Here is a 112,656-nt window from a genome sequence, read left to right as displayed (position 1 = left end):
TGTGCGGTCAGGGTGCCGATGACGTCGTCGGCCTCGTAGCCGTCCGCTCCGATACGGGCGATGCCCAGCGCGTCCAGGACCTCCTCGATGACCGGGACCTGCGGCGACAGGGTGTCGGGGATCTCCTCCTCGTCGGGCTCGGCGGAGCCGGCCGGGGCTTCCTCGGCGACCCGGTGCGCCTTGTAGGAGGGGATCAGGTCGACCCGCCACTGGGGGCGCCAGTCGAAGTCCATGCAGGCGACCAGGTCATCGGGGTGGTGGTCCTGGACGAGCCGGGCGATGAAGTCCAGCAGGCCGCGCACCGCGTTCACCGGGGTGCCGTCCGGGGCCTTGACTGATTCCGGTACCCCGAAATAGGCGCGGAAGTAGAGCGAGGCGGTGTCGAGGAGCATCAGGCGTCGATTCACCCCCCGCATCTTGCCGTATGCCCCTTACGTCACACCGGTGTGAGCCGGATCACCGTCGTGTTTGAGCCAGATAAAGAGGGGCAGGCGCGCAGCCGGGAGTGGACCCGGTCGAGATTCAACTATTCGACCGGTAAAAGGCGGGCCGAACCCGCGCCGCTCCACGACCTGGCTACGGGGGTGGCAGGTCGTTCCCCGCACAACAAGAGAGGCATATGTGTCCAGGCTTCAAGCCGAGCACCTGTACAAGGTGTTCGGCAGACGACCCGAGGACGCGGTCCGCGCACTCGAAGCCGGCGCGAGCCGGGACGAGTTGCGGGCCGAAGGCACCACCGCCGCGGTGATCGACGCGTCGATCGAGGTGGACGAGGGCCAGATCTTCGTCGTCATGGGTCTGTCCGGGTCCGGCAAGTCCACCCTGCTGCGGATGCTCAACGGGCTGCTGGAGCCGACCGCCGGAACCGTCCGGATCGACGGCCAGGACCTCACCTCGCTCAGCGACAAGGAACTGCGCAAGGTCCGCTCCGAGAAGATCTCCATGGTCTTCCAGCACTTCGCGCTCTTCCCGCACCGCAGTGTGCTGGAGAACGCCGCCTACGGGCTGGAGGTGCAGGGCGTCCCGCGCGCCGAGCGCACCAGGCGCGCCACCGAGGCACTGGAACTCACCGGACTCAAGGGCTGGGAGAAGTCCTGGCCCGACGAGCTGTCCGGCGGGATGCAGCAGCGGGTGGGCCTGGCCAGGGCACTGGCCACCGATGCCGACCTGCTGCTGATGGACGAGTCCTTCAGCGCGCTCGACCCGCTGATCCGCCGCGACATGCAGGACCAGCTGCTGGAACTCCAGAAGACCCTGAAGAAGACCATCGTCTTCATCACCCACGACCTCAACGAGGCGATGCGCCTCGGCGACCGGATCGCGGTGATGCGGGACGGGCGGATCGTGCAGACCGGCAGCGCCGAGGACATCCTCGTCACGCCGGCCAACGACTACGTCGCCTCCTTCACCCAGGACGTGGACCGGGCGCGGGTGCTGACCGCGGGCGCGGTCATGGCCGAGGTCGGGACCGTGCTCGGGGCGACCACCCCGGAGGGCGGCAAGCTCGGCACCGCGGCGGAGTTCCGGGCCGCGGCGCCCGCCACCGTCGGCGTGGACACCCCGCTGGCCGAGCTGTTCACACCCTGCTCGACCAGCGGTGTTCCGGTCGCGGTGACCGATGAGCACGGAGAGCTGGTCGGTGCGGTGACGGCCGAACGGCTGCTCGCCGTGCTCGGCGAGGCGGACCGGCAGGACCCGGCCGGCGGGGTTCCCGCCCCGGCCGCCGGCGGCACGGCGGTGACGCTCGGCAAGACCCCCGCGGCGGACGCGCCGGCCGGAAACGAGCCCGAGGACAAGGTGAACGCCGGTGCCTAGGATTCAGATGGGCAGCTGGGCGGAGACCGCCGTCAACTGGCTGCGTGACAACCTCGACTGGCTCTTCACCCTCATCACGAAGGTGCTGAACGGTCTCTACGACGGGATTCACACCGTCCTCGCCGGCCCCGAGCCGCTGCTGCTGGCCGGCATCTTCGCGGTGCTCGCCTGGTGGCTGCGCGGGCTGCCGGCCGCCGCCCTCGCCTTCCTCGGCTTCGCCCTGATCGACTCGGTCGAACAGTGGGGCCCGACCATCGAGTCGCTCTCGCTGGTGCTGGTGGCCTGCCTGATCACCGTCGTGGTCGCGGTGCCGCTCGGTATCTGGGCGGCCCGCAGCCGGGTCGTCGGCGGGGTGCTGCGCCCGGTCCTCGACCTGATGCAGACGATGCCGGCGATGGTCTACCTCATCCCCGGCATCCTCTTCTTCGGCCTCGGTGTCGTCCCCGGCATCGTCGCCACCATCGTCTTCGCCATGCCGCCCGCGGTCCGGATGACCGAACTCGGCATCCGGCAGGTCGACGGGGAACTGGTCGAGGCGGCCGAGGCGTTCGGCACCCACCCGCGGCGCACGCTCTTCCGCGTCCAGCTGCCGCTGGCGCTGCCCACGATCATGGCCGGTATCAACCAGGTCATCATGCTGGCGCTGTCCATGGTCGTCATCGCCGGCATGGTCGGCGGCGGCGGTCTCGGTGCGTCCGTCTACAACGCGATCAGCTCGGTCGACGTGGCGCTGGGCGCCGAGTCCGGCATCGCGGTCGTCATCCTCGCCATGTACCTGGACCGGATGACCGGCGCGCTCAACCAGCGGGTCTCCCCGCTCGGCCGGCGGGCGCTGGCCAAGGCGCAGGCCACGCTCGGCGGACTGAAGTTCCTCCACTGGCGGCCCGCCACCTCCGTGGCCATGGTCGGCATCGTCGTGCTGGCGCTGCTCGCCGGCGGGATGGGCTACCTCGGCAAGGGCGACGGCCGGTCCGGCGGCGGCAACGGCCGTCCGGTCAGCCTCGGCTACGTCAACTGGGACGAGGGCAAGGCCACCACGTACCTCTGGAAGGAGATCCTGGAGCAGCGCGGCTACAAGCCCAGGGTCCAGGCCCTGGAGGCCGGCCCGCTGTTCGCCGGGCAGGCCCGGGGTGACATCGACGTCCAGACCAACGCCTGGCTGCCGACCACCCACGCCTCCTACTGGAAGAAGTACCAGGACAAGCTGGAGGACCTCGGCACCTGGTACGACAAGACCTCCCTGGAGATCGCGGTCCCGTCCTACATGAAGGGCGTCAAGACCCTCGACGACCTCAAGGGCCGGGGCGGCGAGTTCGACGGCAAGATCACCGGCATCGAGCCGGGCGCCGGCGAGATGAAGATCCTCAAGGACAAGGTCCTCAAGGACTACGGCCTGGGCGGCGAGTACCAGGTCCAGGAGTCCAGCACCTCGTCCATGCTCACCGAGCTGGACCGCTCGCTGCACGCGAAGAAGCCGATCGCGGTCACCCTGTGGTCGCCGCACTGGGCGTACGACAAGTACAAGCTCACCAAGCTCAAGGACCCCAAGGGCTCCTTCGGCTCCGGTGACGGCCTGCACCTGCTGGGCCGCAAGGGCTTCGCCAAGGACGAGCCCGAGGTCGCCAGGTGGATGAAGAAGTTCCACCTGGACGAGAAGCAGCTCACCAGCCTTGAGAACGACATCAAGGACGCCGGTCAGGGCCATGAGCAGGAGGGCGTGCGCACCTGGCTGAAGAAGCATCCCGGCCTGGTCGACAAGGTCGCGCCGTCCGCCGACGCCGCCTACGCGAAGGGCAAGGACGCCGGGAAGGCACCGAACATCGGCTACCCCGCGTGGGACGAGGGCATCGCCACCACGTACCTGTGGAAGAACGTCCTGGAGAAGCGCGGCTACAAGCCGAACATCCGCAACCTCGACGTCGGGCCGATGTGGACCGGACTGTCCACGGGCCAGATCGATGTGGAGACGGACGGCTGGCTGCCGGTCGCGCAGAAGCAGTACTGGGACAAGTACAAGAAGGACCTGGTCGACGTCGGCCCCTGGTACGACAAGACCTCGCTGGAGATCGCGGTGCCGTCCTACGTCAAGGGCGTCAAGACCATGGACGATCTGCGGGAGCACAAGGACGAGTTCCAGGGCAAGATCATCGGAATCGAGCCGGGCACCGGCGAGATGAAGCGCCTCAAGGACACCGTCGCCCCGGCCTACGGGCTCCAGGACTTCGAGGTCACCTCGGCCGGCACCAGCGCCATGCTGACGGAGCTGGACCGGGCGTACCGCAAGAAGGAGCCCGTCGCGGTGGTGCTGTGGTCGCCGCACTGGGCGTACAGCAAGTACAAGCTCACCAAGCTCGCCGACCCCAAGGGCACCTGGGGCGCCAACAACCAGATCAAGACGCTCGGCCACAAGAGCTTCCCCAAGAAGTTCCCGGAGTTCCACGGCTGGCTGAAGAACTGGAAGATGACCCCCGAGCAGCTCGGCAGCCTGGAGCAGGACATCCAGGACGCCGGCAAGGGCAACGAGAACAAGGGCGTCGAGAAGTGGATCGGTGACCACCCGGGCATCGTCGACAAGATGGCGCCGGTGAAGTAGCCGCGTACGGCACGCGGTTCGCGTCCGCGCGGGCCGCGCCGCCGTGCGGCCCACCCGTGTGAGGAGGCGGGCCCCGCCCCCGGCAGTCGCCGGGCGGCGGGGCCCGTCGCTGTGTGTGCCGGCGGCGGATCACCCGACCGGCGGCGTGTGCGGCGCGGCGGGGTGGGTCAGGTGATTCGCTCAGCAGTGTCCCCGCTTTTTCCTGAGGGGCCGCCGTGCGCGCGGCCGGCGAAGGAGATGACCGTGAAGCCCGCACACCCCGTCGCCGTCACCCTGCTCTGCGCCGCAGCCCTGGGGCTCGCCGCGCCGTCCGCCGAGGCCCGGGTCGACCCGGACCCGGTGGTGGCCGGGCAGCGGGTGCGCATCAGCGACGGCAGCCGGTGCGACCCGGCGCGCGGGGTGCGGGCCTCGTCGCGCCTGTTCGGCACCGTGGCGCTGCGGGCGGGGGAGCGCGGGATGGCCGCCCGGACCCGGGTCGCCGAGGGGACCGCGCCGGGCCGCTACCCCGTCACCATCCACTGCGCGGCGGGCGGGGCGAGCTTCACCGAGACCGTCACCGTGCGCGACGGCCGGGTCGAGGGGGTGAACGCCACCCAGGCGGCCGGCGGGCTGGCGCTGCTCGCGCTCGCCACCGGGGCGGCGTTCTGGCTGCGGCGCACGGTCGGCGGGCGCTCCTGAGCCGGGCCGCGGGCTGACGCCGGTGTGCTGACGGCGCGGGGGCGGGCGCGTACGGTGAGCGGATGACCGGTCACCGTTCCCCGCGGCGCGTGGTGTCCCTGGTGCCGTCGCTCACCGAGGCGGTGGCGGAGTGTGCGCCGGACCTGCTGGTCGGGGTCACCGACTGGTGCAGCCATCCCGCCGGGCTCGGCGCCGCCCGGATCGGCGGCACGAAGAACCCCGACGTCGCCGGGATCGTGGCGCTGGCGCCCGACCTGGTGATCGCCAACGAGGAGGAGAACCGTCCGCAGGACCTGGCCACGCTCCGGGCCGCCGGGCCGGACGTCCTGGTCACCGAGGTGCGGACGCTGGACCAGGCCTGGCGCGAACTGGAGCGGGTCCTGGTGGCGGGCTGCGGACTGCCCCGGCCCGGCTGGCTGGAGGACGCCGAGGCCGCCTGGCGGGCGTTGCCGCCCCCGGCGGTGGAGCGGACGGCGGTGGTCCCGGTCTGGCGCCGGCCGTGGATGGTGCTGGGGCGGGACACCTTCGCCGGTGATCTGCTGGCCCGGCTGGGCGTCCGGAACCACTACGCGGACCACGCCGACCGCTACCCCCGTATCCCGCTCGACGAACTGAACGCCGCCCCCGCCGATCTCGTGGTGCTGCCCGACGAGCCCTACCGCTTCAGCGCCGAGGACGGCCCCGAGGCCTTTCCCGGGCTGCCCGCCGCGCTGGTCAGCGGCCGCTTTCTGACCTGGTACGGGCCGTCGCTGGTGCGGGCCCCGGCCGTACTGGCGCGGGCGCTGGCCGGGGCCCGGTGAGGGAGCGGGGGACGGCTACGGCGTGACCGGCCGGGGCGGGCTCAGCAGCTGTCCGCGGGCCAGGCCGCCGGCGGTGCGGGCACCGGCCACCGCCACCGCCGCCACCAGGGCCGCGAACAGCGCCGCGGCCAGCCAGTCCCAGGCGCCGACACCGGTGTGCCGGGCCAGGCCGGCCGCGCCGGTGACGCAGGTCCCGAGGGGGAAGGTGAAGCCCCACCAGGTCATCGAGAAGCCCATACCGCGGCGGAACGCGCGGACCACCAGTGCGCCGGTCAGCGTCAGCCAGAGCAGCGCGAAGCCCATCACCGGGACGCCGTAGAGCACCGCGAAGGCGCCCATGGCGTGGGCGGTGGTGGCGTCCACGACGCCCGGTGCGGCATCGGCGAGGTGGTTCACGGCGGTGGTGGACTGGCCCAGCGGGCCGAGCACGAGGAACAGCGTGGGGGTGAGCGCCAGGGGGAGCGGACCGTGGTGGAGCAGCCGGGACACGACGAGCGGCAGCACCAGCAGCGTGGCCAGCAGCGACATCCCGAACAGGGCGTAGCAGACGAACAGCAGGGTCCGCTGCGCCTGCCCGGCCGGCAGATGCGGTACCAGGGCCGGGCCGAGCGCCGCCGAGACCATGGGCGCGACCAGCGGCAGCAGCCAGACGGGGGAGGCGCTGCCGGGCTCGATCCGGTGCCGGGTCACCATCAGGTACGGGATCACCGCGGCGGTCGCCAGCCCGGTCAGGGTGCCCGCGGTCCACAGCACGGCGTCGGCGGCCACCGCGGCCGGTGTGCCGATGACGTCCCGGCCCACCGCGAGGGTGCCGCCGCCGACCGCCAGCAGCGCCATGGCCAGGCAGCCGTAGAACGGGGCGACGGCCGGGTCGAGCAGATGGCGGCGTGCCTGGTCGCGGTGGCGGGCCCAGTGCACGGCTCTGGCGGCCAGCAGCACCGGGAGTATCAGCGCGGACAGCGCCCAGAACGCCTGGTACACGAGGCGCGGGCCGGGCGCGGTGAGCGGCAGGGCGGCGCCGGCGCTCGCGACGATCGCGGTGCCCATGACGGTGGCGTACCAGTTCGGTCTGAGCTGGCGGACCGAGGCCCGGCCCGGGGCCGGCGGGGTGCCGGGCGCGGTGGTGCCGGTACGGGAAGGTGCTTGCGCGAGGGTTGCCATGAGACCAGCGTCGTCGTCCCTCGCACCCGCCACCAGGGACCTTGTGTCTATGAGGGCATAACCTGGGGTTATGTGCAGGGGGATTGATGGGTGACGGGGACGAGCCCGCCGTGTCGCTGGCGCACCGGGTCCCGGATCTGGGCGCGTTGGAGCTGCTGCTCGCCGTGGCCCGGCTCGGGAGTCTGGGGCGGGCGGCCCGTGCGCGGGGCATCACCCAGCCCGCCGCCAGCAGCCGTATCCGGTCCATGGAGCGGCAGTTGGGGGTGGCGCTGGTGGAGCGCTCGCCGCGCGGCTCCCGGCTGACGGACGCCGGTGTGCTGGTGACGGACTGGGCGCGGCGGGTGGTGGAGGCGGCCGAGGCGTTCGACGCGGGGGCGCAGGCGCTGCGCGGGCGGCGCGATTCCCGGCTGCGGGTCGCGGCCAGCATGACGATCGCCGAGTATCTGCTGCCGGGCTGGCTGATCGCGCTGCGCGCGCGGCGGCCGGACACCGCCGTGTCGCTGCTGGCGGGCAACTCCAGCGTGGTCGCCGAGCGGTTGCTGGCGGGCGCGGCGGATCTCGGTTTCGTGGAGGGGCTGGAGGTGCCGTCGGGGCTGGACGGGGCGGTCATCGGTCAGGACCGGCTGATCGTGGTCGCCGCCCCGTCCCACCCCTGGACCAGGCGCCGTACGGAGCTGACCGCCGCCGAACTCGCCGCCACCCCGCTGATCCTGCGCGAGCGCGGTTCCGGGACCCGCCAGGTGCTGGACGCGGCGCTCGCCCGGCACGGCGGCCTGGCCGATCCGCTCCTGGAACTCGCCTCGACCACCGCCGTGAAGGCGGCGGTGGTGAGCGAGGCGGCGCCGTCCGTCCTCAGCGAACTCGCCGTCGGTGAGGAGCTGACCGCGCGCCGGCTGGTGGAGATCCCGGTACGCGGGCTGCGGCTGGGCCGTGCGCTGCGCGCCGTGTGGCCCACGGGGCAGCGGCCCGCGGGCCCGGCCCGCGAACTGCTCGGGCTGACCCGCGGCGCGTCCTGAACGCCGGTGCTCCTGGCGGCCGGGGAGAGGGGCCGCCAAGCCGTGAACCACGGCTGCGCCGGGCGCTCACTCCGCCGGGGACGTCCCGCGTGCCGCGGCGACCAGCGCCTCCATCACCCGGGTGTCCTCCCCGGCCTCCGGGTGCCACTGCACCGCCAGCGCGAAGCCGTAGGCGCCCGGGAGTTCCAGCGCCTCGATGGTGCCGTCCTCCGCGTGCGCCGAGACCAGCAGCCCGCGGCCGATCCGGTCCACGGCCTGGTGGTGGTAGGTCGGCACGGCGACCGGCTCGGGCAGCGTACGGCCCAGCAGGGTGCCGGGGACCGGCTTGATCTCGTGCTCCGCGAAGACCCCGGGGGGCCCGGAGTGTCCGTCGAGGTGCTGGATGAGGGTGCCGCCCAGCGCCACGTTGAGCAGCTGGAGCCCCCGGCAGATGCCCAGCAGCGGGACGCCGCCCGCCAGCGCGGCCTCGATCAGGGCCAGTTCCCAGGCGTCCCGGTCGAGGGCGGGCGGGCCGGTGCGGGGGTGTGGCTCCGCGCCGTAGCGGGCCGGCTGGACGTCCGCGCCGCCGGCGACCACCAGACCGTCCAGGCGGGCGACGGTCGCTGCGGCGGTGGCCGGATCGCCCGGCGGCAGCAGCGCGGGCAGCCCGCCCGAGCGCTGCACCATCGCGGGGTACCCGGCGGGCACCAGCGCGGCGGGCAGCGTCCACACCCCCCACCGGGCCTCCTCCTGGTAGGTGCTGATGCCGATGAGGGGCTGGGACATGCGGTGTGGTCCTCCGTGGGTGGGGGTGGGTGCGGGGACGGGACGGGCCGGCCGGGAGGTCCCGGCCGGCCGTGGTGTCCCGGGGGTGCCGGTCAGTCGCGTGCGAGTTCGGCCTCCGCCGCCGCCAGCGCCGCGAACTCCTCCTCGGGCGCGGTGGCCACCAGCCGGTGCCGGGAGTAGAAGGCGAAGTAGGCGAGCGCCACGACGTAGACGCCGAGGGCGATGAAGGCGGCTTCCTTGTCGACCAGGAACGTCGCCACCAGCGCCGAGCAGGCCAGGACGAAGGCGACGGTCGAGGTCACCATGCCGCCGGGGGTGCGGTAGGGCCGGGCGAGGCCGGGTTCGCGGCGGCGCAGCACGATGTGCGAGAGCGCCATCAGCGCGTAGGAGATGGTGGCGCCGAAGACCGCGACATTGAGCATCCGGGCCCCGTCGCCGGTGGCCGCGGCCAGCGCGAAGCCCAGTGCGCCGGGCACCAGCAGGCCCAGGTAGGGGGCCTTGCGGCGGCTGGTCAGGGAGAGGAAGCGGGGCAGGTAGCCGGCCCGGGAGAGCGCGAACAGCTGGCGCGAACCGGCGAAGATGAGGGAGAAGAAGGAGGCCACCAGGCCCGCGAGACCGGCGTAGTTGACGACCCGGCTGACGGTGGTCGGCTTGCCGTCCGGCTGCAGTGCCTGGACCAGCGGATCGCCCACCGACTGGATCGCCGCCGAGCCGCGTGCGCCGGTCGCGGCGACAAAGGTGATCAGCGCGAGCAGCAGCAGGATGCCCATCGCGGCGGCCATCGCCTTGGGCAGCGAACGGGCCGGGTCCTTGGTCTCCTCGGCCGCCAGCGGCACGCCCTCGACACCCAGGAAGAACCACATGCCGAACGGGAAGGCCGCCCAGATCCCCAGCAGGCCGAACGGCAGCCAGGAGCTGGCCCCGAAGGCGCCCTCCTTGACGGGGATGTCGTTGAGCGCGTCGACATGGAACTCGGTCAGCGCGGCCAGTGCGAAGACGACCAGCGCGGCGACCGCGACGGCCGTGACGATCAGGCTGAAGCGCAGGGCCTCGCCCACGCCCCACAGATGGATGCCGATGAAGATCACGAAGCAGGCGAGATAGACCGGCCAGCTGGAGTGCAGCCCGAAGAGGCCGAGCGATTCGACGTAGTCACCGATGAAAATGGAGATCGCGGCGGGTGCCAGCACATACTCGATGAGGATGGCGGTGCCGGTCAGAAAGCCGCCCCAGGTACCCAGGGCGCGCCGGGCGAAGCCGTAGCCGCCGCCCGCGGTCGGCAGGATGGAGGCCAGCTCCGCCAGCGCGAAGACCAGACAGGTGTACATCAGGCCCATCAGGACGGCGGCGATCGCCAGGCCGCCGAAGCCGCCCTGGGCCAGACCGTTGTTCCAGCCCGAGAAGTCGCCGGAGACGACATAGGCGACGCCCAGGCCGGTCAGCAGCAGGGGGCCCGCGCTGCCGCGGCGGAGGGTCCGGCGCTCCAGATAGGTCTCGTCGGGCGATGTGCTGCCGGTGGCCCCGAGGGGCGGTGCGGTCTGCGATTCCGTGTTGTCGGCCATGAGCCGCTCCTGCCTCGCCGAGGGGGGAAATCGAGCAAAGGTTCAGCGGCATACCTTTGCTCTGGGGAGCGGTCCAGCGCAAGACCCGTGCGTAAAAGAATGGTTAACCCGGGCCCACGGACCGGCCGCCGCCCGGTGTCTCACGGCGGCGGCGCGGTCAGGAAGCCCCGCAGCAGCGCCGCGGTCCCGCAGCAGTGCTCCCGCATCACCTCGCGTGCCCCGTCCGCATCGCCCTCCAGCACCGCCTCGACCAGTGCGGTGTGCTGGGTCTGTGAATGCTCCAGGTTCCTGACCAGCAGCGGAATGCAGTCCAGAAGATCATTCACCCGCGCCCGCACCGCCGCGTACTGCGCCGCCAGCGACGGCGAGCCGGACAGCTCGGCGAGCGTCAGGTGCAGCAGGGTGTCGCGCCTGCGGTAGTCGGCGAGCGGGGCGTCCTGGGTCGCCGCGAGCGCCGCCCGCAGCCGGCCGCTCTGCTCGCCGGACAGCCCGTGGGCCGCGCACAGCCCCGCCGCGCCCACCTCCAGCACCTCCCGGAAGTGCAGGGTGTCCTCGACGTCGACCTTCTCGGTCCGGCGCCGCAGCTCGGCCTCGCCCGGGTTCTCCGTGCGCACCCGGACGAACGTGCCGCCGTAGCGCCCGCGCCGGCTCTCCACCAGGCCCTCGTCCTGCAGGACCTTCAGCACCTCGCGCAGGGTGACCCGGCTGATCTGCAGCCGCTCCGCCAACTCCCGCTCGGCGGGCAGCCGTTCGCCCTGGGGCACCAGGCCGAGCCGGACGATCTGGAGTATCTGTTCCAGGGCTTCCTCGAATCCGTTGCCCGCCCGCACCGGTCGCAGCACCGGTGCCAGCCGATCAGCCGCACTCTCCATCGACACCCCTTCCCAATCAATGGTTCGTGTGCCTACCTTATGACCTCCGGATGCAGTGACAGGAGGCAACACCGTGGCAGACCGCACGCCCCCACTCTCCGTCGAGGAGCTCAGGGTCCTCGTCGACGCCGGGGAGATCGACACTGTCGTCCTCGCCTTCACCGACATGCAAGGCAGGCTCCAGGGCAAGCGGTTCGCGGCCCGATACTTCCTCGACACCGTCCTCGAACACGGTACGGAGGGCTGCAACTACCTCCTCGCCGTCGACGTCGACCTCAACACCGTCGAGGGCTACCAGATGTCCTCCTGGGAGCGCGGCTACGGCGACTTCGCCATGCACGGCGACCCCGCCACCCTGCGCATCACCCCGTGGAACGCCGGCACCGCCCTGATCACCGCCGACCTCGCCTGGCATGACGGCTCCCCGGTCGTCGCCTCGCCCCGGCAGATCCTGCGCCGCCAGCTCGACCGGCTCGCCGAGCGCGGCTGGAGCGCCTTCGCCGGCACCGAGCTGGAGTTCATGCTCTTCAAGGACACCTACGAGGACGCCTGGTCGCGCGGCTACCGCGGGATGAACCCCGCCAACCAGCACAACAGCGACTACTCCGTCCTCGGCACCGGCCGCGTCGAGCCCGTGCTGCGCCGCATCCGCAACGAGATGGGCGCGGCCGGGATGACCGTCGAGTCCGCCAAGGGCGAGTGCAACCTCGGCCAGCACGAGATCGTGTTCGTCTACGACGAGGCGCTCACCACCTGCGACCAGCACAGCATCTACAAGACCGGCGCCAAGGAGATCGCCTCGCAGGAGGGCATGTCGCTCACCTTCATGGCGAAGTACGACGAGCGCGAGGGCAACTCCTGTCATATCCACCTCTCGCTCCAGGACGCGGAGGGGCGGCCGGTACTGGCCGACGACAACGGCCCGTACGGCATGTCGAAGACCATGCAGCACTTCCTGGCCGGCCAGGTCGCCGCGATGCGGGACTTCACCCTCCTCTACGCGCCCAACATCAACTCCTACAAGCGCTTCCGCCCCGGCTCCTTCGCGCCCACCGCCGTCGCCTGGGGCCCCGACAACCGCACCTGCGCCCTGCGGGTGGTCGGCCACGGCCGCGGCCACCGCCTGGAGAACCGCCTGCCCGGCGGCGACGTGAACCCCTACCTCGCGGTCGCCGGCATGGTCGCGGCCGGCCTGTACGGCATAGAGCACGAGCTGGAGCTCCCCGAGGCGACCACCGGCAACGCCTACACCGGCGACGCGGCCCATGTCCCCACCACCCTGCGCGACGCCGCGGAGCTGTGGGAGAACAGCGCCATCGCCCGGGAGGCCTTCGGCGACGAGGTCGTCGACCACTACCGCCACATGGCCCGCGTCGAGCAGAACGCCTACGACGCCGCCGTCACGGACTGGGAGCGCTTCCGCTCCTTCGAGCGCATGTAAGGAACCACCACCCGTGTTGCACGAGCTGAAGATCCTCAATCCGGCCACCGAGGAAGTGGTGGCCACCGTTCCCACCACCTCCCCCGAGGACGTCGATGCCGCGGTCCGCCGGGCGGCCGGAGCCCAGGCGGCCTGGGCCGCCGTGGCACCCGGCGACCGGGCCCGCATCCTGCGCCGGTTCGCCGAGGTCGTCGACGCCCACATCGACCCGCTCGCCGAGCTCGAACTGCGGGAGGCCGGCCACCCCCTGGGCAACGCCCGCTGGGAAGCCGGCAACGTCCGCGACCTGCTGCACTACGCCGCCGGGGGAGTGGAGCGCCTCACCGGCACCCAGATCCCGGTGGCGGGCGGACTGAACCTCACCATCCAGGAGCCGCTCGGCGTCGTCGCCGTCATCGCCCCCTGGAACTTCCCGATGCCGATCGCCGCCTGGGGCACCGCGCCCGCGCTCGCGGCCGGCAACGCGGTGCTGCTCAAGCCCGCCGAGACCACCCCGCTCACCGCGCTCCGGCTCGCCGAACTCGCCCTGGAGGCCGGGCTCCCCGAGGGCCTCTTCCAGGTCCTGCCCGGCGAGGGGGCGGTCACCGGCACCGCACTGGTCGACCACCCCGGCGTCGCCAAGGTCGTCTTCACCGGCTCGACCACCACCGGCCGGCAGATCGCCGCCCGCTGCGCCACCCAGACCAAGCGGCTCACCCTCGAACTCGGCGGCAAGAGCCCCAACATCGTCTTCGCCGACGCCGATGTCGAGGCCGCCGCGGCCGCCGCCCCCGGCTCCTTCCTCGACAACACCGGCCAGGACTGCTGCGCCCGCAGCCGCATCCTGGTCCAGCGCTCCGTCTACGACCGCTTCATGGAGCTGCTGGAGCCCGCCGTCAAGGCGTTCAGGGTCGGCGACCCGGCCGATCCCGCGACGCAGATGGGCCCGCTGATCTCCGCCGCCCAGCGCGAGCGGGTGCGGTCCTTCGTCCCCGAGGACGCACCGGCCGCCATCCGCGGCGAGGCGCCCGCCGGCAAGGGCTTCTGGTACCCCGCCACCGTCCTGGAGGGCCGCCCCGGCGACCGTACCGCCGTCGAGGAGATCTTCGGCCCGGTCGCGGTCGTCCTCCCCTTCGAGGACGAGGCCGACGCGGTCCGGATCGCCAACGACACCGACTACGGGCTGGCCGGGTCGCTGTGGACCCGGGACGTCGGCCGGGCGCTGCGGGTCTCGCGCGCCGTCGCGGCCGGCAATCTCTCGGTCAACTCCCACAGCGCCGTGCGCTACTGGACCCCCTTCGGCGGGTTCAAGCAGTCCGGTCTCGGCCGCGAGCTGGGCCCCGACGCACTGACCCCCTTCACCGAGACCAAGAACATCTTCATCAGCACCGAGGAGAGCAAGTGACCGACCAGACCGCAGTGTGCCGCCGCCTCGTCGGCCGTACCGCCGTGATCACCGGAGCCGGCAGCGGCATCGGCCTGGCCACCGCCCGCCGACTGTCCTCCGAAGGCGCCAACGTCGTCTGTGCCGACATCGACGAGGTGGCGGGCAAGGCCGCCGCCGAAGAGGTCGGCGGCACCTACGTCCAGGTCGATGTGACCGACTCCGACCAGGTCGAGGCGCTCTACAAGACCGCCTTCGACACCTACGGCTCGGTCGACATCGCCTTCAACAACGCCGGTATCTCGCCGCCCGACGACGACTCGATCCTCACCACCGGCCTGGACGCCTGGAAGCGCGTCCAGGAGGTCAACCTGACCTCGGTCTACCTCTGCTGCAAGCACGCGCTGCCCTACATGCAGCGCCAGGGCCGGGGCTCCATCATCAACACCGCGTCCTTCGTGGCCGTGATGGGCGCCGCCACCTCCCAGATCAGCTACACCGCCTCCAAGGGCGGCGTGCTGTCCATGTCCCGCGAACTGGGCGTGCAGTTCGCCCGCGAGGGCATCCGGGTCAACGCCCTGTGCCCGGGGCCGGTCAACACCCCGCTGCTGAAGGAGCTGTTCGCCAAGGACCCCGAGCGGGCCGCGCGCCGCCTGGTGCACGTCCCCGTCGGCCGGTTCGCCGAGCCCGAGGAGATCGCCTCCGCGGTCGCCTTCCTCGCCAGCGACGACTCCTCGTTCGTCAACGCCGCCGAGTTCCTGGTGGACGGCGGTATCGCGGGCGCCTACGTCACCCCGCTGTAACCGCCCGCAGGTCCCTTCCGTATAACTGCCATGACGGCCGGGTGTCGCTCGACGCCCGGCCGTTGTGCGTACCGTCCGCCTCGGTTCTTCGTACGACAGGAGTGTGATCCATGCTCAGCAAGCGTCGCTGGCTGGCGGCGGGTGCCGCCCTCGCGGTCGCGGGAGGAGGCCTGGTGGCCGCCCAGACGGCCACCGCGGACCAGAACCCGCGCACCTGCCCCACCCTCAAGGTCTCCAAGGGCTGGTACGGCAAGAACCGCGCGGCACTCCAGAAGATGATCGACGAGCGCGGCAGCTGCGCCGGCCCCGGCGGCGCCCGCCCGGTCGCCACCTTCGACTGGGACAACACCGTCGTCAAGAACGACGTCTCCGACGCCACGCTCGCCTGGGCCCTGCGCCACGACAAGCTGCTGCAGCCCAAGAGCTGGCAGGCCACCAACAAGTGGCTTACCGCGGACGCGCACCGCGCGCTCACCAAGGCCTGCGGCACCACCGTGCCGGCCGGCCGTCCGCTGCCCACCTCGAAGGACACCGCCTGCACCGACGAGATCCTCGACGTCTACCAGGACGCCGAGACCTCCACCGGCAAGAAGGCCTTCACCGGCGAGTGGAACCACCGCCGCACGGTCCCCGAGTACGTCTGGATCACCCAGCTGTTCGCCGGGCACAGCCCCGCCACCCTCACCTCGTACGCCCGGCAGGCGCGCGCGGAGAACCTCAAGGCGCCCATCGGCACCGAACAGACCGTGGGCACCCACAAGATGGCGGGCTACATCCGCTACTACGACCAGCAGAAGGACCTGATCCGCACGCTCAGGGCCGCCGGCTTCGACGTGTACATCGTCTCCGCGTCCGCCGAGCCGATCGTCCGGGCCTGGGCGCCCGGCGTGGGCCTGGACCGCGACCACGTCATCGGCATCCGCAACCTCGTCGACCACGGCCGGCTCACCACCGGCGTCCAGGGCTGCGGCGACGTCACGGACACCCACGGCGAGGTCCTGACGTACATGGACGGCAAGCGCTGCTGGATCAACCAGGAGATCTACGGCGTCAAGGGCGCCAAGGCCTGGCAGCAGCAGGACCGGGCACACCGCCCCGCCCTCGCGGCCGGTGACGCCGAGACCGACGTCACCTTCGTCGGCGACGCCACCGGGGCCCACCTGGTGCTCAACCGCAACAAGACCGAGTTCATGTGCCGGGCGTACGACAACAGCGACCGACGCTGGCTGGTCAACCCGATGTTCATCGAGCCGAACGAGCGCCAGGCCGACCCGTACCCCTGCGCGACCACCGGCTACACCCGGCCGGACGGCACCCTCGGCCCGGTCCGCCGCGCCGACGGCAGCATCGTGCCCGACCAGCAGGACCGCATCCACGGCTGATGCGGGACGGCTGAGCCAAGGAGGGGCGCGCCTTCACAGGAAGGTGTGCCCCTCCCCGCGGTACGTCGGCACGGTGTCCACCACCCGGTCCCCGTCGATCAGCCGCAGCTCGCCGAACCGCTCGCACAGCTCACCGGCCTTCGCGTGCCGGAACCACACCTTGTCGCCGATCCGCAGCCCGTCGGCGGCCGGCCCCAGCAGCGGCGTCTGCACCTCGCCGGGGCCCTCCTGCGGGTCGTAGCGCAGCCCGGCCGGCAGATACGGCACCGGCAGCCGGTCCGGCCCCGCCACGCCCGACGCCGGATAGCCGCCGCCCAGCACCGTCACCACCCCCGGGCCCGGCCGGCGCACCACCGGCTGGGCGAACAGCGCCGCCGGACGCCCGCTGAACGAACGGAAGTTGTCGAACAGCCGCGGTACATACAGCCCCGACCCGGCCGCGATCTCGGTGACCGCCGCCTCCGCCGCGGTGTGCTGCACACTGCCGGTCCCGCCGCCGTTGACGAACTCCAGCCGCGGCGCCACCTCCCGCACCGCGCGGACCGCCGCCCAGCGCCGCTGCGCCAGCTCCCGGCGCGCCGCCGCCTGCATCACCCGGATCGCCCGCGAGAACACCGGCTTGCCCGCGACCTCGTCACCGACACCCGCCACATGCCCCTCGTACGCCATCAGCCCCACCAGCCGGAACCCCGGGCGGCGCACCACCGACCGGGCCAGCGCCGCCAGCTGGCCGGGGGAGCGCAGCGGGGAACGGCGGGCACCGACCCGCACTCTCCCGGCCAACGGACGGTAGGACGTGTCGAGTTCCAGGCACACCCGGATCTCCTCGCCCGCCCCGCCGGCCGGCCGGGCCTCGTCGATCAGATCCAGCTGCGCCGGGTCGTCGATCATCACCGTCACCGCCGCCGCGAGTTCCGGAGCCGCGGTCAGTTCGGCGAAGCCCGCCCGGTCCGCCGACGGATACGCCAGCAGCACGTCCGGGAAGCCCGAGCGCGCCAGCCACAGCGACTCGGCGAGCGTGAAGCTCATGATCCCGGCGAAGCCGTCCATGGCCAGTACCCGCTCCAGCAGCGCCCGGCAGCGCACCGACTTGCTCGCCACCCGGATCGGCTTGCCCCTGGAACGGCGCACCAGATCGGCCGCGTTGGCGTCGAAGGCCCGCAGGTCCACGACGGCCAGCGGCGCATCGAGGGAGGCGGTGGCCCGGTCGTAGAGCGCTTTGTCGGCATCCGCGTCGGATGTGTACGGGGACATGGGCGCAGCCTGCCAGACCCCACTACCACTGGGTAGGGGAGAGATTGCGACAGAGCGGACAGGGGTTGGAGCACCGGCTGCGCCAGCCCTTAGAGTGGCCCGACACCGCAACCAGCAGGTCAGCGGCGTGTTGTCCGGATACGAACCACCGTGCCCCGATTGCGGATCGGGCCGGGGGCAAGCGGTGCAAGGGGGAGCACGGGTGAGCACCGACGCCGAATTCGCCGATGCCCGGCACATTCCACCGATACCCCCGCAGCCGCCCCGGCGGCCCGTTCCGGCCGGCACGCCGGCGCCGGAGGGGGACCCGCAGACCGCCGTGCTGCGCCGGGTGCCGGCCGATCCCTCGGTACCGGCCCCCGGGACGCCCACCGCAGCGCGCCGCGTCCCGCCGCGCCCCACGGCACCGCCGCCCGCCGCGGCCCCCACGCCCCCGCCCGCCGCGCCCCGCGTACCCCCGCCCGCCGGTGCGCAGCCGCCCCGCCCGGACCGGGTGCCCGGACCCCCGGCCCCCGCCGGAGCGGCCGCCCCTGCCCCGCCGCCGCCCGCCGGCCGCCCCGTCACCTTCCGCGACACCGCCGCCTTCCACCTCGCCAACAGCCAGAACCTGTGGAGCGACGACCGCGCCACCGGCGCCGCGCCGGGCGCCCCCGCGGCGCCCGGAAGCCCCGCGCCCCGGCCCGCAACCACCGCTCCGCACCGCGGAGTTGCACCGGGCGCGCCGACGGGTCCCCGGCCCCCGTCCGCCCGCCGCCCCGGCCCCCGGCTGCTCGGCGCCGCGGCCTGCCTCGTCCTCGGCATCGGCCTGGTCGGCGGCGCCGCGGCCGGGAGCTGGCTCACCGACGAGGCCGACGCCGCCCCGCCCACCGCGGCGGCCACCTTCGCCAAGGGCCGCGACGTCTGGCACAACACCCCCGTCGACCGGCTCTTCCCGCGCACCGTCAACGGCCTGGGCGCCGGCCCCGGCGGCGCCGACCGGACCTGGACCCGGATCGCCGTCGCCCCGGACAGCGGCTGCCGTGCCGCCTACGACCCGAAGCTCGCCGCGGCGCTGCTCCGGGCCGGCTGCGAACGGCTGCTGCGCGCCACCTACGCCGATGCCACCCGCAGCAGCGTCATCACGGTCGGAGCACAGACCACCCGGACCGACCAGCCGGGAATGATGGCCCTCAACACCCGCTTCAGCACCGGGAGTCTGGGCACCCGCACCGACCTGCTGCCGCTGTCGTACGCCGCCAAGGGCACCGCCGCCGAGGACTTCGGCCGCGCCCAGCGCGCCAGTTGGACCGTACGCATCCTCACCGACATCCCGGTCGTGGTCTTCGCGGTCTCCGGCTTTGCCGACGGCCGCGCCGTCACCGACCCGCAGCCCGCCGAGGACGCGGTCCGGCCCGGCGCCACCACCGCCCCCGCCGAATCCGGCCTGGGACACGACGCCAAGGGCCTGGCGGACCGCATCGGGACGGACTTCCGCAAGGCGGCCGGCGGCACCACGCAGACCACGGAGGCACCGTCATGACGTACCCCGTGCTGCGCGCCGCCGCGCTCGCCCTGGCCTCCGCTGCGCTCGCCGTCCTGCCCGCCGTCCCGGCACGGGCCGACGCCCTCCGCGACCAGCAGTGGGCCCTCGACGCCGTGCACGCCGAGCGGGCCTGGAACACCACCAAGGGCGAGGGCGTCACCGTCGCGGTCCTGGACACCGGGGTGGACTCCAACCACCCCGACCTGGAAGGACAGGTGGAACCGGAGCGGGACCTGGTGGGCTTCGGGGCCGGCCCCGGCGACGGCGCCTGGGCCCGGCACGGCACCGGAATGGCCAGCATCATCGCGGGTCACGGCCACGGCAGGGGCCGGGGGGACGGGGTGCTCGGACTCGCCCCGGAGGCGAAGATCCTGCCGGTCCGGGTGATCCTGGAGGACGACGACCCGCAGCGCGGCCGGGCCCGTACGGAGAAGGCCGGCGCACTCGCCGACGGCATCCGCTGGGCCGCTGACCACGGCGCCGACGTGATCAACATGTCGCTGGGCGACGACAGCGAGTCCGCCCACCCCGAACCCCGCGAGGACGCCGCCATCCAGTACGCCCTCGGCAAGGGCATCCCCGTCGTCGCCTCCGCGGGCAACGGCGGCGAGAAGGGCAACCACGTCTCCTACCCCGCCGCCTACCCGGGCGTCATCACCGCCACCGCCGTCACCCACCTGGGCGGCCGCGCCCGGTTCTCCACCCGCCACTGGTACGCCACGGTCAGCGCGCCCGGCTTCGACATCGTCATGGCCGCCCCCGAGGACGACTACCTCTCCGGCTGGGGCACCAGTCCCGCCGCCGCCTTCGTCTCCGGCGCCGTCGCCCTGCTCCGCTCCGCGCACCCCGACCTGAGCCCGGCCCAGATCCGCCGGGTGCTCACCTCCACCGCGCAGGACAGCCCCGAGGGCGGCCGGGACGACGACTACGGCGCGGGCCTGATCGACCCCGCCGCCGCGCTCGACGCGGCAGCCGACCTCCGGCCCACGCCCCAGAAGCCGTCCCCCGCCGCCTACACCGACCGCTACTTCGGCCCCGGCCCCACCGCGGACGACACCGAGGACACCGCCACCCCCTGGCTCCCCTGGACCGCCGGCGCCGCGGGCCTGGTCCTCCTCGCGGCCGCCGCCGTCCTCTGGCGCAACCGCTCCTTCGGCCACTGACCCGCCCCCGGGGCCCCTGGAAGGCCACCCGATACGCTCGGGCGGTGCAGAAGAACATTCCCGACCCCGGTTTCGCCGACGACGACGGCTCCGCCGACCCGGCACTGGCCGCGGCCCTGGCGGCGTACGACCGGGACCGGAGCGACGAGCCCGAGCTGCTGACGGCGCTGGCCGGCGCCCGCGTCCTGGTGCCCGTGGTGGCCGTCCTCGGCGAGGTCGAGACCGGACCCGACGGCCTGCGCCGGGAGAAGACCAGCGACATGGCCGTCCCCACCCTCCAGGCCCCGGACGGCCGCCGCGCCCTCCCCGCCTTCACCTCCACGGAGACCCTCCAGCGCTGGCGCGCCGACGCCCGCCCGGTCGCGGTCCCGCTGCCGCAGGCCCTGCTCGCCGCCTCCCACGAGCAGGCCGACACCGTGGTCGTCGACCTGGCGGGCCCGGTGACCTACCAGCTCACCGGCCCCGCGCTGCGCGCGCTCGCCGAGGGCCGCACCACCGCCGACCCGCTCGCGGACCCGGCCGTCACCGACGCCCTGCGCGCCCTGCTCGACGCCGAGCCCGCGGTGCTCCTCGCCCGCCTCACACCCTCCGCCGAGACCGACGGCACGCTCGCCCTCGGCCTCGCCCCCGGCGCCCCCGCCACCGAGGTGGCCCAGCGGCTGGCCCGCGCCCTGGCCGCCGACGAGGCGCTGCGCGCCCGGCTGGTCCGCGGCCTGGACCTGGCCCTGCTGCCGCCCGGCGGCGCCACGGCCGGGGAACCGCTCTACCGGCGCTGACACTCCACGCCGGGGGCCCGGAGCCCCCGGCCGGGCCCCCGGCCGTCAACGGGCGGGTTCGTCTCCAGGGCCGCACAATGCGAGGAGAGCTCAAGATCCACGCGAGAAGAGCGGAGCCCCCATGGAGAAGACGGAGATCTCGACGGTACTGACCCGCACGGTCGTATCCGAGTTCCTCGGCACCCTGCTCCTGGTGTTCTTCGCCGTCGGCTCGGCAGTGCTGGCGGGCGAGTACATCGGGACCTTCGGCATCGCCCTGGCCTTCGGCTTCACCATGGTGGCGCTGGCCTACGCCCTCGGCCCGGTCTCGGGCTGCCACTTCAACCCCGCGGTGACCCTGGGCATGCTGCTGTCCCGCCGCATCACCCTGCGGACGGCCACCGAGTACTGGATCGCCCAGGTGGTCGGCGCCATCGCCGGCGCCGCGCTGCTCTTCCTGGTCGCCAAGCAGATCCCCGGCCTGCAGACCCACGCCTCCTTCGGCACGAACGGCTGGGGCGACCGCTCGGCGGTCCACCTCAACCTCGGCGGCGCCTTCGTCGCGGAGATACTGATGACCTTCCTGCTCGTCTACGTGTGGCTGGCGGTCACCCACAAGGTGGCCGTGATCGGCTTCAACGGCATGGCGATCGGACTGGCCCTGGCCACCGTCCACCTCATCGGCGTCCCGCTGGACGGCACCTCGGTGAACCCGGCGCGCTCCATCGGCCCGGCGCTGTTCGCCGGCGGCGCGGCCATCACCCAGCTGTGGCTGTTCATCGTCGCGCCCCTGATCGGCGCCGCCATCGCGTCGGTGGTGCACCAGCTCACCCACCCGCCGCACGAGCCGGTCCTCGTCGCCGACGAGGCGATGCCCCAGCAGCCCACGGCCGCGCCCGAAGACCTGCCCTGAGCGCGGCGCCCGCACCCGCACGGCGACGGGCCCCGGCCGTATCCCCGGCCGGGGCCCGTCGTCGTGTTGTGGGCGCGGCGTCCGCCGCCCGGCTCAGCCGTGGACCGGGCCGGTGTACTTCTCCCCGGGGCCCTGGCCCGGCTCGTCCGGCACGACCGAGGCCTCGCGGAACGCCAGCTGCAGCGACTTCAGCCCGTCCCGCAGCGGCGCCGCGTGGTACGAGCCGATCTCGGTGGCGCTGGCGGTGACCAGCCCGGCCAGCGCCTGGATGAGCTTGCGCGCCTCGTCGAGGTCCTTGTGGGCCTCGCCCTCCTCGGCGAGCCCGAGGTTGACCGCCGCCGAACTCATCAGATGCACCGCGACCGTGGTGATCACCTCGACCGCCGGCACCTCCGCGATGTCACGGGTCATGGCGTCGAAGTCGGTAGGTGCTGCGCCGGGCTGCTGCGGGGTCTGGTCACTCATGTCTTCGGGCTTCTTCCTGCTGAGGGGTCGGGTCCAGCCTATGGGCAGCGCCTCCGGACCCCGCGTCCGGGAGTGTCATCCTGGTCACGGCGTGGGCCGGTGGCCGCACAGAAGTGGGTGCCACCCCTTGACTCGTGTATTCTGGTGTTCCGACCGGCCGGACACGCATGTGACCGGCCCACAAGTGGAGGCTCCGATCTCCCACCCGACCGACCTCACGGTTGGCGGGTCAATGGTCCGGCTGCGCCCCGCGGAGACTTCGCGGCGGTGCTCCAGATCCACGTGGAGCCCCGCCTGTGTCCCGTCCGGGGCGTTTTGCATGTACCGGCGCGGTTGGTCACACCGAAAAGACGTTACGCGGCAGTCCGCCAGGCCGTCGCGTGGTGCTACCGAGGAGGATCCATCAGCGCCGAGCCCCGCATCAACGACCGGATTCGCGTTCCCGAAGTGCGACTTGTCGGTCCCAGCGGCGAGCAGGTCGGGATTGTTCCGCTTGCCAAGGCCCTTGAGCTTGCTCAGGAGTACGACCTCGACCTGGTCGAGGTGGCGGCGAACGCTCGCCCGCCCGTCTGCAAGCTCATGGACTACGGCAAGTTCAAGTACGAGTCGGCCATGAAGGCCCGTGAGGCGCGCAAGAACCAGGCGCACACGGTCATCAAGGAGATGAAGCTCCGGCCGAAGATCGACCCGCACGACTACGACACCAAAAAGGGTCACGTCGTCCGGTTCCTCAAGCAGGGTGACAAGGTCAAGATCACGATCATGTTCCGTGGTCGCGAGCAGTCCCGCCCCGAGCTGGGCTTCCGGCTGCTGCAGCGGCTCGCGTCCGACGTGGAGGACCTCGGCTTCATCGAGTCGAATCCGAAGCAGGACGGCCGAAACATGATCATGGTCCTCGGTCCGCACAAGAAGAAGACCGAGGCGATGGCCGAGGCCCGCGAGGCGCAGGCCGCCCGCAAGGCGGAGCGCCATGGTGGAGCTCCCGCGGAGGAGCCCGCCGAGGAGCCCGCCGAGGCGTGATCCCCGAGGCGTGAGCCCCGGTTCACGCCGGGGTCCCCCGTCCCGGACAGCAATCGATATACATGACGCTCCCGCTCGCCGGATTCGTGCCTGCGGGAGCGCCCCTGACGAGGAGAGAACGGCGCATGCCGAAGAACAAGACGCACAGCGGTGCCAGCAAGCGCTTCAAGATCACCGGCTCCGGCAAGGTGCTCCGCGAGCGCGCCGGCAAGCGCCACCTGCTCGAGCACAAGTCGTCCCGCGTGACGCGTCGCCTCACCGGCAACGCCGAGATGGCCCCGGGCGACGCCGCGAAGATCAAGAAGCTTCTCGGCAAGTGAGCCGACGCGCCCCACACACTGGAGGGGGCGCGCGACTCGGACCGGGACCCAATCGATTCGGGCCGTGTGACGACAACCACGGCCCCGCTACAAGGAGTTAACAAGTGGCACGCGTCAAGCGGGCAGTCAACGCCCACAAGAAGCGCCGGGCGATCCTCGAGCAGGCCAGCGGCTACCGTGGCCAGCGCTCCCGCCTGTACCGCAAGGCGAAGGAGCAGGTCACCCACTCCCTCGTCTACAACTACAACGACCGCAAGAAGCGCAAGGGCGACTTCCGTCAGCTGTGGATTCAGCGGATCAACGCTGCTGCCCGCGCCAACGGCATGACCTACAACCGCTTCATCCAGGGTCTGAAGGCCGCCAACATCGAGGTGGACCGCAAGATCCTGGCCGACCTCGCGGTCAACGACGCCAACGCGTTCGCCGCGCTCGTCGAGGCCTCGCAGAAGGCGCTTCCGAGCGACGTCAACGCCCCGAAGGCTGCCTGAACTTCAGCCTGACGACGTAGTGACGGACCCGCAGGCCCCGGCCTGCGGGTCCGCCGCTTTTCCGGACCCGGCCCCGCCCGCGCGGCCGGACCGGAACCCCCACGCACCGCCGAACAACAGAAGCGAGCCGCCGCCCATGGGCACCCCCGAGCTGATCTCCCCGCGTTCCCCGCGCGTCACCGCCGCCCGGCGGCTGGCCCGCCGTGCCTTCCGCGGCAAGGAGCGCCGGTTCATCGCCGAGGGCCCGCAGGCCGTACGGGAGGCCATCGCGCACCGCACGGGCGGTACGCCCACGCTCACCGAGCTGTTCGCCACCGTCGAGGCCGCCGAGCGGCACGCCGACATCGTCGAGGCGGCCCGCGCGGCCGGGGTGCGGGTGCACCACGCCGACGACCGGACCGTCGCCGACATCTCCCAGACGGTCACCCCGCAGGGCCTGCTCGGCGTCTGTGACTTCCTCGACTCGCCGTTCGAGGAAATCCTGGCCGCCCGCCCGCAGTTGGTCGCGGTGCTCGCCAACGTCCGGGACCCCGGCAACGCCGGTACGGTGCTGCGCTGCGCGGACGCCGCGGGCGCCGACGCGGTCGTGCTGACCGACGCCTCCGTGGACCTCTACAACCCCAAGTCCGTACGGGCCTCGGTCGGTTCGCTCTTCCACCTTCCGGTCGCGGTGGGCGTCCCGGTCGAGCGGGTGGTGAGCGGACTGCGGTCCGCCGGTGTGCGCATCCTCGCCGCCGACGGCGCGGGCGACCGTGACCTGGACGCCGAGCTGGACAGCGGCTCCATGGGCGGGCCCAGCGCCTGGGTCTTCGGCAACGAGGCCTGGGGCCTTCCCGAGGAGACCCGGGCGCTGGCGGACGCCGTGGTGCGGGTGCCGATCCACGGCAGGGCCGAGAGCCTCAACCTCGCGACGGCCGCCGCGGTCTGCCTCTACGCGTCCGCCCGCGCCCAGCGCGGTCCCGGCGGCTGCCGCGCGGTGTCACCCGCCTGAGGGGTGTCCCCCGATCTTCGGGGCACTTCCGGTGCGAGCTAGTAGGCTTGCGTGCTCGGGGGCCCGGAAGGGGGTTACGGGGATGAGTGCGCGGACTTCCGGAACCGCAGTCACCGCTGACGGCCGTCGGCCCGACGGGACGGTGCGCGTGCCGTCGCCCGCTCCGGCCGGGGGACCGGACGCCCTAGGTGCCGGTTTCGGGCTGGAGCCCGACGATCTGCCCGACGGCCTGGTCGTCGCCGATGAGACCGGCCGGGTGATCTGCTTCAACGCCGCCGCGGCCAGGATCACCGACATCGCCCCCGAGGACGCCGTCGGCCGCCCCCTCGAACACGCCCTGCCGCTCCAGGACATCGAGGGCCGCCGCTGGTGGCGGCTCACCGACCCCTATGGCGGCCTCGCCATCCGCCGCGGCCAGCCCGAGCGCAATCTGCTGCTCGGCGGCCGCGAGGTGCTGGTCTCCGCCCGCTATGTCCGCAGCCGCCCGACCGGGCCCGTCCAGCGGCTGGTGATCGCGCTGCGCGGCACCGAGGCCCGGCGCCGTACGGAGCTCAGCCACGCCGAGCTGATCGCCACCGTCGCCCATGAACTGCGCTCGCCGCTGACCTCCGTCAAGGGCTTCACCGCCACCCTCCTCCAGAAGTGGGAGCGCTTCACCGACGACCAGAAGCGGCTGATGCTGGAGACGGTGGACGCCGACGCCAACCGCGTCACCCGGCTGATCGCCGAGCTGCTGGACATCTCCCGGATCGATTCGGGGCGGCTGGAGGTGCGCCGGCAGCGGGTCGACATGAGCGCCGCGGTCCGCCGGCACGTCCAGGCGCAGACCACCGCAGGCCAGCGCCCCGACCGTTTCCTGATCCGGATGCTGGAACCGCTGCCCGATCTGTGGGCGGACCCGGACAAGGTGGACCAGGTCCTGGGCAACCTGCTGGAAAATGCGGTGCGCCACGGCGAGGGAACCGTCACCATCGAGGTCGGACCGGTAACGGACGCGACCAGCACAGAGGGGACGAGCGTCACCGTGAGCGACGAGGGCCCCGGCATCCCGGAGGAATCGATGAGCCGCGTGTTCACCCGCTTCTGGCGGGGCAGCAAGCGCGGCGGCACCGGCCTGGGCCTCTACATCGTCAAGGGCATCGTCGAGGCCCACGGCGGGACGATCACGGTCGGCCGCGCCCCGGCCGGCGGCGCGCAGTTCCGATTTAGCCTGCCCGTCGCGACGCCGGCCTTTATGGCCTGAAGCGGAAGCGGCGGGCGCCCCGCGGGGGCGCGGACCGGCCGCGCGGCCCGTCCCCCTTAGACTTGACCTTTGGCACCTTTGGCGCACAGGCATCGCGGGCACACGCGGGCTCGGCATCCCACGTTCGTGATCGACGTTCGTCATCGACGTTTGTGATCGAACAGCCGAGGCGACGCGAGCCAAGCCAAGCCAGTCCACCGGAAGCACGGGAAGAGATGTCCGCACCCAATAAGTCGTACGACCCTGTCGAGGTCGAAGCCCTGAAACCGGAAGAGATCGCCGCACGGCTGGACGAGGCGCTGGCCGCCATCGCCGCCGCGGGTGACCTCGACGCGCTCGCCCAGGCGAAGATCGCGCACACCGGTGGCACCTCGCCGCTCGCGCTCGCCAACCGCGAGATCGGCGCCCTGCCCCCGCAGGCCAAGGCGGAGGCCGGCAAGCGCGTCGGCCAGGCCCGTGGCCGGGTGAACCAGGCGCTCAAGGTCCGCCAGGAGGAGCTGGAGGCGGAGCGCGACGCCCGCGTGCTGGTCGAGGAGGCGGTGGATGTCACGCTGCCCTACGACCGCATCCCGGCCGGCGCCCGGCACCCGCTGACCACCTTCATGGAGCGGGTCGCGGACGTCTTCGTGGCCATGGGCTACGAGGTCGCCGAGGGCCCCGAGGTCGAGGCGGAGTGGTTCAACTTCGACGCCCTGAACTTCGTGCCCGACCACCCGGCGCGCCAGATGCAGGACACCTTCTTCGTCCAGGGCGCGGGCACCGAGGGCGACGAGTCCGGCGTCGTGCTGCGCACCCACACCTCGCCGGTGCAGGCCCGTACGCTCGTCGACCGCGAGCCGCCGGTCTATGTCGTCTGCCCGGGGCGGGTCTACCGCACCGACGAGCTGGACGCCACGCACTCGCCGGTCTTCCACCAGATCGAGCTGCTCGCCGTCGACGAGGGCCTGACCATGGCCGACCTCAAGGGCACCCTCGACCACATGGTCCGGGCGCTGTTCGGCCCCGACATGAAGACCCGGCTGCGGCCGAACTACTTCCCGTTCACCGAGCCGTCCGCCGAGATGGACATGGTCTGCTACGTCTGCCGTGGCGCGTCCGTGGGCAACCCCGACCGTCCCTGCCGCACCTGCTCCAGCGAGGGCTGGATCGAGCTGGGCGGCTGCGGAATGGTCAACCCCAAGGTGCTCATCGCCTGCGGCGTCGACCCGGAGAAGTACAGCGGCTTCGCCTTCGGGTTCGGCATCGACCGGATGCTGATGTTCCGGCACAACGTGGAAGACATGCGTGACATGTTCGAAGGCGACGTCCGGTTCACCCGGCCGTTCGGGATGGAGATCTGATGCGGGTCCCGCTTTCTTGGCTGCGGGAGTACGTCGACCTGCCGGCGACGGAGACCGGCCGTGACGTACAGGCCAAGCTCATCGCCGTCGGCCTGGAGGTCGAGACCGTCGAGCGCCTCGGCGAGGGCCTCAAGGGTCCGCTCGTCGTCGGCCAGGTGCTGACCATCGAGGAGCTGGAGGGCTTCAAGAAGCCGATCCGCTTCTGCACGGTGGATGTCGGCCAGGCCAATGGCACCGGCGAGCCCCAGGAAATCGTCTGCGGCGCGCGGAACTTCGCCGTCGGCGACAAGGTCGTGGTGGTCCTCCCCGGCGCCGTGCTGCCCGGCGACTTCAAGATCGCCGCGCGGAAGACGTACGGCAAGAAGTCGCACGGCATGATCTGCTCGGGCGACGAGCTGGGCATGGGCGACGACGGTACGCACGGCATCATCGTGCTGCCGCCGGAGTACGAGGTCGGCACCGACGCGATCGAGCTGCTGGAGCTCGTCGACGAAGTGCTGGACATCGCCGTCACCCCGGACCGCGGCTACTGCCTGTCGATGCGCGGGGTGGCCCGCGAGGCCGCCACCGCGTACGGCCTGCCGCTGCGCGACCCGGCGCTGCTGGACGTGCCGCCGCCGAACTCCTCCGGCTACCCCGTCCAGGTCGCCGACCCGCTGGGCTGCGACCGCTTCACCGCCCGTACGGTCACCGGCCTGGAGCCCGGCGCGCGCACCCCGCTGTGGATGCAGCGCCGCCTCCAGAAGGCCGGGATGCGCCCGGTCTCGCTGGCCGTCGACATCACCAACTACGTGATGCTGGAGCTCGGCCAGCCGCTGCACGCCTACGACCGCACCAGCGTCGACGGCCCGATCGGCGTCCGCCGGGCGACTGCGGGCGAGCAGCTGACCACGCTGGATGGCACCAAGCGGGTGCTGGACGCCGCCGACCTGGTCATCACCGACAACCGCGGGCCCATCGGCCTCGCGGGTGTCATGGGCGGCGCCAACACCGAGATCGCGGGCGGGGTCACCGACCCGGAGACCGGCGAGCAGCGCGGCACCACCGATGTCGTGATCGAGGCCGCGCACTTCGACGCGCTCTCCATCGCCCGTACGGCCCGCCGCCACAAGCTGTCCTCGGAGGCCGCCAAGCGCTTCGAGCGCGGGGTGGACCCGGAGGCCGCGTCCGCCGCCGCGCAGCGCACCGTCGACCTGCTGGTGCTGCTCGCGGGCGGCACCGCAGGGGACGGCGTCACCGAGGTCGTCACGCCCCGCGGGCCGCGCACGATCACCCTCTCCGCCGACCACCCGGACAAGGTCGCCGGTGTCGCCTACGGCCGGGAGACCGTCGTCCGCCGCCTCCAGCAGGTCGGCTGCGACGCCTACGGCCAGGACGAGCTGGTCGTGACCGTGCCGTCGTGGCGGCCGGACCTCAGCGAGCCCAACGACCTGGCCGAAGAGGTCATCCGGCTGGAGGGCTACGAGAACCTGCCCTCCACCCTCCCGAAGCCGCCGGCCGGCCGCGGGCTGACCGAGCGTCAGCGGCTGCACCGCCGGGTCGGCCGGGCGCTGGCCGGGGCAGGCTACGTCGAGGCCCTGAACTACCCGTTCACCGGCTCGCACGTGCTCGACCAGCTCGGCATCGAGCCGGACGACCCGCGCCGCACGGCCGTCACCCTCGTCAACCCGCTCTCCGACGAGGAGCCCGACCTCCGGACGACGCTGATCCCGGGTCTGCTGAACGCGCTGCGCCGCAACTACGGCCGGGGCACCCACGACCTGGCGCTCTTCGAGACCGGTCCGGTCTTCCGGGCGACCGGGGACGAGCAGCCGGCCAGCCGGCTGGTCGTCGACCGCCGGCCGACCGACGACGAGATCGCCTCGCTGGACGCCTCGCTGCCGCAGCAGCCGCGGCGCGCCGCCGTGGTGCTCGCCGGCGGCCGTGAGCAGGCCGGCTGGTGGGGCGGCGCCCGCCCCGGGACCTGGGCGGACGCCATCGAGGCGGGCCGTACGGTCGCACGGGAGGCGGGTGTGGAGCTGATCGTCCGCCAGGACCAGCACGCGCCGTTCCACCCGGGCCGCTGTGCGGCGCTGCTCGCCCTCGTCGACGGCGAGGAGATCCTCGTCGGCAACGCCGGTGAGCTGCACCCCCGCGTCATCAAGACGCTGGCCCTGCCGGAGCGCACCTGCGCGATGGAGATCGACCTGGACCGGCTGGAGCAGGCCGGCACCGGACCGCTCCGCGCCCCGAAGATCTCGGCCTTCCCGGTCGCGACCCAGGACGTGGCGCTCGTGGTCGACGCCGGTGTCCCGGCGGCGGACGTCGAGGGCGCGCTGCGCGACGGCGCGGGTGAACTGCTGGAGTCGCTGCGGCTGTTCGACATCTTCACCGGTGAGCAGATCGGTGCGGGCAAGAAGTCGCTGGCGTACGCGCTGCGCTTCCGCGCCGCCGACCGGACGCTGACCGCCGAGGAGGCCTCGGCGGCCCGTGACGCGGCGGTCGAGGCGGCCGTGGCGCGGACCGGAGCGGTGCTGCGCGGCTGAGTGTGGGAACGGCCCGCGACCGCCGTGACGGCGGGTGTGCGGGGTGAGGGCGCGGACGGTGCACACCGTCCGCGCCCTCACCGTTTTCGGTGTGCGGCGGGCGGGTTCCGTGGGGGAGAGGGGGCGGCCGGGGGCCCCCGGGGAGACGGTCAGATCCGTACGCCATCACTCCATCGGGTGATGGTGTACGGATCGTCGTCGTATGGACACGGAACGTCGCGATAATCGGCCGGGTCGTCGGGCCCCTGTGTGACCGCGGCAGCGGCCCGGACCGACCCGCTCGTGACCTGGGTGGGGGCCACCGGCCTGGTTCTGCCGTCCGGAGCGCACCGGACCGTCGAGCGGAGCCCCGGCGGCCAGGCCGCGGGGCGCGGTCAGGGGGCGGGCGGGCCCGGCACGATCCGAACGAGAGGCCCTGGGGGGACCATCGGCATGATCCGACACCGGGCGAGGGGCGGAGCACCCGCCGGGGCGGCACGTGCCCGGCGCGCTGTCGTCTTCGTCCTGCCCGGCCTCTGGGTGCTCGGCGTGGTGGCCTGGGAGCTGGGCCACCCGACCAGCGGCCGGCTGCTGCCACTCCTGGCCGCCGCACCGGCCATCGCCTGCGCGGGCACCGGCCGCCGGCAGTGCGTGCTGCTCGGCGGGCTGTGCGCGCTGCTCGCCCTGGTGCCGATCGGCGGGGTGGACGGCGGGGCGGGGCCGGGCACCCGCCTGGTGACCTGCGGGGCGATCCTCGCGGTGATCGGTGCCAGCTATCTGACGGCCGGGCGGCGGCTGCGGCTGCTGCGGGAGCTGGAGCGGACCCGGGAGGTCGCCGCCGCCGCTCAACGGGTCCTGCTGCGGCCGTTACCGCGCCGGATCGACGGGGTGCTGCTGGCCGCCGACCACCTCTCCGCGAGCGAGGGGGCCGTCGTCGGCGGGGATCTGTACGAGGTCGTGGGGACCCGGTACGGGGTCCGGGCGGTGATCGGGGATGTGCGCGGGCACGGGCTGGACGCCATGGGCACGGTCGCGGCGATGCTCGGCAGCTTTCGCGAGGTGGCGCACGACGAACCCGGACTGGGCGAGGTGCTGCGCCGGATGGAGCGCTCGCACGCGCGGCATCTGCGGGAGCGGGCACACGCCGAGCGGCCGGCGTCCGGCGACGGGGCGGGGAGCCCGCTCGCGGAGGAGTTCGTGACGCTGCTGCTGGTGGAGGTGGCCCGGGACGGGTCCGTCACGGCGCTCAACTGCGGGCATCCGTGGCCCTATCGGATCGGCTGCCGGGCGGTCGCGCCGGTCGCTCAGGCCGATCCGCTGCCGCCGCTGGGGCTCTTCCCGCTGCCGGAGGAGCTGTCCGCGGTGCGCTGCGGGCGGCTGCGGCCCGGTGAGGGCCTGTTCCTGCACACCGACGGGGCGGCCGACGCGCGGGACGCGGCCGGGGAGTTCTTTCCGCTGACCCAGGAGCTGCGCAGCAGTGTCGAGGCGGCCGCGGCGCCGTGCGGGCCCTCGCCGGCGGGGGTGGTCGGGAGGGTGCGGACGGCGCTGCTCCGGCACGCGGGTGGCCGGCTGACGGACGATGTGGCGCTGCTGATGCTGAGCAACGACCGGGTGCGGGTGCCGGCCCAGGCGACCGGGCCGGGGCCGGGTGGGGCGGTGGCGGGACGGGCCGAATAGCCGGGCCCGGCGCCCGTACACCCGGGCGGGAAGCCGGCCGGTCAGCGTCGTGGCGGCCGCACGCCCCTTCACACCCCGTGTGAGGGGGCGTTCACTACGCTCAACTGACGGAGTGGTCACTGACGGAGTGGTCCTGTCGACGAGGCCGTGAGCGGGCGGCCGGTGGACCGGTCCGGCTCACCGGGAGGCCGGTATGGAGCCCAACACCCTGCTGGACGCGATGCTCGACGAGTCCGGCATCTCGCACGCCGGACTCGCCGCGCGGATCAACCGGCTCGGCCGGAGTCGCGGTCTGGCGCTGCGGTACGAACACACCGCGGTGGCCCGGTGGTTGAAGGGGCAGCGGCCGCGGGGGCAGGTGCCCGACCTGATCTGCGAGATCCTGGGCGAACGGCTGCACCGGCCGGTCGGGCTCGCCGACATCGGCTTCAGCGGTCCGGGGGCGCGGCGGGCCGACGACACCCCGCTCTCCGGCTTCGTCGAGCGGGCCACCGCGTTGTGGCGGTCCGACGAGCAGCAGCGGCCGCACATCCTCGACGCACCGGCGCTCACCGGCACCTCGGCGGTCATCCCCGTATGGGAGTGGGAGAACCCGCCGGAGGACTCCGATGTCTCGCGCGACGGGCTGACCCGGGTCGGCCGGGCCGACATCGAGATGCTGCGCACCGCGCGGACGCACTACGAGGCGATGTACCGGAAGGCGGGTGGTATCGCTACCAGAGCACGCATCGTGGGATTCCTCAACGCCGAGGCGGCGCCGCTGCTGCGGGGCAGCTACAGCGATGCGACGGGGCGTCAGCTCCACCGGGCGACCGGCGGGCTGGTCGCGGTCGCCGGCATCTGCGCGTACGACTCGGACGCTCTCGGGCTGGCCCAGCGCTACTTCCATCAGGCGCTGCGGCTGGCCAAGGCCAGCGGGGACCGCGGCCTCGGCGCGTATGTCATCGCGCTGCTGGTCAACCAGTCCCTCTTCGTACGGGAACACCGTCAGGCGGTCGCCTTCGCGGAGGCGGCGCTGCGGGCCGCGGGTCCGCAGATCACCGCGGCGCTCTCCGCGGACCTCCACGCGATGCAGGCCAAGGCCTACGCCCGGCTCGGCGACGGCGCCGGCGCGCTGTCGTGCATCCGGCGCGCCGAGGCGGCCGCTGAGCGCATCCGGCCCGGTCTCGAACCGGCGGAGACGGGCTACGTCCAGCCCGGCCTGGTGAACGTACAGGTGGCGGAGGCGCTGCTCAGCCTGGGGGACTTACGGGCCGCCCGGGAACAGGCGGACGCCGCCGTGGACACCCCCGCACACGACCGCGGCCGGGTCCACCGGCTGGCCATGCTCACCCATATCGAGCTGCGTCAAGGCGATGCGGACCGGGCCGTGGCCAATGCCGCGCAGATGACCGAGCAGGCTCGCGGCATGGAGTCGCATCGGCTGCGGGACCGGCTGCGGGCGGTGCGCGAACATCTGGCGGAGACCGGGAGCTCCGCGACGGACGAGGCTGCCGATCTCATCGACGAGGTGCTGCGCGTGCCGCTGTAGGGCGTCGGACACGCCCCTGTCCGGGCTCGTGTCACCTTGCCGGCCCTACAGCGGAAGGTGGCAGTTACGTGCGTTGGAACAATCTCAGCGAGAAGCCCGTCTATGCGAATCCCTGGTTCCGGGTCAACCTGGCCGATGTGGAACTGCCGGACGGCAGGCACCTGGACCACTATCTGATCCGGATGCGGCCCGTCGCCGTGGCCACCGTGGTCAACGAGGCCCACGAGGTGCTGCTGTTGTGGCGGCACCGCTTCATCACCGACACCTGGGGCTGGGAGCTGGCCGCCGGCGTCGTCGAGGACGGTGAGGACCCCGCGGCGGCGGCCGCGCGCGAGATGGAGGAGGAGACCGGGTGGCGCCCCGGGCCCCTCCACCACCTCCTCACGGTGGAGCCGTCCAACGGTCTCACCGACGCGCGGCATCACATCTACTGGTCCGAGGAGGGCACGTACACCGGCCCGCCCCAGGACGGTTTCGAGTCCGAGCGGCGGGAGTGGGTGCCGCTGAAGCTGGTGCCCGACATGGTGGCGCGGGGGGAGGTGCCGGCCGCCAACATGGCCGCCGCGCTGCTGATGCTGTATCACCTCCGGCTGGGCTGACCGGAACCGGCCGGTGACCGTGCCTTGCGGTCACCGGCCCAGGGCCTGCCACAGCGCCACCCCCAGCGCCGCGAGCCCCGTGAGCGCGGCGAGGGACGGCAGCGGCCAGCGGGTGCTCTCCAGCCGCGTGACGCGGGCGTGTACCTCGTCCGCGTCACGCTCGTACTGCTCGGAGCGCTGGGCGAGCAGCGCGAGGTGGCCGTCGACCCGGGCGCTGCGGACGTCGAGCAGACGTCTCAGCTCGGCTAAGTCGGCGGCTACCAGGTCGGGTTCGGGGTGGGCGGTCACGGTCCGCTCCTCATTTCCTCGGTCGGTGGCTCCGGTGTGCGTACGGCCCTCAGTCAACTGCGCTGCGGCGACGGGCGGGAGCGTGTGCGGCGGGGCGATCCGGGTCTGCGGTTCACACCCCGTGCGAAGTGACACGGGGTGACGGCCCGGCTGGCCGTTCGCACGGGGTGTGAACCGCGCACTCCGACCCACGCGCTTCACACGCTCCCGTACGCGCCCGCGCGGGGGTTGACTCGGAGGTGCCACGGGGGCCGACGCCGGCGGACGGGCGCCCGCCGGCCCGGGGTCCGCCCGCCGGTTTCTCCCCCGAGCGGCGGGCGGACGGCCCCGGGCTCAGTACGCGCACCCCGCCCCCCTCGGTCTTGCCGACCGGTGCACCGGGCTCGACGGCGTCCGTTGTGACATGGCGATGGTGAGGACAGCATCGCCCGCATGCGCCCTCCCAGCGCCCAACTCCTTGACGGCCGGTATGTCCTGATGCGTCAAAATGCTTTATGGGGACAAGCTTTGGTCCGCCATGAGGCGGTTCCCTGGTGCATTCACTAACGTTCGGTACGCGGGGTATTCGCCCGCTCCACACGCTTGTTAGCGTCCGACCGTGAATGGGCTATACGCACTCAAGCCGTGGTTCGCCCGCCGATTGACTGTGTTGCAGCGACAGTTGATTCGGGTTGGCGTTTCTCCCGATGTCGTCACCTTCGCTGGAATACTGTGTGCAGGGGCCGCCGCAATATCCCTTGCCATGTTGCCAATACCGTGGGCCGTGCTTCCCGTTGCGGGGTTCCTGACGGCGCGGTTGGCCTGCGCAAATCTTGACGGCTCCATTGCCAGGGAAACAGAAACGCAGACCCGTCTGGGTTCGGTCCTGAATGAAGTCGGTGATCGAGCGGCCGACCTCGTGATGATGCTCGGCCTGGTGCCGCATACCTCGCTTCCGCTCGTTCTCGGTGCCCTGCTGGCCGGTTCCGCTCCGTCGTGGATCTCCCTCGCCGGGGCGGCAGCCGGGGTGCAGAGAATCAACGGCGGCCCGGTGGGCAAGACCGAACGCTGCCTCGTCATCGCGATCGCCGCGGCAACCGGTTGGTTCACGCTCGCCGCTGTGGTGCTGATTGTCGGTTCTCTGCTGACGGCCGGGCTGCGACTGTTGAAGGTGAAGGCCCTGTGCAACGGCCGTTTCGGTGAGGATCGCGCTCCCATGGGCGGCAGGTTGTGATTCTCTCGGCGGTATCGCTTTCGCCGACGATGACGCGAGTTGCACCCCTCCTCGTCGGCACACTCACGGTGAGCGGCTTCGCGCTTCTCTTCGTCCACAATGCCGAACTGCGCCGCCGCTGGCGGACCTGGTGTGTCATTTCCGTAATCCTCTACGGGACACTGGCTTTCGGCCCGCCCGGAGCCGTCCTGCTCGCGGCCGGGCTCGGCGTGGTGGGAGCCGTCGAGTACGCGCGCATGGTGGACCAGCGTCCTGCCGACGGCGCCGTGCTCCTCTGCGCCGCGGTCCTCATGCCGCTCGTGGCCTGGCTGCGCCCCGGACTGCTCACCCTGCCCATGGCCGGTGTGCTGTTCTGTGTGGCCGTACTGCCGCCTCTGCTGGGCCAGGACATCACCCATGGCGCCGGCCGTGCAGCCAGGACCACCTTCGGACTTCTCTGGCTGCCCGTCGCTCTCTCCGGACTGGTGTCCCTGGGAGACGCCGCCATCGTGATCTGCGTCAGCGTGGCTTTCGCGGACGTGGGCGGCTGGTGCGGTGGGCGGATACTGGGGCGCTCCGGCCCCCTGAGTATGCCCCTGTCCGCCCTCTCGCCCGCCAAGTCGTGGGGCGGAGTTGTGGGCTCAGGCGCCCTGTCCGCTGTGGCGCTGGGGGTTATGGACGCGTGGACCCCGTTGAGGTGGCTTGCCGTGCTCGGCGGCTGCGCACTGGGCGACCTGCTCGAATCCATGATCAAGCGAGGTGCCGGTGTGAAGGATGCGGGCCGCTGGCTGCCCGGGTTCGGTGGGCTTCTGGACCGCATCGACTCTCTTCTTGTCACCCTTCTCCTGTTGGGAGCTGTGCAATGACGAAGAATGCGGCAACCGGGCCGCTGACCACGAGGCGTTCGGAGGTCGCCGGGCGGAGCGCACGGCCCGCTGTCCGGCTGCTGCTCGCTGCGTGGCTGCGCCGGCGGTTCTGGCGGACCTTCCTCTTCTTCACGGGCGGCATCTCGGTGCACGGGAAGCTGCCGCGAGGTGGTTGTGTGGTGGTGGCGAACCACTCCTCGCACGCGGACACCGCAGCGCTCCTGGCCGCACTTCACGCGGCTCACGCCCCCCAGGTGGCGGCCGCCGCAGACTATTGGTACCGGAGCAGACTGCGCCGCCTGGTGAGTTCGGTCCTGGCCGCCGCCTTTCCCGTACGCCGCCACGGCAGCGGCTATACCGACCTCCAGGACATCGCTGGTCCCCTGCTGCGCGCCGGACACGTGGTGGTCGTGTTTCCCGAAGGCACCCGAAGCGACGGCGGGGTCCGCAGATTCCACCGGGGTGCCGTCGAACTGGCTGCCTCCAACGGTGTGCCGGTGGTCCCCGTCGCCCTGTCCGGCACCTCCGAACTGCTGCCCAAGGGAGGACGACTGCGTCCGCAGGCCGTCCAGGTGCGCGTCGGGCGACCACTCGCGGTTGCCGATGCCGACACCGCCCGCAAGGAGGTCATCGCACTTCTCGCCGAGTGTCAGCCCCGCGACAGCCGGGTCCGGCGCCGGGCCGCCGCGCTGGCGGTCTCCGGTTGGGGCCTGGGCCTGGTCGCCGCCTGGTCCTTCACCGAGGCACTGAGCTGGCCGTTGCTGCCGGAGATCGTGCTCGCCGTCCTGTGCGTTGCCGCCCCCAGGGTAGGAGTGCGGCTCACCGCGGGTGCTGCGGTGGCCAGCGTCGCCGGCGGTCTGGTCGCGCTCGTCCTGTACTCCGGAACCCACATCCGCCTGCCACAACCGCTGACCACCCCACGCATGCACACGGTGGCGCGGCACGAAATCCGGCAGGAGGGCGCCGCCGCGGTACGACACCAGCCCGCCAGCGGCATCCCCTACAAGGTGTACGCGGCCGAGGCGGGGCGAGCCGGAGTTCCCGCGGGCGACTGGGTGCTGCGCTCCGCTGTCGCCCGCGGCCAGCGCATCGTCACCCTCGGTCTGGGACTCACGCTGGTGGGCGTGCTCACCCAGCGCTGGCGGCGCTTCTTCCCGCAGTACCTGATCCTCTTGGTTGCGGCCTTCACTGCACTGTTCGCCCTGGTCATCCATATGTGGAGCTGACACGACCCCCGTGGGTCGGTCGCGCCCGTGTCGTAGGCCCTGCCGACGGGACGCCCCCAGCTCGCCGAAATCCGACAGCCGCGTGAGGAGTTGTCCGCCGATGTCCACTCAGCCTGTCCCGGAAGCGACGGCGCCGGTCGACTGCACGATATCCGTCTCACCAGGGGAGGGCCGCCGCATCCTGGCCCTGACCAGCCTCGGCGTGTTCATCGTCTTCCTCGACACCACGATCGTGAACGTAGCCTTCGACACGATCGGTCACAGCTTCGATGCCGGCATCACGCGCCTCGTGTGGGTCCTCAACGGCTACACCCTCGTCTTCGCGGCGTTCCTGATCCCGGCCGGGCAGATGGCCGACACCTACGGTCGCAAGCGCCTCTTTCAGATCGGTCTCGTCGGCTTCGCGCTCAGCAGCGCCCTGTGCGGTCTCGCTCCCGGCCTCGGCATCCTCATCGCAGCGCGGGCTGCCCAAGGCGTCTTCGGCGCTGTCATCGTCCCGACATCGATGGCGCTCCTCCTGCACACCTTCCCTCGGGAGCGCCGGGCCACGGCGATCAGCACCTGGGGCGCCATGGCGGCCGTGGCCACCGCGATCGGCCCGACCTTGGGAGCGCTCCTGACCGAATACCTCACCTGGCGCTGGGTCTTCCTGCTCAATCTCCCTATTTGTCTCCTCGCTGCGGCCTGGGGCGCGCGCCTGCTCACCGAGACCCTCAACGCCCGGAGCGGAGGTTTCCCCGACCCCCTTGGCATCGCCATGAGCGCCGCCGCGCCCGCCTCGCTCAGCTTCGCCGTCATCTACGGTCCGCGCCTGGGGTGGGGCGATCCGCGCGTCCTGACCGCCGCTGTGGCCAGTGTTGCCCTCGTCCCCGCGCTGATCCGCCGGATACGGCACGCCTCGCGGCCGGCCCTCGATCTGAGCCTGTTCCGGATTCGCAACTTCCAGGCATCCAACGTCGCGACACTGCTCTTCTCGGTGGCCTTCTTCGCCGTCCTGCTCTCCAGCCTGCAGTTCCTGCAGAACGTCTGGCACTACTCCGTGTTGAAGTCCGCGCTGGCCGTCAGCCCCAGTGCGTTCGTCACCGCGCTCGTGGCGCCGTTGGCCGGCCGGCTGGCCGAACGGTTCGGCTACCGCGTGGTCTTCACCGCCGGAGCCCTCTTCTACGCCACCGGCGCCGCTGCCCTCGCCCTGCGCACCGGCACCTCGCCGCACTGGGCCGCACACTGGCTGCCCACCCTCATACTCAACGGTATCGGGGTCGGCCTGGCCCTCTCCACGCTCAACAGTGCTGCCGCGAAGGCGCTGCCACCCGAGCGCTTCGGTGTCGGCACAGCCATCAACAACAGCTTCCGGCAGCTCGGAGCGCTGCTCGGGGTCAGCGCATTCGTGGCCGTCCTCGGGACTCCCACAGGCAGAACGATCCTGGGGGACTACCACCGAGTCTGGTGGTTTCTGGCTGCCGTCGTCCTGATCAGCGCAGTGACGTACCTCGCCCTGCACCGCGAATCGGCTGCCACTGTCCGACGCCGGACGTGACGTCCAGGTGCCAGGCCCGGCTGAGGACCTGGCGGCGTCGCGGAAGTTCACCTGCCGGCAATTCCGCTGCTGGCGCTGTTCCGGGGGAACTCGCCCTGGAACAGCGCCATTCGGCGGCCCTGGTAGAGGCTCTGGTACGCGCTCCAGGGCACTACCTCTAGTACGCGTAGAACCCCGACCCCGACTTCCGCCCCAGCCGCCCCGCATCCACCATCCGCGCGAGCAGCGGGGGAGCGGCGTACAGGGGCTCCTTGTACTCCTCGTACATGGAGGCGGCGACCGAGGCGACGGTGTCCAGGCCGATCAGGTCGCTCAGCTTGAGCGGGCCCATGGGGTGGGCGCAGCCCAGTTCCATGCCGTTGTCGATGTCCTCGCGGCTGGCGATGCCCGACTCGAACATCCGGATCGCGGAGAGCAGGTACGGGATGAGCAGCGCGTTCACGACGAAGCCCGAGCGGTCCTGGGCGCGGATCGCGTGCTTGCCCAGCACGTCCTGCACCAGCGCCTCGGAGCGCTTGATGGTCTCCTCGGCGGTGGTCAGCGCCGGGATCAGCTCGACGAGCTTCTGCACCGGCGCCGGGTTGAAGAAGTGGATTCCGATGACCTGGTCGGGGCGGGAGGTGGCGACGGCCAGCTTCACCAGCGGGATCGACGAGGTGTTGGAGGCCAGGATGGCGTCCGGGCGGGTGATCACCTGGTCGAGGACCTGAAAGATCTCCGTCTTGACCTGCTCGTTCTCCACCACGGCCTCGATGACGAGATCGCGGTCGGCGAACTCCCCGAGGTCGGTGGTGAAGCTGAGGCGGCCGAGCGTCGCGTCGCGCTCCGCGATGGTCATCTTGCCGCGCTCGGCGGCCTTGCCGAGGGAGTTGGTCAAACGGGTGCGACCCAGTTCCAGAGCCTCGCCGGTGGTCTCGGCGGCCATCACGTCCAGTCCGGCGCGGGCGCACACCTCGGCGATGCCTGCGCCCATCTGGCCGCAGCCGACCACTCCGACGCGTTGGATGTCGGTCACATCGTGCCTTTCGCTGATCTTCAGGACCGGCGGTACGCCGTAAGGGTCCGGCACCCGCCTCGACCCCGACGTTACTCCGCGCGGTGCTGGGCCAGCGCTGCCGGGGCGGGCATTCTGAGCCCTCAGGAGGGACGAACCGGACAACCTGGGGACTTTTGATGAGACGGATCACTCGCAGGACCTTCGCCGCGGCCGCGCTGGGCGCGGCCTCCTCACTGCTGGCCACGGGGGCGGCGGCCGCGCGCGGGGCGCCGCGGCGCGAGCTGCGCGGGATGTGGCTGGCGACCGTCGCCAACCTCGACTGGCCCTCCAGCGCGAAGCTCGGGCCCGCCGAGCAACAGCGGGAACTGCGCGCCCACTTCGACACGGCCGTCGCCCGCCGGCTCAACACGGTGTTCTTCCAGGTGCGGCCCACCGCGGACGCCCTGTGGCCGTCGTCGTTCGAGCCCTGGGCGCAGTACCTGACCGGGCAGCAGGGCCGGGACCCCGGCTGGGACCCGCTGGACTTCGCGGTGCGCGAGGCGCACCGGCGCGATCTCGAACTGCACGCCTGGTTCAACCCGTACCGGGTCGCCAACCACACCGACCCGGGCCGGCTCGTCCCGGACCACCCCGCCCGCCGTCACCCGGGATGGGTCCTGCCGTACGGCGGCAAGCTCTACTACAACCCCGGGCTGCCGGAGGTCCGCGCGTTCGTCCAGGACGCGATGCTCGACGCGGTGCGGCGCTACTCCGTCGACGGGGTGCACTTCGACGACTACTTCTATCCGTATCCGGTCGCCGGGCAGCGCTTCGACGACGATGCGGCGTTCGAGGAGTACGGCGGGGGCTTCGCGAACCGGGCCGCCTGGCGGCGGGACAACATCGACCGGCTGGTGAGCGAGATGGCCGGGAAGCTCCGGGACGGGAACGAGCAGTCCGGGCGCACGGTGCGGTTCGGGGTCAGCCCGTTCGCGGTCTGGCGCAACCAGAGCACCGACCCGCAGGGCTCCCGCACCAAGGCCGGCGTGCAGACCTACGACGACCTGTACGCCGACACCCGCCGCTGGGTGCGCGAGGGCTGGCTCGACTACATCGTGCCGCAGGTCTACTGGCCGATCGGCTCCACGCCTGCCGACTACGCGGAACTCGTGCCCTGGTGGGCGCGGACCGTCGACGGCACCGATGTGGACCTCTACATCGGCGAGGCCCTCTACAAGGCGGGTGACACCCAGCCCGCCGCCTGGAAGGACCCGGCCGAACTCTCCCGCCACCTCACCTTCGCCCGCCGCTATCCGCAGGTGGGCGGCCATGTCTACTTCTCGGCCAAGGAGGTGGCCACGGACCGGGCCGGCGCGATGGCGCGGGTCGTACGCGATCACTACACGGCCGCGGCGCGTCCCTAGGGCCTGTCGTCAAACTCCCGTCGTTCGCCCGAAGGGCGGCCCCGCGGCGTCTGGTGCGTGCGATCGCAAGGCGGAGGGTCGCCCCGATACTGGGTGTATCGGGGTGAACCCGACAACGCAGCATGGGGGTCCCCCCGCGCCCTTCAGGCGTGGGGGAGTGCGTGCCAGGCGTCGCGGGGCAGGCGGGAGTTTGACGACAGGCCCTAGGAGCGGGCCGCGCGGGCGAGGGGGCGTCCGCGCGGCTGTGGTGGCGCTCCGCGTACGGGGTCCGGTTACCGGCGGGAGTCCACGTCGGTGGTCTTGCCGTGCCGGACGACGGAGTCGGGGCCGGGCGACATGATCGCCTCGTGCCCGTCCTCGGAACGGACACGGTAGGGCGGGTCGCCGTTCGTGCCCAGTACCTCGATGATCTCGACAACCCGGTCGTGATGCCCGACGGTCCTGCCGTGCACCACCAGCCGGTCGCCCCTGCTTGCGTGCATGAGGGTCCTCCCCGCTTCGGGGCGGCCGTGCGCCCGGTTCGGCCGACAGCGTGGACGGCCAACGGTTGAACGGCCAACGGTTTCAACGGTTCACGGGCCTGGAGCAGCCCGGGACGGCGGTAACTGCCTTCGCGGCAAGTTTACGTCCGTACGTGAGGGCTGCACCCGGTAAGTGGTGGTTCAGCCCCTTCTGGCCGGTCGGTCGGTCACCCGCGGGCCCGTTGGGTGACCACGATGCACGCCAGGACCGCCAGCGCCGCCGCCGGAGCGGCCGGCGGGAGCCGCTCGCCCAGCAGCAGCACGGACCAGACCAGCGTCAGCAGCGGCTGGGCCAGCTGCAGCTGGCTCGCCTTGTGGATGCCGATGGCGGCCATCCCGCGGTACCAGACGACCAGCCCGAGGAACTGCGAGCCGACCGCCAGCCACAGCAGCCCGGCGACCGCGTGCGCGGTCAGCCGCAGCGGCTCGGTGGACAGCGCCACCGCGGCGCCCGTCACCGTCACCGGCAGCGCCAGGACCAGCGCCCAGCCGATCACCTGCCAGCCCGGCATATGGCGGGCCAGCCGGCCGCCCTCGGTGTAGCCGGCCGCGCACACCAGCAGCGCCGCGAACAGCAGCAGATCGCCGCGGCCCGGCGCCCCGCCGCTCTGCTGCACCGCGAAGCCGATGACGACGGCGGCGCCGGCCAGCGAGGCGCCCCAGAACGTACGGGAGGGCCGCACCCCGGTCCGTACGGCCGAGCAGGCGGCCGTGGTCAGTGGCAGCAGACCCACCACGACGGCCGCGTGCGAGGTGGTGGAGGTCTGGAGGGCGAGGGTGGTCAGCAGCGGGAAGCCGAGGACGACGCCGCCCGCGACCACCGCGAGGCCCGCCCAGTGCCGCCGCTCGGGGAGACGCACCCGCAGGACGGCGAGCGCGCCGCCGGCCAGTACGGCGGCGAGCACGCTGCGCAGCATCACCACGGTCCAGGGGCCCATGCCCTCCAGCGCCCAGGCGGTCCCGGGGAAGGTGAGCGAGAAGGAGGCCACGCCGAGGGCGGCGAGCAGGGCGCCACGGCTGACGAGGCGGCCGCGGGCCGCGGGGGCGGTGGCCGCCGGGGCGTCCCGGCCGGCGGTGGCCGGGGTGTGGACCGCTATCGTGGTCGTCGCGGTAGCGCTATCGTTGTCTCTCATGCAAGAGCGTAGCAGTGGGGCTGAACTGGCCGCGATTCTCCGTGCGGAGCTGAATCGCTACTCTCCTGGAGAGAAGCTGCCATCGAGCCGTGCGCTGGTGGAGCGGCACCGGGTGAGTCCGGTGACCGTCTCCCGGGCGCTCGCCGAGCTGGCCGCCGAGGGCCTGGTGACCACCCGCCCCGGCGCCGGGGCCTTCCGGGCCGAGCCGCGCGAGGAGGCGCCCCGGCCGGTCGACACCTCCTGGCAGGAGATCACGCTGAGCGCGGACCCGGGCGGCGACCAGGTGCCGCGCAGCGTCGACGCCGCGGGCGTGGTGGCCACGCTCGGCGTCCCCGGCCCCGGCGTCATCGAGCTCAACGGCGGCTATCTGCACTCCGATCTGCAGCCGGAACGCGCCCTGGCCGCCGCACTGGCCCGTGCCGGACGCCGGCCGGGCGCCTGGGGGCGGCCGCCGCTCGAAGGCGTGCCGGAGCTGCGGGCCTGGTTCGCCCGGGAGATCGCCGGGGCCGGCGGCCCGCTCGCCGCCAGCGACGTCCTGGTCACCGCGGGCGGCCAGAGCGCGCTGACCGCCGCACTGCGGGCCCTGGCCGCGCCCGGCGCCCCGGTGCTGGTCGAGTCCCCGACCTACCCGGGCATGCTGGCCGTGGCCCGCGCCTCCGGGCTGCGGCCGGTGCCGGTGCCGGTGGACACCGGCGGGGTCCGTACGGATCTGCTCGCCGACGCCTTCCGGGCCAGCGGCGCCCGGTTGTTCGTCTGCCAGCCGCTGTTCCAGAACCCGACCGGCGCGGTGCTCGCAGCGGAGCGGCGGCGCGAGGTGCTGCGGGTGGCGCGGGCGGCGGGTGCCTTCGTGATCGAGGACGACTTCGCGCGGCTGCTGGCCCATGCTGACGCCCCCACCCTCCCGCCGACCCTGATCGCGGACGACCGGGACGGCACCGTCGTGCATGTCCGCTCGCTGACCAAGGCCACCTCGGCCAACCTGCGGGTGGGTGCCCTGGCGGCCCGCGGCCCGGTGCTCGACCGGCTGCGCGCCATCCAGGTCGTCGACAGCTTCTTCGTGCCCCGGCCACTGCAGGAGGCCGCCCTGGAACTCGTCGGATCGCCCGCCTGGCCCCGCCATCTGCGCCTGATCGCGGGGGAGTTGACCGCCCGCAGGAACGCCCTGACCGCCGCGCTGCACCAGGAGCTGCCCGCACTGGCCGGGCGCGCACCGGGGTCCGGCGCGGCGTACGGGCCGGACCCCGCGGGCGGGCGGTACATCCCGCCCGGCGGCTTCCACCTCTGGCTGCGGCTGCCGGACGGGACCGAGGAGGCGGCCCTGACGGGGGCGGCGCTGCGGGCGGGCGTCGCGGTCGCGGGCGGCCGCCCGTACTTCGCCGCCGAGCCGTCGGCGGCCTATCTGCGGCTGAGCTTCGCGTCGGCGTCCGGCACCGGAGAGATCACGGAGGGCGTGCGCCGGCTCCGGACGGCGTGCGAGGAGCTGGGCGTTCCGGTGCGCTGACGGGCGGCGGGCGGGAAGGGCTCGGCCGGGGAGCACAGCCCGGACCCCCGGGGGCGCGGGACGGACCGCCCGGTGACTGCCGCCCGGACCGCCCGCCCCATGCCACCCGGCCGCGCTCCGCACCCACCCGAACTGAGCCTCGTATACCGGTTCGACGCCGGCCCCGCCCTTCTGGGACTCTCCCGGCATGAATGATCACGCCCTCGACGGCTACGAGATCTCCACGGACCCGGCCCGCCTGGACGCCGACCTGGTCCACTTCTGGCTCGCCACCGACGCCTACTGGGCCGTGGACCGCCCCCGGGAACTCCATGACCGCGCCGTCGCGGGCTCGCTCAACTTCGGTCTGTACGAGACCGGTTCCGGCCGCCAGGCCGGGTACGCCCGGGTGGTCACCGACCAGGCCACCTTCGCCTGGCTCTGCGACGTCTACATCTGCCGCGACGACCGCGGAAAGGGACTGGGCACCGCCCTGATCGAGGCCGTCGCCGACCGTCTGGCGCCCTGCGGGCTGAGCCGGCTGACGCTCGCCACCAAGGACGCCCACGGCGTGTACGAGAAGGTCGGCTTCCGCTCCCTGGTGTCCCCGGAGCAGTGGATGACCCTCGGCCTGGGCGATCCGGGTCCTGTCGGGATCTGATCAACGGGGTCCGCGCGGGCCGTGCTGCTCTTACCATCGCCGGATGAGCGTTCGACTCAAGCTGCTCGCCGCGGCCCGTAACTCCACGCTGCTGGAGACGCGGTTCGACGACGACCGCCCGCTCGACGCCGCCGGCTGGCACGAGGCCGAGCGGGCCGCCCCCGTCCTGTGCCGGCTCGCCGCCGCCGAACTCCGCTACTGCTCGCCGTCCGCCCGCTGCCGGCAGACCGGTGAGGCCCTCGGCCTGCGCCCGCTCGCCCAGCCGGCGCTGCGCGACTGCGACATGGGGCGCTGGCGCGGCCGCACGCTGGGCGAGGTGACCGCCGCCGAACCCCGCGGGGTGGAGGCCTGGCTGGCCGATCCGCGCTCCGCACCGCACGGCGGGGAGTCGCTGCTGGAGTTCATCACCCGGATCGGCGGCTGGCTCGACACCCGGCCGGCCGATGACGCCGCCGGGCTGCTCGCGGTCGCCGAACCCGCCGTCGTCCGCGCCGCCCTGGTCTATGTGCTCCAGGCGCCGCCGCACGCCTACTGGCGGATCGATGTCCAGCCGCTGTCGGTGACCACCCTCACCGGCCGGCCCGGCACCTGGGACCTGCTGCTGGAGGCGTGAGCGGGCCACCGGGCGCACCACCCGGAAAGCCCAGCCGGAGGGTTCCGCCGTCCGGGGCGTACGCACCCGCCTGACCTGCACAAAGGCGCGGAAGGCGGGCGTCTTCCGCGCAGTTGGGCCCGGGTGGCGGACCTCATCGAGGTGCGCACCGCCGGGCCGGGCGCTTCTCTCGTGTCTATGCATATACGCCACATTCCTCTGTACGCCCTGGCGGCCGGCGCGCTGGCGGTGTCGGTGCTGCTCTTCGGTGACGGCGACGGTGCGGACGCCGCCACCGGGGCCTCCGGGACGGTGACCGACGCCGTCACCGGGGTCGCCCCCGCCGCGGAGGGCACGCCCGCTGTGGTCGTCGAGCCCGACCCGGTGGCCCCGGGCGGTGCTTTCTCCGTCGACGACGGCGGGACCTGCCGGGGCGACTCCGCGGAGGCCACCGTCGAGGGCGCGGACATCCCCGCGGTGCAGCTGTCCTCCCGGAGCGACCGGCTGGGCGGCAGCGCGGTCGTGCCGGAGGGCACCGCGCCCGGCTCGTACCGGGTCACCGTCGTCTGCGGCGGCGCGTCCGGAGCCCGGCAGAGCGCCCTGGAAACGGACCGGTCCGGCACCGGGGAACAGAGCGAGACCTACGGCACGGAGCACGGCGACACCGACACCGACGGCGGACGGCGCGGCAAGGGCTCCGGCGACGGCCGCAGGACCCTGACCGGCACCATGGTGGTCTCCGGTGACGGCGAGGAGATCGTGCCGCAGGGCGGCGCGGACACCGGTCTCGGCGGCGCGGCCGGCTCCGGCCGGGCGGCCACCGCGCTCGGCGGAGCGGCGCTGCTGGCCGCGGCGGGCGGCGGCGCCCTGGTCCGCCGCCGGCGCGCCCGCGGCGACCGGAGCTGACGGCGGTGAGCGCCTCGCCGCCACGGCGCGCCCGGGTCCTCGGGCTCCTCACGGCCCTCGCCGCGGCGGCCGTGCTCGCGCTGACCGCGGCCCGGCTCCGCGACCGCGACGCCACCAGCGAGGTCGACGGCGGCACCCACACCGTGCCGCGCACCGAGATCGCCAGAACGATCAGCGGCCAGCTCACCCTGCCCTTCCGCAACGGGCCCGACGCGGTGCACTGCTCCGGCGACCTGCGGCCCGTGCGGTACGACGCGGTGCGCTGTACGGCGCACTTCCCCATCGGCCTGGACCGCCAGCTGACCGTCGAGGTCACCCGCGTCCGCCACAACCTGGTCACCTACCGGCGGCACGCCCTGCACCGCTGACCGGCGCGGGCTCGCCGGGACGGGCACCCCCTACGGTTCGAGGTCCAGGGCGGCCAGCCCTGACCCGTCCATCAGGAACGGGACCGAGTCATGGGTGTGGGTGATCTTCCAGGTGCCGTCGGTCTTGCGCAGGCCGACGGTGGCCCGGCTCCACAGCTCCACCTCGGAGCCGCCGGTCTTCGTGCCGCGCATCCGGTTGATGCTGTGGCCGAACGCGACGTCCTCGCCGACCGTGAGCTCCAGCTGGGTCTGCGTCACCTCGACGGGCCCCTCCCAGGTCGCGTACCAGGCCTCCAGGGCCTGCTGGTCCAGCGCCTCGGGCCCCCTGTACTGGAGCGGGGGAGCGAGGCTGAAGTCCACGAGGTCCGGTGCACAGGCCGCCAGGAACCGCCGGGCGTCCCGCTCCCTCGTCGCGGCCGCCCGGTCCGCCAGCAGCTCCTGGATCAGGGCCTCGTCCGTCCTGCGCGCGGTGTCGGTGGTCATGAGTCCTCCTCCGTCGGGCGGGCGCCGGGCGCCCGGAATCGCTCTCCGAAGGGTGGACCGCGACCGGTCCCGGAACTCATCGGCGCCCCGCCCGCCGCCCGCTCCGCCAGGCCCTACGGCCCGAGCGGCACCGCCGTCCGGCCGCGCGTCAGCCAGGCGTTCGCCGCCTCGACCCGGCTGCCCACCCGCAGCTTGGCGTAGGCGTGCTCCAGGTGCTTGTCGACGGTGCGCGGGCTGATCGCCAGCCGTCGCGCGATCTGCTGGTTCGTCAGCCCCTGGGCGAGCAGGGCGAGTACGGCCGATTCGCGGTGGGTGACCGCGGGCGGCGGCGACTGCGGGGCGAGCCGGTGGAGGACACGGCTGAGCCGGGTACGCAGCAGGGCGGCGGCCGCCACGTCGTCGTCGGAGAAATCGCTGCCGTCGCGGCTGATCGCCACACAGACCTTCCGCGGCCGCCCGGCGGCGTAGCCCGCGGGGAACGACATCGCGAGCTGCTGCTCGGCGCCGAACGGCCGGTAGACGTCGGCGTAGGCGGCCAGGGCGTGGAACTCGGCGCGGGTCTGGAGCGTGGAGCGCCGCATGGGGGTGCCGGAGCCGAGGGTGGTGTGGGTGACGAGCGAGTCCGCCGCCGACTCCCGGGCGAAGGCCTCCCGTACCTCCGGGGTCAGCAGACCGGCGGGCAGGGTGAGCGGCTGGTCGGCGGAGCCGGCCCGGGGGGACCAGATGATGCTGTCGCCGGGGACCGCGCCGAGCAGCAGCGGAAGCAGTGCCGGAACAAGGGTCTCCTCGTCGACGGCATCGATCAGGAGGTCCACGACGGCGAGAATGCGTCGCAGGCCGGCCTCCGCGGCCGCGGTCATATGTCCAGCGTGCCGAGGGGGCGGGGGCCCGTCAAACGGGCCCACCCGGCCGGCCGGGGGAAGACCGGCCGGGCGCGTCAGGCGGCTCAGCGCCCGACGGCATAGACGCGGTTGACGGGGCTCTCGGCGGCGAGTCGCCAGTGGTGCAGGCCGGCCTCGTCGGCGATCTCCCGCATCGCCTCCTCACCCGCGTGGTTTCCCAGGGCCTGCGGTCCGTGCTGGGCCAGCGCGGACGGCAGGCAGACGGCGACCGAGGCGGCGGTCAGCGCCCGGCCGACGGGGTGGATGTTCTCCTCGGCGTGCTCCGAGGCGTTCGGCTCGACGACCATGCAGACCCCGCCGTCGGCCAGCGCGTGCTCGGCGTGGTGCAGCGCCCCGCCCGGATCGCCGGTGTCGTGCAGGCAGTCGAAGAAGGTGATCAGGTCGAAGTCCTCGCCCGGGAAGTCCTGGGCGGTGGCGACCTCGAAGCTGACCCGGCCGGCCAGCCCCTCCTCCTCCGCGATGCCGCGGGCCGCCTCGATGGACGGGCGGTGGAAGTCGAAGCCGTGGAAGTGCGACCGGGGGAAGGCCTGCGCCATCAGCGTCGTGGAGTAGCCGTATCCGCAGCCGATGTCCGCGACCCGCGCCCCGCGCTCCAGCTTCTCCTGCACGCCGTCCAGGGCGGCCAGCCACTCCGGGACCAGGGAGGCCGCGTAACCGGGGCGGAAGAACTTCGCGGTGCCGGCGAACAGCGCCGGGCCGTGCTCCTCCCAGCCGACGCCCTCGCCGGTGCGAAAGGCGTCCATCAGGGCGTCCTCGGTGGCGTAGAGCGCCTGCATGGCGGTGAAGAAGCCCGCCGCGTACGTGGGCAGTTGGGGGTCCGCCAGGACCGCGGCGTGCTCGGCGGGCAGCAGGTAGGTGTCGGTGCCGGGCGCGTAGGTGACGTACTCGCCGGCGACCTGGGCGGCCAGCCACTCCCGGACGTAGCGCTCGACCAGCCCGGTGCGGGCGGCGAGCTGCGCGGAGGTGAGCGGACCGGCACCGGCCATGGCCGCGTACAGCCCGAGCCGGTCGCCGAGAGAGGTACAGAGCCCGGCCACCGCGGCCCCGCCGTCGGCGATCACTCGCTCCATGAACTCCTGCACCCGGTCCTGGTCCGGGGCCCCGCCCGGGGAGACCTCGGCGGATGTCGCCATGGCCCTCACCTCCTGGTCCTCTCCCACTGCAGCAGCCCGCCCGCCCCGCGCGCCATACGGGATTCGCCGTATACGGCCGGCGGCGGCCACCGGCCGACACTGGAGGGGAGGAGGTGCTGCGCCATGCGGAAGAAGGTCGACTGCCGGGACCACCCGAGCGAGATGCACTGCACCCTCGTCATCACCGGCGAGGAGGAGGAAGTGGTCCGCGCCGCCGTCGAACACGCGGTATCCGTCCACGGCCACACGGACACCCCCGAACTACGAGAACAGATCAGGACATCCCTCAAGAACGAGATCCCCCAGCACGCCTGAGACACGCACATGAGCCCGCCGCTCCTGACGGGGGCGGTGGGTGTGGGGTGTGCGGAGTCGTTGACGGGCGGGTGCCTGGGTCGCTTGCTCCCGGCCACTCATTGCATAAACCTGCCAGATTCCGTATAGTCATGCCATCGAACAGGAGGGTCCATGACGGTACGAGCAGCAGTGGCCGGTGCGAGCGGGTATGCCGGGGGTGAAGTGCTGCGCCTGCTTCTGGGGCACCCGGAGGTGGAGATCGGCGCGCTGACCGGGCACTCCAACGCCGGGCAGCGCCTGGGCGCGCTCCAGCCGCATCTGGGTCCGCTGGCCGACCGGGAGCTGCAGGCGACCTCCGCCGAGGTCCTGGCCGGGCATGACGTCGTCTTCCTCGCGCTGCCGCACGGCCAGTCCGCCGCGGTCGCCGAGGAGCTCGGGCCCGAGGTGCTCGTCGTGGACTGCGGCGCCGACTTCCGGCTCAGCGACGCCACCGACTGGGAGGCGTTCTACGGCTCGCCCCACGCGGGCACCTGGCCGTACGGCCTCCCGGAGCTGCCCGGGGCCCGCGCCGCGCTGCAGGGGACCCGGCGCATCGCGGTCCCGGGCTGCTACCCCACCGCCGTGTCGCTCGCCCTGTTCCCCGCCTACGCGGACCGGCTCGCCGAGCCCGAGGCCGTGATCGTCGCGGCCACCGGCACCTCCGGCGCGGGCAAGGCCCTCAAGCCGCATCTGCTGGGCTCCGAGGTCATGGGCTCGATGAGCCCGTACGGCGTCGGCGGCGGCCACCGGCACACCCCCGAGATGATCCAGAACCTGAGCGCGGTGGCCGGCGAGCGGATCAGCGTCTCCTTCACCCCGACCCTCGCCCCCATGTCGCGCGGCATCCTCGCGACCTGCTCGGCGAAGGCGAAGCCCGGGGTGGACGCCGCGGCCGTGCGCGACGCGTACGAGAAGGCGCTGGCCGACGAACCGTTCCTGCAGCTGCTGCCCGAGGGCCAGTGGCCGGCGACCGCCGCGGTGTACGGCTCCAACACCGCCCAGGTGCAGGTGACCCTCGACGCCGCGGCCGGCCGGATCATCGCGATCAGCGCGCTCGACAACCTCACCAAGGGGACCGCGGGCGGCGCGGTACAGAGCATGAACATCGCCCTGGGCCTCCCCGAGGGGACCGGGCTCCCGACGACCGGGGTCGCGCCGTGACCCGGACCGGCACAGGACAGCAGGGCGTGACCGGCGGGGCCGGAGAAGCGACGGAGGACCAGCAGTGAGCGTGACGGCAGCACAGGGATTCACGGCGGCGGGCATCGCCGCCGGGATCAAGGAGAGCGGCAGCCCGGACCTGGCCCTCGTGGTGAACCACGGGCCCCGGAGCGCCGCCGCCGGAGTCTTCACCTCCAACCGCGTCAAGGCGGCACCGGTGCTCTGGTCGGAGCAGGTGCTCAAGAGCGGAGAGCTGTCCGCCGTCGTCCTCAACTCCGGTGGCGCCAACGCCTGTACGGGCCCGAAGGGCTTCCAGGACACCCACGCCACCGCGGAGAAGGTCGCCGCCTCGCTGAACACCGCGGGGTACGACGAGACCGGCGGGCACAACGCCGGCATGATCGCCGTGTGCTCGACGGGCCTGATCGGCGTCACGCTGCCGATGGACAAGCTGCTGCCGGGCGTCGACAAGGCCGTCGCCCAACTGAGCGCGCACGGCGGCGAGAAGGCCGCCCTCGCCATCAAGACCACCGACAGTGTGCACAAGACCGCCGTCGTCACCCGGGACGGCTGGACGGTCGGCGGCATGGCCAAGGGCGCCGGCATGCTCGCGCCGGGCCTGGCCACCATGCTCGTCGTGCTGACCACCGACGCCGATGTGCCGTCCGACGGCCTCGACACGGCGCTGCGGGCCGCCACCCGCACCACCTTCGACCGGATCGACTCCGACGGCTGTATGTCGACCAACGACACGGTGCTGCTGCTCGCCTCCGGCGCCTCCGGCGTCACACCGGCCGCCGAGGACTTCGCCGAGGCGGTCCGCGCGGTCTGCGACGACCTCGCCCGGCAGCTGATCGGCGACGCCGAGGGCGCCAGCAAGGACATCAGGATCGAGGTCGTGGGCGCGGCGAGCGAGGACGACGCGGTCGAGGTCGGCCGCTCCATCGCCCGTAACAACCTCCTCAAGTGCGCCATCCACGGCGAGGACCCCAACTGGGGCCGGGTGCTCTCCGCCATCGGCACCACCTCCGCCGTCTTCGATCCCGACCGGCTCAACGTCGCCATCAACGGCATCTGGGTCTGCAAGAACGGCTCGGTCGGCGAGGACCGCGACCTGGTCGACATGCGCTACCGGGAGGTCCGCATCACCGCCGACCTCGCCGCCGGCACCGAGTCCGCGGTCATCTGGGCCAACGACCTGACCGCCGACTACGTCCACGAGAACAGCGCGTACTCGTCATGAGCAGGCAAGCAGAGGAAAGCGAGGCCGGGGCATGAGTGCCCGCAAGCACACGGCGCTGCCCAAGGCGCGCACCCTCATCGAGGCGCTGCCCTGGCTGACCCGCCACCACGGCAAGACCGTCGTCATCAAGTTCGGCGGCAACGCCATGGTCGACGAGGAACTCAAGCGCGCCTTCGCCCAGGACGTGGTGTTCCTGCGGCACGCCGGACTGCGCCCCGTCGTCGTCCACGGCGGCGGCCCGCAGATCAGCGCCCAGCTGGACCTGCTCGGCCTGGAGTCGGAGTTCAAGGGCGGCCTGCGGGTCACCACACCCGAGGCGATGAACGTCGTACGGATGGTGCTGGCCGGCCAGGTGCAGCGGGAGCTGGTCGGACTGCTCAACGAGCACGGCCCGCTCGCCGTCGGCATGACCGGCGAGGACGCCCACCTGATGGCCGCGACCAAGCACTTCGCGCAGATCGACGGTGAGCGGGTGGACATCGGCCGGGTCGGCGAGATCACCGCCATCGACCCCGGCGCGGTCCAGGCGCTCCTGGACGACGGCCGTATCCCGGTCATCTCCTCGATCGCCCGCAGCAGCGACGAGGACGACGCCTCCGGCATCTTCAACGTCAACGCCGACACCGCAGCGGCCGCCCTGGCCGCCGCCCTGGGCGCCGAGACGCTGATGGTGCTCACCGACGTCGAGGGCCTCTACGAGGACTGGCCGCACAGCGACGAGGTGATCTCCCGCCTGACCGCCACCGAGCTGGAGAAGCTGCTGCCCGAGCTGGCCAGCGGCATGGTGCCCAAGATGCGGGGCTGTCTGCACGCCGTCCGCAACGGGGTGCACACCGCCCGGGTCATCGACGGGCGGGTCCCGCACTCGATCCTGCTGGAGATCTTCACCGACGAGGGAATCGGCACGATGGTCGTGCCGGACGCGAACACCATCGAGGGGGCGACATGAGCGACCCGGCACACACCCACGGCCCGGCGACCAACGCGGGCCTCACCGGGCGCTGGCAGGGCGCCATGATGCACAACTTCGGCACCCCCCGCGTCCCGCTGGTCCGCGGTGAGGGCGCCACCGTGTGGGACGCCGACGGCAACGCCTACCTCGACTTCCTCGGCGGCATCGCGGTCAACTCCCTCGGGCACGCCCACCCCGCGGTGGTCCGCGCGGTCTCCGACCAGGTCGCCACCCTCGGCCATGTCTCGAACTTCTTCGTCGCCGAGCCCACCGTGGCCCTCGCCGAACGGCTGCTCGCGCTGGCCGGACGCCCCGGCCGGGTCTACTTCTCCAACTCGGGCGCCGAGGCCAACGAGGCCGCCTTCAAGATCGGCCGGCTGACCGGGCGCACCCACATGGTCTCCACCGCCGGCGGCTTCCACGGCCGCACCATGGGTGCCCTGGCGCTCACCGGCCAGCCCGCCAAGCAGGCCCCGTTCGCCCCGCTGCCCGGCGACGTCGACTACGTCCCGTACGGCGACGTGGACGCCCTCCGCGCCGCCGTCACCACCGACACCGCCTTCGTCATCCTGGAACCCGTCCAGGGCGAGAACGGCGTCATCGTCCCGCCGCCCGGCTACCTCCGGGCCGCCCGCGAGATCACCGCCGCCACCGGCACCCTGCTCGTCCTCGACGAGATCCAGACCGGCATCGGCCGGACCGGCAACTGGCTGGAGTCCCAGGCCCAGGGCGTCGAGGCGGACATCATCACCCTCGCCAAGGGCCTCGGCGGCGGCCTGCCGATCGGCGCGACGCTGGCCTTCGGCCCGGCCGCCGACCTGCTCACGCCCGGTGCGCACGGCTCGACGTTCAGCGGCAACCCGGTCGTCTGCGCCGGCGCCCTCGCCGTCCTGGACACCATCGAGGCGGACGGCATCCTGGAGAACGTCAAGCGTGTCGGCGAGCGGCTGCGCACCGGGACCGAGGCCCTGGGGCACCCCTTGGTCGGTCAGGTCCGCGGCGCGGGGCTGCTCCTGGGTATCGTCTTGACGGAGTCGCTCGCGCCGCAGGTGCAGCAGGCGGCTCAGGACGCGGGCCTCCTGGTGAACGCGGTCGCGCCGGACGTCGTCCGGCTCGCCCCGCCGCTGATCCTCACCGACGAGGAAGCGGAGGAGTTCCTCCGGAAGCTGCCCGGCGTCCTCAACACGGCCCGCCAAGGGGCCGACGGGGAACGACGAGCCGGAGACTGACGACAACGATGACCGAGCCGCAGGACAACGAGCTGCAGAACGGCGGCCAGGCCGTTCCGCAGACCCGCACCGCCCGCCACCGCCGGATCGTGGACATCCTCAACCGGCTGCCGGTCCGCTCCCAGAGCCAGCTCGCCAAGCTGCTCGCCGACGACGGCCTGTCCGTCACCCAGGCGACGCTCTCCCGCGATCTGGACGAACTGGGCGCGGTGAAGATCCGCAACACCGGCGGCGAGCTGATCTACGCGGTGCCCAGCGAGGGCGGCGACCGCAAACCGCGGGCGCCGCTGGGCGAGTCCGCCAAGGAGGAGCGGATGCGCCGCCTCTCCAGCGAACTCCTCATCTCCGCCGAGGCCTCCGCCAACCTCGTGGTCCTGCGCACCCCACCGGGCGCCGCCCAGTTCCTGGCCTCGGCCATCGACCAGGCCGAGCTGCACGACATCCTCGGCACCATCGCCGGCGACGACACCCTGATGCTCATCAGCCGTGACCCGGCAGGCGGCCAGGCCCTCGCCGACCACCTCCTGCGCCTGGCGCAGAAGGCGCACTGACCCCCTCCGCACGCGCTCCCCGGGGCCTCTCAGCACCCCCGGAGCGCCTCGCACCGCCCCCGGGCGGCGGTTGTGCGGAGCATCCACCCGAGCCACTCTCTCCCCGCCGAACCGCATACGGCAGGATGGCAGTTCGCGCCGGGACGTCCACGGATGTCCCGGCGCCTTCACAGCCCTAGAGACAAGCAGGTGGCATGGTGACGAGACATCACATCCGGCTCATAGCAGGTCCGTTCCTCCCGGTCGCGGGAGGAGCCGGCCGGTGAACCGCGCTGTGACACTGCATGACCTGATCGTGGCCGGCGCCGCGCTGGCCGCCGGCGTCCTCACCGCCCTGCTGCTGCGGGTGACCCTGCGCTGGCTGGGCAAACACGCCCTCAAGACCCGGTGGAGCGGGGACGACATCCTCGTCGACGCGCTGCGCGCGGTGGTGCCCTGGACGGCGGTCACCGGTGGTCTGGCGGCGGCGGCCGCGGCACTGCCGCTGACGGAGACGGTCGGACGCACCGTCAGCCGGACGCTGACGGTGCTGCTCATCCTGGTCGTCACGCTCACCGCGGCCCGGGTGATCACCGGAGCGGTGAAGGCTTTCGCGCAGTCCCGGTCCGGGGTGGCCGGTTCGGCCACCATCTTCGCCAACATCACCCGCATCATCGTGCTGGCGATGGGCTTCCTGGTGGTCCTCCAGACCCTGGGCATCTCCATCGCCCCGCTGCTCACCGCCCTGGGCGTGGGCGGCCTCGCCGTCGCGCTGGCCCTCCAGGACACCCTGGCCAACCTCTTCGCGGGCGTCCACATCCTCGCCTCGAAGACCGTGCAGCCCGGCGACTACATCCGGCTCACCAGCGGCGAGGAGGGCTATGTCGTCGACGTCAACTGGCGCAACACCGTGGTGCGCGAGCTCTCCAACAACCTGGTGATCATCCCCAACACCCAGCTGGCCGGCACCAACATGACCAACTTCACCCGACCGGAACAGAAGTTGACGATCCTGGTGCAGGTGGGCGTCGGCTACGACAGCGACCTCGACCATGTCGAGCGGGTCACCACCGAGGTCATCGACAGCGTGATGAAGGACGTCAACGGCGGCGACCCCGACCACGAAGCGGCCGTCCGCTTCCACACCTTCGGCGACTCCCGGATCGGCCTCACGGTGATCCTCGGCGTCGGCGAGTTCAGCGACCAGTACCGGATCAAGCACGAGTTCATCAAGCGCCTCCACCGGCGCTACCGGGACGAAGGCATCCGCATCCCCTCCCCGGCCCGCACCGTCGCCCTCCAGAAGCCGGACGAGATCGTGATCCCGCACCAGCGCGACCTGTCGGACCAGCGCGACCTCACGGACCGGCGCGACCTGTCGGGCCCTGTCCCGCCGGTGCCGTAGACACCCGGCCGCGAATCCGGCCGCCCCGTGCGGGCCTTCACCCGCCGGGGCGTCCGGGCGCCGCCGCCACCGCGGTGCTACCGCCCCGGGCCCGCCGGAGCGGCGACCACACGCCGGAAGAGGGCCTGCACGGCCGGGGTGAGGTCGGTGCCGGTGTGGTGGTGGCAGGGTCCGGTGTAGGCGTGGGTGAGGAAGTCGGCGGTCAGCTGGGGGTCGGGGACGTCGAACTCGCCTGCCGCGTGGCCCTCGGTGAGGATCGTGACGAGCAGGTCGCGGGCGGCGGCCAGGGGTTCCTCGTCCGCCGTGCCGAGTTCGTGGAAGAGCCGGTGGTAGAGCGCGTGGTCGTGCTGTTCCACGGTGATCCAGGCGGCCACGAGCCCGTCGAGGCGGTCGGTCCAGGTGAGTTCGGGCTGCCGGACGAGGGCGGCGGGCCGCTGGAGCATCCGGTCCCACATCTCGGCCTGCAGGGCGGCCAGGAGTTCCTGCTTGGAGGCGAAGTAGAGGTAGACCGTGCCCTTGGCGACCCCGGCCCGGGCGGCGACCCGGGCCACGGTCAGTGACTCGTAGCCGTCCTCCAGCAGCAGTGCGGCGACGGCGTCCAGGATCTGGCGCCGGCGCACGTCCGGGGACTGGAAGCGGCCGGGGGGCCGGTCGGGGGCGGGCCTGTCCGCGGGCACGGTCTCTCCTGATACGTGGCGGCTGACCGACGGTCGGTCAGCGGGGTGTCCCCAGGGTGTCATGTGGCTTGCGGGCGATCACGACGACGGCGTGGTCCTCGGCGGGGTGTGGTGCGTGTCCGGGGGCCGGTTCGTGCCCGGGATGCGGTGCGTGTCCGGGGGGCAGTTCGTGCCCGGGGTGTGGTTCATACCCGGGGTGTCGGTGGAGCGGGACGCGCCGGCGTTCGGCGTGCAGGATCTCCAGGCCCAGCCCGGTCAGGCCCGTACGCATCTCGTCGAGGGTGACCAGGTCGCCGGCCTCGCCCCAGTCGCAGGCCTCCTCGTCCCACTCGCCCAGCGACAGCACCGCGCCCGGGGCGAGGGCCGCGGCGAGGGCGGTGAGGGTGGCGGTACGGGCGGGGCCGCGGGGCGGCAGCGCGTACGAGCTGAGGACGAAGTCGTAGCCGGTGTCGGGCCGCCAGACGGCGCTGTCGGCCACCACCCACTGGATGCTCTCCGCCAGCCCCCGGGCGCAGGCCCCGGCCCGGGCGCCGGTGATTGCCCGGGGCGCGAGGTCCACGCCGGTGACCCGCCAGCCGCGCCGGGCGAGTTCCAGGGCGTTGCCGCCCGCGCCGCAGCCCATGTCCAGGGCGGTGCCGGGCGGGAGGCTCTCGGCGGGGGAGAGCAGAAGCGGGTCGGGGGCGGCGATGTCGCGGAGGTCGCCCCGGTAGACGGCGTCCCAGTCGAACGGGGGCCGCGGCGTGGGCGGGGTGTCAGGGGTGGGTGCCGCGTGGTGCATCTCGTCTCCTCCAGGCGGGAACGTGTGCGCTCGAATGACCGTTGGTCAGTAGTATGACCGCCGGTCATTCGTTTTCGTCAACCCTCCCGGAGGCACCCATGGCACCCACCGCGCAGTACGACACCGTGATCGTCGGCGGCGGCCCGGCAGGGCTCACCGCGGCCCTCGCCCTGACCCGCTACCGCCACCGCACCCTCGTCGTGGAATCCCCGGCCCCGCCGCGCAACGCCGCCTCCCGCGGCGTGCACGGCATGATCGGTCTGGAGGGCGCCACGCCCGCCGAGGTCCGTGCCCGCGCCTGGGCCGAACTCGACGGCTACGGCCTGGCCGAGTGCCGCGCAGCCACCGTCGAGGACCTCACCCGCGCCGACGACGGCGGGTTCCGCGCCGTGATGTCCGACGGCACCACCGCCTGGTCGCGCACCGTGCTCCTGGCCACCGGGGTGACGGACGTCCTGCCCGAGGGGGTGGAGGGCTTCGCCGCGTGCTGGGGCCGCAGCGTGATCCACTGCCCGTTCTGCGTCGGCTGGGAGAACGCCGAGCGCACCTGGGGGCTGATCGCCGAGGACCCCGACCACGCGGCCCTCGCCGCCGACGCCTTCCGCGCCTGGTCGGCCGACGTCATCGCCGTCGCCCCGCCCGGCATGGACCGCGCCGCCGAGATACGCGCGCGGCTGCGCGGCGCCGGCAGCGACCTCGTCGAGGGCGATATCACCCGGCTCCACCACCGCGAAGGCGACCTCTACGCGGTGGAGTTCGCCGACGGCACCCGCCTCGCCCGGCAGACCCTGCTGTGGTCCCCGCCCCAGCGGCAGGTCCCGCTCGTCACCCGCCTCGTCGAGCGCTTCGGCCTGGCGCTCGACGACGACGGCTTCGTCAGGGTCGGCCCCGACAAGCGGACCAGCGTGCCGGGCCTGTACGCCGCCGGCGATCTCACCACCGCGTGGGAGCAGGGCGCCATGAGCGCCGCCGGGGCCGGAGCCGCGGCCGCCGACGCCCTCCACTTCGCCCGCCATGCCTGATTCCGGAGACCTCATGTCCGAGCGCGCCTTCACCGACTACCTCGACCGCATCGGCGACCGCACCGCCCTCTACGCGACCGTCGCCGCCCACACCGGCGCCCGCCGCGTCCTGTACCCCGGCAGCTACCTCGACCTGGCCCCCTCCCATGTCTGGGACGACGTCACCTACCTCGACGCGGACGCCCGTGCCGCCAGGGCCTTCGCCGGCCCGGACGCCGCCGCCCTCGCCCGGCGTCATCGGAGCCGTCCCGGGCAGCCGCTGATCACCTTCGTCCCCGGCGACTACACCGATACCCTGCGCGGCCTCCCCGCCGCCGCCTGGGACCTGGCCCTCTCCCTCTACGCGGGCCCGGTCTCCGAGCACGCCAAGCGATGCCTGCGCCCGGGAGGCTGGCTGCTGGCCAACAACAGCCACGCCGACGCCGGCCTCGCCCACCTCGACCCCGACTACCGGCTCGCCGCCGTCATCCACCACCGCGCCGGCCGCTACCCGCTCACGACCGACCACCTGGACCAGTACCTGCAGCCACGCCGACCGCCCCACCCCACGCGCGACCAGCTCCACGCCACCGGCCGGGGCGCCGCCTACACCCGCCCCGCCACGGCCTACCTCTTCCGCCACGAGCCCGGGGCACGGTAGATCCAAGAAGGGCGGACCGGCCCGTCGTTCACCCCGTGGGCCCACAACAGGCCTTCGGTGAGAAGGGGGAGGCGGGGGAGCGGCGGCGTGCGAACGGCGCGGCGGATGATCGCCGGCCCCGGGACCGGAGATGACCAAGAGCCCCGCCCCCGCCGAAGCGGGGACGGGGCCCTGGCCACAGATTCTCGTACGGCAACCCTTGGAGACGCCGCGGAGGCCTACGCCGACGGGCTTGCTCGGGCGGATTCCGCAACGGAAGGCGCCCAACGTGCGGGGACGAAGAGCGCCAGGGCAGCCAAGGGCCTGCCGGAGCCGGACAGGGGCCGATCTGACTCCCGGCGGTTACTTCTCCGCCTCGTGCCAAGCCACGCACACCACTTGGCCGCCCTGCATTTCCCACAGATCGCAAAGCCGGGCGCGGATCACCGGAGGGTCCGTCTCACGGTTGTGGAAGTCGGTGACGATCGTGTTCCCTTCGATACGCCGGACTCCATATTGCTCAGAGAAGTCGATCCCCAACTCGTGCTCCAGGTCAAGGCTCGCGAGAGCGTATCGCTCCGCCGCTTCGGGGTACTTCTCAAATACCTGCGTGATGCCGGCGAAGAATTCGGCATCCTTGTCGGGCGGGTACTGAGCGGCCATGGTTCTCTCCTAGTCACCGGAAACGAGATGGCCCCCTCGTGACGGACATCCCTTGAGGCTGCGTCACTCCCTCAGGTTGCTTCACCGGCACCTCGTTCGCCAGTCGCCGCTGACAGGCGCAGGCACTGCCCCGGCCGACGGGGCCGGCCCGGATCGGCTCGGATCGGCGGACCGCTCACCGCTCGGGTGATCCATAAGAGCCGTGAGCAGAGGTGACACAACCGCCGTAGGAACGATCAAGGGCCCTGTCTCACCGAAGTGAGACAGGGCCCTTCACCCGGGCTCGAAGCCCTTACTGCACCGTCGGGACGACAGGATTTGAACCTGCGACCCCTTGACCCCCAGTCAAGTGCGCTACCAAGCTGCGCCACGTCCCGGTGCTCATGCCGGCCGGAAGAGTCCCGGCCGGGGCGTGCAGAAGAAAAATACCCTGTCCGGGGCCATGAATCCAAAGCGGGTGCTCGCGGGGGTGCTCCCGGGCCTCCGGCAGGCCCACGGCTGTCATGGTTCGATGGCTTTATGGGTGAAAAGTCCGCGAAGCGGAACCTCCGGGTGCGCCGGGTCTATGAGGCGCCGGAGCCGTCGGACGGGGCGCGGGTGCTGGTCGACCGGCTGTGGCCGCGCGGGCTGTCCAAGGGGGACGCGCGGCTGACCGAGTGGTGCAAGGACGTGGCGCCGTCGTCGGAGCTGCGGCGCTGGTTCCATCACGAGGGGCCGCGGTTCGCGGAGTTCGCCGAGCGGTACCGCGCGGAGCTGGCGCGGGAGGCGGTGCGGCCGGCGCTGGAGGGGCTGCGGGAGCGGGCCGCGCAGGGGCCGCTGACGCTGCTGACCGCCACGAAGGACGTGTCGGTGAGCCATGTGAACGTCCTGATCGAGGTGCTCCGGGAGGGCTCCTGAGGCTCCCCGCCACGCCGGCGACCCGCCGCTGACCTGCATATTCGTCGACGCGTTGACGAAACATACGGTGGAGTGCATACTTATACCCATCAGCGAATGCACCGTTAGGAGAAACCCGTGACCGAGCGCGTCGTACTCGCCTACTCGGGCGGCCTGGACACCTCTGTCTGTATCGGCTGGATCGCCGAGGAGACGGGCGCCGAGGTCATCGCCGTTGCCGTGGACGTCGGCCAGGGCGGCGAGGACCTGGACGTCATCCGCAAGCGTGCGCTCGACTGCGGTGCGGTCGAGGCCGAGGTCGCGGACGCCAAGGACGAGTTCGCCGACGAGTACTGCCTCCCGGCGATCAAGGCGAACGCCCTGTACATGGACCGCTACCCGCTGGTCTCGGCGCTCTCCCGGCCGACCATCGTCAAGCACCTGGTCGCCGCCGCGAAGAAGCACGGCGCCACCACCGTCGCCCACGGCTGCACCGGCAAGGGCAACGACCAGGTCCGCTTCGAGGCCGGCATCTCCTCCCTCGCCCCCGACCTGAAGTGCATCGCCCCGGTCCGTGACTACGCGATGACCCGGGACAAGGCGATCGCCTTCTGCGAGGAGAAGAACCTCCCGATCGCGACCACCAAGAAGTCGCCGTACTCCATCGACCAGAACGTCTTCGGGCGGGCCGTGGAGACCGGCTTCCTGGAGGACATCTGGAACGCGCCGATCGAGGACGTGTACGAGTACACCGAGAACCCGGCGCTCCAGCGGGAGGCCGACGAGGTCGTCATCACCTTCAAGGAAGGTGTCCCGGTCGCCCTCGACGGCAGGCCCGTCACCGTGCTCCAGGCCATCCAGCAGCTCAACGAGCGGGCCGGCGCCCAGGGCATCGGCCGGATCGACATGGTCGAGGACCGGCTGGTCGGCATCAAGTCCCGTGAGGTCTACGAGGCGCCCGGCGCCATCGCGCTGATCACCGCGCACCAGGAGCTGGAGAGCGTCACCGTCGAGCGCGAACTGGCCCGCTACAAGCGGCAGGTCGAGCAGCGCTGGGGCGAGCTGGTCTACGACGGCCTGTGGTTCTCGCCGCTCAAGCGGGCCCTGGACGGCTTCATCAACGAGGCCAACCAGGCCGTGTCCGGCGACATCCGGATGACCCTGCACGGTGGCCGCGCGGTCGTCACCGGCCGGAAGTCCGACCAGTCGCTGTACGACTTCAACCTCGCCACGTACGACACCGGCGACACCTTCGACCAGTCGCTGTCCAAGGGCTTCATCGAGCTCTTCGGGATGTCGAGCAAGATCGCGGCCAAGCGCGACCTGGCCTGATCCGTCTCGTTACCCACGTACACAGCCGCCTCCCCGCCCTCACGGCTGGGAGGCGGCGGCACATCCACCCGCAGCCTTGAGGAGCAGCAGTGAGCAGCAACAGCGGTGACGTCCGGCTCTGGGGCGGCCGGTTCGCCGACGGCCCGGCAGAGGCGCTGGCCCAGCTGTCGGCGTCGGTCCACTTCGACTGGCGGCTGGCCCCTTACGACATCGCCGGCTCCCGTGCGCACGCCCGGGTGCTGCACAAGGCCGGCCTGCTCACCGAGGACGAGCTGACCCGGATGCTCGCCGGGCTCGACCAGCTCGCCGCGGACGTCGCCGACGGTTCGTTCACCGGCACCGTCGCCGACGAGGACGTGCACACCGCCCTGGAGCGCGGGCTGCTGGAGCGGCTCGGCCCCGACCTCGGCGGCAAGCTGCGGGCCGGCCGGTCCCGCAACGACCAGGTCGCCACGCTCTTCCGGATGTACCTGCGCGACCACGCCCGGATCATCGGCGGGCTGATCGCCGGCCTCCAGGAGGCGCTGGTCGGCCTCGCCGAGACCCACCCGGACGTCGCGATGCCGGGCCGCACCCACCTCCAGCACGCTCAGCCGGTGCTCTTCGCCCACCATGTGCTGGCGCATGTGCAGTCGCTGTCCCGGGACGCGGAGCGGCTGCGGCAGTGGGACGAGCGCACCGCGGTCTCCCCGTACGGCTCGGGCGCGCTGGCCGGCTCCTCGCTCGGCCTCGACCCGGAGGCGGTCGCCGCCGACCTCGGCTTCGAGCACGGCTCGGCCGGCAACTCCATCGACGGCACGGCCTCCCGTGACTTCGTCGCCGAGTTCGCCTTCATCACCGCGATGATCGGGGTGAATCTCTCCCGGATCGCCGAGGAGGTCATCCTCTGGAACACGAAGGAGTTCTCCTTCGTCACGCTCCACGACGCCTTCTCGACCGGCTCGTCGATCATGCCGCAGAAGAAGAACCCGGACATCGCCGAATTGGCGCGGGGCAAGTCGGGGCGCCTCATCGGCAACCTGACCGGGCTGCTGGCCACCCTCAAGGCGCTGCCGCTCGCCTACAACCGTGACCTCCAGGAGGACAAGGAGCCGGTCTTCGACTCCTGCGACCAACTGGAGGTGCTGCTCCCGGCGTTCACCGGGATGATGGCCACCCTGACTGTCCACCGCGAGCGCATGGAGGAGCTGGCCCCGGCCGGTTTCTCGCTGGCCACCGACATCGCGGAGTGGCTGGTCAAGCAGGGTGTGCCGTTCCGGGTCGCGCACGAGGTCGCGGGCGAGTGCGTCAAGGAGTGCGAGGCGCACGGCATCGAGCTGGACCAGCTCACCGACGAGCAGTTCGCGAAGATCTCCCCGCATCTGACCCCGGAGGTCCGTGGCGTCCTCAACGTCCCCGGCGCGCTCGCCTCGCGCAGCGGCCGGGGCGGCACCGCGCCCTCGGCGGTGGCCGTCCAGCTCGCCGAGGTGCGGGCCGACCTGGCCACCCAGCAGGAGTGGGCGACCGCCAAGAAGACCACCGAGCTGACCTAGCCGACAGGCTCCACGACGGCGGCCCCGACCCGGTGCGAGTACCGGGTCGGGGCCGCCGTCGTGTGTCCGGGCGGGGGTGGTGAGACATTGATGTCTCATTCGGGTACTGTATGTCTCATGGCCCTGGACCGTGAACGCGTTCTGAAGGAAGCCGCCGCGTTGCTCACGCGGCGGGCCTCGACGCCTATGGACGAGATCGCCCGCGCCGCGGGCATCAGTCGCGCGACCCTGCACCGGCACTTCGCCGGGCGGGACGCGCTGATCAGAGCGCTGGAGGAGCACGGGATCGCCCAGTGCGGACAGGCGATGGACGCGGCCCGGCTGGACGAGGGGGACGCCGCCGACGCGCTGCGCCGGCTGATCAAAGAGGCCGAACCGGTCGCCGCCGTGCTCGCCTTCCTGTTCACCGAGAACCAGCTCTTCGAGGACGGCGAGATCAACGCCGGCTGGGAGGAGCTCGACGCCCGCCTCGCCGCCCTCTTCCGGCGCGGCCAGGAAGAGGGCGTCTTCCGGATCGATCTGAGCGCCGCCTGGCTCACCGAGGCCTTCTACGGACTGATCGGCGCCGGCGCCTGGGCCGTGCACGAAGGGCGGGTCGCCCGTAACGACCTCCACCACTCGATCGCCGAGCTGCTGCTCGGCGGCATCCGACGGAGCATGGAAAAATGACCGAGACCATAGCGTCAGGACCGGCGGGCTCGGCCCATGTCGACGACCAGCCCAGGCCGGGCCGCTGGCTCGCGCTCGCCGTCCTCGTCCTCGCCGTCCTGCTGGTCGGCGTCGACGCCACGGTCCTCGGCCTCGCCACCCCCTTCCTCAGCGAGGACCTCCAGCCGTCCGGGACCCAGCTGCTCTGGATCGGTGACATCTACTCCTTCGTCATCGCCGGCCTGCTGGTCTCCATGGGCAGCCTCGGCGACCGCATCGGCCGCAAGAAACTGCTGCTGCTGGGCTCCGTCGGCTTCGGCGCGATGTCGGTGCTGGCCGCGTACGCCACCACGCCCGAGATGATGATCCTGGCCCGCGCGCTCCAGGGCGTGGCCGGTGCGACGCTGATGCCGTCCACCCTCGCGCTGATCCGCAACCTCTTCCACGACCCCAGGGAACGCAGTCTGGCCGTCGGCATCTGGGGCGCCATGGCCTCGGCCGGCATGGCCGTGGGCCCCGTCCTCGGCGGGTTCCTGCTGGGGCACTTCTGGTGGGGCTCGGTCTTCCTGATCAACCTGCCGGTGATGGCGCTGCTGGTGGCCGTCGGCGCCAAGGTCATCCCGGAGTCCCGCAATCCGGACCCCGGCCCCTGGGACATCCCCAGCGTCCTGCTGGCCCTGGTGGGCATCGTCTGCGTCGTCTACGCCATCAAGGAAGCGGCGGTGCACGGCTACCGCTGGGACATCGCGCTGACGGCCGCCGTCGGGGCGCTCACCCTGTTCGTGTTCGTCCGCAGACAGCTCACCCTCGCGTCGCCGCTGCTGAACATGAAGCTCTTTCACCACCGGGGGTTCTCCGGGGCCGTACTCGCCGACCTGCTGACCATCCTCGGGCTGTCCGGGCTGGTCTTCTTCCTCTCCCAGTTCCTCCAGATGGTGCAGCTGCGTTCACCGCTGAACGCCGGACTCGTCGAACTCCCGGCCGCGGTCGGCGCGGTGGGTGCCGGTCTGGCGGCCGGCTGGGTCGCCCGGCGGCTGTCCGTACGGATCGTGGTGGCCGGCGGCCTCGCCGTGGTCGGGCTCTCCCTGGTCGGCTGCACCACCCTGCACGCCGACACCGGCACCGCCGCACTGTGCGTGATCCTCTTCGTCGTCGGTGTCGGCGCCGGATTCTCCTTCACCGTCACCGCCGACGTGATCCTCGGCAGCGTGCCCAAGGAGGAGGCGGGCGCCGCCTCCGCGGTCTCCGAGACCGCCTACGAACTGGGCGCCGCGCTCGGCATCGCCCTGCTCGGCTCCATCGTGACCGGCATCTACCGGGGCTTCGACGCACCGCCCGGGGTGCCGGGAGCGGCCACCGACGCCGCCCGCGACTCGCTCGGCGGCGCCGTCGAGACGGCCGGCCAACTCCCCGCCGAACAGGGCGCCGCGCTGGTCAAGGCCGCCCAGGACTCCTTCGTCGCCGGTGTCGACGTCGCGGCCGGGGTGGGGGCGGTGGTCCTGCTGTCCGCGGCGGTGGCCGCGTGGTTCCTGCTCCGCGGCCAGGAGCTGGGCAACAGCCCGGCCCCGCCCTCCGAGCCCGCGGCGCTCTCCGCGGCCGCGCCGGAGCCGGCCCGCGGCTCCGGCCCGGCGGGACGCCCTTAGGGTGCCTCTCCCCGGTCTCCGCCGGCCGGGGAGGCACGCCCGTAAGCCGTACGGCCATCCGCCGGACGGCGGGCACCCACCGCGCCCCAGGGCGTGTCCCGTGGATCACGGCGTCACACACCCGCATGATCAACGGGACACGCCCCGGGGGCGACTGTCCCCCGCCCGTTCACGCCCGGTACCCCGTACGGTGACCGGCCGTCCGGAGCGGCTTGCTCGACTCTCCCGTCGTCCCCTCACGGACGGCCCGCTCAGGAGAGTGACGCAGTGCGCGACATCGGACGACGCTCCTTCATCACCGCCGCGGGGGCCCTGGCCACCGCGAGCGCCATCGGCAGCAACGCCTACGCCACCGGCCACGCCCGCGACGCGGCCACCGCCGACGAGTATGTCGACGTCCAGCTCCTCAACATCACCGATCTGCACGGCTACCTGCAGGGCGCCCCCGGTGCCCACTCGATCATCACCGGGACCGGCGGGAAGACCTACACCGTCGGCGGCGTCGCCTACATGGCCGCCCACCTGGAGCGACTGCGCGACGGCCACCGCAACTCCCTCTTCTTCGCCCCCGGCGACCTCTTCTCCGGCTGGGAGTTCGACGCCGCCACCTTCGCCGACGAACCCACCATCGAGGCGCTGAACGCCCTGGGCCTGGACTTCGCCTCGGCCGGCAACCACGAGTTCGACAAGTCCGCGAAGTTCCTCACCGCGCACATGGAGGACGGCGAGAGCTTCCCGGTCGTCGGCCGCGACGACGCCTTCCCCGACTCCACCGGCCGCCGCTTCCGCGGCGCGGAGTTCCCCTACTACAGCGCCAACACGGTGTGGAACGCGAACGGCGAACTGGTGCTGCCGCCGTACAACATCGAGTACGTGGACGCCGGCGGCGGCCGCCGGCTGCCGGTCGGCTTCATCCATCTGACCGCCATCGGCACCGAGTCCTTCCCCGGCTCCTACCAGCCGGGACTGCGCACCCTCGACGAGCTGGAGACCGCCAACCGCTGCGCCGCCGAACTCAAGTCCCGCGGGGTGCGGGCGATCGTGCTCAGCATGCACGACGGCGCGGTCGCGGGCAGCGACTTCTCCAGCGGCAGCAACCCCTCCGGCCCCGCCTACGAACTGGCGCTGCGCGTCTCCCCGGACATCGACGCCATCGTCACCGGACACTGGCACTGCGCCTTCACCATGATGCTGCCCGACCCCGACGGCGTCCCCCGGCCGTTCGTCGAGGCCGGCTGCTACGGCCAGATCATCAACGAGATCACCCTGCGCCTCGACCCGGACACCGGAGCGGTGGTCCGGGAGCTGACCACCACCACCAACCACCCCAACACCCGGGACGTGACACCGGACCCGGAACTCAAGTCGATCGCCGCCTACTGGGCGGACTACGGCAGCCGGCGCGCCCGCAGCCGCCTCGGCACCCAGACCGCCTCCTTCACCCGGCGGCGCAACACGGTGGGGGAGAGCACCATGGGCAACCTCGTCGCCGACTGGGCCCTGTGGGCGGGCCGGCAGCCGCTCGAACCGATGGCCGACCCCGCCGCCCACCCCAACACCCCCGCGGACCTCGCCGTCATCGCGGTCGCCCCGCGCGTCGGCCAGGCCGTGATCGCCGGCGACCTGATCCGGGACGAGGCGACGGGCGGCACCGTCACCTTCGCGCAGGCCTGGAACTCCGTCGGCTTCGGCGACCCGATCATGACCGTCACGGTCACCGGCCGGCAGCTCCACGACGCCCTGGAGGAGCAGTGGGCCCCGACCGCCGGCGGCGGCCTCGGCTTCTCCCCGCTGGCCGTCTCCGCCAACGTCCGCTACACCTTCGACGCGGCGGGACCGGTCGGCCGGCGGATCGACCCGGCCGACGTGTTCATCGACGGCACCGCCCTCGACCTCACCCGCCGCTACCGGCTGGCCGCCCCCTCCTACACGCTCATCAACCAGGACGGCTTCAGCGCCTTCACGGGATTCACCGCACCGGTCCGCCACACCCGCGACTTCGAGAGTTTCGTCTCCTTCGTCCGCACCAAGAAGCAGCTGTCGCCCGCCCCGTTGAACCGGGTCACGGCCAAGAACGTGAACGTGCCCGGCGCCCGCACCGGCACCATCACCCAGCGCCAGCAACTGCTGCAGGCCGACGGCAGCGTGGTGCCGCGGCCCGAGGCGGCGCTGCGGACGGCGCAGACCGGCGGCGCCGAGGGACAGCGCGCCCCCGGCGGCTTCCGGGTGCCCTGCTGACCCGCCCGCCCCGCACGCGCACACACAACGGGCCCCATCCGGCGAACGGATGGGGCCCGACGCAGCGGCGGACGGGTCAGGCGGCCCTGGCCTTGGTGGCGTAGATGTCGACGTACTCCTGGCCGGACAGCTCCATGACGTCGCTCATCACCTCGTCGGTGACGGCCCGCAGCACATAGCGGTCGCGGTCCATGCCGTCGTAGCGGGAGAAGTCCAGCGGCTCACCGAAGCGCACCGTCACCGGGGCGATGCGCGGGCGGCCCTTGCCGCCGGGCTGCACCTTGTCGGTGCCGATCATCGCGAACGGGACGACCGGCGCACCGGTCATCAGGGTGAGCCGGGCGATGCCCGTACGGCCGCGGTAGAGACGGCCGTCGGGGGAGCGGGTGCCCTCCGGGTAGATGCCGAAGACGCTGCCCTCCTCCAGAATCCGGCGGCCGGTCATCAGCGCGGCGACCCCGCCGTGCCCGCCGTCCCGGTCCACCGGGACCATGCCGGCGCTGGAGAAGAACCAGGCCATCGCCCGGCCCTTGAGGCCCTTGCCGGTGACGTACTCGTCCTTGCCGATGAAGTACACCGGGCGTTTGACCACCAGGCTCAGGAACATCGAGTCGATGAAGGTGACGTGGTTGCCGGCGAGAATGACCGGCCCGGTCTCCGGGATGCGCTCCATGCCCTCGACCTTCGGGCGGTACAGGACGCGCATCACGAATCCGAGGATCGCCTTCAGCACAATGCGGGACAACGGGCCCTCCGGGTCGTGACTGGTCAACGTCAAGCGGGCGCAGAACTCTGCAGCCAAGGACCATACTCGCGGGTCACTCCCGCGCGCACATCGGGTTCACGAGGTCGATACGCAGCGTTGACGTGTGTTACCACCATCTTCCCCCCGAAGTCGTCGTCCGTCTCCCCGGCGTGGCCCGTCCGTGCCTACGATCGGCCCGGTTCCGTGGGCCGGTGTGCAACACGCCTCACCGCATGCCGGAAAACACCCGGAAGCACCCGGAAGACCAGCGAAGGCCCTGAGACAAGGAGTGCGCGTATGGACAAGCGGCAGCAGCCGGGACGGCGGACGGTGCTGGGGGCCGCGGCCCTCGGCGCGGGAGCGGCGGTATTCGGCGGAGCCGGCCAGGCGGGCGCGGCCGAGAGGTCCGGGGTGCCGCAGGAGCTGCCGGTACCGCTGGTCGTCGGCCACCGCGGGGCCAGCGGCTACCGCCCCGAGCACACCTTCGGCTCCTACCAACTCGCCCTCGACATGGGCGCGGACGTCATCGAGCAGGACCTCGTCCCCACCAAGGACGGACACCTGGTCTGCCGCCACGAGAACGACATCACCGCCACCACCGATGTCTCCGCGCACCCCGAGTTCGCGGACCGCAAGACCACCAAGAGCGTGGACGGGGTGAAGCTGACCGGCTGGTTCACCGAGGACTTCACGCTCGCCGAACTCAAGACGCTGCGCGCCAAGGAGCGCATACCGGGCACCCGGCAGCACAACACCGTCTACGACGGGGTGTGGCAGGTGCCGACCTTCGAGGAGGTGCTGCGGTGGGCCGAGCGCGAGGGCCGCAGGCGGGGCCGCCGCGTCTGGCTGCACATCGAGACCAAGCACCCCACCTACTTCCGCAAGCTGGGCCTCGGCCTGGAGGAGCGGGTGGCCAGGGCGCTGCGCGCGCACGGCCGGCACCGCAGGAACTCCCCGAACTTCCTGCAGTCCTTCGAGCCCGGCAGCATCCAGCGCCTGGACCGGCTCGTCGACTGCCCCAAGGTCGTCCTGCTCGGCACGCTCAAGGACCGCCCCTGGGACTTCACGGAGTCCGGTGACCCGCGCACCGTCGCCGACCTGGTCACGCCCGAGGGCCTGAAGTGGCTGGCCGGCTTCGCCCAGGGCATCGGCCCGGACCTGACCGTGATCATCCCGCGGGACAAGGACGGCAAGCTCGGCGAGCCCACGTCCGTCGTCCGGGACGCCCACGCCGCCGGACTGGTCCTGCACCCGTATACGGTCCGCAACGAGAACACCTTCCTGCCGGCCGACTACCGCCGCGGCAGCGACCCCAACGCCTACGGTGACGCCCTCGGGATGTTCCGGGCGTACCTCAAGACCGGTATCGACGGCCTGTTCTCCGACAATCCCGACACCGCGCTGCTGGCCGCCGCGGAGTTCCGCAAGCACTGACCCCGGACCGGGGCCGCCGCCACGGCGGAGCCCGGCCGCCCGGACCGGCGCGCGTTCCCCGGTATGTCCCCTGCATTCTCATCTGAGTTGGGAATGTCACAGGAGAGCCCGGCGCCGGTCCGTTCCGCTTGCCCCAATTGCCTGCGCAGAATGCTCGCGGCGGAGATTGCCGCCGCCCTCCGCGGGGGAATCCCGAAGAGGCGGTGGCGACGACGCCATGGCGGTGCCGGGTACCCCACGGCACTGTCCGTCAGGGCACACCGTTCCGGGCGCACCCCTCTCACCCTCAGCGCACCCGGACCAGCGAACCGAACAGGGGAGGCTACGCGCATGGGCACGAGTGTGACCATCTCTGCGGCGACCGACCAGGACGCCGAGCAGATCCTCAAACTCCAGTACCTCTGCTACCAGCAGGAAGCCGCGCTGTACGACGACTACGGCATCGAGCCGCTGACGCAGACGCTGGAGGCACTGCGCGCCGAACTCGGCGCGGGCTGCGTCGTGGTGGCCCGGCTCGGCGAGGAGGTGGTCGGCGCCGTGCGCGGCACGGTCGACGAGGACGGCACCGGGACGATAGCCAAGCTCATCGTGCACCCGCGGATGCAGCGGCACGGCCTGGGCGGACGGCTGCTGGACGCCGTCGAGGGGCGGCTGGCGGCCGAGCGCGCGGCCACCCGCTACCAGCTGTTCACCGGTCACCGCAGCGAGGGCAACCTGCGGCTCTACCGCGCCCGCGGCTACCTCCCCGTGGGCACCGAGCAGCGCACCCCCCGGCTGCGGGTGGTCACGCTGGAGAAGGACGTGTCCCGGCCGGCCGGAACCGGCGAACTCGTCGCACAGGCGTAGCGCCCCGGGCGGGTCCGTCCCGATGGGCCGGACCCGCCTCCGGTCGTCCGCGTCCCAGCGGACCGGCGTCCGTGCAGGCAGGTGTCAGAGCAGGTAGAGGAAGGTCCCGGGCGCCGTGGCGCTGCCGCCCGTGGTGGTGAGTTCGACGGTGACCGCGCCCAGGGCGTGGCTGGGCGCGACGGCCGCGACCCGGGTGTCGGACAGCACGGCGAACGCGGCCGGCACCCCGCCGAAGGTCACCCCGGTGGTAGTCGCCAGCCGGGTGCCGGTGATGTCGACCAGGGTGCCGCCCGCGGGCAGACCGGTCAGCGGGCTGAAGCCGGTGGCGGTCGGCGTGTCCACGAAGCCGAAGGCGCCGGGCGCCGTGGCGGTGCCGCCCTGCGCGAGGACGACCAGGGACACCTCCCCCTCGGCGTGGGCCGGGGCGACGGCGGTCAGTTCGCTGTCGGACAGCACCGTCGGCGTCACCGCCGTGGCCCCGAACACCACGGAGGTGGCGGTGGACAGCTCGCGTCCGGTGACGGTGACCGTGCCGCCGCCCGCCAGCGGACCGGACGACGGCGAGACGTCGAGGACCACGGGCGGGGGAACGTAGTAGAAGGGCACCGGACCGCTGGTGCCCCCGGGGGTGGTCACCGTGGTGTCGACCACGCCCGCCCCCGAGGGGGCGACCACCGACACCGAGGTCGGCGAGGAGGCCGTGATGGTGGCCGTCTTGCCACCGAAGCGCACCGCGGTGGCCCCGGTGAGCCCGGTGCCGGTGAGGGTCGCCGCGAAACCGCCGCCGGTGGAACCCTGGTTCGGACTGATCGGCATCTTCCCGCTCCGTTTCCGCTCCGGCGAACCCGTGGCCGCCTGCCGGACTCCAGTCAGACAGGGCGTCCGGCCGGGAGCGAGGGGCGGCCGCGTTCTTCACCCTGATGGCGCAGCGTGCCCGCGGGACGCCCTCAGGCCGCCGGCCGCTCCGTACGCGCCCGGCGCAGCCACAGCAGCCCGGTCACGGGCAGGACGACGGGGATGAAGAGATAGCCCATGCCGTAGTCCGACCAGACCGTGGCGTCGGGGAACGCGGACGGGTCGAGCAGCGTCCAGGTGCCGATGCCGAACACCCCGAGCAGCTCCAGCGCGCAGCAGACGAGCGCGGCCCGGCGGGCGCCCTCGCCGCCGCGTACCAGCGAGAAGGTGATGAACCCGTAGACGACCGCGGATACCGCCGAGAGGCTGTACGCCAGCGGCGCCCGGTCGAACTGGGCGAGGAGCTGGTAGAGCGAGCGGGACGCGGCGGCGACGGTGAAGATGCCGTAGAGTGCGACCAGCAGCCGGCCGGGGCCGGTGCCCAGGGAGCGCCGGGCCGTCGCGCCGCTCTCGGCGGCCCCGGTGGCACGGGTGGTCTTCGCGGTCTCAGGCACTGCCGCCTCCCCAGATGTCGAACAGCCGCACTTCCAGGACGGCCAGCACCACGGCCCCCGCGGCGACGGTGGCCGAGCCCCAGCGGGTGCGCTCCGAGAGCGACATGAACCCGGTCGCCGGCACACAGGCCGCGGCCCCCAGCAGATACGAGACGAAGAGCGCGGTGCCCTTGTCCGGCGACACCCCGCGGGACAACTGCACGACGGCGACGACCAGTTGGACGATGCCGAGCAGTGACACCAGGCCCATGCCGATGAAGTGCCAGTCCTTGGTGGGCTGGTCACGGTAGGCCGCGAAGCCGCACCAGGCGGCAAGGGCGAGAGCGGTCACCGCGACCGTGACCGTCAGCGCGTCGATCACCGGGGCCTCCGGGCGGCGCGGCGGCGCGCGGTGGGATTGTGGGGCATAAGGGGATGCTAATCGGCGGGGGGAGGGCGGCCGCGTCCGGCCCCATCGCGGTCCGTACGCTCGGGGGGTATGAAGATCATCGCTGACGCCCTCCTCTTCGACAACGACGGCACCCTCCTCTCCTCCCTGGAGTCCGTGAACCGCTGCTGGACCCGCTGGGCCAAGGAGTACGGGCTGACCGCGGAGGACTTCGCCCGGATCGCGCTGCACGGCCGCCCGGCGGCGGAGATCGTCGCGGACCTGCTGCCCGCGGACGCCGTTCCGGAGGCGCTGGCCCGTATCGAGCACCTGGAGGTCGAGGACGCCGGGGGGACGGTGGCGCTGCCCGGCACCCTGGCGCTGTTGGCGGACCTGCCCGCCGAGCAGTGGGCCGTGGTGACCTCGGCCGGCCGCCGGCTGGCCGAGGCCCGGCTCGCACACGCCGGGATCACCGCGAAGAACCTGGTCAGCGCCGACGACATCCGCCGCGGCAAGCCCGACCCGGAGCCGTTCCTGCTGGCCGCCGCGCGGCTGGGGGTGGACCCGGCCCGCTGTGTGGTCTTCGAGGACGCCCCGGTCGGACTGGCGGCGGGCCGCGCCGCCGGGATGACGACCGTGGCGTTGACCACAACGCACCGGGCCGAGGAGCTGTCGGCGGACGCCGTGGTCCCCGACCTCTCGGCGGTATCCGCGCAGGCCATCGCAGGGTCGGTCGAGATCACCCTCGCCGGGTAGCACGCTGTCCACGGATCGGGCGGGTATGTCCGCCATACGGACTGGCTTGATCCGTGCGTACTGCTGTCTGGTTTACTGCCGCTCATGACCACGACGAGCTACCGCACCCCTGCGACCGAGGCGTATCAGACGCCCGGTGCTCGTTGCATGTGTCGAATGTGTGACCGCTGAGGGCCCCCGCCTGAGCCTCGCGCCCCGAAGCGAGACCTGCCATGCGCCGCACGTCGGACTCCCGACGCCCCCGGCCGCCCCGCGTCACCGGAACCCGGAGCCGGGCCCCGCGCCCGCCGCCGCTCCCTGTTCCCCTCTGCCGCACTCGCAAGCAATGCCCCGTGCCCGGCGGGTGAGCCGCCGAGCACTCGACAGTGACGGAAATTCCCTAGTGATCACCACAACGGGCCTGACCAAGGTCTACCGTTCAGGAGACCGCGAAGTCACCGCCCTGGACGGCGTCGATCTGCACGTCCGCGAGGGCGAGGTGTACGGCGTCATCGGCCAGAGCGGTGCCGGCAAGTCCACCCTCATCCGCTGCCTGAACCTCCTGGAGCGCCCCACCTCCGGCACGGTCACCGTCGCCGGCCAGGAGCTGACCTCCATCGCCGGCCGCGGCAAGCGCGCCAGTGCCCAGCTCCGGGCCGCCCGCAGCCACATCGGCATGGTCTTCCAGCACTTCAACCTGCTGTCCTCGCGCACCGTCCAGGACAACGTGGAGCTGCCGCTGGAGATCCTCAAGGTCGACCGCAAGGAGCGCTCCCGCAAGGCACTGGAGCTGCTCGACCTGGTCGGCCTCGCCGACAAGGCCCAGGCCTACCCCGCCCAGCTCTCCGGCGGCCAGAAGCAGCGCGTCGGCATCGCCCGCGCACTGGCCGGCGACCCCAAGGTGCTGCTGTCCGACGAGGCCACCAGCGCCCTGGACCCGGAGACCACCCGCTCCATCCTCCAGCTGCTGCGCGATCTCAACCGCAAGCTGGGCCTGACCATCGTGCTCATCACGCACGAGATGGACGTCGTCAAGACGATCTGCGACTCGGCCGCCCTGATGAAGAACGGCCGCGTCATCGAGCAGGGCACCGTCGCCGAACTCCTCGCCACCCCCGGCTCCGAGCTGGCCCGCGAGCTGTTCCCGGTCGGCGGCGAGCCCTCGGCCGACGACCGCACCGTCGTCGACATCACCTTCCACGGCGCGGCCGCCACCCGCCCGGTGATCTCCGAGCTGTCGCGCACCTACAACGTGGACATCTCGATCCTCGGCGCCGCCATGGACACCGTCGGCGGCAAGCAGATCGGCCGGATGCGTATCGAGCTGCCCGGCCGCTTCGAGGAGAACGTCGTGCCCATCGGCTTCCTGCGCGAGCAGGGGCTGCAGGTGGATGTCGCCGACGTCGCCGACGCCGATGTCGCGGCAGCCGCCGCGGCCGCCCCCGGCCCGGCGACCCCGGAGACCGCCGCCACGCTGCAGAAGGAAGGTGCCAAGTGACCTGGAACGAGATGCAGCCGCTGCTGTACGACCGCACGCTCGACACCCTCTTCATGGTGTGGTGGTCGACGTTCTACGCGGTGCTCCTCGGCATCCCGGTCGGTGTGCTGCTGCACCTGACCGAGCGCGGCGCCGTCCTGCAGAACATCGTGGTGAACAAGGTCCTCGGGGCGGTCGCGAACATCGGACGGTCCTTCCCGTTCCTGATCCTGATCGTCGTGCTGATCCCCTTCACCCGGCTCCTCGTCGGCGTCTCGATCGGCCCGACCGGCGCGGTGGTCCCGCTCGCCATCGCCGCCATCCCGTTCTTCGCGCGGCTGGTCGAGGCCGCCCTGCGCGAGGTCGACCACGGACTGGTCGAGGCCGCCCACGCCATGGGCGGCGGCACCTGGACCATCGTCTTCAAGGTGCTGCTCCCGCAGGCGCTTCCCGCGCTGGTCGCGGGCGTCACCACCCTCGTCATCCAGCTGATCGGCTACTCCGCGATCGCCGGTGCGGTCGGCGGCGGCGGTCTGGGCGACCTCGCCTACACCTACGGCTACCAGCAGTACGAGACCTCGCTGATGATCGCCACCGTGGTGGAACTGATCCTCCTCGTCACCCTCGTCCAGGTGCTCGGCGACCTCGTCGTCCGCCGGCTCGCCCACCGGGGGACCCGTAAGTCCTCGCTGCGCGTCGGCCTGCGCCGCACCCGCACCGAGGAGCCGGCAGCCGTCACCGAGGCCGCCTGACCGCTCCACCCCGCAACACCCCCGAGCCCGGACCCTTTGCCGGGCGGACATCGCGCGCAACGCCGCGTGGGAACAAGAAAGAGGCACTCTTCGTGCGCAACACCGTCAAGCTCACCGTCGCCATAGCCGCCGCCTCCGCCGTCGCCCTCGGCGCGAGCGCCTGCTCGGCCCCCTCCGACACCACCGCCAGCAGCGACAAGGGCGACAAGAACGCCCCCCTCGTCGTCGCCGCGAGCCCCACCCCGCACGGCACCATCCTCGACTTCGTCAAGAACGAGCTGGCGGAGAAGGAGGGCCTCAAGCTGGTCGTCAAGCCGTTCACCGACTACAAGATGCCGAACAAGGTCACCGCCGACGGCCAGGTCGACGCCAACTTCTTCCAGCACAAGCCGTTCCTCGACACCTTCAACAAGGAGAACGGCACGCACATCGTGCCCGTCCAGAACGTGCTCATCGAGCCGCTCGGCGTCTACTCCAAGAAGATCGACAAGCTCTCGGAGCTCAAGTCCGGCAGCACCGTCTCGGTCCCGAACGACCCCTCCAACGAGGGCCGGGCGCTCAAGCTGCTCGCCGACAACGGCGTGATCACCCTCAAGCCCGGTGTCGGCTCCGAGGCCAAGCTGACCGACGTCAAGGACGACAAGGGCATCAAGATCACCGAGCTGGAGGCCGCCCAGACCGCGCCGCGCATCGACGACGTCGACGCCGCGATCATCAACGGCAACTTCGCCATCGGTGCCCACCTCAAGCCCTCCAAGGACGCGCTGGCCCTGGAGAAGACGAAGGACAACCCCTACGCCAACTTCCTCGCCGTCAAGAAGGGCAACGAGAGCGACCCGCGGGTCAAGAAGCTCGCCAAGCTCCTGAACTCCCCCGAGGTCAAGAAGTTCATCGAGGACAAGTACAAGGACGGCTCGGTCATCCCGGCCTTCGGCGCGGCCAAGAGCTGACGCCTGCGGGTCAGGGGCTGACGCACGCTTCCCGGCCAAGGGCTGACGCCTCCCGCCGGGCCGGTTCTGCGCCGGTCCGGTTTTTTCCCCGCCGCCCACCCCCCTTCGGGGGGTGGGCGGGTGTGGAGGTGCGGTTGCCCCGCCGCAGGTCACCGGAAGGTGTCCGTCCGCACGGACCGCCCGCAGGCCCCGGACCCGCACCGCGGGCGTCCGTTATCCACACGCGTGGCACAGCCGCGCGCCGATGCTGCATGCTGGTGCATTCAAGACGGTCAAGACGGCCCGTGACCTCGCGGTCTCACAGCCCGCGACGTTCCGGACACCACAGTCAACGGCGCGGGAGCAGCGGCATGACATCCACCTTTCCGGACATCTCCATCAGCACGGACCGGTTGGTGCTGCGCCCCTTCGAGGAGGCCGACGTGCCCTCCCTCACCGCGATGATGAACGACGAACTGGTCGCCTCCTGGACCGCGATACCGCAGCCGTACACCGAGGACGCCGCACGCGCCTGGACCACCGAGGGCGCCCCCGCCGAGCGCGCCGCGGGCCACGGTATCGATTTCGCGGTCACCGAGTTCCTCACCCAGCGCCTGGTCGGCGTGGTCCAACTGCGCAACACCGACTGGCGTATCCGCTCCAGCGAGATCAACTACGTCGTCGCCTCCTGGGCCCGCGGAGAGGGATACGCCTCCGAGGCCTCGCTCGCCGTCGCCCACTGGCTCTTCCACCACCAGAAGTTCGAACGCATAGAACTGCGCACCGCCGCCGACAACACCGCCTCCCAGCAGGTCGCCCAGAAGATCGGCTGCATCAGCGAGGGCGTGCTGCGCAACGCCTTCATAGCCCGCAGCCGCACCGAGGACGGCGGCTGGGCAGACATCCGTACCGACCTGATCGTGTGGAGCCTGCTGCCCGAGGACCTCGAAGGAGTCCCCGGCCGGCTGGCGGACGCGAACGGATTCAGCTATCCCGAGTGGAACTGACCACGCCCGCACTCAGGTCCGTACCGCAGGGGGTAGTCTCGGCCTGCCGCGCACCCGCGCGACCGGCGCGGACCGGCGCACCACAGCGGCACCACCGCCGGCCTGCGGCTCTGCCCGCCGCCCCGCCCGCGTAACCACAGCAGCCCCAGGAGACTGACGAGCATGGCCGACCGGGTCACGGTGATCGGATGGGACGGCTCACCACTGACCGCCGCCGCCCGCTCCGCGCTCGGCGCCGCCACGCTGGTGGCCGGCGCCGCCCACCACCTCGCGCTGCCCGAAGTCCCGCCGTACGCCGAACGCATCCGGCTCGGCAGCGTGAGCCTGGCGGCCCGCCGTATCGCCCAGCACCGCGGCACCGCCGTCGTGCTCGCCGACGGCGACCCCGGCTTCTTCGGCGTCGTCCGCACCTTGCGGGCCCCCGAACACGGCCTGGAAGTGGAAGTGGTCCCGGCCGTCTCCGCCGTCGCGGCCGCGTTCGCCCGGGCCGGCATGCCCTGGGACGACGCCCAGATCGTGGTCGCCCACAGCCGCGACCTGCGCCGCGCGGTCAACGTCTGCCGCGCCCACACCAAGGTCGCGGTGCTCACCTCACCCGGCGCCGGCCCCGCCGAACTCGCCCTGCTGCTCGGCGGCGTCCACCGCACCTTCGTCATCTGCGAGGAACTGGGCACCGAGCGGGAGCAGGTGACGGTCCTCACCTCCGACAAGGCCGCCGACCATGTCTGGCGTGACCCCAATGTCGTCATTGTCGTCGGCGGTTCGCCCGGCGGGGCCGCGGCGCAGGGCACCGGCTGGATCGCCGGACACGAGGTCGGCCACCCGACGGGCCCACGAGGCTGGGGACTTCCGGCGAGCGCCTACGGGGGCGCCCTGGGCGAGGGCGAGTCCGTCCAGCTGCGCACCGCACAACTCGCCCGCCTCGGACCGCAGCTGGGCGACCTGGTCTGGGACATCGGTGCGGGCAGCGGAGCCGCCGCGGTGGAGGTCGCACGCTTCGGCGCCGCCGTCATCGCGGTCGACGCCGACCCGGACGCCTGCGCACGCACCGCCGCCCTCGCCCGCCGCCACGGCGTCCAACTCCAGGTCGTGCACGGCCGGGCGCCGCAGGTCCTGGAGGACCTGCCCGAGCCCGACGTCATCCGGGTCGGCGGCGGGGGAGCGGACGTGCTCACCGCCTGCGCGGCCCGCCGTCCCGAACGGATCGTCACCCACGCGGCCACCCGCGACGAGGCCGAAGCGCTCGGCCGCGCGCTGGCCGACGGCGGCTACGACGTCGAGTGCGCACTGCTCCAGTCCGTGGACCTGGACACTTCCGCCTGGGTCGAACGCGAGCGGTCCGTGGTGTTTCTGCTCAGCGGATATCGCGTTCCTCACCCGTGACCAGCACGGCAACCCGCGCGGGGTAGGCTGGCGGATCGTTGCGCCGCCGTTCCGCATTCGGCTTCGTACGCCAATATCCGGAAAGTGCCGTGGTTTTGGCCGAATATGAAGCTCTGGAGAGCGGACGTGCCGCGAAGCGCGCTCGCTCGTTCTAGCTATCGGGGCGTCGGCGCGCCCCGGTCGAGCGCGTCGCACGAGCGGTTGGAAGGAGCACTACCAATGGGCGAGGGGTACGCATGACCGACACCGGCCAGGTCCCGGGCGAGGGACAGCCGGAGAACGCAGGCGGACATCCCGGGCAGCCGCAGCCGGCGGCCGCTCCCTCCCCTGCCGACGCCGGACCGACGGAGCTGCCCGGCATGATGCCCCCGCCGGGCGAGTACCCCTACCTCGACCAGGCCGACGCCACCGTCGAGGACGACGACCTGCTGCTGATGCCGGGCGCTCAGGGCGCCTGGAGCGAGCAGTCCGCCGCCCAGCCGCTCCCGCAGCCGCAGGAGACCCACCAGGCCGCGGGCCAGCAGCCCCAGCAGGGCGTGCCGTTCGACGCGGCCGCCCAGGGGGCCACCGGCTTCGAGCCGATGCCTGCCCAGGCCGGCGACCACGAGAGCGGTGGCCGGGACTCCGGTTCCGTCGACCTCAGCGCCGTCCGCATTCCCCAGCCCGCCGCCCCGCAGCCGGACCGTGCCCGCGCCGCCGCACCCGCCACGCCCCCGCGCCGTCCGCTCCACATGGGCCCGCCCGTCCCCGACCCGACCGGCGGCGTGGTCCGTTCCCTCGCCGACCGCGGACCGGCCGAGGCACCCTCGCCGTCCCCCGCACGGCACGCCGGCCCGCCCACCGGCGGCCCCGAATACTTCGACGCCCCGGCCACGCCCGCGCCGGACGCCCAGCCGGTGACCGGTGACCGGCCCGCCGCGGAGACGGCGGCGGCCGAGCAGCACTTCGCCGCGCCCTCATACGGTGAGCAGCCCTACGGCGGCCAGTTGTACGCCGAGCAGACCTACGGGGCCGCCGGCCAGGGCCCCTTGCCCGGCCCGCAGCTCGGCGAGATCCCGTCGCAGGTACCCCAGTGGCACGAGGCCTCCGCACAGACGGCGGCCCCGCTTGCAGAAACGGTCGCCCCCGAGGCGCCGGCCGCGCCCGCCGAGGCCGTGCAGCCCGCTCCCGCGGCGCAGCCCGCCCCGCAGGACGCGGCGCTGCCCGCCGAACAGCCGGCGCCGCTGCCCGCCGAGGACCCCGCGCAGGCCGGGGAGGCCGCTCCGGTTGCCGGGACCGCCGCCGACGCCGGGCAGGAACCGCAGCCCGAGGCCCCGACGCAGCCGCAGGACAGCGCTCCGGACGCGGCGCCGGACGCGGCCGTTCCTGAGCAGGACGGCACGGCAGCCGAGGCCACCGCCGAGGCCGGGACCGAAGCTGCCGCGCCTGAAGCCGCCGTGGCGGAGGCTGAGGCGGCAGAGGCCGTCGCTGTGGACGCCCCTGAGGCCGACGCCCCCGAGGCCGCCGCACCCGTTGCTGAGGTGCCCGCTGCGGATGCCGTTGCTGCGGAGACCTCCGGACAGGACGCCCCGGTTGCGGACCCCGCGGCTTCGGACGCCCCGGCTGAGGCTCCGGTTCCGGGCGCCCCAGCTGCGGCCGCCCCCGCCGAGGCTCCCGCTGCGTCCGCTCAGCAGCCCGAGGCCGTCGCCGTCGACGCGGAGCCTGCGCAGCAGCCCGCCGACCAGGCCGCTCCCGCCGAGCCCGAGGCCGCTCCCGACGCGCAGGCACCGGCACAGACCGCTGACGCCCCGGCCGAACCTGCCCCCTCAGACGCGGCGGGCCAGGCCGCTGACCCCGTGGCGGAGCAGCCGACGGCCGACGCCCCCGCCGAAGGCCCGCAGGCCGAGCAGCCCGCCGACCAGCCCGAGGCCGCCGCCGAGGTCCCGCAGCAGCCCGACGCACCGGCCGTCGCCGCCGAGGCCCAGCCGGAGTCCCCGGCCGCCGCCGCGACCGAGCCCGCCCCGGTCGAGCCCACGCCCGCCGAGGCCACGCCGGCTGAGGCCACCCCGGCGGACGCCGACCCGGTCGAGGCAACCGCCGATGCCGCGGCCGCCGAGCCCACCGCCCCGACACCCGCCTCCGCTCCTCAGGCCCCCGCGCCCGACGACGGCGTACCCGAGGAGCAGGCCGTCATAGAGCCGCCCGAGGCACCCCAGCAGTCCCCGGCGCAGCAGGAGGACGCCGCGCAGCCGCTGCCCGGCGCGCCTGACGACGCCGCAGGTCAGCAGGCCCCCGAGGAGTCCGCCCCCGAGGCTGTGGCGCAGGACGCCGACGCCCCCGCCGAGCCGCAGCCCGCAGTGGCCGGCCCGGAGGACACCGAAACCGCTGCCGGCCCGGACGCCCCCGCCGCCGAAGCAACCCCCGCCGAGCCTGCCCAGGACACCGCTCCCGCCGAGGACACCGCCCCCGCCGCCGAGCCCGCGGAGGCATCCGACGCCCCCGCCGAGCAGCCCGCCGAGGTCCCGCCCGTGGCCGTCCACATCCCCGCCCAGGCGTCCGGTGAGCAGATCCCCGTGGACGCCCCGGCCCCGCAGGCCGCGGCCCAGGACGGCGAGCCCGCGCCCGACGCCGACGAGCAGCCCCAGCACCAGGACGCCGACGCCTTCGTCCAGCTTGGCGAGGACCAGCTCGGCGAGGGCAAGGACGGCGACCAGGGCGACGACCAGGCGCAGGCCGCCGACCCGCAGCACCCCGCCGCGACGCCCGACGGCCCCGAAGCCATCGACCTGGCCGACGCCACGGCCCCGGCCCTCGGGTACGACGACTCCGAGCGCGCCGCCGTCCACCGCGTGATTCGCGAACGCCGCGACATCCGCAACGGCTTCCGCAGCGACCCGATCCCCAACGACGTGCTGCTGCGCGTCCTGGAGGCGGCCCACACCGCCCCCAGCGTCGGCCACTCGCAGCCCTGGGACTTCGTGGTCATCCGCTCGGACGAGACCCGCGAGAAGATGCACCAGCTCGCGATGGCGCAGCGCGAGGCCTACGCCAAGTCGCTGCCCAAGGCGCGCGCCAAGCAGTTCCGCGAGCTGAAGATCGAGGCGATCCTCGAAACGCCGGTGAACATCGTCGTCACCGCCGACTCCACCCGCGGCGGCCGCCACACCCTCGGCCGCCACACCCAGCCGCAGATGGCCCCGTACTCCTCCGCGCTCGCGGTCGAGAACCTCTGGCTCGCCGCCCGCGCCGAGGGCCTGGGCGTCGGCTGGGTCAGCTTCTTCGACGAGCGGGAGATGGTCCGCGAACTGGGCCTTCCCGACCACCTCGAAGTCGTCGCCTACCTGTGCATCGGTTACGTCGACGAGTTCCCGGAGGAGCCGGAGCTGCTCCAGGCCGGCTGGTCCAAGCGCCGTCCGCTGTCCTGGGTCGTCCACGAGGAGACGTACGGCCGCCGCGCGCTGCCCGGCGAGAACCCGCACGACCTGCTCCAGGAGACCCTGCAGGGCATCCGCCCGCTGGACGCCAAGGCGCTCGGCGAGGCCTGGGAGCGGCAGAAGCGGATGACCAAGCCCGCCGGGGCGCTGGGCATGCTGGAGATCATCTCCGCCCAGCTGTCCGGGCTGTCCCGCAAGTGCCCGCCGCCGATCCCGGAGCCGGCCGCCGTCGCGATCTTCGCCGGTGACCACGGTGTGCACGCCCAGGGCGTGACCCCCTGGCCCCAGGAGGTGACCGGCCAGATGGTCGCCAACTTCCTGGGTGGCGGCGCGGTCTGCAACGCCTTCGCCAACCAGGTCGGCGCCGAGGTCTGCGTCGTGGACGTCGGCGTCGCGAGCGACCTGCCCGCCACCCCCGGTCTGCTGCCCCGCAAGGTCCGCGCCGGCACCGCCGACTTCACGGCCGGCCCGGCGATGACCCAGGAGGACGTGCTCAAGGCCATCGAGGTCGGTATCGACACCGCCCGCGACCTCGTCGCGGCCGGCAACAAGGCGCTGCTCACGGGCGAGATGGGCATCGCCAACACCACCACCTCCGCCGCGCTGATCTCGGTCTACACCGGCGTCGACCCGGTCGAGGTCACCGGCCGCGGCACCGGCATCAACGACGAGACCCACGCCCGCAAGGTCGACGTGGTCCGCCGCGCCCTGGAGCTCCACCAGCCCGACCCGGCCGATCCGATCGGCGTCCTCGCCGCGATCGGCGGCCTGGAGCACGCGGCCCTCGTCGGACTGATCCTGGGCGGCGCCTCGCTGCGCACCCCGGTGATCCTCGACGGCGTGAGCGCCGGCGCCGCCGCCCTGGTGGCCCGCGCCATCGCCCCCGAGGCGCTGGCCGCCTGCATCGCCGGACACCGCAGTGCCGAGCCCGGCCATGTCGCGGCCCTCAACAAGCTGGGCCTGCGCCCGCTCGTCGACCTCGATCTGCGCCTCGGCGAGGGCACCGGCGCCCTGCTCGCACTCCCCGTGGTGCAGAGCGCCGCCCGCGCGATGCACGAGGTCGCCACCTTCGACTCCGCCGGAGTGACGGAGAAGACCTGATCAGGCCCTGACCTCCGCATGACCCCCGGCCCGCAGCCCCATAGGCTGTGGGCCGGGGCCGTACCGCCGCCCCGGGCCGTCCCCCGCACCAGCCGCTCCAGAGCCGCAGCGGCTGCGCCGGTCGCCGAACCCGCATCATCCGCACAAGGAGCCCTACCGCCATGGCCGAGCATGCCGCCGAACACGCTGCCTACCCCGTCGGACTGCGGCTGTCCGGCCGCCGGGTGGTTGTCCTGGGCGCCGGCCAGGTGGCCCAGCGCCGGCTCCCCTCCCTCGTCGCCGCCGGCGCCGAGATCCTGCTGATCTCCCCGTCCGCCACCCCGTCCGTCGAGGCGATGGCCGACGCCGGTGAGGTCCGCTGGGAGCGCCGCCGCTACCGGGACGGCGACCTCGACGGTGCCTGGTACGCGCTGATCTCCACCGACGACCCGGAGGCCAACGCCGCCGCGTCCCAGGAGGCCGAGGACCGCCGGGTGTGGTGCGTACGCTCCGACGACGCCGAGGCGGCCACCGCCTGGACCCCGGCCACCGGCCGCAGCGAGGGCGTCACCGTCGCCGTGCTCACCGGCCGCGACCCGCGCCGCTCCGCCGCCGTACGCGACGCCATCGTCGAGGGCCTCCGGGACGGCAGCCTCGCCGCCCCGCACCACCGCCGCCCGCACACCCCGGGCGTGGCGCTGGTCGGCGGCGGCCCCGGCGACCCCGACCTGATCACCGTCCGCGGCCGCCGGCTGCTCGCCGAGGCCGACGTCGTGATCGCCGACCGGCTCGGCCCCCGCGACCTGCTCGCCGAACTCCCGCCGCACGTCGAGGTCATCGACGCCGCGAAGATCCCCTACGGCCGTTTCATGGCGCAGGAGGCCATCAACAACGCGCTGATCGAGCACGCCAAGGCCGGCAAGGCCGTGGTCCGGCTCAAGGGCGGCGACCCGTTCGTCTTCGGCCGCGGCATGGAGGAGGCCCAGGCACTCGCCGAGGCCGGCATCCCCTGCACCGTCGTCCCCGGCATCTCCAGCACCATCTCGGTGCCCGGCGCCGCCGGCATCCCCGTCACCCACCGCGGCGTCGCCCACGAGTTCACCGTCGTCAGCGGCCATGTCGCCCCCGACGACGCCCGCTCGCTGGTGGACTGGCCCGCGCTCGCCACGCTGCGCGGCACCCTCGTCATCCTGATGGGCGTGGAGAACAGCGGCGCCATCGCCGCCAAGCTGATCGAGCACGGCCGCGCCGCCGACACCCCCGCCGCCGTCATCCAGGAGGGGACCACCGCCGCCCAGCGCCGCGTCGACGCCACCCTCGCGACGCTCGGCGAGACGGTCCGGGCCGAGGGCGTGCGGCCCCCGGCGGTCATCGTCATCGGCGAGGTCGTCGCCGTCGCCCCTGCCCCCAGGTAACCGATCCCCCGACGCGGCATTGGCACCCCGACACCGACAAGGCACTATCTCCCCGTGGCAGAAATCATCACCGTCGACGACCCGGACGACCCCCGGCTGGCCGACTACACCGGCCTGACCGACGTCGAGCTGCGGCGCCGGCGCGAGCCCGCGGAGGGGCTCTTCATCGCCGAGGGCGAGAAGGTCATCCGGCGGGCCCGGCACGCCGGTTACCCGATGCGCTCGATGCTGCTCTCGGCCAAGTGGGTCGACGTCATGCGCGATGTCATCGACGAGGTCCCGGCACCGGTCTACGCCGTCAGCCCGGCCCTCGCCGAGCGGGTGACGGGCTATCACGTGCACCGCGGCGCACTGGCCTCCATGCAGCGCAAGCCACTGCCGGACGCCACCGAACTCCTCGCCGGCACCCGGCGCATCGTCGTCATGGAAGCGGTCAACGACCACACCAACATCGGTGCGATCTTCCGCAGCGCGGCGGCCCTGGGCATGGACGCGGTGCTGCTGTCCCCGGACTGCGCCGATCCGCTCTACCGCCGCTCGGTGAAGGTCTCCATGGGCGCGGTGTTCTCCGTGCCGTACGCCCGCCTGGAGAGCTGGCCTCGCGACCTGGCCGCCGTACGGGAGGCGGGCTTCAAGCTGCTCGCCCTGACCCCGGCCGAGAAGGCCACCGCCATCGACGAGGCCGCCCCGCACACCCTGGAGCGCGCCGCGCTGATGCTGGGCGCCGAGGGCGACGGCCTGAGCACCGGCGCCCTCCGCGCCGCCGACGAATGGGTCCGCATCCCGATGGCACACGGCGTCGATTCCCTCAACGTCGGCGCGGCCGCCGCGGTGGCCTTCTACGCGGTGGCGACCGGGCGCGCCGGGGGGGGGGGGGGGGGGGGCCGGGCCCCCCGGGGGGGGGGGGCGCGGCGGGGGGGGGGGCGCCCCCGGGGGGGGGCGGGGGGGGGGCGTCGTTGCCCACCCCGGCGGCGCGGCCGCCGCGGTGGCATTCTCCGGGGGGGCGCCCGGCCGACCGGAGTGAGGCGAGGGGGGCCGCCTCACTCCGGTCGGCCGGGATGACCTGCGGGATGTCTCCTCAGCTGGGCTGACCTGCGGGGTGCCGCCTCAGCTGGGCTGACCTGCCGGGTACGCCCTCAGCTGGGGTGGCCTGCCGGGTCGTGGAACAGCGGAATAACCGCCCCACCCCGCCGCGTTGAGGCCCCGAAGGGGGCCCTCGCACCCCCTAGGGGTTCTGTTCCCCCACCCCGTAAGGCCTCTCCGCCCCGGCCTCCGCCCGGGCCTGCGCCCCGGCCTCCGCCCCGGCGACCACCCCCGCCGACGGCACCGCCGCCACCGACCGCTCCGCCCCGAGCCCCTGGGCCGGCCCCTGGCACCCCTGGGCGGCCGCGATACCGAGCGCCACCAGCAGCGTCACCACCACGAACACGATGACGCGCTGCCGCAGCAGCCGACGGTCCGGTCCGGGCCGGCGCCCGCCCGAGGCCGTGCGCACGGGGGTACGTGAACCGTTTCGCCCCGTGGGCCGCGGGGCCGGGACCCGGCGTCCGTTCCGCCCGCCGGTCCGCGGAGTCTTCCCCGCGGCCGATACCGGCCCGGCCGGCCGGGCGCCCGCGTTCCGCGGAACCTGAGGGCGGGAGGGGTGCGGACGCGGTGTGGAGCCCGCCGTCCGGCGCTCGGTGCGCTGGCGCGCGTACTCCTCGGCCCGCTGCCCGGTCGGCCGCTCCGCCGTGCGGCGCTCCCCGCGCTCCCAGCCGGCCCCGGCCCCGTCGTCCAGGGGCCCGCCGGACAGCCCGTGCGCCTCCCGGGCCGCGATCTCCTTGAGCCGCAACGACAGCGACAGGGTGCTGGGACGGTCCGCCGGGTCCTTGGCCAGACACGAGGCGAGCAGCGGCGCCAGCGCGTCCGGCACCCCGCCGAGGTGTGCCTCCTCATGGACCACGCGGTAGAGCATGACCTCCGAACTCCCCTGGCCGAACGGGGAATCCGCGGTGCAGGCGTACGCGAGGGTGGCGCCCAGCGCGAAGATGTCCGTCGCCGGGGTCACCGCGGCCCCGCGCACCTGCTCCGGCGCCAGAAAGCCCGGCGAGCCGACGGCCGTACCGACGTGGGTCAGGGTGCTGGCACCGGTCGCCCAGGCGATACCGAAGTCGATGATCCGCGGGCCCTTGGGCGACAGCAGGATGTTGGACGGTTTCAGGTCGCGGTGCACCACGCCCGCGTCATGGACGGCCAGCAGCCCCTCGGACAGCGCCGCGCCGATGGAGGCGACCTGCGCCGGGGACAGCGGGCCCTCCTCGTTGACCTTGTCGTGCAGCGAGGGGCCCGGTACGTACTGCGTGGCGAACCAGGGGCGGTCCGCGTCGAGGTCGGCCGCGACCAGCCGGGCCGTACAGCCGCCGCGAATCCGACGGGCGGCGGACACCTCCCGGGCGAACCGCGAGCGGAACTCCTGATCCTCCGCCAGGTCCGGCCGGATCACCTTGAGTGCCACCCGCTGCCCGCGCTTGTCCGAGCCGAGGTAGACCACGCCCATCCCGCCCGCCCCGAGCCGGCGGTGCAGCCGGAACGTCCCGACGACACGCGGGTCCTCGCGTCGGAGCCGCATCATCGCCATGTCCGTCCCCTACCTGCGGTGGGGAGCCCCCTCCGCTGCCAACCGTCTGACGTGGCACAGCTTACGGATTGACGGCTCGCTGTGCTGAGAGGCCGCGCATGCGCCGTACGGTGGATTGACCGTGGCACGTGCGGGGCGCGGAGTGCGGAATCGCCGCCTCCGGTTGTGCGGCCCGACCTCCCGTGGGCGATCCCAATGATCCGTCACAGAAGGGGGATTGACCGGATGTAGGGGGATCAGGGTGGGTTGGCCGGGGATGCGGTGGGGGCGGCCGAGGCGCGGGAACGGGCCGCGGGGCGGACGCGGTGCGGGGGCGGAACGGGCGTACGCGGGGGAGCGGCCGGAGTGATCGAGGTCACCCTCAGGAGTGCCCGGGACGGTGCGGGCGACGGTCCTCCACCGGGATGTCCCCTGGGCGTGGGCGCGGGTCTCCACCCAGAGGAGTAGACGGGGCGCCGTGCCGTCATCCTCTTGGAGGCCGACCAATCGGTACGACGGCATGACGCCCGCCGCCGGCCGCGAGCCTAGGGTGGTCTTCAAGCGGCGGGCGGAGCACTCGTCCCCCGAGGTCAGACGCCCGCCGCCCGGATCACGACAGGAGCGGGACGATGGCGCGGACCTCCGGGCGGGCGGCTCTTCGGGCACAGGGGCGCAGGGTCGCCTCGGCGCTCGCCGGGCAGCAGCCTTCCGGTACCCGCCACCCGCTCGTCGCGGTGGCCATGGTGCTGCCGCTGGCGATCGTTCTCGCCGTGGTCTTCGGCGGCTGGGAGGCCGTCCTGACACAGGCGTCGTCCGTGGCCGGATTGCTGGGGCGCTGAGCGGCGCCCCGGTCCTGGGAGAGCGGCCCGGGACGGGGACATCCGGCTGTGACCCCGTGGGGACGGGGGGTGCGGCGGACGGCACGAAGGCCGGGCATCTGGGGAGATGCCCGGCCTTCGAGCGTCCGGCCCACGCCCCGGGGTGCCGCCTGGAGGTGCTCGCCGACCGTCCCGAGGGCACGGTCGTCCGCCGCGGCCTTACGGTCGCCAAGGCGCACGCCCCCGACGGCCCCGCCGTGGGCTGAACGCCCCGCTGCCGGGAGGCCGTTCCGGCGGTGCCGCCGTGAGCGGTTGTGGATGACGGGAGCTGAGGGACGATGCCATGCCCCAAGTGCCATGCGCCGATGCGGATATACCAGCGCCATGGCGTCCAGGCCCAGCAGGCCCCGCCGCCACCGTCCGCTCCGTTGACACACGACCGAGGGCCGGAGCGCAATGCTCCGGCCCTCGGTATCAGGCGTGGACGATACTGGGATTGAACCAGTGACCTCTTCCGTGTCAGGGAAGCGCTCTCCCGCTGAGCTAATCGTCCGCGGGACCACGGATCGGAAGATCAGTGGCTGCGTGCGCGATACTGGGATTGAACCAGTGACCTCTTCCGTGTCAGGGAAGCGCTCTCCCGCTGAGCTAATCGCGCGGGACGGATACCCCGTTTCCGGGAATCCAGTGGACGATACTGGGATTGAACCAGTGACCTCTTCCGTGTCAGGGAAGCGCTCTCCCGCTGAGCTAATCGTCCTTGGAGGTGGAGACGGGATTTGAACCCGTGTAGACGGCTTTGCAGGCCGTTGCCTCGCCTCTCGGCCACTCCACCAGGAGTGAGGGGGTTCGGGAAGATCCCCCACATCGAGCGGACGACGAGACTCGAACTCGCGACATCCACCTTGGCAAGGTGGTGCTCTACCAACTGAGCTACGTCCGCACTGTCTCTCCCAGACTACGTCCGGGAGCTACCTGTCCTCCGGGGCGCTTGGCGCGTCCCGGCGACGTGTTGAACTCTAGCGGATTCCGGGGCCAGTACAAAAACGCGTTTGTGCAGCGTGCTGCGGTGCGAGCTCGGCGCAGGCGGCGCGCGGGCCGCCGCCATAGACTCGCTGACGTGCACGACTTCGCTCCGATGGCCCGCTTCGGCGGCCTGATAGCCACCGACCTGCGGGATGTGACCAGCGATCCCGCGGCTCTGGACTCCACGGGCTGGTGGGCGGTCGCCGCCGATTTCGAGGGCACCGTGGTCTGTGCCCGCTTCGGCGACGTCCGGCCGGCCACCGCCGCGGACCGGCCCGCGCCTGACGGCTGGCGCGGCCCCGCGCCCGACGACTGGACCAGCTCGCTGGACCGTGACGCCTATACCGGCGGGGTGCGGCGCGTCCGTGAACACATCGCGTCCGGTGACGTCTACCAAGTGAACCTCTGCCGGGTGCTGACCGCGCCGCTGCCCGACCCCGGCCGGGCCGATGTCGACGCGCTGTCCGCGGTGCTGGCCCGCGGCAACCCAGCCCCGCACGCGGGCACCATCCGGCTGCCGGGCCACGGCGTGGAGATCGCCAGCGCCTCCCCGGAGCTGTATCTGCGGCGCGACGACCGCATCGTCTCCTCGGGGCCCATCAAGGGCACCGGACGGACCGCGGCGGACCTCTCGGCGAAGGACCAGGCGGAGAACGTGATGATCGTGGACCTGGTCCGCAACGATCTCGGCCGGGTCTGCGCCACCGGAAGCGTCACCGTCCCGGCACTGTGCGCCGTCGAGGAACACCCCGGCCTGGTCCACCTCGTCTCCACGGTCCGCGGTGAGCTGGCGGAGGCGAACGAGAAGACCGCCTGGGCGGACCTGCTGGACGCGACCTTCCCGCCCGGATCGGTGACCGGTGCCCCCAAGTCCAGCGCGCTGCGGATCATCTGCGAGCTGGAGACCGCGCCCCGCGGGCCGTACTGCGGCGGCATCGGCTGGGTCGACGCGGACCGCCGCACCGGCGAGCTCGCGGTCGGAATCCGGACGTTCTGGATCGACCGCACCCCGCCCGCCGGTCCGGTGCTGCGTTTCGGGGCAGGCGCGGGGATCATCTGGGACTCCGATCCGGAGCGGGAGTGGGACGAGACCGAGTTGAAGGCGCGCAGGCTGCTGGCGGTAGCGTCGGGCCTGCACGAGGTGAGTGGAGGCAAGCGATGAAGATCTGGCTCGACGGGGGACTGCAGGACGCCGAAAGCGCCCGGGTCTCGGTCTTCGACCACGGGCTGACGGTCGGCGACGGGGTCTTCGAGACCATCAAGGCCGAGCGCGGCCGCGCCTTCGCCCTCACCCGCCATCTGGAGCGCCTGACCACCTCCGCCCGCGGGCTCGGCCTGCCGGACCCCGACCTCGACGAGGTGCGGCGCGGCTGCGAGGCCGTCATGGAGGCCAACCCGATGGCCCTCGGCCGGCTGCGGCTCACGTACACCGGCGGGGTCTCCCCGCTCGGCTCGGACCGTGGCGACGCCGGCCCCACGCTGGTCATCGCGCTGTCCGAGACCCGGCGCCGCCCCGACACCACCGCCGCCGTCACCGTCCCGTGGACCCGTAACGAACGCGGTGCGCTCGCCGGCCTGAAGACCACGTCGTACGGCGAGAACGTGGTCGCCCTGGCCCGCGCGCGGGAACGGGACGCCTCCGAGGCGCTGTTCGCCAACACCGTGGGCGCGCTCTGCGAGGGCACCGGCTCCAACGTCTTCGTCGTCCTCGAAGGCGAACTGCACACCCCGCCGCTGCACTCCGGCTGCCTGGCGGGCATCACCCGTGCCCTGACCGTCGCCTGGGCCGGCGCCAAGGAGACCGATCTGCCGCTGGACGCCCTGGAGCGCGCCGAGGAGATCTTCCTGACCTCCACGCTGCGCGACGTCCAGGCCGTGACCCGGGTCGACGACCGTCAACTCGCCGACGAGCCGGGCCCGGTGACCGCGGAAGCCATGCGGATCTTCGACGAGCAGTCGGCCGCCGACTTCGATCCGCGGTGATGACGCGCCCGCACAGGGGCGAGTAGAAAGTCCTCGTGACCACAACGCTGCGCCCCGCGGGACCGGAAGAACGGCACGACGACGGGCACCGGGCCCGTCCGTACGACATCTGCGTCAACAGCCGCCGGGTCGGCGGGATACGGCTGACGACGGACGCCCGCTTCGGGCCGGCGGCCGGCCGGATCGCGGACCTGGCCGTCGACGAGCCGGACCGGCACCGGGGCCGCGCCACGGTCGCCGCGCTCGCCGCGGAGGAGGTGCTGCGCGGCTGGGGCTGCCGGCAGATCGAACTGACCGTCCCGGCCGGTGCCGGGGCCGCCGGGCGGCTCGCGGCGGCGCTGGGCTACACCGAGCGCAGCCGCACGATGAGCAAGCCCCTCACCGCTCCGCCCCCGCTGCCCGAGGGCAGCAGCGACCGCGCGCTGAGCGAGGCGGAGTACCCGGCCTGGCGGGACGCCGCGCTCGCCGAGCACGTCCGTACGCAGACCGGCCAGGGCATGGCCCGGGAGCGCGCCGAGGAGGCCGCGGTGGCCGGCCACCGCGCCCTGCTCCCGGACGGCGTGGAGACGCCCGACCAGTCGCTGCGGGTCCTGGCGCACGGCGGCGCCGACGTCGGCAGTATCTGGGTCGCCCTGCGGATGCCGGACCAGCCCGGCGGCTATGTCGTCGAGGTGCAGGTCGCGCCCGGCCACCGCGGGCACGGCCACGGCCGCACCCTGATGCGGGTCGCCGAGCGCGAGAGCCTCGCCGCCGGCCGCACCAGCCTCGGCCTGAACGTCTACGCGGGCAACACCCCGGCGCTCGGCCTCTACACGTCGCTGGGCTACCGGCCCACCGGCTATCTGCTGTGGAAGCCGATCGTCTGAGCCGGCCCGCGCCGCGCCGGTGAGGACGCGGTTCAGCCCTGCTCGGTCAGCAGCCGGTCGGCGATCTCCTCGATCCGGGCGCGCAGCCCGTCCTGGCTCTTGCCGCCGTCCAGCCGCTCGCCGCCGATCACATACGTCGGGGTCCCGGTCACGCCGATGGCCTTGCCCTCGGCCTCGTCCGCGTCGACGATCAGCAGATGCCGCCCGTCGATCAGCGCGGTGTCCATTTCCTCGGCGTCCAGCCCCAGCTCGCGGGCGACGTCCACCAGCAGCTTGTCCCCGCGCTTGCCGAGCTCCTCGGTCCGGGCCAGCACCGCCTCGATGTACGGCCAGCCCCGGCCCTGCTCGATGGCCTCCTCGGCGGCCTGCGCGGCGGCGTGGGCGCGCGGGTGCTTCGGCAGCGGGAAGTGGCGCAGCCGGATCTCCAGCCGGTCGCCATAGCGCTCCCGCAGCGCCCGCAGGTCCTCCAGGGCGGCGTGGCAGTCCGGGCACTGCAGTTCGCACCACACGTCCAGTACGGGGCGGACGGGACGGGCGGGGGAGGCGGTGGTGGCGTCGTTCATGGCAGCCAGTCTTCCAGCCTGCCGCCCGGGGCCCGAACCGGGACCTCGGGAGGAGGCCGACCCGGAGATGTCCCTGAGGCCGGGCCGGAACATGGCCCGCGCGGGCCCGGACAAGGCAGGATGGAAGGGAGCAGACCGCCTGCTCACCCATCCATCGGCAGGAGGACCGGATGCTGACCTCGACCGTCTGTGCCGCGGTGTCGGCAGCGGGCCTGGGCGTCGCCGCGATCACGGCGTACCGCAAGCGGTTCCTGGCCGCGGCCCGTATCGCCGCTTATTCCCTGATCCCCATCGGCCTGGTGATGACGGGCGTCATCGACTGGGTCACCGGCATCGTCTTCAAGCCGACGGTCTGGGCCGGCTTCGGCGTGCTCGCGCTGTCGGTCGTGCTGTTCATGGTCACCAGGGCGGTCGAGCGCCGCCGCGGTGGGCTCGGCAGCCGTAAGGAGCGCCGGGCCGCGGCGGCCGACCGGACCGAAGCGGTGGCTCCCGGTGCCTCCGCCCCCTCCCTCGGCGCGGGCCGGCCCGCGGCGCAGCCGGCCGCCAAGGGGAAGGCCGCACCGGCCAGGGGCGGCGCCCCCAAGGATGACTTCTCGGACATCGAAGCGATCCTGAAAAAGCACGGGATCTGATGAACTACCGCTGCTGAGGCGCCTATCGGGCGCACTTGGACGATCGTCTGCGCCATGATGCGCGCGAGATGAACGATGAGTGCGCCCTCGCCCAAGACGACGCCCCGTCCCCCGAACCACGCGGTTGTCTGTTCGCGCTGTCCCAGCCGCCGCTGATGCTCTTCCTCGCCGTCATCGGCGTCCTGCTCCTCCTCGGCGCGATGCACGACCTCTTCCTGCTGTGAGGCCCGCCGCGCCGCCGCTCAGCCCGCGGCCTCCCGCCGCCGTGCCCGGTAGGCGGCGACATGCAGCCGGTTCCCGCAGGTACGGCTGTCGCAGTAGCGGCGGGAGCGGTTGCGGGAGAGATCGACGAAGGCGTGCCGGCAGTCCGGTGCCTCGCAGTGCCGCAGCCGCTCGCGCTCCCCGGCGACGACGAGGAAGGCCAGCGCCATCCCGCCGTCCGCAGCCAGATGATCGGCGACCGAGGCGCCCGGCGCGAAGTAGTGGACGTGCCAGTCGTACCCGTCGTGGTCGGTCAGCTGCGGAGTGGTGCCGGCCGAGGCGACCAGCGCGTTCAGCTGTTCGGCCGCGCCGCGGTCGTCGGCGGCGGCGAAGACCCGCGCGAACCGCGCGCGCACCGACCGTACGGTGGCCAGGTCGCCCGCACCGAGCGCGCCCACGCCGCTGACGGCGTGCCGCCGGACGAAGTCCTCGAGGGCCGCGAGATCGGTCAGGCTGTCCGGCGCCCCGGGCGCCTCGCCCTCCGGCGCGGTGTTCAGCAGATCGACGACCGCTTCCAGCGCGCACCGGGTGTCATGGGTGATGATCACGGTTCCGCTCCCTGGCAGGGTGGGGCCGGACGGGTACCGCCCCTGGTGGTTGCCGAATGGTCGCCGACTCTAGCGCTTCGAACAAGCTTCAGCGCCGACTCCGCGGTGGGTCCGCGGCGACGACGCCGAAGTGTGCCGTGTGAACTTGTCGGTCCTGCGCCGTCTCCCCGAGTCGGACGGGCGCAAGCGTGAGCGGGTGGGTGCTTTCGGTAAGCGGTCTGCGTCTCAGCTCTCCGCAAGGATGTGGGAGAGCTCGGTGTCGAGATCGAAATGCCGGTGCTCCGTACCGGGCGGTACGGCGGCATCGGTCCTTTTGAGGAACGACTCGAGAGCCCGCGCGGGCGCCTCGAGCAGGGCTTCGCCTTCCGGGGAACTCAGGGCGATGCAGACGACACCCTGTCCGTGGCTCCGGGACGGCCATACGCGGACGTCTCCGGTGCCCGTGGGCCGGTGCAGGCCCTCGGCGAGGAGGTCGCGGGCGAAAACCCACTCGACGGTCTCCTCGGCTCCGGTATGGAAGGTGGCATGCACGGCATAGGGATCGGCCGTGTCATACCGCAGGCCCGCGGGTACAGGCAGTGAGGACTCGCTCGACACAACGAGGCGCAGGTGCAGCTCGCAGCTGACCGTGGTGTTCATAAGCGCCAGGGCCTTTCGCTCAGTGTGCGCTCGGGGATTCGCACGTCGGCGAAATCGACATGCCACCTACGGTGCCGTTGTAAACCCCTCTGACGGTTTTGTGTGGCTTCAGGTACCTCTTCCGGCGGATTGCGAGATCGTCCCCAGCGGTAATTCCGGCAGGCTGTCGCGTCCGGTAAGTTGGGGAGTATGAATACGCAGAGTAACGGGGGGCCGGTAGTGGTGGAGGAGGACGCCGCTCCAACCGAGAAGCCGCTCGGTTCGCGGGCGCCGCACTTCATCAAGCGTTCCCGGCCGCTCCACGTGAGCTGGCAGGTCGGGGTCTTCGTCGTCGGTCTCGCGGTCGTGGTGGCCGGCGTGATCATGCTGCCGCTCCCGGGACCGGGCTGGCTGGTGATCTTCGGCGGTATGGCGATCTGGGCGACGGAGTTCGTCTGGGCGCAGCTGGTGCTGCGGTGGACCAAGCGCAAGGTCACCGAAGCGGCCCAGAAGGCGCTGGACCCCAAGGTGCGCCGCCGCAACATCATCCTGACGACCGTCGGCGTGGTGATCATCGCGGCGCTGCTCGCGGTCTACCTCTGGAAGTTCGGCCTCGCCATGCCGTGGAACGTCTCCGAGTGACCGAGAAGTGGTCAGAAGTGCCCGTCGACGTGCGGTAATGTTGGCGGTGCGCCCGGGCGATTAGCTCAGTGGGAGAGCGCTTCGTTCACACCGAAGAGGTCACTGGTTCGAACCCAGTATCGCCCACCCGGGACGAGGGCCCGGAGACATCAAGTCTCCGGGCCCTCGTCGTTGTTGGACGGGTGGCCCGCCGCGGGGCGCACACTGGGATCATGTCCGCCTGGTTCCGTCGGCCGCACCACTACCGCTTCCGCAGCGTATGGCTGCTGAACGCCCCGCCGACCGTCGTGTACGCCGTCCTGGAACGCGCCGAGGCCTATCCGCGGTGGTGGCCGCAGGTCCGCGAGGTGACCCGGCTCGACGCGCGCAGCGGCACCGCCCGGTTCCGCTCGCTGCTGCCGTACGACCTGTGGGTGGTGGCGAGCGAGCGGGTGCGGGACCCGGGGGCGGGGGTGCTGGAGATGACGATGCGCGGCGATCTGGCGGGCTGGGCGCGCTGGACGGTGGTGCCCGGCGCGGGCGGCACCCGTGCCGTCTTCGAGCAGGAGGTCGAGGTCTGCAAGCCGCTGCTGCGGCGGTTCGCGCTGCTGGGACGGCCGGTGTTCCTCGCGAACCACGCGCTGATGATGCGGGCCGGACGGCGCGGTCTGGCGGCCTGGCTGGCTCGCGGATGAGGTGCGCCGGGCGCCGGGGCGCGGCGGCCCGGGACCGCCGTGGAAGAGGAATTTGATGGAAGCCCCGCGGGGCCTGTATTGTTCTGCTCGTTCGCGAGGGAAACCCCGCCGACACCCGGGCGATTAGCTCAGTGGGAGAGCGCTTCGTTCACACCGAAGAGGTCACTGGTTCGAACCCAGTATCGCCCACCGGGATCAAGGACCGGGCCGCAAATGGCGGCCCGGTCCTTTTCGTTGGAAGAGCGCCGCACCGGAATTCCGCCCGGTGCGTTTGCCGTTGTACGGAATTCTGAGACGGGATCAGGCCGCCGCGGGGAGTTCGGGGCGCAGCGGCCAGTGCGGATCGACGACCTCGGGATTGCCGCTGCGGGCGAACCACGCCTGGAGTCCGCGGGCCTGGGCCGCGTACCAGACGGCCTGGCGGGTGTGCAGCTCCGCCGGGTGCAGCCCCTCCAGGCGCTCGGCGAAGCGGTGCCCCAGGGCCCGGACGACGCGCAGGGCGGCGAGCGCGTCGGCGGCCGCCTCATGGGCGTCGGTCAGCTCGACCTCGTAGTGCGCGCACAGGTCGGTGAGCGTCCGGCGGCCCTTGCGGTAGCGGTCCAGGTGCTTGTCGAGGACGTGGGGGTCCAGGACGCGCAGCGGGTGGCCGCCCAAGTAAGCGCTCAGCGAGCTGGCGCGATGCCGCTTCAACTCGCGCTCCAGCAGGGTGAGATCGAACGGGGCGTTCATCACGACCAGTGGCCGGCCGGCCACCGACTGGGCGGCCAGGGCGCGTGCCACCTCTTCCAGGACCGGAGCCGGCCAGCGCCCGTGGAGGGCGAGGTGTTCGGCTGTCAGGCCGTGCACCGCCGTCGCGGCGTCCGGTATCCCGACGCCCGGGTTGATCAGCCAGCGGGTGATCCGGGGCGCGGAGCGCGGTGTCTCCTGGACCACCAGGGCCGCGGAGACGATGCGGTCGCGCTCGACGTCGACCCCGGTGGTCTCGGTGTCGAAAGCGGCAAGCGGTCCGTCATACCAGCACGGCATCATCCCAACTCCTCGCGCTCGTACGGGGGATGACAGGCAACGCCACCCGAGCTGGTGATACCCGAGCCGCGCGGTGCTCGAACCGTCCTTGTTTGCGGAGTACTTGACGCGGAGACAACCAGAGGGACGGGCCGGCGTGCTCCGCCTCCTCCCCGTCATCCACGCATCGACCGGTACAGCCCGGAAGGCAACTCCGCGATGACGCTCGCGCAGCCCGAACCGGGTGGGCTGCTGCCTGCGCACCTCCCGCAGCGCGGCGGACTCGCCACCACCGCCTGCATGGAGACCCTCCAGGTGGGCTATCTCCACGCGGTCGCCGCCGCCTCCGGATGTTCGCTGGCGCAGCCCTTCCCGGACAACGGAATCGACTGGCACGTCAGCCATGGCGCGCCCGGCCACACCGTCGACGACGAGGTCACCATCAAGGTGCAGCTCAAGTGCACCTACCAGACCGCCCCGCGCCCGCCGGGGCCGACGTTCGCGTTCACGCTCGACAACGACCACCTGGTGAAGCTGGCCCGCACGCCCGTGACGGTGCACAAGATCCTGGTCGTGATGCTCGTCCCGCGGACCCAGGAGGACTGGCTGCGGGCCGGCCACGACCGTCTCGAACTGCGGCACTGCTGCTACTGGACCAACCTGGCGGGCCACCCGGTGACCGGCCGGCGCAGGACCACCGTGCGGATTCCCACCGCGCGGATCTTCGACGACCGAGCGCTGTGCGAGATCATGACGCGGGTCGGGGCGGGAGGAAGACCGTGAGGTACCGGCCGACCGACGACCACGACGCACGGCTGCTCGATCCCGCGCAGCTCGACCCGGCGGTGCTCGGCGCGCTGCTGGCCCGGCACGGCTGGCGGCGCCGGGGCGGGGCGGCCGGCCACTTCACCCGGTGGACGCCGCCCGGCGGCGCGGGCGGCGCCAGCCTGCTGATCCCGCACGACCGCCGCTTCCCCGACAGCGACGAGCTGCTCGCGGAGGCGCTGGCGGCGCTGGCGCGGAGCGCGGTGCCCTCCGCGCGTGAGGTGCTGATGGGGCTGGCGGTGCCCAGCGACGAGGTCCGCTGGGAGCGCGAGGTCCCCGACGGCGGCTCGGGGGCCGCGCACTGGGTGGCGCAGGAGCAGCTGCGCGGCGCGGCCCGTTCGCTGCTGCTGGCCGGGGCGCTCGGAACGTACGGCCGGGCCGGCTACTACGGCGCCCGGCACAAGCGGCAGGCCGAGGGGTTCCTGAACCAGGTGCTGGTCGGGCCGGCGGTGGCCGGCCGCCGGCTGACCGCGTTCGTGCCCGTGCGCGGCGGCCGCCGGGCGGTCGCCGGGCTGCAGCAGGCGCTGCACGCGGCCCGTGACGCCACCGACTACCAGCGGGCCACCGGCGGCACGGAGGCCTTCGACGCGGCCGTCGGGCTGGGGGTCTGCCATGAGCTGGTCCAGGCGCTGATCGCGCTGGTGCGGGACGCGGAGGGGGTGCGGATCGCGGTGGCGTGGTCACCGGCGGCCGGCGCCCCGGCCGGCTGCCCTGCCCGCCCCGAGCCGGTGGAGTTCTCGCCCGGTGATCTGCCCGCGCTGCAGGAGGCGGCCCGGCGCTATGTCCGTGCGGAGCCGTCGCTGCCGGTCCGGGTGACCGGGGCGGTGGTGCGGCTGCGCAGGGAGCGGCCGGGCGGCCCCGGCACGGTCCGGCTGCGGGTGCTCAGCGGGGCCGATGTGCTCCAGGTGCGGGTCGCGCTGGGGGAGGAGGACTACCGGATCGCCGGGCACGCGCACCTGGTCGGACTGCCGGTGCGGGTGACCGGGCGGCTGGAGAGCCGCGGCGGGTTCCGCCGGATCACCGGCGGCCGCGAGGTCACCCCCGTACAGGTCGACGAGGCGGAGCGGGACCGGCTGCTGAAGTCGCTCCAGGAGAATCTGGACTTCTTCGAGGAGGCGTGCGGCGCGGAGGAATGACGGCCTGCGAGCCGGGGGTGGTGAAACCGTTTCGCGGTCGGGTCCGGTGGCTCGGTACGATTCGGCTGCGCAGCAATCGCTGACGCGAAAGAGACATGAGTCAGGAGAGACCGGTGTCAGACGTCCGTGTGACCGTCCAACGCGATTCCGAGCGGGAAGAACGCGTGGTGACCACGGGGACTACGGCTGCCGACCTCTTCCAGGGTGAGCGCAGTGTCGTCGCCGCGCGGGTGGCCGGGGAGCTGAAGGACCTGGCCTACGAGGTCGCCGACGGTGACGCGGTCGAGCCCGTCGAGATCACCTCCGAGGACGGCCTGAACATCCTGCGGCACTCCACCGCGCATGTGATGGCGCAGGCCGTGCAGGAGCTGTTCCCGGACGCCAAGCTCGGCATCGGCCCGCCCATCAAGGACGGCTTCTACTACGACTTCGACGTCGAGACCCCGTTCCACCCGGACGATCTCAAGCGCATCGAGAAGAAGATGCAGGAGATCCAGAAGCGCGGGCAGAAGTTCGCGCGCCGTGCGGTCAGCGACGACGCCGCCCGTGAGGAGCTGGCCGACGAGCCGTACAAGCTGGAGCTGATCGGGCTCAAGGGCTCCGCAGCGGACGCCGCCGAGGGCGCTTCCGCCGAGGTCGGCGCCGGCGAGCTGACCATCTACGACAACCTCGACGCCAAGACCGGCGACCTGTGCTGGAAGGACCTGTGTCGCGGTCCGCACCTGCCCAGCACCCGCGCCATCCCCGCGTTCAAGCTGATGCGCTCGGCCGCCGCGTACTGGCGCGGCAGCGAGAAGAACAAGCAGCTCCAGCGGATCTACGGCACCGCCTGGCCGACCAAGGACGAGCTCAAGGCCCACCTGGAGTTCCTCGCCGAGGCCGAGAAGCGCGACCACCGCAAGCTGGGCGCGGAGCTGGATCTGTTCTCCGTTCCCGAGGACATCGGCTCGGGTCTGGCGGTCTTCCACCCCAAGGGCGGCATCATCCGCCGGGTCATGGAGGACTACTCCCGCCGGCGCCACGAGGAGTCGGGGTACGAGTTCGTCTACACCCCGCACGCCACCAAGGGGAAGCTGTTCGAGAAGTCGGGCCACCTGGACTGGTACGCCGACGGCATGTACCCGCCCATGCAGCTCGACGAGGGCATCGACTACTACCTCAAGCCCATGAACTGCCCGATGCACAACCTGATCTTCGACGCGCGCGGCCGCTCGTACCGTGAACTGCCGCTGCGCCTCTTCGAGTTCGGGACCGTGTACCGGTACGAGAAGTCCGGAGTGGTGCACGGTCTGACCCGTGCCCGCGGCTTCACCCAGGACGACGCGCACATCTACTGCACCAGGGAGCAGATGGCGGACGAGCTGGACGCCACCCTCACCTTCGTGCTCGACCTGCTGCGCGACTACGGCCTGACCGACTTCTACCTGGAGCTGTCCACCAAGGACCCGGAGAAGTTCGTCGGCTCGGACGAGACCTGGGAGGAGGCCACCGAGACGCTGCGCAAGGTGGCCGAGAAGCAGGGCCTGCCGCTGGTCCCGGACCCGGGCGGCGCCGCCTTCTACGGGCCGAAGATCTCCGTGCAGACCAAGGACGCCATCGGCCGTACCTGGCAGATGTCGACCATCCAGCTGGACTTCAACCTGCCGGAGCGGTTCGACCTGGAGTACACCTCCGCCGACGGCTCCAAGCAGCGCCCCGTCATGGTCCACCGTGCGCTGTTCGGCTCCATCGAGCGGTTCTTCGCGGTGCTCCTGGAGCACTACGCCGGCGCCTTCCCGGCGTGGCTGGCTCCGGTCCAGGCGACCGGTATCCCGATCGGCGACGCGCACGTCCCCTACCTCCAGGAGTTCGCGGCCGAGGCCAAGGCCAAGGGGCTGCGGGTCGAGGTGGACTCCTCCTCGGACCGGATGCAGAAGAAGATCAGGAACGCCCAGAAGAGCAAGGTGCCGTTCATGATCATCGCCGGTGACGAGGACGTCGCGCACGGCGCGGTGTCCTTCCGCTACCGCGACGGGTCGCAGAAGAACGGCATCCCACGCGAGGAGGCGATCGCCGAGCTGCTCGACGTCGTGGAGCGTCGCGTCCAGGTGTGACGGCGGTGACGTGAGGGCGAGGCCCCGGAGAGCGACCTGCTCTCCGGGGCCTCGTCAGCGTTCGCCATCCTGCCGGAACCGGCGCATCAGGTAGGAGGAGAAGGAGCCCACCACCGCTCCCACCAGCGCCACTCCGACGAACATCAGCCCCACGGCGATCACCCGGCCGCGCGCGGTGACCGGGGTGGCGTCGCCGTACCCCGTCGTCGTCAGCGTGGAAGCGGCCCACCACACCGCGTCGCCGAAGGTGCGGATGTTGGCGTCCGGGGCGTGCCGCTCGTCGTTGTAGACCGCCAGGCTGGCGGCGTAGCCCAGCAGCAGCGTGGCGAGCCCGGTGTACGTCATCACCCGCGCCTCCAGGGCGAGCCCGGGTGCCGCCCGGCGCAGCTGCATCCGCTCATGGAGATCGATCATGCGCAGCGGCCGCAGCAGCGGCAGTACCGTCACGATCAGGTCCAGCCAGCGCGTGCGTACGAAGTGCCAGCGGTCCCGGCTGAAGGCCAGCCGGGCCAGGTACTCGGCCACGAAGACGGCCCAGCTCACGAAGGTGAGGCTCTCCCAGAAGGCGTACCAGCCGGGGGAGAGGCCGGGGACCAGGACCCGGACCGTATAGGAGGTGAGGAAGAGGATCGAGGCGATGAGGAGATATGGCTGCGCGCGCCTCTCCCACTCCAGCAGCCGCGCGTCCCTGTCCACCGGCACAGCATCGCGGAGCAGGGCAGGGTATGCGCCCCAACGACACGGTGCCAACGGGCGAAGCCATATGCTGGCCCGTATGACAAGCGAGCCGGAGCAGCAGATCGGAGTCGGGACGCAGGACGCCTTCCAGCGCCTGTGGACGCCCCACCGGATGGCGTACATCCAGGGGGAGAACAAGCCGACCGGCCCGGGGGCCGACGACGGCTGTCCGTTCTGCACCATCCCCGCGAAATCGGACGAGGACGGCCTCGTGATCGCGCGCGGTGAGCATGTCTACGCGGTGCTGAACCTCTACCCGTACAACGGCGGGCACCTCATGATCGTCCCGTTCCGCCATGTCGCCGACTACCCGGAGCTGGACGGGCCGGAGACCGCGGAGCTGGCCGAGTTCACCAAGCGGGCGATGACCGCGCTGCGCACCGCTTCCGGGGCGCACGGCTTCAACATCGGGATGAACCAGGGCACCGTCGCCGGGGCCGGTATCGCGGCCCACCTGCACCAGCACGTCGTCCCGCGCTGGGGCGGCGACACCAACTTCATGCCGGTGGTCGGCCACACCAAGGTGCTGCCCCAACTCCTCGCCGACACCCGGGCGATGCTGGCGAGCGCCTGGCCCGCGTAGCGCCGCTCCGGCGCGCCCCGGGTGCGGGGCCGGGACGACACGAACCCGGACGAATCGGATAGATCGCCCTAATTCGGATTAGTTGCCTCTCTAATGGGGTGGTGACTTCCGTAGAGCGTCGTGCCCTGCTGCGGGCGGCCGCCTCGGCCGCGGCCGCCGGTGTGCTGGTGGCGGGCTGCGACCCACACCGGGACGTGGGCGCCGGCGCCGGCCGGCCGTCCGGCGGACCGGGCCCGTCCGGGGCGGGCCACGCCCCGCCCGCCCCGGTGCGCGCCGCGCGGCCGCCGACCCGGGTACCCGGCCTGCCCGTACAGATCGAGCACGGGCCACGGAACGGCCGGGCGGTCGCGCTGACCTTCCACGGCAGGGGCGACCCCATGATGGCGACCGCCCTGCTGCGCGAGGCCGAGCGGGCCGGCGCCAGGGTCACCGTGCTCGCCATCGGCGACTGGCTCGACGAGCAGCCCGCGATGGCCCGCCGGATTCTCGACGGCGGCCATGAGCTGGGCAATCACACCCTGCACCACCGCGACATCTGCGCGCTGCCGGCCGCCGACGCCGACGCCGAGATCCGTGGCTGCGCCGACCGGCTGCGCAAGCTGACCGGCACCATCGGCAGCTGGTTCCGCCCCTCGCAGACCCGGCGGGCCACGCCCCTGGTGGCCGAGCTGGCCCGCAAGGCCGGCTATCCGCACGTCCTCTCCTACGACGTGGATTCCCTCGACGCCGACGACCCCGGTGCCGCCGCCGTCCAGCGCACGGTCCTGGACTCGGCCGGGCCGGGCTCGGTCGTGAGCCTCCACCTCGGGCACGCCGGCACGGTGGCCGCGCTGCCCCCGATCCTCGACGGCCTCCGCCGGCGCGGTCTGCGCGCGGTGACGACAACGGAGCTAGTGACCTGATGGCTGACCGGAACCGTACCCACGACCGTCACAGCCCGCGTGCGCGCCGCCGGGCCGCGCTGTTCACCGTGGCCTGCGCGCTGGTGGCCGCGGGCTGCGGCAGCGGCGACGAGAGCGAACGGGCCGGGCAGAGCCCGCGGCCGGTCGAGCGCGCACCGGTCCAGGCCGCCAAACCGGGGCTGCCCGGGATGCCGCCGCTGCTGGACCAGCACGACCTCTACGCGGCGGACCGGCCGGGCAGACTGGCGCCGCAGGTCAAGGACTTCCCCTCGCGGATCTACGTCCCGAACACCGGCTCCGACACGGTCAGCGTCATCGACCCCAAGACGTACAAGGTCATCGAGACCATCCCGGTGGGCGTCCAGCCGCAGCACGTCGTGCCGTCCTGGGACCTCAAGACGCTCTGGGTCAACAACAACCGGGGACACGACCTCACCCCGATCAACCCTGCCAACGGCAAGGCCGGCGACCCCGTCAAGGTCCACGACCCGTACAACCTCTACTTCACGCCCAACGGCAAGTACGCGGTCGTGATGGCCTCCATGGACCGGCAGCTGGTCTTCCGCGACCCGCACACCATGGAGGTCCGCAAGACGCTCCCGGTCAACTGCGCCGGCGTCAACCACGCCGACTTCTCGCCGGACGGCCGGTACTTCATCGTCTCCTGTGAGTTCTCCGGTGAACTGCTCAAGGTCGACACCGAGAAGATGAAGGTCATCGGCCAGGAGAAGCTGTCGTTCGAGGGCGCGATGCCGCAGGACGTGAAGATCTCCCCGGACGGCAAGACCTGGTACGTCGCCGACATGATGGCCGACGGCATCTGGGTCCTCGACGGCGACCGCTTCACCCGGCCCCGGCTCATGCCGACCGGCAAGGGCGCCCACGGCCTCTACGTCAGCCGCGACTCGAAGCACATGTACGTCTCCAACCGCGGCGAGGGCTCCATCTCGCTGCTCGACTTCCGGACCGGCAAGCTCGTCGACAAATGGCACATCCGCGGCGGTGGCAGCCCCGACATGGGCGGTCTCTCCACCGACGGCAAGGTGCTGTGGCTGTCCGGCCGTTACAACTCCGAGGTCTACGCGCTGGACACCCGCACCGGCAAGACCCTCGCCAAGATCCCCGTCGGCCAGGGCCCGCACGGTCTGGCGGTCTACCCGCAGCCGGGGCGGTACTCCCTGGGGCACACCGGCATCTTCCGCTAGCCGGTGCGCCCCGGGGGCCGTCTAGGCGTTGTACTCGTCCGCCTTCTGCGGTTCCACGCCCTGGATCATGCCGCTGAGCACCAGGGAGCGGTTGGTGAAGCGCTCGGTGTCCACGCCGTTCTCCTTGAGGACGCTCATCGCGGCGGAGTGGACCGTGCGCAGCACCGGGGTCGCGGCGCGCAGCGCGTCATCGGCCATGAAGCGGTGGCGCCAGGGCTTGTCGGCCCAGACGTGCCGCAGGCCGAAGGGTTCGGGCAGGGTCAGCTTGCCGCCGAGGAAGTCCAGCACCGGCGGGAACCAGGTCAGCGGGGCGCGGGCGGCGAGCCGGACCACCTCCTGCGGCTCGATGAGCGGCAGCTGCTGGGTCTTGGTCTCCCAGAACTTGACGACCTTGGCGACGTCCTTGGTCTTGGGCTCCGGCTTCGAGGTGAAGAGGCCGTTGACCGGGCCCAGGGCATGGCCGGTGACCTCGATGCGCAGGGTCTCGTGGAGCACCGTGACGGTGATCATGAGGGTGATCACCAACTGGCCGTCCCACAGGACGAACTGGACCCCGAGGTAGTGGCGGTTGCCGCTGCCGAACTGCTGCTCGTTGCAGATCCGCTCTATCTCGTGGCCGCGGATCTCGTACGCCTCCACATGGGTGCCCTCGGGGCGGGCGACGGCGGCGGCCTTCTCGCCGACCGGCGAGACGATCCAGTGGCGTACGGACGGGGTGGGGAATCCGCCGGTGTGCAGCGGGCTGCGCTCCAGCAGCCGAAGCTTGTCGTGGATCGCCCGGATCACGTCCCAGCTGCGGAACGGGTGGATCTCGCTGCCGCCCCGCGCCGGGATGAGCTCCTCGGCGAGCTGCCAGCTGCCCCAGCGCGTGCCCATGCCGAGTATCCCCTTGGGACCGGCGTAGAAGACGACGTTGCTGTTCTGCTCGGCGGAGATTTTGGCGAGATTCTGACGGAGGGTCTCGGCGGCGATCTGGTTGGGGTCCTGGGGAACCGCCTCGGGGATCTTCGCGGCCACACCGCCGCCCTCCAGCAGCCCCTTCCAGGACTCCCGCAAGGCCACCGCGGTCTTCTCGCTGATCTGCTTGGCCAGCCACCAGCCGACCACCGGGGCGACGATCATGCCGCGGGCGTACAGCGGCCAGAAGCCGTTGAGCGGCAGCTTGATCATGAAGAACACGACGAGGACGCCCAGCACCGTCAGCAGCACCCCGCCGATCAGGGAGAGCCCCTTGCCCGCCCCGTCCTTGGAGAGCAGCTTCCGCAGCTGGAAGACGCCCAGCCACAGCAGCACACCGGGCAGGAACAGCACCATCAGCAGCGTCAGCTTGGCGTCCCGCTGCTTGCGGATACGGGTGGCCGACAGACAGTGCTCGACGACGGTCTGCGGCTCGGTCCCGAAGGACTGGATGAGCGCGGCGCGCCCGCCGCCGAGCATCCGCACCTGCACCGCGCGCGCGAACGCCTCGCCGAGATTGGGCGCGAACAGCGACAGCTTGGGCTTCTTGATGGTGGACTTGCCGGAATCCGAGTCGGCTTCCAGGATCTTGTCGAGCAGGCAGTCCCGGTAGGCGGCCGAGGCCAGTGCCTGGGTCGCCGCCGTCTGCCCGGCGCTCCCCGACAGCGGGACCTGAGCCCCGGGACTGAAGTCAAAGCCGTCTGCCACTACCGCCCCCCACACCGCACGCATCCGATGATGCGGCTCTTCCCGACTTCCGCTGACGGCACACCTGTTGAGGGCCTGTTGTCGAGCCCGTGACCTCGTGTCCTGACGTCGACCCCCCGGTGCGAGGCCAGGATCTCAGCGTACAGCCGCCGTCCCGCCCCGAGGGGTTGAGCGGGACAGCGGCCGCTCCAATGGTTGACCGGCCGTCAACTATGCGCCGTTCTCCGCCCCTTCCCGCCACTTGTCGGCGAGCTGCGGCGGCATCGGCTCATGCCGCAGGTGGACGCGGGAGAACCGCCCGGTGCCGTGGGAGAGGGAGCGCAGATCGACGGCGTACCGGTCGATCTCGATCTCGGGCACCTCGGCGCGCACCACGGTGCGTCCCGCCCCTGACTGTTCGGTGCCCACCACCCGGCCGCGGCGCCCGGACAGATCGCTCATCACCTGGCCGACGAAATCGTCCGGAACCATCACGCTCACCTCGGACACCGGTTCGAGCAGGTCGATCCGGACCTCGGCGGCGGCCTCCCGAAGCGCCAGCGCGCCCGCTGTCTGGAAGGCGGCGTCCGAGGAGTCGACGGAGTGCGCCTTGCCGTCGAGCAGCGTGACGCGGATGTCGACGAGCGGATGCCCGGCGGCGACACCCCGTGCGGCCTGGGTGCGTACGCCCTTCTCCACGGACGGGATGAACTGCCGGGGGACCGCGCCGCCCACGACCTTGTCCACGAACTCGATGCCGGAGCCGCCGGGCAGCGGTTCGACCTCGATCTCGCAGATCGCGAACTGGCCGTGCCCGCCGGACTGTTTCACATGGCGGCCGCGGCCCGCTGCGGGGGCGCCGAAGGTCTCCCGCAGCGGCACCCGGTGCGCGACCGTGTCCACCTTGACGCCATAACGGGTCCGCAGCCGCTCCAGGGCCACATCGACATGCGCCTCGCCCAGACACCACAGGACCACCTGGTGGGTGTCCTGGTTGTGCTCCAGCCGCATCGTCGGGTCCTCGGCGACCAGGCGGGCCAGGCCCTGCGAGAGCTTGTCCTCGTCGGCCTTGCTGTGGGCCTCGATGGCGACCGGCAGCAGCGGGTCGGGCATCGTCCACGGCTCCATCAGCAGCGGGTCGTCCTTGCCTGAGAGGGTGTCGCCGGTCTCGGCGCGGGACAGCTTCCCCACGCACGCCAGATCGCCGGCGATCGCCTTGGACAGCGTGCGCTGCTGCTTGCCGAACGGGGTGGACAGCGCGCCGACCCGCTCGTCGACGTCGTGGTCCTCGTGGCCCCGGTCCTGCAGCCCGTGGCCCGAGACATGCACCGTCTCGTCGGGGCGCAGGGTGCCCGAGAAGAGGCGGACGAGCGAGATCCGGCCCACGTACGGGTCGGAGGAGGTCTTGACCACCTCGGCCGCGAGCGGACCGCCGGGATCACAGGTCAGCGCCGGGCGCGGGGACCCGTCCGGGGTGGTCACGGCCGGTGCCTCGCGCTCCGCGGGCGTCGGGAAGCCACCGGTGATCAGCTCCAGCAGCTCCACCGTGCCCAGCCCCTGCCTGGCGCCCTCGGCGGCCGGGGCCGCGGCCAGCACGGGGTGGAAGGTGCCACGGGCGACCGCCGTCTCCAGGTCCCCGACGAGGGTCTTGATGTCGATCTCCTCGCCGCCGAGGTAGCGGTCCATCAGGGACTCGTCCTCGCTCTCGGCGATGATGCCCTCGATGAGACGGTTGCGGGCCGCCTCGACCAGCGGCAGCTCGTCCGCCGTGGGCGCGCGTTCGGTGCGCTCGCCCGAGGAGTAGTCGAACACCCGCTGTGAGAGCAGCCCGATGAGGCCGTGCACGGGGGCGTGACCGTCGGCGCCCGGTGTGCCGTACAGCGGGAGGTAGAGGGGGAGGACGGCGTCCGGGTCCTCGCCGCCGAACGAGGTGCGGCAGCGTTCGGTCATCTCGTCGAAGTCGGCGCGGGACGCCTCCAGGTGCGTGATGACCAGCGCGCGCGGCATCCCGACCGCCGCGCACTCGTCCCAGACCATCCGGGTCGCGCCGGCCACGCCGTCGGCCGCCGAGACCACGAAAAGGGCCGCGTCCGCGGCGCGCAGACCGGCCCTGAGTTCCCCGACGAAATCGGCGTAGCCGGGGGTGTCCAAGAGATTGATCTTGACTCCGCCCCAGTCCACCGGGACCAGAGAGAGCTGTACGGAACGCTGCTGGCGGTGTTCGATCTCGTCGTAGTCGGAGAGACAGCCGCCGTCCTCGACCCGGCCCGCCCGGTTGACCGCGCCGGACGCCAGCGCGAGGGCCTCGACCAGAGTGGTCTTTCCCGATCCGGAGTGGCCGACCAGCACCACATTCCGCAGGGCCGTGGGCTGGTCGGCCGTTGATGCCCTGCCGGCGGCTCCCGGGTGTGTACTCGATTTCTCGCTCATGTGTCTCGCCTCCAGGTCGACACTTTGCGGTGATTCGAGCTTTCCACCGAGGCCATGCCGCGTCCATACGTGGCGCATCGGCCCGGTGCCTCGGACGCACCGGCCCGGTGTGGCCCAGGGCGCCGGCCACACCCCGTACGGCCTGCGGGAGCGTCCGCGGGCGTGCGCGGGCCGCCCCGAGCCCCGGGACGCACCCGGCGCCGCGATGCGTTCGTGGTGCCCCCTGACCTCCTGGCTACGATGGGCCCGCCGGTGGCCGCTAGACCGCACGGCCCGTTTCGACTCCCGGGAAGGCCATGCTGAACAAGTACGCGCGTGCGTTCTTCACGCGTGTTCTCACGCCGTTCGCCGCCCTGCTCATCCGGATCGGCGTCAGCCCGGACGCGGTCACCCTGGTCGGCACCGGCGGCGTGGTGGCCGGCGCACTGATCTTCTACCCCCTGGGCGAGCTCTTCTGGGGCACGGTCGTCATCACCCTGTTCGTCTTCTCCGACCTCGTCGACGGCAACATGGCGCGGCAGCTGGGCCGCTCCAGCCGTTGGGGGGCGTTCCTCGACTCCACCCTTGACCGGGTCGCCGACTCGGCGATCTTCGGCGGGCTCGCCCTCTGGTACGCGGGCCGGGGCGACAGCCTGCTGCTCTGCGGGATGGCGATCTTCTGCCTGGCCAGCGGCCAGGTGGTCTCGTACACCAAGGCGCGCGGGGAGGCGATCGGGCTGCCGGTGGACGTCAACGGGCTGGTGGAGCGCGCCGAGCGGCTGGTCGTCACGCTGGTGGCCTGCGGCCTGTCGGGGCTGCATGCCTTCGGGGTGCCCGGCGTGGAGATCCTGCTGCCGATCGCGCTGTGGATCGTCGCCGTCGGCAGTGCCGTCACCCTCGGCCAGCGTGTGGTGACGGTCCGACGGGAGTCGGCAGAGGCCGACGCCATGGCACAAGGGGGGAACAGCGCATGAGCGCGCGCAGGAACGGCCGGCCGTGGATCGACGGGGAGAAGCTGGCGGACGCCCTGTACGCCCTGGGCTGGAGCACCGTCAAGAAGCTGCCCGAGGGCGCCGCCGTGGGCCTCGGCCGGCGGATCGCCGACACCGCCTGGAAGCGCCGCGGCAAGGGCGTCCTCCGCCTGGAGGCGAACCTCGCCCGGGTCGTCCCGGACGCCACGCCGCAGCGGCTCGCCGAACTCTCCCGGGCCGGGATGCGCTCGTACATGCGCTACTGGATGGAGTCCTTCCGGCTGCCGGCCTGGAGCAAGGAGCGGATAAGGGCGGGCTTCGCCGTCGAGGACGTGCACCACCTGGAGGAGGGGCTCAAGAGCGGCCGGGGCGTCATCCTGGCGCTGCCGCACATGGGCAACTACGACCTCGCGGGTGCCTGGGTCACCACCAAGCTCGGGGTCCCCTTCACCACCGTCGCCCAGCGTCTCAAGCCGGAGTCGCTCTACGACCGCTTCGTCGCCTACCGCGAGGGCCTGGGCATGGAGGTGCTGCCGCACACCGGCGGCTCCGCCTTCGGCACGCTCGCCCGGCGGCTGCGGGCCGGCGGCCTGGTCTGCCTGGTCGCCGACCGCGATCTGTCCGCCTCCGGGATAGAGGTCAAGTTCTTCGGCGAGGCCACGAAGATGCCGGCCGGTCCCGCGGTACTCGCCCTCCAGACCGGCGCGATGCTGCTGCCCGTCACCCTCTGGTACGACGACACCCCCGTCATGCGGGGCCGGGTCCACCCGGAGATCGAGGCCCCCGAGACCGGCACCCGTGCCGAGAAGGCCGCCCAGATGACCCAGGCGCTCGCCGACGCCTTCGCCTCCGGCATCGCCGACCACCCCGAGGACTGGCACATGCTGCAGCGGCTCTGGCTCGCCGACCTGGAACCGCGCGAGCAGCCCGGCGCCCCGGGCACCTCCGGAACGGAGTCCGCGTGAAGATCGGCATCGTCTGCCCGTACGCCTGGGACGTGCCCGGCGGCGTGCAGTTCCACATCCGTGACCTGGCCGACCACCTGATCCACCTCGGTCACGAGGTCTCCGTCCTGGCCCCCGCGGACGACGAGACCCCGCTCCCGCCGTACGTCGTCTCCGCCGGCCGCGCCGTTCCCGTCCCGTACAACGGCTCGGTCGCCCGCCTCAACTTCGGCTTCCTCTCCGCCGCCCGGGTACGCCGCTGGCTGCAGCACGGTGCCTTCGACGTCATCCACATCCACGAGCCGGCCTCGCCCTCGCTCGGTCTGCTGTCCTGCTGGGCGGCCCAGGGCCCGATCGTGGCGACCTTCCACACCTCCAACCCGCGCTCGCGGGCGATGATCGCCGCGTACCCGATCCTGCAGCCCGCGCTGGAGAAGATCAGCGCACGGATCGCGGTGAGCGAGTACGCCCGCCGCACCCTCGTCGAGCACCTCGGCGGCGACGCGGTGGTCATCCCCAACGGCGTGGACGTCGACTTCTTCGCCACCGCCGAGCCCAAGGCCGAGTGGCAGGGGCGCACGATCGGCTTCATCGGCCGGATCGACGAGCCGCGCAAGGGCCTGCCGGTCCTGATGGAGGCGCTGCCCGCGATCCTCGCCGAGGTACCGGACGCCCGGCTCCTCGTCGCCGGCCGCGGCGACGAGGAGGAGGCCGTCGCGGCACTGCCCGCCGGCCTCCGCTCCCGGGTCGAGTTCCTCGGCATGGTCAGCGACGAGGACAAGGCGCGGCTGCTGCGCAGCGTCGACCTCTACGTCGCGCCCAACACGGGCGGCGAGTCCTTCGGCATCATCCTCGTCGAGGCGATGTCGGCCGGGGCGCCCGTACTGGCCAGCGACCTCGACGCCTTCGCCCAGGTCCTGGACCAGGGCGAGGCCGGCGAACTCTTCACCAACGAGGACGCCGAGGCGCTCGCCGCTGCGGCTGTACGACTTCTCGGTGACCCGGCTCGTCTCGCGGAGCTGCGGGAACGCGGCGCTCGCCATGTGCGGCGCTTCGACTGGTCCACGGTCGGTGCCGACATCCTCGCCGTCTACGAGACGGTCACCACCGGAGCGGTGTCGGTGGCCACCGACGAGAGAGCCGGCCCGCGTAGTCGACTCTGGCCGGCGAGGGATTGACCTCCCACGTTTTCGGCTGTCCCGCCGTGGGGGCTCGCGTTGTTTCGGGTCCGCTGCGCGGGGCGTGGGTTGAGGTGATGTTTGCGGGTGGTCGCGCCGTGGCGCCTGCGGCGGGCGGGTGGTTGTCGGGTGCGGTGACGGGCCTCCGGGGCCTGGTGTGTGGACTGCTTCGCTTTACGTCCACACACCAGGCCCC

At 72.5% G+C, this 112,656-nt stretch carries 105 protein-coding genes, 8 tRNA genes and 1 pseudogene (1 of these 114 only partly in view); 79 read left to right on the top strand and 35 right to left on the bottom strand.

All coding sequences use genetic code 11. The features are described from left to right. A protein-coding gene (locus ACGFN2_RS16280; RefSeq protein WP_362608067.1) for a 5'-3' exonuclease crosses the window boundary here: on the bottom strand, positions 1-392 show its 5' end (the start). 523 nt of this gene lie to the left of the window's left edge; only the first 392 of its 915 coding nucleotides appear in the window; the start codon lies at positions 390-392; its stop codon lies beyond the left edge, outside the window. A gap of 229 nt (positions 393-621) precedes the next feature. On the opposite strand from ACGFN2_RS16280, the gene ACGFN2_RS16275 reads away from it, so the two are divergent. The 4 genes from ACGFN2_RS16275 to ACGFN2_RS16260 all read left to right on the top strand — a co-directional run bounded on the left by ACGFN2_RS16275 (position 622) and on the right by ACGFN2_RS16260 (position 5,886). Next, a complete protein-coding gene (locus ACGFN2_RS16275) occupies positions 622-1,815 on the top strand; it encodes a glycine betaine/L-proline ABC transporter ATP-binding protein (RefSeq protein ID WP_393360723.1) in 1,194 nt (397 codons plus the stop codon). After that, positions 1,808-4,408: an ABC transporter permease/substrate binding protein gene (locus ACGFN2_RS16270; protein ID WP_362608022.1), complete on the top strand. Its 2,601-nt coding sequence runs from the start codon at positions 1,808-1,810 to the stop codon at positions 4,406-4,408. The genes ACGFN2_RS16275 and ACGFN2_RS16270 overlap by 8 nt, the downstream gene beginning before the upstream one ends. Positions 4,409-4,645: 237 nt before the next feature. After that, positions 4,646-5,086, top strand: coding sequence for a hypothetical protein (locus tag ACGFN2_RS16265; RefSeq protein WP_393360721.1), 441 nt, complete (start codon positions 4,646-4,648; stop codon positions 5,084-5,086). Between the two features lie 62 nt (positions 5,087-5,148). After that, on the top strand, positions 5,149-5,886 hold the full coding sequence (locus tag ACGFN2_RS16260) for a helical backbone metal receptor (RefSeq protein ID WP_393360719.1): 738 nt from the start codon (positions 5,149-5,151) through the stop codon (positions 5,884-5,886). Positions 5,887-5,901: 15 nt separating this feature from the next. On the opposite strand, the gene ACGFN2_RS16255 is transcribed toward ACGFN2_RS16260, so the two are convergent. Then, positions 5,902-7,047 carry a TDT family transporter gene (locus ACGFN2_RS16255; protein ID WP_393360717.1) on the bottom strand — a complete coding sequence of 382 codons (1,146 nt, stop codon included), beginning with the start codon at positions 7,045-7,047 and terminating at the stop codon, positions 5,902-5,904. An 86-nt stretch (positions 7,048-7,133) separates the two neighbouring features. Between ACGFN2_RS16255 and ACGFN2_RS16250 the strand changes: the two genes are divergently transcribed. Then, complete coding sequence (locus tag ACGFN2_RS16250; protein ID WP_393360716.1) at positions 7,134-8,063, top strand: LysR family transcriptional regulator; 930 nt, start codon at positions 7,134-7,136, stop codon at positions 8,061-8,063. 66 nt (positions 8,064-8,129) lie between these two features. On the opposite strand, the gene ACGFN2_RS16245 is transcribed toward ACGFN2_RS16250, so the two are convergent. The 3 genes from ACGFN2_RS16245 to ACGFN2_RS16235 all read right to left on the bottom strand — a co-directional run bounded on the left by ACGFN2_RS16245 (position 8,130) and on the right by ACGFN2_RS16235 (position 11,262). Then, positions 8,130-8,828, bottom strand: coding sequence for a gamma-glutamyl-gamma-aminobutyrate hydrolase family protein (locus ACGFN2_RS16245; protein WP_362608032.1), 699 nt, complete (start codon positions 8,826-8,828; stop codon positions 8,130-8,132). A 92-nt stretch (positions 8,829-8,920) separates the two neighbouring features. Then, entirely contained in the window at positions 8,921-10,390 is a 1,470-nt protein-coding gene (gene eat, locus ACGFN2_RS16240) for an ethanolamine permease (RefSeq protein WP_393360715.1), read from the bottom strand. A gap of 140 nt (positions 10,391-10,530) precedes the next feature. Beyond that, positions 10,531-11,262, bottom strand: a complete 732-nt coding sequence (locus ACGFN2_RS16235) for a FadR/GntR family transcriptional regulator (protein ID WP_393360713.1) — start codon at positions 11,260-11,262, stop codon at positions 10,531-10,533. A gap of 73 nt (positions 11,263-11,335) precedes the next feature. Here ACGFN2_RS16235 and ACGFN2_RS16230 point away from each other — a divergent pair, with 73 nt between their 5' ends. The 4 genes from ACGFN2_RS16230 (at position 11,336) to ACGFN2_RS16215 (ending at position 16,251) form a co-directional block, all read left to right on the top strand. Beyond that, on the top strand, positions 11,336-12,703 hold the full coding sequence (locus ACGFN2_RS16230; RefSeq protein WP_362608038.1) for a glutamine synthetase family protein: 1,368 nt from the start codon (positions 11,336-11,338) through the stop codon (positions 12,701-12,703). A 13-nt stretch (positions 12,704-12,716) separates the two neighbouring features. Continuing rightward, positions 12,717-14,087, top strand: coding sequence for an aldehyde dehydrogenase family protein (locus tag ACGFN2_RS16225; protein WP_362608040.1), 1,371 nt, complete (start codon positions 12,717-12,719; stop codon positions 14,085-14,087). Beyond that, the gene (locus ACGFN2_RS16220; protein WP_159747698.1) at positions 14,084-14,869 is read left to right on the top strand and encodes a 3-oxoacyl-ACP reductase; all 786 of its coding nucleotides are present in this window, start codon (positions 14,084-14,086) and stop codon (positions 14,867-14,869) included. The genes ACGFN2_RS16225 and ACGFN2_RS16220 overlap by 4 nt, the downstream gene beginning before the upstream one ends. A gap of 110 nt (positions 14,870-14,979) precedes the next feature. After that, a complete protein-coding gene (locus ACGFN2_RS16215) occupies positions 14,980-16,251 on the top strand; it encodes a haloacid dehalogenase-like hydrolase (RefSeq protein ID WP_393360710.1) in 1,272 nt (423 codons plus the stop codon). A 33-nt stretch (positions 16,252-16,284) separates the two neighbouring features. On the opposite strand, the gene ACGFN2_RS16210 is transcribed toward ACGFN2_RS16215, so the two are convergent. Continuing rightward, positions 16,285-17,505: an amino acid deaminase/aldolase gene (locus ACGFN2_RS16210; RefSeq protein ID WP_393360708.1), complete on the bottom strand. Its 1,221-nt coding sequence runs from the start codon at positions 17,503-17,505 to the stop codon at positions 16,285-16,287. Positions 17,506-17,707: 202 nt separating this feature from the next. On the opposite strand from ACGFN2_RS16210, the gene ACGFN2_RS16205 reads away from it, so the two are divergent. The 4 genes from ACGFN2_RS16205 to ACGFN2_RS16190 all read left to right on the top strand — a co-directional run bounded on the left by ACGFN2_RS16205 (position 17,708) and on the right by ACGFN2_RS16190 (position 21,858). Further along, the gene (locus tag ACGFN2_RS16205; protein ID WP_393360706.1) at positions 17,708-19,024 is read left to right on the top strand and encodes a hypothetical protein; all 1,317 of its coding nucleotides are present in this window, start codon (positions 17,708-17,710) and stop codon (positions 19,022-19,024) included. Beyond that, positions 19,021-20,190: a type VII secretion-associated serine protease mycosin gene (gene mycP, locus ACGFN2_RS16200; RefSeq protein ID WP_393360704.1), complete on the top strand. Its 1,170-nt coding sequence runs from the start codon at positions 19,021-19,023 to the stop codon at positions 20,188-20,190. Before ACGFN2_RS16205 ends, mycP begins: the two co-directional genes overlap by 4 nt. Positions 20,191-20,234: 44 nt before the next feature. Then, positions 20,235-20,966, top strand: a complete 732-nt coding sequence (locus tag ACGFN2_RS16195; protein WP_393360702.1) for an SseB family protein — start codon at positions 20,235-20,237, stop codon at positions 20,964-20,966. Between the two features lie 121 nt (positions 20,967-21,087). Next, entirely contained in the window at positions 21,088-21,858 is a 771-nt protein-coding gene (locus ACGFN2_RS16190; protein ID WP_362608049.1) for an MIP family channel protein, read from the top strand. Positions 21,859-21,951: 93 nt separating this feature from the next. On the opposite strand, the gene ACGFN2_RS16185 is transcribed toward ACGFN2_RS16190, so the two are convergent. Next, positions 21,952-22,323 (bottom strand): DUF1844 domain-containing protein, encoded by a 372-nt coding sequence (locus tag ACGFN2_RS16185; RefSeq protein ID WP_362608051.1) that lies wholly within the window; start codon positions 22,321-22,323, stop codon positions 21,952-21,954. Between the two features lie 333 nt (positions 22,324-22,656). On the opposite strand from ACGFN2_RS16185, the gene infC reads away from it, so the two are divergent. The 10 genes from infC (at position 22,657) to ACGFN2_RS16135 (ending at position 34,036) form a co-directional block, all read left to right on the top strand. Then, positions 22,657-23,343 (top strand): translation initiation factor IF-3, encoded by a 687-nt coding sequence (infC, locus tag ACGFN2_RS16180; protein WP_362608069.1) that lies wholly within the window; start codon positions 22,657-22,659, stop codon positions 23,341-23,343. 125 nt (positions 23,344-23,468) lie between these two features. Next, complete coding sequence (gene rpmI, locus ACGFN2_RS16175) at positions 23,469-23,663, top strand: 50S ribosomal protein L35 (RefSeq protein ID WP_006607578.1); 195 nt, start codon at positions 23,469-23,471, stop codon at positions 23,661-23,663. A 104-nt stretch (positions 23,664-23,767) separates the two neighbouring features. Further along, the gene (rplT, locus tag ACGFN2_RS16170) at positions 23,768-24,151 is read left to right on the top strand and encodes a 50S ribosomal protein L20 (protein WP_018087732.1); all 384 of its coding nucleotides are present in this window, start codon (positions 23,768-23,770) and stop codon (positions 24,149-24,151) included. A 136-nt stretch (positions 24,152-24,287) separates the two neighbouring features. After that, on the top strand, positions 24,288-25,142 hold the full coding sequence (locus ACGFN2_RS16165) for an RNA methyltransferase (RefSeq protein WP_362608053.1): 855 nt from the start codon (positions 24,288-24,290) through the stop codon (positions 25,140-25,142). A gap of 82 nt (positions 25,143-25,224) precedes the next feature. Next, positions 25,225-26,385 (top strand): ATP-binding protein, encoded by a 1,161-nt coding sequence (locus tag ACGFN2_RS16160; RefSeq protein ID WP_393360699.1) that lies wholly within the window; start codon positions 25,225-25,227, stop codon positions 26,383-26,385. 215 nt (positions 26,386-26,600) lie between these two features. After that, a complete protein-coding gene (gene pheS, locus ACGFN2_RS16155) occupies positions 26,601-27,725 on the top strand; it encodes a phenylalanine--tRNA ligase subunit alpha (RefSeq protein WP_362608057.1) in 1,125 nt (374 codons plus the stop codon). Then, entirely contained in the window at positions 27,725-30,250 is a 2,526-nt protein-coding gene (pheT, locus tag ACGFN2_RS16150) for a phenylalanine--tRNA ligase subunit beta (RefSeq protein ID WP_393360696.1), read from the top strand. The genes pheS and pheT overlap by 1 nt, the downstream gene beginning before the upstream one ends. A gap of 432 nt (positions 30,251-30,682) precedes the next feature. Beyond that, positions 30,683-31,906 carry a PP2C family protein-serine/threonine phosphatase gene (locus ACGFN2_RS16145; RefSeq protein WP_393360694.1) on the top strand — a complete coding sequence of 408 codons (1,224 nt, stop codon included), beginning with the start codon at positions 30,683-30,685 and terminating at the stop codon, positions 31,904-31,906. Positions 31,907-32,099: 193 nt separating this feature from the next. Then, the gene (locus ACGFN2_RS16140; protein ID WP_362614843.1) at positions 32,100-33,437 is read left to right on the top strand and encodes a transcriptional regulator; all 1,338 of its coding nucleotides are present in this window, start codon (positions 32,100-32,102) and stop codon (positions 33,435-33,437) included. Positions 33,438-33,505: 68 nt separating this feature from the next. Further along, positions 33,506-34,036 (top strand): NUDIX domain-containing protein, encoded by a 531-nt coding sequence (locus tag ACGFN2_RS16135; RefSeq protein ID WP_393360692.1) that lies wholly within the window; start codon positions 33,506-33,508, stop codon positions 34,034-34,036. Positions 34,037-34,066: 30 nt separating this feature from the next. Here the strand turns inward: ACGFN2_RS16135 and ACGFN2_RS16130 are convergent, their stop codons facing one another. Then, a complete protein-coding gene (locus ACGFN2_RS16130) occupies positions 34,067-34,324 on the bottom strand; it encodes a hypothetical protein (protein WP_362614837.1) in 258 nt (85 codons plus the stop codon). A 598-nt stretch (positions 34,325-34,922) separates the two neighbouring features. Between ACGFN2_RS16130 and ACGFN2_RS16125 the strand changes: the two genes are divergently transcribed. The 4 genes from ACGFN2_RS16125 to ACGFN2_RS16110 all read left to right on the top strand — a co-directional run bounded on the left by ACGFN2_RS16125 (position 34,923) and on the right by ACGFN2_RS16110 (position 39,145). After that, positions 34,923-35,537, top strand: coding sequence for a CDP-alcohol phosphatidyltransferase family protein (locus ACGFN2_RS16125; protein ID WP_393360690.1), 615 nt, complete (start codon positions 34,923-34,925; stop codon positions 35,535-35,537). Positions 35,538-35,605: 68 nt separating this feature from the next. Then, complete coding sequence (locus ACGFN2_RS16120; RefSeq protein ID WP_393360688.1) at positions 35,606-36,382, top strand: phosphatidate cytidylyltransferase; 777 nt, start codon at positions 35,606-35,608, stop codon at positions 36,380-36,382. Beyond that, positions 36,379-37,608, top strand: a complete 1,230-nt coding sequence (locus ACGFN2_RS16115) for a lysophospholipid acyltransferase family protein (protein WP_393360686.1) — start codon at positions 36,379-36,381, stop codon at positions 37,606-37,608. The genes ACGFN2_RS16120 and ACGFN2_RS16115 overlap by 4 nt, the downstream gene beginning before the upstream one ends. Before the next feature lie 100 nt (positions 37,609-37,708). Then, positions 37,709-39,145 (top strand): MFS transporter, encoded by a 1,437-nt coding sequence (locus ACGFN2_RS16110; protein ID WP_393360684.1) that lies wholly within the window; start codon positions 37,709-37,711, stop codon positions 39,143-39,145. 157 nt (positions 39,146-39,302) lie between these two features. Here ACGFN2_RS16110 and ACGFN2_RS16105 read toward each other — a convergent pair whose 3' ends face one another. Next, positions 39,303-40,160 (bottom strand): 3-hydroxybutyryl-CoA dehydrogenase, encoded by an 858-nt coding sequence (locus tag ACGFN2_RS16105; RefSeq protein WP_362614829.1) that lies wholly within the window; start codon positions 40,158-40,160, stop codon positions 39,303-39,305. A gap of 158 nt (positions 40,161-40,318) precedes the next feature. Here ACGFN2_RS16105 and ACGFN2_RS16100 point away from each other — a divergent pair, with 158 nt between their 5' ends. Continuing rightward, the gene (locus ACGFN2_RS16100) at positions 40,319-41,545 is read left to right on the top strand and encodes a glycoside hydrolase family 10 protein (protein WP_393360682.1); all 1,227 of its coding nucleotides are present in this window, start codon (positions 40,319-40,321) and stop codon (positions 41,543-41,545) included. 272 nt (positions 41,546-41,817) lie between these two features. Here the strand turns inward: ACGFN2_RS16100 and ACGFN2_RS16095 are convergent, their stop codons facing one another. Beyond that, on the bottom strand, positions 41,818-42,027 hold the full coding sequence (locus ACGFN2_RS16095) for a DUF1918 domain-containing protein (RefSeq protein WP_362613077.1): 210 nt from the start codon (positions 42,025-42,027) through the stop codon (positions 41,818-41,820). A 206-nt stretch (positions 42,028-42,233) separates the two neighbouring features. Next, entirely contained in the window at positions 42,234-43,199 is a 966-nt protein-coding gene (locus ACGFN2_RS16090) for a DMT family transporter (RefSeq protein ID WP_393360680.1), read from the bottom strand. Between ACGFN2_RS16090 and ACGFN2_RS16085 the strand changes: the two genes are divergently transcribed. The 5 genes from ACGFN2_RS16085 to ACGFN2_RS16065 all read left to right on the top strand — a co-directional run bounded on the left by ACGFN2_RS16085 (position 43,198) and on the right by ACGFN2_RS16065 (position 47,206). Next, positions 43,198-44,700, top strand: coding sequence for a PLP-dependent aminotransferase family protein (locus tag ACGFN2_RS16085; protein ID WP_393360678.1), 1,503 nt, complete (start codon positions 43,198-43,200; stop codon positions 44,698-44,700). The genes ACGFN2_RS16090 and ACGFN2_RS16085 overlap by 2 nt on opposite strands. Before the next feature lie 187 nt (positions 44,701-44,887). Beyond that, positions 44,888-45,340 (top strand): GNAT family N-acetyltransferase, encoded by a 453-nt coding sequence (locus ACGFN2_RS16080; protein WP_362613069.1) that lies wholly within the window; start codon positions 44,888-44,890, stop codon positions 45,338-45,340. 43 nt (positions 45,341-45,383) lie between these two features. Then, positions 45,384-45,953 carry a histidine phosphatase family protein gene (locus ACGFN2_RS16075; RefSeq protein WP_393360676.1) on the top strand — a complete coding sequence of 190 codons (570 nt, stop codon included), beginning with the start codon at positions 45,384-45,386 and terminating at the stop codon, positions 45,951-45,953. A gap of 177 nt (positions 45,954-46,130) precedes the next feature. Further along, complete coding sequence (locus ACGFN2_RS16070) at positions 46,131-46,838, top strand: hypothetical protein (RefSeq protein WP_362613065.1); 708 nt, start codon at positions 46,131-46,133, stop codon at positions 46,836-46,838. Positions 46,839-46,843: 5 nt separating this feature from the next. Then, the gene (locus ACGFN2_RS16065) at positions 46,844-47,206 is read left to right on the top strand and encodes a DUF4333 domain-containing protein (protein ID WP_393360674.1); all 363 of its coding nucleotides are present in this window, start codon (positions 46,844-46,846) and stop codon (positions 47,204-47,206) included. Between the two features lie 30 nt (positions 47,207-47,236). On the opposite strand, the gene ACGFN2_RS16060 is transcribed toward ACGFN2_RS16065, so the two are convergent. From ACGFN2_RS16060 to ACGFN2_RS16050, 3 genes are all read right to left on the bottom strand, one after another. Then, positions 47,237-47,689, bottom strand: coding sequence for a nuclear transport factor 2 family protein (locus ACGFN2_RS16060; protein ID WP_362613060.1), 453 nt, complete (start codon positions 47,687-47,689; stop codon positions 47,237-47,239). A 113-nt stretch (positions 47,690-47,802) separates the two neighbouring features. Further along, positions 47,803-48,549: a helix-turn-helix transcriptional regulator gene (locus ACGFN2_RS16055; protein WP_362613057.1), complete on the bottom strand. Its 747-nt coding sequence runs from the start codon at positions 48,547-48,549 to the stop codon at positions 47,803-47,805. An 86-nt stretch (positions 48,550-48,635) separates the two neighbouring features. Beyond that, positions 48,636-49,724 carry a class I SAM-dependent methyltransferase gene (locus ACGFN2_RS16050; RefSeq protein ID WP_393360672.1) on the bottom strand — a complete coding sequence of 363 codons (1,089 nt, stop codon included), beginning with the start codon at positions 49,722-49,724 and terminating at the stop codon, positions 48,636-48,638. 123 nt (positions 49,725-49,847) lie between these two features. Between ACGFN2_RS16050 and ACGFN2_RS16045 the strand changes: the two genes are divergently transcribed. From ACGFN2_RS16045 to ACGFN2_RS16015, 7 genes are all read left to right on the top strand, one after another. Further along, positions 49,848-50,039, top strand: a complete 192-nt coding sequence (locus ACGFN2_RS16045) for a DUF1059 domain-containing protein (RefSeq protein ID WP_362613053.1) — start codon at positions 49,848-49,850, stop codon at positions 50,037-50,039. 153 nt (positions 50,040-50,192) lie between these two features. After that, a complete protein-coding gene (argC, locus tag ACGFN2_RS16040; RefSeq protein WP_362613051.1) occupies positions 50,193-51,221 on the top strand; it encodes an N-acetyl-gamma-glutamyl-phosphate reductase in 1,029 nt (342 codons plus the stop codon). 64 nt (positions 51,222-51,285) lie between these two features. Next, positions 51,286-52,464: a bifunctional glutamate N-acetyltransferase/amino-acid acetyltransferase ArgJ gene (gene argJ, locus ACGFN2_RS16035; RefSeq protein ID WP_393360670.1), complete on the top strand. Its 1,179-nt coding sequence runs from the start codon at positions 51,286-51,288 to the stop codon at positions 52,462-52,464. 31 nt (positions 52,465-52,495) lie between these two features. Next, the gene (gene argB / locus ACGFN2_RS16030; protein WP_362613047.1) at positions 52,496-53,413 is read left to right on the top strand and encodes an acetylglutamate kinase; all 918 of its coding nucleotides are present in this window, start codon (positions 52,496-52,498) and stop codon (positions 53,411-53,413) included. Continuing rightward, a complete protein-coding gene (locus tag ACGFN2_RS16025; protein ID WP_393360668.1) occupies positions 53,410-54,645 on the top strand; it encodes an acetylornithine transaminase in 1,236 nt (411 codons plus the stop codon). The genes argB and ACGFN2_RS16025 overlap by 4 nt, the downstream gene beginning before the upstream one ends. A gap of 8 nt (positions 54,646-54,653) precedes the next feature. Next, complete coding sequence (locus tag ACGFN2_RS16020) at positions 54,654-55,196, top strand: arginine repressor (RefSeq protein ID WP_362613044.1); 543 nt, start codon at positions 54,654-54,656, stop codon at positions 55,194-55,196. A 262-nt stretch (positions 55,197-55,458) separates the two neighbouring features. Then, positions 55,459-56,580, top strand: a complete 1,122-nt coding sequence (locus ACGFN2_RS16015) for a mechanosensitive ion channel family protein (protein ID WP_362613041.1) — start codon at positions 55,459-55,461, stop codon at positions 56,578-56,580. Positions 56,581-56,657: 77 nt separating this feature from the next. Here ACGFN2_RS16015 and ACGFN2_RS16010 read toward each other — a convergent pair whose 3' ends face one another. Together ACGFN2_RS16010 and ACGFN2_RS16005 are read right to left on the bottom strand one after the other, a co-directional pair. Beyond that, positions 56,658-57,257, bottom strand: a complete 600-nt coding sequence (locus ACGFN2_RS16010; protein ID WP_362613040.1) for a TetR/AcrR family transcriptional regulator — start codon at positions 57,255-57,257, stop codon at positions 56,658-56,660. A 37-nt stretch (positions 57,258-57,294) separates the two neighbouring features. Further along, on the bottom strand, positions 57,295-58,035 hold the full coding sequence (locus ACGFN2_RS16005) for a methyltransferase domain-containing protein (protein WP_393360665.1): 741 nt from the start codon (positions 58,033-58,035) through the stop codon (positions 57,295-57,297). Between the two features lie 98 nt (positions 58,036-58,133). Between ACGFN2_RS16005 and ACGFN2_RS16000 the strand changes: the two genes are divergently transcribed. Then, entirely contained in the window at positions 58,134-59,057 is a 924-nt protein-coding gene (locus ACGFN2_RS16000) for an NAD(P)/FAD-dependent oxidoreductase (RefSeq protein WP_362613034.1), read from the top strand. 13 nt (positions 59,058-59,070) lie between these two features. Continuing rightward, the gene (locus tag ACGFN2_RS15995; protein WP_362613033.1) at positions 59,071-59,697 is read left to right on the top strand and encodes a hypothetical protein; all 627 of its coding nucleotides are present in this window, start codon (positions 59,071-59,073) and stop codon (positions 59,695-59,697) included. Positions 59,698-60,039: 342 nt separating this feature from the next. On the opposite strand, the gene ACGFN2_RS15990 is transcribed toward ACGFN2_RS15995, so the two are convergent. Continuing rightward, positions 60,040-60,339, bottom strand: a complete 300-nt coding sequence (locus ACGFN2_RS15990) for a hypothetical protein (protein ID WP_393360663.1) — start codon at positions 60,337-60,339, stop codon at positions 60,040-60,042. A gap of 303 nt (positions 60,340-60,642) precedes the next feature. Then, positions 60,643-60,716: transfer RNA gene (locus ACGFN2_RS15985), tRNA-Pro, on the bottom strand. A gap of 142 nt (positions 60,717-60,858) precedes the next feature. Between ACGFN2_RS15985 and ACGFN2_RS15980 the strand changes: the two genes are divergently transcribed. From ACGFN2_RS15980 to ACGFN2_RS15955, 6 genes are all read left to right on the top strand, one after another. After that, a complete protein-coding gene (locus tag ACGFN2_RS15980) occupies positions 60,859-61,236 on the top strand; it encodes a DUF488 domain-containing protein (RefSeq protein WP_393360661.1) in 378 nt (125 codons plus the stop codon). Between the two features lie 117 nt (positions 61,237-61,353). Next, positions 61,354-62,547, top strand: coding sequence for an argininosuccinate synthase (locus ACGFN2_RS15975; RefSeq protein WP_362613025.1), 1,194 nt, complete (start codon positions 61,354-61,356; stop codon positions 62,545-62,547). Between the two features lie 89 nt (positions 62,548-62,636). Then, complete coding sequence (gene argH, locus ACGFN2_RS15970) at positions 62,637-64,079, top strand: argininosuccinate lyase (protein ID WP_393360659.1); 1,443 nt, start codon at positions 62,637-62,639, stop codon at positions 64,077-64,079. A 117-nt stretch (positions 64,080-64,196) separates the two neighbouring features. Further along, positions 64,197-64,748, top strand: coding sequence for a helix-turn-helix domain-containing protein (locus ACGFN2_RS15965; RefSeq protein WP_362610079.1), 552 nt, complete (start codon positions 64,197-64,199; stop codon positions 64,746-64,748). Then, positions 64,745-66,370 (top strand): MFS transporter, encoded by a 1,626-nt coding sequence (locus tag ACGFN2_RS15960; protein ID WP_362610077.1) that lies wholly within the window; start codon positions 64,745-64,747, stop codon positions 66,368-66,370. Before ACGFN2_RS15965 ends, ACGFN2_RS15960 begins: the two co-directional genes overlap by 4 nt. 267 nt (positions 66,371-66,637) lie before the next feature. After that, positions 66,638-68,608 (top strand): bifunctional metallophosphatase/5'-nucleotidase, encoded by a 1,971-nt coding sequence (locus tag ACGFN2_RS15955; protein ID WP_362610075.1) that lies wholly within the window; start codon positions 66,638-66,640, stop codon positions 68,606-68,608. A gap of 76 nt (positions 68,609-68,684) precedes the next feature. Here the strand turns inward: ACGFN2_RS15955 and ACGFN2_RS15950 are convergent, their stop codons facing one another. Next, a complete protein-coding gene (locus ACGFN2_RS15950) occupies positions 68,685-69,353 on the bottom strand; it encodes a lysophospholipid acyltransferase family protein (RefSeq protein WP_362610073.1) in 669 nt (222 codons plus the stop codon). Positions 69,354-69,650: 297 nt separating this feature from the next. Between ACGFN2_RS15950 and ACGFN2_RS15945 the strand changes: the two genes are divergently transcribed. Both ACGFN2_RS15945 and ACGFN2_RS15940 read left to right on the top strand, forming a co-directional pair. Continuing rightward, positions 69,651-70,787, top strand: coding sequence for a glycerophosphodiester phosphodiesterase (locus tag ACGFN2_RS15945; RefSeq protein ID WP_362610071.1), 1,137 nt, complete (start codon positions 69,651-69,653; stop codon positions 70,785-70,787). A 330-nt stretch (positions 70,788-71,117) separates the two neighbouring features. Beyond that, positions 71,118-71,633, top strand: coding sequence for a GNAT family N-acetyltransferase (locus tag ACGFN2_RS15940; protein ID WP_362610070.1), 516 nt, complete (start codon positions 71,118-71,120; stop codon positions 71,631-71,633). Positions 71,634-71,717: 84 nt separating this feature from the next. Here ACGFN2_RS15940 and ACGFN2_RS15935 read toward each other — a convergent pair whose 3' ends face one another. The 3 genes from ACGFN2_RS15935 to ACGFN2_RS15925 form a co-directional block, all read right to left on the bottom strand. Then, positions 71,718-72,449: an IPT/TIG domain-containing protein gene (locus tag ACGFN2_RS15935; RefSeq protein WP_393360655.1), complete on the bottom strand. Its 732-nt coding sequence runs from the start codon at positions 72,447-72,449 to the stop codon at positions 71,718-71,720. A gap of 131 nt (positions 72,450-72,580) precedes the next feature. Further along, entirely contained in the window at positions 72,581-73,042 is a 462-nt protein-coding gene (locus ACGFN2_RS15930) for a hypothetical protein (RefSeq protein ID WP_362610065.1), read from the bottom strand. After that, the gene (locus ACGFN2_RS15925) at positions 73,035-73,403 is read right to left on the bottom strand and encodes a hypothetical protein (protein ID WP_362610063.1); all 369 of its coding nucleotides are present in this window, start codon (positions 73,401-73,403) and stop codon (positions 73,035-73,037) included. Before ACGFN2_RS15925 ends, ACGFN2_RS15930 begins: the two co-directional genes overlap by 8 nt. A gap of 117 nt (positions 73,404-73,520) precedes the next feature. Between ACGFN2_RS15925 and ACGFN2_RS15920 the strand changes: the two genes are divergently transcribed. From ACGFN2_RS15920 to ACGFN2_RS15880, 9 genes and pseudogenes are all read left to right on the top strand, one after another. Beyond that, positions 73,521-74,165: an HAD family hydrolase gene (locus ACGFN2_RS15920; protein WP_393360653.1), complete on the top strand. Its 645-nt coding sequence runs from the start codon at positions 73,521-73,523 to the stop codon at positions 74,163-74,165. A gap of 382 nt (positions 74,166-74,547) precedes the next feature. Beyond that, positions 74,548-75,642 (top strand): ATP-binding cassette domain-containing protein, encoded by a 1,095-nt coding sequence (locus ACGFN2_RS15915; protein ID WP_362610059.1) that lies wholly within the window; start codon positions 74,548-74,550, stop codon positions 75,640-75,642. After that, on the top strand, positions 75,639-76,373 hold the full coding sequence (locus ACGFN2_RS15910; protein WP_362610057.1) for a methionine ABC transporter permease: 735 nt from the start codon (positions 75,639-75,641) through the stop codon (positions 76,371-76,373). Before ACGFN2_RS15915 ends, ACGFN2_RS15910 begins: the two co-directional genes overlap by 4 nt. Positions 76,374-76,465: 92 nt before the next feature. Then, positions 76,466-77,323: a MetQ/NlpA family ABC transporter substrate-binding protein gene (locus ACGFN2_RS15905; RefSeq protein WP_362610054.1), complete on the top strand. Its 858-nt coding sequence runs from the start codon at positions 76,466-76,468 to the stop codon at positions 77,321-77,323. 350 nt (positions 77,324-77,673) lie between these two features. After that, entirely contained in the window at positions 77,674-78,309 is a 636-nt protein-coding gene (locus ACGFN2_RS15900; RefSeq protein ID WP_362610052.1) for a GNAT family N-acetyltransferase, read from the top strand. Positions 78,310-78,471: 162 nt separating this feature from the next. Continuing rightward, positions 78,472-79,692, top strand: a complete 1,221-nt coding sequence (gene cbiE, locus ACGFN2_RS15895) for a precorrin-6y C5,15-methyltransferase (decarboxylating) subunit CbiE (protein ID WP_362610051.1) — start codon at positions 78,472-78,474, stop codon at positions 79,690-79,692. Between the two features lie 236 nt (positions 79,693-79,928). Then, on the top strand, positions 79,929-84,206 hold the full coding sequence (gene cobT, locus ACGFN2_RS15890) for a nicotinate-nucleotide--dimethylbenzimidazole phosphoribosyltransferase (RefSeq protein ID WP_393360650.1): 4,278 nt from the start codon (positions 79,929-79,931) through the stop codon (positions 84,204-84,206). Positions 84,207-84,367: 161 nt separating this feature from the next. Continuing rightward, the gene (cobA, locus tag ACGFN2_RS15885) at positions 84,368-85,600 is read left to right on the top strand and encodes a uroporphyrinogen-III C-methyltransferase (RefSeq protein ID WP_393360648.1); all 1,233 of its coding nucleotides are present in this window, start codon (positions 84,368-84,370) and stop codon (positions 85,598-85,600) included. Between the two features lie 54 nt (positions 85,601-85,654). Further along, a pseudogene (locus ACGFN2_RS15880) lies at positions 85,655-86,461 on the top strand (TrmH family RNA methyltransferase); the annotation flags it as partial. 364 nt (positions 86,462-86,825) lie between these two features. Here the strand turns inward: ACGFN2_RS15880 and ACGFN2_RS15875 are convergent. After that, the gene (locus ACGFN2_RS15875; RefSeq protein ID WP_393360646.1) at positions 86,826-88,217 is read right to left on the bottom strand and encodes a serine/threonine-protein kinase; all 1,392 of its coding nucleotides are present in this window, start codon (positions 88,215-88,217) and stop codon (positions 86,826-86,828) included. Positions 88,218-88,825: 608 nt separating this feature from the next. On the opposite strand from ACGFN2_RS15875, the gene ACGFN2_RS15870 reads away from it, so the two are divergent. Together ACGFN2_RS15870 and ACGFN2_RS15865 are read left to right on the top strand one after the other, a co-directional pair. After that, positions 88,826-89,035 (top strand): hypothetical protein, encoded by a 210-nt coding sequence (locus tag ACGFN2_RS15870; RefSeq protein ID WP_362610039.1) that lies wholly within the window; start codon positions 88,826-88,828, stop codon positions 89,033-89,035. A 56-nt stretch (positions 89,036-89,091) separates the two neighbouring features. Further along, positions 89,092-89,280, top strand: a complete 189-nt coding sequence (locus ACGFN2_RS15865) for a hypothetical protein (RefSeq protein WP_393360925.1) — start codon at positions 89,092-89,094, stop codon at positions 89,278-89,280. 215 nt (positions 89,281-89,495) lie between these two features. Here the strand turns inward: ACGFN2_RS15865 and ACGFN2_RS15860 are convergent. From ACGFN2_RS15860 to ACGFN2_RS15840, 5 genes are all read right to left on the bottom strand, one after another. Next, positions 89,496-89,567: transfer RNA gene (locus ACGFN2_RS15860), tRNA-Val, on the bottom strand. A gap of 33 nt (positions 89,568-89,600) precedes the next feature. Then, positions 89,601-89,672 (bottom strand) — tRNA-Val (locus ACGFN2_RS15855). A gap of 30 nt (positions 89,673-89,702) precedes the next feature. After that, positions 89,703-89,774, bottom strand: a tRNA-Val gene (locus tag ACGFN2_RS15850). Position 89,775: 1 nt separating this feature from the next. After that, a tRNA-Cys gene (locus ACGFN2_RS15845) sits at positions 89,776-89,849 on the bottom strand. Positions 89,850-89,884: 35 nt separating this feature from the next. After that, positions 89,885-89,957 (bottom strand) — tRNA-Gly (locus ACGFN2_RS15840). Positions 89,958-90,134: 177 nt separating this feature from the next. Between ACGFN2_RS15840 and ACGFN2_RS15835 the strand changes: the two genes are divergently transcribed. The 3 genes from ACGFN2_RS15835 to ACGFN2_RS15825 are packed head-to-tail and all read left to right on the top strand — an operon-like array spanning position 90,135 to position 92,889. After that, positions 90,135-91,202, top strand: a complete 1,068-nt coding sequence (locus tag ACGFN2_RS15835) for a chorismate-binding protein (protein WP_393360644.1) — start codon at positions 90,135-90,137, stop codon at positions 91,200-91,202. Continuing rightward, the gene (locus ACGFN2_RS15830; RefSeq protein ID WP_393360642.1) at positions 91,199-92,023 is read left to right on the top strand and encodes an aminotransferase class IV; all 825 of its coding nucleotides are present in this window, start codon (positions 91,199-91,201) and stop codon (positions 92,021-92,023) included. The genes ACGFN2_RS15835 and ACGFN2_RS15830 overlap by 4 nt, the downstream gene beginning before the upstream one ends. Before the next feature lie 35 nt (positions 92,024-92,058). Continuing rightward, positions 92,059-92,889 carry a GNAT family N-acetyltransferase gene (locus ACGFN2_RS15825; protein WP_393360640.1) on the top strand — a complete coding sequence of 277 codons (831 nt, stop codon included), beginning with the start codon at positions 92,059-92,061 and terminating at the stop codon, positions 92,887-92,889. A 32-nt stretch (positions 92,890-92,921) separates the two neighbouring features. Here ACGFN2_RS15825 and ACGFN2_RS15820 read toward each other — a convergent pair whose 3' ends face one another. After that, positions 92,922-93,452 (bottom strand): DsbA family protein, encoded by a 531-nt coding sequence (locus ACGFN2_RS15820; protein WP_393360638.1) that lies wholly within the window; start codon positions 93,450-93,452, stop codon positions 92,922-92,924. Positions 93,453-93,622: 170 nt separating this feature from the next. Here ACGFN2_RS15820 and ACGFN2_RS15815 point away from each other — a divergent pair, with 170 nt between their 5' ends. Next, positions 93,623-94,084, top strand: coding sequence for a hypothetical protein (locus ACGFN2_RS15815; RefSeq protein WP_362610025.1), 462 nt, complete (start codon positions 93,623-93,625; stop codon positions 94,082-94,084). Between the two features lie 68 nt (positions 94,085-94,152). Beyond that, positions 94,153-94,308: a hypothetical protein gene (locus tag ACGFN2_RS15810; protein ID WP_362610024.1), complete on the top strand. Its 156-nt coding sequence runs from the start codon at positions 94,153-94,155 to the stop codon at positions 94,306-94,308. 18 nt (positions 94,309-94,326) lie between these two features. Here the strand turns inward: ACGFN2_RS15810 and ACGFN2_RS15805 are convergent, their stop codons facing one another. Together ACGFN2_RS15805 and ACGFN2_RS15800 are read right to left on the bottom strand one after the other, a co-directional pair. Next, positions 94,327-94,893, bottom strand: coding sequence for a CGNR zinc finger domain-containing protein (locus ACGFN2_RS15805; protein WP_393360636.1), 567 nt, complete (start codon positions 94,891-94,893; stop codon positions 94,327-94,329). A 225-nt stretch (positions 94,894-95,118) separates the two neighbouring features. After that, positions 95,119-95,532, bottom strand: a complete 414-nt coding sequence (locus tag ACGFN2_RS15800; protein ID WP_003959770.1) for an SsgA family sporulation/cell division regulator — start codon at positions 95,530-95,532, stop codon at positions 95,119-95,121. A 189-nt stretch (positions 95,533-95,721) separates the two neighbouring features. Between ACGFN2_RS15800 and ACGFN2_RS15795 the strand changes: the two genes are divergently transcribed. From ACGFN2_RS15795 to ACGFN2_RS15780, 4 genes are all read left to right on the top strand, one after another. Beyond that, positions 95,722-96,153, top strand: coding sequence for a TIGR02611 family protein (locus tag ACGFN2_RS15795; protein ID WP_393360634.1), 432 nt, complete (start codon positions 95,722-95,724; stop codon positions 96,151-96,153). A 54-nt stretch (positions 96,154-96,207) separates the two neighbouring features. Continuing rightward, positions 96,208-96,279, top strand: a tRNA-Val gene (locus ACGFN2_RS15790). A gap of 86 nt (positions 96,280-96,365) precedes the next feature. Continuing rightward, positions 96,366-96,827, top strand: a complete 462-nt coding sequence (locus tag ACGFN2_RS15785; RefSeq protein WP_393360632.1) for an SRPBCC family protein — start codon at positions 96,366-96,368, stop codon at positions 96,825-96,827. Between the two features lie 117 nt (positions 96,828-96,944). Next, positions 96,945-97,016 (top strand) — tRNA-Val (locus ACGFN2_RS15780). Positions 97,017-97,127: 111 nt separating this feature from the next. Here ACGFN2_RS15780 and ACGFN2_RS15775 read toward each other — a convergent pair. Further along, positions 97,128-97,853, bottom strand: coding sequence for an exonuclease domain-containing protein (locus ACGFN2_RS15775; protein ID WP_393360630.1), 726 nt, complete (start codon positions 97,851-97,853; stop codon positions 97,128-97,130). Between the two features lie 198 nt (positions 97,854-98,051). On the opposite strand from ACGFN2_RS15775, the gene ACGFN2_RS15770 reads away from it, so the two are divergent. From ACGFN2_RS15770 to thrS, 3 genes are all read left to right on the top strand, one after another. Continuing rightward, on the top strand, positions 98,052-98,615 hold the full coding sequence (locus ACGFN2_RS15770) for a DUF4365 domain-containing protein (protein WP_393360628.1): 564 nt from the start codon (positions 98,052-98,054) through the stop codon (positions 98,613-98,615). Beyond that, positions 98,612-99,793, top strand: a complete 1,182-nt coding sequence (locus ACGFN2_RS15765; RefSeq protein ID WP_393360626.1) for a hypothetical protein — start codon at positions 98,612-98,614, stop codon at positions 99,791-99,793. Before ACGFN2_RS15770 ends, ACGFN2_RS15765 begins: the two co-directional genes overlap by 4 nt. Before the next feature lie 113 nt (positions 99,794-99,906). Next, complete coding sequence (thrS, locus tag ACGFN2_RS15760; protein WP_393360624.1) at positions 99,907-101,886, top strand: threonine--tRNA ligase; 1,980 nt, start codon at positions 99,907-99,909, stop codon at positions 101,884-101,886. Between the two features lie 54 nt (positions 101,887-101,940). Here the strand turns inward: thrS and ACGFN2_RS15755 are convergent, their stop codons facing one another. After that, positions 101,941-102,588, bottom strand: coding sequence for a potassium channel family protein (locus ACGFN2_RS15755; protein ID WP_393360622.1), 648 nt, complete (start codon positions 102,586-102,588; stop codon positions 101,941-101,943). A 61-nt stretch (positions 102,589-102,649) separates the two neighbouring features. Here ACGFN2_RS15755 and ACGFN2_RS15750 point away from each other — a divergent pair, with 61 nt between their 5' ends. From ACGFN2_RS15750 to ACGFN2_RS15740, 3 genes are all read left to right on the top strand, one after another. Beyond that, a complete protein-coding gene (locus tag ACGFN2_RS15750) occupies positions 102,650-103,207 on the top strand; it encodes an HIT domain-containing protein (protein ID WP_362610002.1) in 558 nt (185 codons plus the stop codon). Between the two features lie 101 nt (positions 103,208-103,308). Then, positions 103,309-104,109 (top strand): polysaccharide deacetylase family protein, encoded by an 801-nt coding sequence (locus tag ACGFN2_RS15745; protein WP_393360620.1) that lies wholly within the window; start codon positions 103,309-103,311, stop codon positions 104,107-104,109. After that, entirely contained in the window at positions 104,109-105,314 is a 1,206-nt protein-coding gene (locus tag ACGFN2_RS15740; RefSeq protein WP_393360618.1) for a YncE family protein, read from the top strand. Before ACGFN2_RS15745 ends, ACGFN2_RS15740 begins: the two co-directional genes overlap by 1 nt. Before the next feature lie 21 nt (positions 105,315-105,335). Here ACGFN2_RS15740 and ACGFN2_RS15735 read toward each other — a convergent pair whose 3' ends face one another. Together ACGFN2_RS15735 and ACGFN2_RS15730 are read right to left on the bottom strand one after the other, a co-directional pair. Beyond that, positions 105,336-107,003: a hypothetical protein gene (locus ACGFN2_RS15735; protein ID WP_393360616.1), complete on the bottom strand. Its 1,668-nt coding sequence runs from the start codon at positions 107,001-107,003 to the stop codon at positions 105,336-105,338. A 186-nt stretch (positions 107,004-107,189) separates the two neighbouring features. After that, positions 107,190-109,388 (bottom strand): elongation factor G-like protein EF-G2, encoded by a 2,199-nt coding sequence (locus ACGFN2_RS15730; protein ID WP_362609996.1) that lies wholly within the window; start codon positions 109,386-109,388, stop codon positions 107,190-107,192. Positions 109,389-109,684: 296 nt separating this feature from the next. Here ACGFN2_RS15730 and pgsA point away from each other — a divergent pair, with 296 nt between their 5' ends. Genes pgsA through ACGFN2_RS15715 form a run of 3 tightly spaced genes read left to right on the top strand, consistent with a single transcriptional unit; the run spans position 109,685 to position 112,460 of the window. Further along, entirely contained in the window at positions 109,685-110,341 is a 657-nt protein-coding gene (pgsA, locus tag ACGFN2_RS15725) for a phosphatidylinositol phosphate synthase (RefSeq protein ID WP_393360614.1), read from the top strand. Further along, positions 110,338-111,303: a phosphatidylinositol mannoside acyltransferase gene (locus tag ACGFN2_RS15720; RefSeq protein ID WP_362609990.1), complete on the top strand. Its 966-nt coding sequence runs from the start codon at positions 110,338-110,340 to the stop codon at positions 111,301-111,303. Before pgsA ends, ACGFN2_RS15720 begins: the two co-directional genes overlap by 4 nt. Continuing rightward, positions 111,300-112,460 carry a glycosyltransferase family 4 protein gene (locus tag ACGFN2_RS15715; RefSeq protein ID WP_393360612.1) on the top strand — a complete coding sequence of 387 codons (1,161 nt, stop codon included), beginning with the start codon at positions 111,300-111,302 and terminating at the stop codon, positions 112,458-112,460. The genes ACGFN2_RS15720 and ACGFN2_RS15715 overlap by 4 nt, the downstream gene beginning before the upstream one ends. Positions 112,461-112,656 lie beyond the last annotated feature (196 nt).

This window comes from Streptomyces sp. NPDC048612, from assembly GCF_043199295.1.
In the GTDB taxonomy this organism is placed as follows: domain Bacteria; phylum Actinomycetota; class Actinomycetes; order Streptomycetales; family Streptomycetaceae; genus Streptomyces.
This window is presented reverse-complemented; position numbering and strand designations above follow the sequence as displayed.

Coding starts and splice junctions, on each gene's coding strand:
- ACGFN2_RS16265 (WP_393360721.1), top strand. CDS start 4,646: ATGACCGTGAAGCCCGCACACCCCGTCGCCGTCACCCTGCTCTGCGCC.
- ACGFN2_RS16260 (WP_393360719.1), top strand. CDS start 5,149: ATGACCGGTCACCGTTCCCCGCGGCGCGTGGTGTCCCTGGTGCCGTCG.
- ACGFN2_RS16255 (WP_393360717.1), bottom strand. CDS start 7,047: ATGGCAACCCTCGCGCAAGCACCTTCCCGTACCGGCACCACCGCGCCC.
- ACGFN2_RS16250 (WP_393360716.1), top strand. CDS start 7,134: ATGGGTGACGGGGACGAGCCCGCCGTGTCGCTGGCGCACCGGGTCCCG.
- ACGFN2_RS16245 (WP_362608032.1), bottom strand. CDS start 8,828: ATGTCCCAGCCCCTCATCGGCATCAGCACCTACCAGGAGGAGGCCCGG.
- eat (WP_393360715.1), bottom strand. CDS start 10,390: ATGGCCGACAACACGGAATCGCAGACCGCACCGCCCCTCGGGGCCACC.
- ACGFN2_RS16235 (WP_393360713.1), bottom strand. CDS start 11,262: ATGGAGAGTGCGGCTGATCGGCTGGCACCGGTGCTGCGACCGGTGCGG.
- ACGFN2_RS16215 (WP_393360710.1), top strand. CDS start 14,980: ATGCTCAGCAAGCGTCGCTGGCTGGCGGCGGGTGCCGCCCTCGCGGTC.
- ACGFN2_RS16210 (WP_393360708.1), bottom strand. CDS start 17,505: ATGTCCCCGTACACATCCGACGCGGATGCCGACAAAGCGCTCTACGAC.
- mycP (WP_393360704.1), top strand. CDS start 19,021: ATGACGTACCCCGTGCTGCGCGCCGCCGCGCTCGCCCTGGCCTCCGCT.
- ACGFN2_RS16190 (WP_362608049.1), top strand. CDS start 21,088: ATGGAGAAGACGGAGATCTCGACGGTACTGACCCGCACGGTCGTATCC.
- ACGFN2_RS16185 (WP_362608051.1), bottom strand. CDS start 22,323: ATGAGTGACCAGACCCCGCAGCAGCCCGGCGCAGCACCTACCGACTTC.
- rpmI (WP_006607578.1), top strand. CDS start 23,469: ATGCCGAAGAACAAGACGCACAGCGGTGCCAGCAAGCGCTTCAAGATC.
- ACGFN2_RS16165 (WP_362608053.1), top strand. CDS start 24,288: ATGGGCACCCCCGAGCTGATCTCCCCGCGTTCCCCGCGCGTCACCGCC.
- ACGFN2_RS16160 (WP_393360699.1), top strand. CDS start 25,225: ATGAGTGCGCGGACTTCCGGAACCGCAGTCACCGCTGACGGCCGTCGG.
- pheS (WP_362608057.1), top strand. CDS start 26,601: ATGTCCGCACCCAATAAGTCGTACGACCCTGTCGAGGTCGAAGCCCTG.
- pheT (WP_393360696.1), top strand. CDS start 27,725: ATGCGGGTCCCGCTTTCTTGGCTGCGGGAGTACGTCGACCTGCCGGCG.
- ACGFN2_RS16145 (WP_393360694.1), top strand. CDS start 30,683: ATGATCCGACACCGGGCGAGGGGCGGAGCACCCGCCGGGGCGGCACGT.
- ACGFN2_RS16140 (WP_362614843.1), top strand. CDS start 32,100: ATGGAGCCCAACACCCTGCTGGACGCGATGCTCGACGAGTCCGGCATC.
- ACGFN2_RS16115 (WP_393360686.1), top strand. CDS start 36,379: ATGACGAAGAATGCGGCAACCGGGCCGCTGACCACGAGGCGTTCGGAG.
- ACGFN2_RS16110 (WP_393360684.1), top strand. CDS start 37,709: ATGTCCACTCAGCCTGTCCCGGAAGCGACGGCGCCGGTCGACTGCACG.
- ACGFN2_RS16100 (WP_393360682.1), top strand. CDS start 40,319: ATGAGACGGATCACTCGCAGGACCTTCGCCGCGGCCGCGCTGGGCGCG.
- ACGFN2_RS16095 (WP_362613077.1), bottom strand. CDS start 42,027: ATGCACGCAAGCAGGGGCGACCGGCTGGTGGTGCACGGCAGGACCGTC.
- ACGFN2_RS16085 (WP_393360678.1), top strand. CDS start 43,198: ATGCAAGAGCGTAGCAGTGGGGCTGAACTGGCCGCGATTCTCCGTGCG.
- ACGFN2_RS16090 (WP_393360680.1), bottom strand. CDS start 43,199: ATGAGAGACAACGATAGCGCTACCGCGACGACCACGATAGCGGTCCAC.
- ACGFN2_RS16080 (WP_362613069.1), top strand. CDS start 44,888: ATGAATGATCACGCCCTCGACGGCTACGAGATCTCCACGGACCCGGCC.
- ACGFN2_RS16075 (WP_393360676.1), top strand. CDS start 45,384: ATGAGCGTTCGACTCAAGCTGCTCGCCGCGGCCCGTAACTCCACGCTG.
- ACGFN2_RS16070 (WP_362613065.1), top strand. CDS start 46,131: ATGCATATACGCCACATTCCTCTGTACGCCCTGGCGGCCGGCGCGCTG.
- ACGFN2_RS16060 (WP_362613060.1), bottom strand. CDS start 47,689: ATGACCACCGACACCGCGCGCAGGACGGACGAGGCCCTGATCCAGGAG.
- ACGFN2_RS16055 (WP_362613057.1), bottom strand. CDS start 48,549: ATGACCGCGGCCGCGGAGGCCGGCCTGCGACGCATTCTCGCCGTCGTG.
- ACGFN2_RS16050 (WP_393360672.1), bottom strand. CDS start 49,724: ATGGCGACATCCGCCGAGGTCTCCCCGGGCGGGGCCCCGGACCAGGAC.
- ACGFN2_RS16045 (WP_362613053.1), top strand. CDS start 49,848: ATGCGGAAGAAGGTCGACTGCCGGGACCACCCGAGCGAGATGCACTGC.
- argC (WP_362613051.1), top strand. CDS start 50,193: ATGACGGTACGAGCAGCAGTGGCCGGTGCGAGCGGGTATGCCGGGGGT.
- argB (WP_362613047.1), top strand. CDS start 52,496: ATGAGTGCCCGCAAGCACACGGCGCTGCCCAAGGCGCGCACCCTCATC.
- ACGFN2_RS16025 (WP_393360668.1), top strand. CDS start 53,410: ATGAGCGACCCGGCACACACCCACGGCCCGGCGACCAACGCGGGCCTC.
- ACGFN2_RS16020 (WP_362613044.1), top strand. CDS start 54,654: ATGACCGAGCCGCAGGACAACGAGCTGCAGAACGGCGGCCAGGCCGTT.
- ACGFN2_RS16005 (WP_393360665.1), bottom strand. CDS start 58,035: ATGCACCACGCGGCACCCACCCCTGACACCCCGCCCACGCCGCGGCCC.
- ACGFN2_RS16000 (WP_362613034.1), top strand. CDS start 58,134: ATGGCACCCACCGCGCAGTACGACACCGTGATCGTCGGCGGCGGCCCG.
- ACGFN2_RS15995 (WP_362613033.1), top strand. CDS start 59,071: ATGTCCGAGCGCGCCTTCACCGACTACCTCGACCGCATCGGCGACCGC.
- ACGFN2_RS15990 (WP_393360663.1), bottom strand. CDS start 60,339: ATGGCCGCTCAGTACCCGCCCGACAAGGATGCCGAATTCTTCGCCGGC.
- ACGFN2_RS15980 (WP_393360661.1), top strand. CDS start 60,859: ATGGGTGAAAAGTCCGCGAAGCGGAACCTCCGGGTGCGCCGGGTCTAT.
- ACGFN2_RS15965 (WP_362610079.1), top strand. CDS start 64,197: ATGGCCCTGGACCGTGAACGCGTTCTGAAGGAAGCCGCCGCGTTGCTC.
- ACGFN2_RS15960 (WP_362610077.1), top strand. CDS start 64,745: ATGACCGAGACCATAGCGTCAGGACCGGCGGGCTCGGCCCATGTCGAC.
- ACGFN2_RS15945 (WP_362610071.1), top strand. CDS start 69,651: ATGGACAAGCGGCAGCAGCCGGGACGGCGGACGGTGCTGGGGGCCGCG.
- ACGFN2_RS15940 (WP_362610070.1), top strand. CDS start 71,118: ATGGGCACGAGTGTGACCATCTCTGCGGCGACCGACCAGGACGCCGAG.
- ACGFN2_RS15935 (WP_393360655.1), bottom strand. CDS start 72,449: ATGCCGATCAGTCCGAACCAGGGTTCCACCGGCGGCGGTTTCGCGGCG.
- ACGFN2_RS15920 (WP_393360653.1), top strand. CDS start 73,521: ATGAAGATCATCGCTGACGCCCTCCTCTTCGACAACGACGGCACCCTC.
- ACGFN2_RS15900 (WP_362610052.1), top strand. CDS start 77,674: ATGACATCCACCTTTCCGGACATCTCCATCAGCACGGACCGGTTGGTG.
- cbiE (WP_362610051.1), top strand. CDS start 78,472: ATGGCCGACCGGGTCACGGTGATCGGATGGGACGGCTCACCACTGACC.
- cobT (WP_393360650.1), top strand. CDS start 79,929: ATGACCGACACCGGCCAGGTCCCGGGCGAGGGACAGCCGGAGAACGCA.
- cobA (WP_393360648.1), top strand. CDS start 84,368: ATGGCCGAGCATGCCGCCGAACACGCTGCCTACCCCGTCGGACTGCGG.
- ACGFN2_RS15875 (WP_393360646.1), bottom strand. CDS start 88,217: ATGGCGATGATGCGGCTCCGACGCGAGGACCCGCGTGTCGTCGGGACG.
- ACGFN2_RS15870 (WP_362610039.1), top strand. CDS start 88,826: ATGGCGCGGACCTCCGGGCGGGCGGCTCTTCGGGCACAGGGGCGCAGG.
- ACGFN2_RS15830 (WP_393360642.1), top strand. CDS start 91,199: ATGAAGATCTGGCTCGACGGGGGACTGCAGGACGCCGAAAGCGCCCGG.
- ACGFN2_RS15820 (WP_393360638.1), bottom strand. CDS start 93,452: ATGAACGACGCCACCACCGCCTCCCCCGCCCGTCCCGTCCGCCCCGTA.
- ACGFN2_RS15815 (WP_362610025.1), top strand. CDS start 93,623: ATGCTGACCTCGACCGTCTGTGCCGCGGTGTCGGCAGCGGGCCTGGGC.
- ACGFN2_RS15810 (WP_362610024.1), top strand. CDS start 94,153: ATGAACGATGAGTGCGCCCTCGCCCAAGACGACGCCCCGTCCCCCGAA.
- ACGFN2_RS15800 (WP_003959770.1), bottom strand. CDS start 95,532: ATGAACACCACGGTCAGCTGCGAGCTGCACCTGCGCCTCGTTGTGTCG.
- ACGFN2_RS15795 (WP_393360634.1), top strand. CDS start 95,722: ATGAATACGCAGAGTAACGGGGGGCCGGTAGTGGTGGAGGAGGACGCC.
- ACGFN2_RS15785 (WP_393360632.1), top strand. CDS start 96,366: ATGTCCGCCTGGTTCCGTCGGCCGCACCACTACCGCTTCCGCAGCGTA.
- ACGFN2_RS15775 (WP_393360630.1), bottom strand. CDS start 97,853: ATGCCGTGCTGGTATGACGGACCGCTTGCCGCTTTCGACACCGAGACC.
- ACGFN2_RS15770 (WP_393360628.1), top strand. CDS start 98,052: ATGACGCTCGCGCAGCCCGAACCGGGTGGGCTGCTGCCTGCGCACCTC.
- ACGFN2_RS15750 (WP_362610002.1), top strand. CDS start 102,650: ATGCTGGCCCGTATGACAAGCGAGCCGGAGCAGCAGATCGGAGTCGGG.
- ACGFN2_RS15740 (WP_393360618.1), top strand. CDS start 104,109: ATGGCTGACCGGAACCGTACCCACGACCGTCACAGCCCGCGTGCGCGC.
- ACGFN2_RS15735 (WP_393360616.1), bottom strand. CDS start 107,003: ATGCGTGCGGTGTGGGGGGCGGTAGTGGCAGACGGCTTTGACTTCAGT.
- ACGFN2_RS15730 (WP_362609996.1), bottom strand. CDS start 109,388: ATGAGCGAGAAATCGAGTACACACCCGGGAGCCGCCGGCAGGGCATCA.
- pgsA (WP_393360614.1), top strand. CDS start 109,685: ATGCTGAACAAGTACGCGCGTGCGTTCTTCACGCGTGTTCTCACGCCG.
- ACGFN2_RS15720 (WP_362609990.1), top strand. CDS start 110,338: ATGAGCGCGCGCAGGAACGGCCGGCCGTGGATCGACGGGGAGAAGCTG.